105 protein-coding genes, 2 tRNA genes and 1 pseudogene are annotated in these 107,633 nt (G+C 67.3%); 58 read left to right on the top strand and 50 right to left on the bottom strand.

What is annotated here, in order from left to right:
• From BLT64_RS17230 to BLT64_RS17205, 6 genes and pseudogenes are all read left to right on the top strand, one after another.
• Window positions 1–232: pseudogene (locus tag BLT64_RS17230) on the top strand (oligopeptide ABC transporter substrate-binding protein OppA); the annotation flags it as partial.
• Window positions 233–298: 66 nt separating this feature from the next.
• On the top strand, window positions 299–1,216 hold the full coding sequence (gene oppB, locus BLT64_RS17225; protein WP_011747650.1) for an oligopeptide ABC transporter permease OppB: 918 nt from the start codon (window positions 299–301) through the stop codon (window positions 1,214–1,216).
• Between the two features lie 3 nt (window positions 1,217–1,219).
• Window positions 1,220–2,143, top strand: a complete 924-nt coding sequence (locus BLT64_RS17220) for an ABC transporter permease subunit (protein WP_011747649.1) — start codon at window positions 1,220–1,222, stop codon at window positions 2,141–2,143.
• A gap of 1 nt (window position 2,144) precedes the next feature.
• Window positions 2,145–3,200: an oligopeptide/dipeptide ABC transporter ATP-binding protein gene (locus BLT64_RS17215; RefSeq protein WP_011747648.1), complete on the top strand. Its 1,056-nt coding sequence runs from the start codon at window positions 2,145–2,147 to the stop codon at window positions 3,198–3,200.
• Complete coding sequence (locus BLT64_RS17210; RefSeq protein WP_011747647.1) at window positions 3,197–4,210, top strand: oligopeptide/dipeptide ABC transporter ATP-binding protein; 1,014 nt, start codon at window positions 3,197–3,199, stop codon at window positions 4,208–4,210. The genes BLT64_RS17215 and BLT64_RS17210 overlap by 4 nt, the downstream gene beginning before the upstream one ends.
• Window positions 4,211–4,267: 57 nt before the next feature.
• On the top strand, window positions 4,268–4,753 hold the full coding sequence (locus BLT64_RS17205) for a pyridoxamine 5'-phosphate oxidase family protein (protein ID WP_011747646.1): 486 nt from the start codon (window positions 4,268–4,270) through the stop codon (window positions 4,751–4,753).
• Window positions 4,754–4,789: 36 nt separating this feature from the next.
• On the opposite strand, the gene BLT64_RS17200 is transcribed toward BLT64_RS17205, so the two are convergent.
• Together BLT64_RS17200 and BLT64_RS17195 are read right to left on the bottom strand one after the other, a co-directional pair.
• Window positions 4,790–7,084 carry a hypothetical protein gene (locus BLT64_RS17200; RefSeq protein ID WP_074810555.1) on the bottom strand — a complete coding sequence of 765 codons (2,295 nt, stop codon included), beginning with the start codon at window positions 7,082–7,084 and terminating at the stop codon, window positions 4,790–4,792.
• Window positions 7,085–7,224: 140 nt separating this feature from the next.
• Window positions 7,225–8,817: a lysine--tRNA ligase gene (locus tag BLT64_RS17195; RefSeq protein WP_011747644.1), complete on the bottom strand. Its 1,593-nt coding sequence runs from the start codon at window positions 8,815–8,817 to the stop codon at window positions 7,225–7,227.
• 91 nt (window positions 8,818–8,908) lie between these two features.
• On the opposite strand from BLT64_RS17195, the gene BLT64_RS17190 reads away from it, so the two are divergent.
• The gene (locus BLT64_RS17190) at window positions 8,909–9,331 is read left to right on the top strand and encodes a tellurite resistance TerB family protein (RefSeq protein ID WP_011747643.1); all 423 of its coding nucleotides are present in this window, start codon (window positions 8,909–8,911) and stop codon (window positions 9,329–9,331) included.
• Window positions 9,332–9,341: 10 nt separating this feature from the next.
• Here BLT64_RS17190 and BLT64_RS17185 read toward each other — a convergent pair whose 3' ends face one another.
• The 7 genes from BLT64_RS17185 to BLT64_RS17155 form a co-directional block, all read right to left on the bottom strand.
• On the bottom strand, window positions 9,342–10,796 hold the full coding sequence (locus tag BLT64_RS17185) for a D-alanyl-D-alanine carboxypeptidase (protein ID WP_011747642.1): 1,455 nt from the start codon (window positions 10,794–10,796) through the stop codon (window positions 9,342–9,344).
• Window positions 10,796–11,398 carry a nicotinate-nucleotide adenylyltransferase gene (locus BLT64_RS17180; protein ID WP_011747641.1) on the bottom strand — a complete coding sequence of 201 codons (603 nt, stop codon included), beginning with the start codon at window positions 11,396–11,398 and terminating at the stop codon, window positions 10,796–10,798. The genes BLT64_RS17185 and BLT64_RS17180 overlap by 1 nt, the downstream gene beginning before the upstream one ends.
• 3 nt (window positions 11,399–11,401) lie before the next feature.
• Window positions 11,402–13,069, bottom strand: a complete 1,668-nt coding sequence (locus BLT64_RS17175; RefSeq protein ID WP_011747640.1) for a formate--tetrahydrofolate ligase — start codon at window positions 13,067–13,069, stop codon at window positions 11,402–11,404.
• A 70-nt stretch (window positions 13,070–13,139) separates the two neighbouring features.
• A complete protein-coding gene (locus tag BLT64_RS17170) occupies window positions 13,140–14,273 on the bottom strand; it encodes an OpgC domain-containing protein (protein ID WP_011747639.1) in 1,134 nt (377 codons plus the stop codon).
• Window positions 14,270–16,444: a glucans biosynthesis glucosyltransferase MdoH gene (gene mdoH / locus BLT64_RS17165; RefSeq protein WP_011747638.1), complete on the bottom strand. Its 2,175-nt coding sequence runs from the start codon at window positions 16,442–16,444 to the stop codon at window positions 14,270–14,272. The genes BLT64_RS17170 and mdoH overlap by 4 nt, the downstream gene beginning before the upstream one ends.
• A complete protein-coding gene (locus BLT64_RS17160) occupies window positions 16,441–18,039 on the bottom strand; it encodes an OpgD/OpgG family glucan biosynthesis protein (RefSeq protein ID WP_011747637.1) in 1,599 nt (532 codons plus the stop codon). The genes mdoH and BLT64_RS17160 overlap by 4 nt, the downstream gene beginning before the upstream one ends.
• A gap of 186 nt (window positions 18,040–18,225) precedes the next feature.
• Entirely contained in the window at window positions 18,226–19,104 is an 879-nt protein-coding gene (locus BLT64_RS17155; protein ID WP_011747636.1) for a hypothetical protein, read from the bottom strand.
• A gap of 129 nt (window positions 19,105–19,233) precedes the next feature.
• Between BLT64_RS17155 and BLT64_RS17150 the strand changes: the two genes are divergently transcribed.
• The 4 genes from BLT64_RS17150 to BLT64_RS17135 all read left to right on the top strand — a co-directional run bounded on the left by BLT64_RS17150 (window position 19,234) and on the right by BLT64_RS17135 (window position 21,763).
• Window positions 19,234–19,632: a hypothetical protein gene (locus BLT64_RS17150; RefSeq protein ID WP_011747635.1), complete on the top strand. Its 399-nt coding sequence runs from the start codon at window positions 19,234–19,236 to the stop codon at window positions 19,630–19,632.
• Window positions 19,629–20,291, top strand: coding sequence for a response regulator transcription factor (locus BLT64_RS17145; protein ID WP_011747634.1), 663 nt, complete (start codon window positions 19,629–19,631; stop codon window positions 20,289–20,291). The genes BLT64_RS17150 and BLT64_RS17145 overlap by 4 nt, the downstream gene beginning before the upstream one ends.
• Complete coding sequence (locus BLT64_RS17140) at window positions 20,288–21,628, top strand: sensor histidine kinase (RefSeq protein WP_011747633.1); 1,341 nt, start codon at window positions 20,288–20,290, stop codon at window positions 21,626–21,628. The genes BLT64_RS17145 and BLT64_RS17140 overlap by 4 nt, the downstream gene beginning before the upstream one ends.
• A gap of 45 nt (window positions 21,629–21,673) precedes the next feature.
• A tRNA-Ser gene (locus tag BLT64_RS17135) sits at window positions 21,674–21,763 on the top strand.
• Window positions 21,764–21,921: 158 nt separating this feature from the next.
• Here BLT64_RS17135 and BLT64_RS17130 read toward each other — a convergent pair.
• Complete coding sequence (locus BLT64_RS17130; RefSeq protein ID WP_011747632.1) at window positions 21,922–22,233, bottom strand: ETC complex I subunit; 312 nt, start codon at window positions 22,231–22,233, stop codon at window positions 21,922–21,924.
• 187 nt (window positions 22,234–22,420) lie between these two features.
• On the opposite strand from BLT64_RS17130, the gene uvrB reads away from it, so the two are divergent.
• Entirely contained in the window at window positions 22,421–24,607 is a 2,187-nt protein-coding gene (uvrB, locus tag BLT64_RS17125; protein ID WP_041529836.1) for an excinuclease ABC subunit UvrB, read from the top strand.
• Window positions 24,608–24,649: 42 nt separating this feature from the next.
• Here uvrB and BLT64_RS17120 read toward each other — a convergent pair whose 3' ends face one another.
• From BLT64_RS17120 to BLT64_RS17110, 3 genes are all read right to left on the bottom strand, one after another.
• A complete protein-coding gene (locus BLT64_RS17120) occupies window positions 24,650–24,937 on the bottom strand; it encodes a hypothetical protein (RefSeq protein ID WP_011747630.1) in 288 nt (95 codons plus the stop codon).
• A 99-nt stretch (window positions 24,938–25,036) separates the two neighbouring features.
• The gene (parA, locus tag BLT64_RS17115; RefSeq protein ID WP_011747629.1) at window positions 25,037–25,672 is read right to left on the bottom strand and encodes a ParA family partition ATPase; all 636 of its coding nucleotides are present in this window, start codon (window positions 25,670–25,672) and stop codon (window positions 25,037–25,039) included.
• A 102-nt stretch (window positions 25,673–25,774) separates the two neighbouring features.
• The gene (locus BLT64_RS17110; RefSeq protein WP_011747628.1) at window positions 25,775–26,098 is read right to left on the bottom strand and encodes an antibiotic biosynthesis monooxygenase family protein; all 324 of its coding nucleotides are present in this window, start codon (window positions 26,096–26,098) and stop codon (window positions 25,775–25,777) included.
• 184 nt (window positions 26,099–26,282) lie between these two features.
• Between BLT64_RS17110 and BLT64_RS17105 the strand changes: the two genes are divergently transcribed.
• Window positions 26,283–27,332: a dipeptidase gene (locus BLT64_RS17105; protein ID WP_011747627.1), complete on the top strand. Its 1,050-nt coding sequence runs from the start codon at window positions 26,283–26,285 to the stop codon at window positions 27,330–27,332.
• Window positions 27,333–27,542: 210 nt separating this feature from the next.
• On the opposite strand, the gene BLT64_RS17100 is transcribed toward BLT64_RS17105, so the two are convergent.
• The 4 genes from BLT64_RS17100 to BLT64_RS17085 all read right to left on the bottom strand — a co-directional run bounded on the left by BLT64_RS17100 (window position 27,543) and on the right by BLT64_RS17085 (window position 33,347).
• Window positions 27,543–29,084 carry a Ppx/GppA family phosphatase gene (locus BLT64_RS17100; RefSeq protein ID WP_011747626.1) on the bottom strand — a complete coding sequence of 514 codons (1,542 nt, stop codon included), beginning with the start codon at window positions 29,082–29,084 and terminating at the stop codon, window positions 27,543–27,545.
• Window positions 29,085–29,152: 68 nt separating this feature from the next.
• Window positions 29,153–31,318, bottom strand: coding sequence for an RNA degradosome polyphosphate kinase (locus tag BLT64_RS17095; RefSeq protein WP_011747625.1), 2,166 nt, complete (start codon window positions 31,316–31,318; stop codon window positions 29,153–29,155).
• A gap of 31 nt (window positions 31,319–31,349) precedes the next feature.
• Window positions 31,350–32,039, bottom strand: a complete 690-nt coding sequence (locus BLT64_RS17090) for a P-loop NTPase family protein (protein WP_011747624.1) — start codon at window positions 32,037–32,039, stop codon at window positions 31,350–31,352.
• A 3-nt stretch (window positions 32,040–32,042) separates the two neighbouring features.
• Window positions 32,043–33,347 (bottom strand): AI-2E family transporter, encoded by a 1,305-nt coding sequence (locus tag BLT64_RS17085; RefSeq protein ID WP_011747623.1) that lies wholly within the window; start codon window positions 33,345–33,347, stop codon window positions 32,043–32,045.
• Window positions 33,348–33,476: 129 nt separating this feature from the next.
• Between BLT64_RS17085 and proS the strand changes: the two genes are divergently transcribed.
• The 16 genes from proS (at window position 33,477) to mnhG (ending at window position 50,560) form a co-directional block, all read left to right on the top strand.
• Complete coding sequence (gene proS, locus BLT64_RS17080; protein ID WP_011747622.1) at window positions 33,477–34,829, top strand: proline--tRNA ligase; 1,353 nt, start codon at window positions 33,477–33,479, stop codon at window positions 34,827–34,829.
• Between the two features lie 206 nt (window positions 34,830–35,035).
• The gene (gene gmd, locus BLT64_RS17075) at window positions 35,036–36,160 is read left to right on the top strand and encodes a GDP-mannose 4,6-dehydratase (protein WP_011747621.1); all 1,125 of its coding nucleotides are present in this window, start codon (window positions 35,036–35,038) and stop codon (window positions 36,158–36,160) included.
• Window positions 36,161–37,084: a GDP-L-fucose synthase family protein gene (locus BLT64_RS17070; protein ID WP_011747620.1), complete on the top strand. Its 924-nt coding sequence runs from the start codon at window positions 36,161–36,163 to the stop codon at window positions 37,082–37,084.
• Window positions 37,081–38,250: a DegT/DnrJ/EryC1/StrS family aminotransferase gene (locus tag BLT64_RS17065; RefSeq protein ID WP_011747619.1), complete on the top strand. Its 1,170-nt coding sequence runs from the start codon at window positions 37,081–37,083 to the stop codon at window positions 38,248–38,250. Before BLT64_RS17070 ends, BLT64_RS17065 begins: the two co-directional genes overlap by 4 nt.
• A 54-nt stretch (window positions 38,251–38,304) precedes the next feature.
• Window positions 38,305–39,471: an SGNH/GDSL hydrolase family protein gene (locus BLT64_RS17060; protein ID WP_041529835.1), complete on the top strand. Its 1,167-nt coding sequence runs from the start codon at window positions 38,305–38,307 to the stop codon at window positions 39,469–39,471.
• Between the two features lie 72 nt (window positions 39,472–39,543).
• The gene (locus tag BLT64_RS17055) at window positions 39,544–40,608 is read left to right on the top strand and encodes a glycosyltransferase family 61 protein (RefSeq protein ID WP_011747617.1); all 1,065 of its coding nucleotides are present in this window, start codon (window positions 39,544–39,546) and stop codon (window positions 40,606–40,608) included.
• Between the two features lie 88 nt (window positions 40,609–40,696).
• Window positions 40,697–41,233, top strand: a complete 537-nt coding sequence (locus tag BLT64_RS17050; protein ID WP_232290506.1) for a serine O-acetyltransferase — start codon at window positions 40,697–40,699, stop codon at window positions 41,231–41,233.
• Window positions 41,226–42,797, top strand: coding sequence for an AMP-binding protein (locus tag BLT64_RS17045; RefSeq protein WP_011747615.1), 1,572 nt, complete (start codon window positions 41,226–41,228; stop codon window positions 42,795–42,797). The genes BLT64_RS17050 and BLT64_RS17045 overlap by 8 nt, the downstream gene beginning before the upstream one ends.
• Window positions 42,798–42,816: 19 nt before the next feature.
• On the top strand, window positions 42,817–43,053 hold the full coding sequence (locus BLT64_RS17040; protein ID WP_011747614.1) for an acyl carrier protein: 237 nt from the start codon (window positions 42,817–42,819) through the stop codon (window positions 43,051–43,053).
• Window positions 43,046–44,278: a type III PLP-dependent enzyme gene (locus tag BLT64_RS17035; protein WP_232290505.1), complete on the top strand. Its 1,233-nt coding sequence runs from the start codon at window positions 43,046–43,048 to the stop codon at window positions 44,276–44,278. Before BLT64_RS17040 ends, BLT64_RS17035 begins: the two co-directional genes overlap by 8 nt.
• Window positions 44,279–44,424: 146 nt before the next feature.
• On the top strand, window positions 44,425–47,304 hold the full coding sequence (locus BLT64_RS17030) for a monovalent cation/H+ antiporter subunit A (protein ID WP_011747612.1): 2,880 nt from the start codon (window positions 44,425–44,427) through the stop codon (window positions 47,302–47,304).
• On the top strand, window positions 47,304–47,648 hold the full coding sequence (locus tag BLT64_RS17025; RefSeq protein WP_011747611.1) for a Na+/H+ antiporter subunit C: 345 nt from the start codon (window positions 47,304–47,306) through the stop codon (window positions 47,646–47,648). The genes BLT64_RS17030 and BLT64_RS17025 overlap by 1 nt, the downstream gene beginning before the upstream one ends.
• A complete protein-coding gene (locus BLT64_RS17020) occupies window positions 47,648–49,378 on the top strand; it encodes a monovalent cation/H+ antiporter subunit D (RefSeq protein ID WP_011747610.1) in 1,731 nt (576 codons plus the stop codon). Before BLT64_RS17025 ends, BLT64_RS17020 begins: the two co-directional genes overlap by 1 nt.
• Window positions 49,375–49,863: a Na+/H+ antiporter subunit E gene (locus tag BLT64_RS17015; RefSeq protein WP_011747609.1), complete on the top strand. Its 489-nt coding sequence runs from the start codon at window positions 49,375–49,377 to the stop codon at window positions 49,861–49,863. Before BLT64_RS17020 ends, BLT64_RS17015 begins: the two co-directional genes overlap by 4 nt.
• Window positions 49,860–50,141: a K+/H+ antiporter subunit F gene (locus BLT64_RS17010; protein WP_011747608.1), complete on the top strand. Its 282-nt coding sequence runs from the start codon at window positions 49,860–49,862 to the stop codon at window positions 50,139–50,141. Before BLT64_RS17015 ends, BLT64_RS17010 begins: the two co-directional genes overlap by 4 nt.
• Window positions 50,138–50,560, top strand: a complete 423-nt coding sequence (gene mnhG, locus BLT64_RS17005) for a monovalent cation/H(+) antiporter subunit G (RefSeq protein WP_011747607.1) — start codon at window positions 50,138–50,140, stop codon at window positions 50,558–50,560. The genes BLT64_RS17010 and mnhG overlap by 4 nt, the downstream gene beginning before the upstream one ends.
• Here the strand turns inward: mnhG and aroB are convergent.
• Window positions 50,557–51,660, bottom strand: a complete 1,104-nt coding sequence (gene aroB / locus BLT64_RS17000; protein WP_011747606.1) for a 3-dehydroquinate synthase — start codon at window positions 51,658–51,660, stop codon at window positions 50,557–50,559. The two genes, mnhG and aroB, sit on opposite strands and share 4 nt — an antisense overlap.
• Window positions 51,657–52,193, bottom strand: coding sequence for a shikimate kinase (locus BLT64_RS16995; protein ID WP_011747605.1), 537 nt, complete (start codon window positions 52,191–52,193; stop codon window positions 51,657–51,659). The genes aroB and BLT64_RS16995 overlap by 4 nt, the downstream gene beginning before the upstream one ends.
• 127 nt (window positions 52,194–52,320) lie before the next feature.
• On the opposite strand from BLT64_RS16995, the gene BLT64_RS16990 reads away from it, so the two are divergent.
• The 4 genes from BLT64_RS16990 to BLT64_RS16975 are packed head-to-tail and all read left to right on the top strand — an operon-like array spanning window position 52,321 to window position 56,504.
• A complete protein-coding gene (locus BLT64_RS16990; protein WP_011747604.1) occupies window positions 52,321–52,578 on the top strand; it encodes a hypothetical protein in 258 nt (85 codons plus the stop codon).
• Window positions 52,565–54,187 carry a hypothetical protein gene (locus tag BLT64_RS16985; protein ID WP_011747603.1) on the top strand — a complete coding sequence of 541 codons (1,623 nt, stop codon included), beginning with the start codon at window positions 52,565–52,567 and terminating at the stop codon, window positions 54,185–54,187. Before BLT64_RS16990 ends, BLT64_RS16985 begins: the two co-directional genes overlap by 14 nt.
• Window positions 54,184–55,155, top strand: coding sequence for a tyrosine recombinase (locus tag BLT64_RS16980; RefSeq protein ID WP_011747602.1), 972 nt, complete (start codon window positions 54,184–54,186; stop codon window positions 55,153–55,155). The genes BLT64_RS16985 and BLT64_RS16980 overlap by 4 nt, the downstream gene beginning before the upstream one ends.
• On the top strand, window positions 55,152–56,504 hold the full coding sequence (locus BLT64_RS16975; protein WP_011747601.1) for an HlyC/CorC family transporter: 1,353 nt from the start codon (window positions 55,152–55,154) through the stop codon (window positions 56,502–56,504). The genes BLT64_RS16980 and BLT64_RS16975 overlap by 4 nt, the downstream gene beginning before the upstream one ends.
• Here BLT64_RS16975 and BLT64_RS16970 read toward each other — a convergent pair.
• A complete protein-coding gene (locus BLT64_RS16970; RefSeq protein ID WP_011747600.1) occupies window positions 56,498–57,988 on the bottom strand; it encodes a nucleobase:cation symporter-2 family protein in 1,491 nt (496 codons plus the stop codon). The genes BLT64_RS16975 and BLT64_RS16970 overlap by 7 nt on opposite strands.
• A gap of 90 nt (window positions 57,989–58,078) precedes the next feature.
• Window positions 58,079–60,043, bottom strand: coding sequence for a tetratricopeptide repeat protein (locus tag BLT64_RS16965; RefSeq protein ID WP_011747599.1), 1,965 nt, complete (start codon window positions 60,041–60,043; stop codon window positions 58,079–58,081).
• 94 nt (window positions 60,044–60,137) lie between these two features.
• On the opposite strand from BLT64_RS16965, the gene tkt reads away from it, so the two are divergent.
• From tkt to aat, 6 genes are all read left to right on the top strand, one after another.
• Window positions 60,138–62,156, top strand: coding sequence for a transketolase (gene tkt / locus BLT64_RS16960; RefSeq protein WP_011747598.1), 2,019 nt, complete (start codon window positions 60,138–60,140; stop codon window positions 62,154–62,156).
• A 184-nt stretch (window positions 62,157–62,340) separates the two neighbouring features.
• The gene (locus BLT64_RS16955; protein WP_011747597.1) at window positions 62,341–63,267 is read left to right on the top strand and encodes a DMT family transporter; all 927 of its coding nucleotides are present in this window, start codon (window positions 62,341–62,343) and stop codon (window positions 63,265–63,267) included.
• Window positions 63,268–63,292: 25 nt separating this feature from the next.
• Entirely contained in the window at window positions 63,293–64,183 is an 891-nt protein-coding gene (locus BLT64_RS16950) for a lysophospholipid acyltransferase family protein (protein WP_011747596.1), read from the top strand.
• A 103-nt stretch (window positions 64,184–64,286) separates the two neighbouring features.
• Window positions 64,287–64,808: an acetyl-CoA carboxylase biotin carboxyl carrier protein gene (gene accB, locus BLT64_RS16945; RefSeq protein WP_011747595.1), complete on the top strand. Its 522-nt coding sequence runs from the start codon at window positions 64,287–64,289 to the stop codon at window positions 64,806–64,808.
• Window positions 64,809–64,815: 7 nt separating this feature from the next.
• On the top strand, window positions 64,816–66,168 hold the full coding sequence (accC, locus tag BLT64_RS16940; RefSeq protein ID WP_011747594.1) for an acetyl-CoA carboxylase biotin carboxylase subunit: 1,353 nt from the start codon (window positions 64,816–64,818) through the stop codon (window positions 66,166–66,168).
• Between the two features lie 35 nt (window positions 66,169–66,203).
• A complete protein-coding gene (gene aat, locus BLT64_RS16935; protein ID WP_011747593.1) occupies window positions 66,204–66,842 on the top strand; it encodes a leucyl/phenylalanyl-tRNA--protein transferase in 639 nt (212 codons plus the stop codon).
• Here the strand turns inward: aat and BLT64_RS16930 are convergent.
• The 5 genes from BLT64_RS16930 to BLT64_RS16910 form a co-directional block, all read right to left on the bottom strand.
• Complete coding sequence (locus tag BLT64_RS16930) at window positions 66,806–67,297, bottom strand: DUF2155 domain-containing protein (protein WP_011747592.1); 492 nt, start codon at window positions 67,295–67,297, stop codon at window positions 66,806–66,808. The two genes, aat and BLT64_RS16930, sit on opposite strands and share 37 nt — an antisense overlap.
• Window positions 67,294–67,761 carry an outer membrane lipid asymmetry maintenance protein MlaD gene (mlaD, locus tag BLT64_RS16925; RefSeq protein WP_011747591.1) on the bottom strand — a complete coding sequence of 156 codons (468 nt, stop codon included), beginning with the start codon at window positions 67,759–67,761 and terminating at the stop codon, window positions 67,294–67,296. Before mlaD ends, BLT64_RS16930 begins: the two co-directional genes overlap by 4 nt.
• Before the next feature lie 4 nt (window positions 67,762–67,765).
• On the bottom strand, window positions 67,766–68,140 hold the full coding sequence (locus BLT64_RS16920; RefSeq protein WP_011747590.1) for an NADH:ubiquinone oxidoreductase subunit NDUFA12: 375 nt from the start codon (window positions 68,138–68,140) through the stop codon (window positions 67,766–67,768).
• Window positions 68,141–68,363: 223 nt separating this feature from the next.
• Window positions 68,364–69,629, bottom strand: a complete 1,266-nt coding sequence (gene clpX / locus BLT64_RS16915) for an ATP-dependent Clp protease ATP-binding subunit ClpX (protein ID WP_011747589.1) — start codon at window positions 69,627–69,629, stop codon at window positions 68,364–68,366.
• Window positions 69,630–69,790: 161 nt separating this feature from the next.
• Window positions 69,791–70,420 (bottom strand): ATP-dependent Clp protease proteolytic subunit, encoded by a 630-nt coding sequence (locus tag BLT64_RS16910; RefSeq protein ID WP_011747588.1) that lies wholly within the window; start codon window positions 70,418–70,420, stop codon window positions 69,791–69,793.
• A 195-nt stretch (window positions 70,421–70,615) separates the two neighbouring features.
• On the opposite strand from BLT64_RS16910, the gene pth reads away from it, so the two are divergent.
• The 3 genes from pth to BLT64_RS16895 are packed head-to-tail and all read left to right on the top strand — an operon-like array spanning window position 70,616 to window position 72,748.
• Window positions 70,616–71,323 (top strand): aminoacyl-tRNA hydrolase, encoded by a 708-nt coding sequence (pth, locus tag BLT64_RS16905; RefSeq protein WP_011747587.1) that lies wholly within the window; start codon window positions 70,616–70,618, stop codon window positions 71,321–71,323.
• Complete coding sequence (locus tag BLT64_RS16900) at window positions 71,320–72,372, top strand: DUF2332 domain-containing protein (protein WP_011747586.1); 1,053 nt, start codon at window positions 71,320–71,322, stop codon at window positions 72,370–72,372. Before pth ends, BLT64_RS16900 begins: the two co-directional genes overlap by 4 nt.
• Window position 72,373: 1 nt before the next feature.
• Window positions 72,374–72,748, top strand: a complete 375-nt coding sequence (locus BLT64_RS16895; RefSeq protein WP_011747585.1) for a DUF2237 family protein — start codon at window positions 72,374–72,376, stop codon at window positions 72,746–72,748.
• Here the strand turns inward: BLT64_RS16895 and BLT64_RS16890 are convergent.
• Both BLT64_RS16890 and BLT64_RS16885 read right to left on the bottom strand, forming a co-directional pair.
• Window positions 72,745–73,119: a YigZ family protein gene (locus BLT64_RS16890; RefSeq protein WP_011747584.1), complete on the bottom strand. Its 375-nt coding sequence runs from the start codon at window positions 73,117–73,119 to the stop codon at window positions 72,745–72,747. The genes BLT64_RS16895 and BLT64_RS16890 overlap by 4 nt on opposite strands.
• A complete protein-coding gene (locus BLT64_RS16885; protein WP_011747583.1) occupies window positions 73,116–73,538 on the bottom strand; it encodes a Fur family transcriptional regulator in 423 nt (140 codons plus the stop codon). Before BLT64_RS16885 ends, BLT64_RS16890 begins: the two co-directional genes overlap by 4 nt.
• A gap of 105 nt (window positions 73,539–73,643) precedes the next feature.
• Between BLT64_RS16885 and BLT64_RS16880 the strand changes: the two genes are divergently transcribed.
• From BLT64_RS16880 to BLT64_RS16865, 4 genes are read left to right on the top strand one after another with little or no spacing between them, the layout of a single operon-like run.
• Complete coding sequence (locus BLT64_RS16880; protein WP_011747582.1) at window positions 73,644–74,549, top strand: metal ABC transporter substrate-binding protein; 906 nt, start codon at window positions 73,644–73,646, stop codon at window positions 74,547–74,549.
• The gene (locus tag BLT64_RS16875; protein WP_011747581.1) at window positions 74,542–75,411 is read left to right on the top strand and encodes a manganese/iron ABC transporter ATP-binding protein; all 870 of its coding nucleotides are present in this window, start codon (window positions 74,542–74,544) and stop codon (window positions 75,409–75,411) included. Before BLT64_RS16880 ends, BLT64_RS16875 begins: the two co-directional genes overlap by 8 nt.
• Window positions 75,408–76,268 (top strand): metal ABC transporter permease, encoded by an 861-nt coding sequence (locus tag BLT64_RS16870; RefSeq protein WP_011747580.1) that lies wholly within the window; start codon window positions 75,408–75,410, stop codon window positions 76,266–76,268. Before BLT64_RS16875 ends, BLT64_RS16870 begins: the two co-directional genes overlap by 4 nt.
• Entirely contained in the window at window positions 76,268–77,098 is an 831-nt protein-coding gene (locus tag BLT64_RS16865; protein ID WP_011747579.1) for a metal ABC transporter permease, read from the top strand. Before BLT64_RS16870 ends, BLT64_RS16865 begins: the two co-directional genes overlap by 1 nt.
• A gap of 31 nt (window positions 77,099–77,129) precedes the next feature.
• Here the strand turns inward: BLT64_RS16865 and BLT64_RS16860 are convergent, their stop codons facing one another.
• Window positions 77,130–77,873, bottom strand: a complete 744-nt coding sequence (locus BLT64_RS16860; protein ID WP_011747578.1) for an SDR family oxidoreductase — start codon at window positions 77,871–77,873, stop codon at window positions 77,130–77,132.
• Between the two features lie 26 nt (window positions 77,874–77,899).
• Window positions 77,900–79,345, bottom strand: coding sequence for an aldehyde dehydrogenase family protein (locus BLT64_RS16855; RefSeq protein WP_011747577.1), 1,446 nt, complete (start codon window positions 79,343–79,345; stop codon window positions 77,900–77,902).
• A gap of 124 nt (window positions 79,346–79,469) precedes the next feature.
• Between BLT64_RS16855 and BLT64_RS16850 the strand changes: the two genes are divergently transcribed.
• The gene (locus tag BLT64_RS16850) at window positions 79,470–80,177 is read left to right on the top strand and encodes a VIT1/CCC1 transporter family protein (protein ID WP_011747576.1); all 708 of its coding nucleotides are present in this window, start codon (window positions 79,470–79,472) and stop codon (window positions 80,175–80,177) included.
• Here the strand turns inward: BLT64_RS16850 and BLT64_RS16845 are convergent.
• From BLT64_RS16845 to BLT64_RS16825, 5 genes are all read right to left on the bottom strand, one after another.
• Window positions 80,174–80,929 (bottom strand): ABC transporter ATP-binding protein, encoded by a 756-nt coding sequence (locus tag BLT64_RS16845; RefSeq protein WP_011747575.1) that lies wholly within the window; start codon window positions 80,927–80,929, stop codon window positions 80,174–80,176. The genes BLT64_RS16850 and BLT64_RS16845 overlap by 4 nt on opposite strands.
• A 46-nt stretch (window positions 80,930–80,975) precedes the next feature.
• Window positions 80,976–81,830, bottom strand: coding sequence for an ABC transporter ATP-binding protein (locus tag BLT64_RS16840; protein WP_011747574.1), 855 nt, complete (start codon window positions 81,828–81,830; stop codon window positions 80,976–80,978).
• On the bottom strand, window positions 81,827–82,732 hold the full coding sequence (nikC, locus tag BLT64_RS16835) for a nickel transporter permease (protein ID WP_011747573.1): 906 nt from the start codon (window positions 82,730–82,732) through the stop codon (window positions 81,827–81,829). The genes BLT64_RS16840 and nikC overlap by 4 nt, the downstream gene beginning before the upstream one ends.
• Window positions 82,729–83,766: an ABC transporter permease gene (locus BLT64_RS16830; RefSeq protein WP_041530144.1), complete on the bottom strand. Its 1,038-nt coding sequence runs from the start codon at window positions 83,764–83,766 to the stop codon at window positions 82,729–82,731. The genes nikC and BLT64_RS16830 overlap by 4 nt, the downstream gene beginning before the upstream one ends.
• A 63-nt stretch (window positions 83,767–83,829) precedes the next feature.
• Complete coding sequence (locus BLT64_RS16825) at window positions 83,830–85,443, bottom strand: ABC transporter substrate-binding protein (RefSeq protein ID WP_011747571.1); 1,614 nt, start codon at window positions 85,441–85,443, stop codon at window positions 83,830–83,832.
• 205 nt (window positions 85,444–85,648) lie between these two features.
• Here BLT64_RS16825 and BLT64_RS16820 point away from each other — a divergent pair, with 205 nt between their 5' ends.
• The 4 genes from BLT64_RS16820 to BLT64_RS16805 all read left to right on the top strand — a co-directional run bounded on the left by BLT64_RS16820 (window position 85,649) and on the right by BLT64_RS16805 (window position 89,552).
• Window positions 85,649–86,872, top strand: coding sequence for a glutathionylspermidine synthase family protein (locus BLT64_RS16820; protein WP_011747570.1), 1,224 nt, complete (start codon window positions 85,649–85,651; stop codon window positions 86,870–86,872).
• A 2-nt stretch (window positions 86,873–86,874) separates the two neighbouring features.
• The gene (locus BLT64_RS16815) at window positions 86,875–87,495 is read left to right on the top strand and encodes a DUF1190 domain-containing protein (RefSeq protein ID WP_011747569.1); all 621 of its coding nucleotides are present in this window, start codon (window positions 86,875–86,877) and stop codon (window positions 87,493–87,495) included.
• Window positions 87,496–87,679: 184 nt separating this feature from the next.
• Window positions 87,680–88,318, top strand: a complete 639-nt coding sequence (gene eda, locus BLT64_RS16810) for a bifunctional 4-hydroxy-2-oxoglutarate aldolase/2-dehydro-3-deoxy-phosphogluconate aldolase (protein ID WP_011747568.1) — start codon at window positions 87,680–87,682, stop codon at window positions 88,316–88,318.
• A gap of 7 nt (window positions 88,319–88,325) precedes the next feature.
• Window positions 88,326–89,552, top strand: a complete 1,227-nt coding sequence (locus tag BLT64_RS16805; RefSeq protein WP_011747567.1) for an MFS transporter — start codon at window positions 88,326–88,328, stop codon at window positions 89,550–89,552.
• Between the two features lie 91 nt (window positions 89,553–89,643).
• Here the strand turns inward: BLT64_RS16805 and BLT64_RS16800 are convergent, their stop codons facing one another.
• The 4 genes from BLT64_RS16800 to BLT64_RS16785 all read right to left on the bottom strand — a co-directional run bounded on the left by BLT64_RS16800 (window position 89,644) and on the right by BLT64_RS16785 (window position 94,025).
• Window positions 89,644–90,852, bottom strand: coding sequence for a beta-ketoacyl-[acyl-carrier-protein] synthase family protein (locus tag BLT64_RS16800; protein ID WP_041530143.1), 1,209 nt, complete (start codon window positions 90,850–90,852; stop codon window positions 89,644–89,646).
• A gap of 137 nt (window positions 90,853–90,989) precedes the next feature.
• Window positions 90,990–91,250 carry an acyl carrier protein gene (locus tag BLT64_RS16795; protein ID WP_041529833.1) on the bottom strand — a complete coding sequence of 87 codons (261 nt, stop codon included), beginning with the start codon at window positions 91,248–91,250 and terminating at the stop codon, window positions 90,990–90,992.
• Between the two features lie 46 nt (window positions 91,251–91,296).
• Window positions 91,297–92,391: a UDP-3-O-(3-hydroxymyristoyl)glucosamine N-acyltransferase gene (locus BLT64_RS16790; protein WP_011747564.1), complete on the bottom strand. Its 1,095-nt coding sequence runs from the start codon at window positions 92,389–92,391 to the stop codon at window positions 91,297–91,299.
• 26 nt (window positions 92,392–92,417) lie between these two features.
• Window positions 92,418–94,025, bottom strand: coding sequence for a L,D-transpeptidase family protein (locus tag BLT64_RS16785; RefSeq protein WP_011747563.1), 1,608 nt, complete (start codon window positions 94,023–94,025; stop codon window positions 92,418–92,420).
• A 333-nt stretch (window positions 94,026–94,358) separates the two neighbouring features.
• Here BLT64_RS16785 and mepK point away from each other — a divergent pair, with 333 nt between their 5' ends.
• A complete protein-coding gene (gene mepK / locus BLT64_RS16780) occupies window positions 94,359–94,919 on the top strand; it encodes a peptidoglycan L,D-endopeptidase MepK (RefSeq protein ID WP_011747561.1) in 561 nt (186 codons plus the stop codon).
• A 92-nt stretch (window positions 94,920–95,011) separates the two neighbouring features.
• Here the strand turns inward: mepK and BLT64_RS16775 are convergent, their stop codons facing one another.
• Window positions 95,012–95,764 carry an SseB family protein gene (locus tag BLT64_RS16775; RefSeq protein WP_011747560.1) on the bottom strand — a complete coding sequence of 251 codons (753 nt, stop codon included), beginning with the start codon at window positions 95,762–95,764 and terminating at the stop codon, window positions 95,012–95,014.
• Entirely contained in the window at window positions 95,748–96,410 is a 663-nt protein-coding gene (locus BLT64_RS16770; RefSeq protein ID WP_011747559.1) for a uracil-DNA glycosylase family protein, read from the bottom strand. Before BLT64_RS16770 ends, BLT64_RS16775 begins: the two co-directional genes overlap by 17 nt.
• Before the next feature lie 154 nt (window positions 96,411–96,564).
• Here BLT64_RS16770 and BLT64_RS16765 point away from each other — a divergent pair, with 154 nt between their 5' ends.
• Genes BLT64_RS16765 through kdsA form a run of 3 tightly spaced genes read left to right on the top strand, consistent with a single transcriptional unit; the run spans window position 96,565 to window position 99,771 of the window.
• Window positions 96,565–97,218 carry an ABC transporter ATP-binding protein gene (locus tag BLT64_RS16765; protein WP_011747558.1) on the top strand — a complete coding sequence of 218 codons (654 nt, stop codon included), beginning with the start codon at window positions 96,565–96,567 and terminating at the stop codon, window positions 97,216–97,218.
• Entirely contained in the window at window positions 97,202–98,941 is a 1,740-nt protein-coding gene (locus tag BLT64_RS16760; protein WP_011747557.1) for a KpsE/RkpR family capsule polysaccharide export protein, read from the top strand. The genes BLT64_RS16765 and BLT64_RS16760 overlap by 17 nt, the downstream gene beginning before the upstream one ends.
• Window positions 98,938–99,771, top strand: a complete 834-nt coding sequence (gene kdsA, locus BLT64_RS16755) for a 3-deoxy-8-phosphooctulonate synthase (protein WP_011747556.1) — start codon at window positions 98,938–98,940, stop codon at window positions 99,769–99,771. Before BLT64_RS16760 ends, kdsA begins: the two co-directional genes overlap by 4 nt.
• Here kdsA and BLT64_RS16750 read toward each other — a convergent pair whose 3' ends face one another.
• Window positions 99,772–100,980 (bottom strand): BaiN/RdsA family NAD(P)/FAD-dependent oxidoreductase, encoded by a 1,209-nt coding sequence (locus BLT64_RS16750; protein ID WP_011747555.1) that lies wholly within the window; start codon window positions 100,978–100,980, stop codon window positions 99,772–99,774.
• Window positions 100,981–101,075: 95 nt separating this feature from the next.
• On the opposite strand from BLT64_RS16750, the gene BLT64_RS16745 reads away from it, so the two are divergent.
• Window positions 101,076–101,150: transfer RNA gene (locus tag BLT64_RS16745), tRNA-Gln, on the top strand.
• 270 nt (window positions 101,151–101,420) lie between these two features.
• Here BLT64_RS16745 and BLT64_RS16740 read toward each other — a convergent pair.
• Genes BLT64_RS16740 through BLT64_RS16730 form a run of 3 tightly spaced genes read right to left on the bottom strand, consistent with a single transcriptional unit; the run spans window position 101,421 to window position 102,715 of the window.
• Window positions 101,421–101,876 carry a hypothetical protein gene (locus BLT64_RS16740; protein ID WP_011747554.1) on the bottom strand — a complete coding sequence of 152 codons (456 nt, stop codon included), beginning with the start codon at window positions 101,874–101,876 and terminating at the stop codon, window positions 101,421–101,423.
• Between the two features lie 36 nt (window positions 101,877–101,912).
• Complete coding sequence (locus tag BLT64_RS16735; protein WP_041529832.1) at window positions 101,913–102,320, bottom strand: hypothetical protein; 408 nt, start codon at window positions 102,318–102,320, stop codon at window positions 101,913–101,915.
• Window positions 102,321–102,334: 14 nt separating this feature from the next.
• On the bottom strand, window positions 102,335–102,715 hold the full coding sequence (locus BLT64_RS16730; RefSeq protein ID WP_011747552.1) for a DUF4177 domain-containing protein: 381 nt from the start codon (window positions 102,713–102,715) through the stop codon (window positions 102,335–102,337).
• 260 nt (window positions 102,716–102,975) lie between these two features.
• Between BLT64_RS16730 and BLT64_RS16725 the strand changes: the two genes are divergently transcribed.
• Window positions 102,976–103,221, top strand: a complete 246-nt coding sequence (locus BLT64_RS16725) for a helix-turn-helix domain-containing protein (protein WP_041529831.1) — start codon at window positions 102,976–102,978, stop codon at window positions 103,219–103,221.
• Window positions 103,222–103,482: 261 nt separating this feature from the next.
• Here BLT64_RS16725 and BLT64_RS16720 read toward each other — a convergent pair whose 3' ends face one another.
• From BLT64_RS16720 to BLT64_RS16700, 5 genes are all read right to left on the bottom strand, one after another.
• The gene (locus BLT64_RS16720; RefSeq protein WP_128492991.1) at window positions 103,483–104,397 is read right to left on the bottom strand and encodes a hypothetical protein; all 915 of its coding nucleotides are present in this window, start codon (window positions 104,395–104,397) and stop codon (window positions 103,483–103,485) included.
• 22 nt (window positions 104,398–104,419) lie between these two features.
• Window positions 104,420–105,007: a hypothetical protein gene (locus BLT64_RS16715; RefSeq protein ID WP_011747549.1), complete on the bottom strand. Its 588-nt coding sequence runs from the start codon at window positions 105,005–105,007 to the stop codon at window positions 104,420–104,422.
• Between the two features lie 96 nt (window positions 105,008–105,103).
• Window positions 105,104–105,391 (bottom strand): hypothetical protein, encoded by a 288-nt coding sequence (locus BLT64_RS16710; RefSeq protein WP_011747548.1) that lies wholly within the window; start codon window positions 105,389–105,391, stop codon window positions 105,104–105,106.
• Window positions 105,384–105,524, bottom strand: coding sequence for a hypothetical protein (locus BLT64_RS16705; protein ID WP_241663483.1), 141 nt, complete (start codon window positions 105,522–105,524; stop codon window positions 105,384–105,386). Before BLT64_RS16705 ends, BLT64_RS16710 begins: the two co-directional genes overlap by 8 nt.
• Window positions 105,525–105,562: 38 nt before the next feature.
• Window positions 105,563–106,777, bottom strand: coding sequence for a DUF6538 domain-containing protein (locus tag BLT64_RS16700; RefSeq protein ID WP_041529829.1), 1,215 nt, complete (start codon window positions 106,775–106,777; stop codon window positions 105,563–105,565).
• Between the two features lie 84 nt (window positions 106,778–106,861).
• On the opposite strand from BLT64_RS16700, the gene BLT64_RS26055 reads away from it, so the two are divergent.
• A protein-coding gene (locus BLT64_RS26055) for an IS5 family transposase (protein ID WP_086000141.1) occupies window positions 106,862–107,613 on the top strand; the annotation gives its coding sequence in 2 pieces (ribosomal slippage) (window positions 106,862–107,183 and window positions 107,183–107,613; 753 coding nt in all).
• Window positions 107,614–107,633 lie beyond the last annotated feature (20 nt).

Below are 107,633 nucleotides of genomic sequence, written 5' to 3'. Positions count from 1 at the left end.
CGGCAAGTATTCCAACCCGGAATTCGACAGGCTGATGGATCAGTCCAAGACCTCGGAAGACCCGAACGCGCAATATACCGCGGCCGAGAAGATCCTGGCCGAGGACATGCCGCTGGTCCCGGTCTATCAATATTCCAAGGTCGACATGATCCGCGACGACATCAAGGGCCTGCCGACCGAGAACGTGATGAACGACTGGTATGCCAAGGACATCTACCGCATCCAGAAATAAGCCTCGGGGGCGGCCCGTGCGCCGCCCTTCCGATCCTGTCCGGCACCTGCCCCTGGGAACCTGCGCATGTTCGGCTTCATGCTGCGGCGGCTTGCGGTCGCCATTCCGACGCTGCTTTTGCTGATCGTCGTCTCGTTCCTGCTGATGCATGCCGCGCCCGGCGGCCCCTTCACGCAGGAACGCGCCCTGCCGCCGCAGGTGCTGGCCAACCTGAACGCGAAATACGGGCTGGACGAGCCGCTGTGGCGGCAGATCGCGGGCTATGTCTGGGGGATCGTGGCGCATTTCGATTTCGGCCCCAGCTTCGTCTATCCCGACCGTTCGGTGAACCAGATCATCGCCGCCGGCTTTCCGGTGACGCTGACCTATGGCGGCGTCGCCTTCGTCGTCGCGGTGGCGGTCGGCGTGGCCCTGGGCGTGGCGGCGGCGATCCGGCAGAACAGCTGGATGGACTACCTCGCCGTCGGCATCTCGATCGGCGCGCAGGTGCTGCCGAACTTCGTCATGGCGCCGATCCTGGTGCTGGTCTTCACGCTGTGGCTCGGCTGGCTGCCGGGCGGCGGCTGGGGCGGGCCGATCTACTGGATCATGCCGGTGGTGGCGCTGTCCACCAGCTTCATGGCCTCGATCGCGCGCATCACACGGTCCTCGATGCTGGAGGTGCTGGGCTCGAACCATATCCGCACCGCCCGCGCCAAGGGCCTGCCCGAGCGCGCGGTGATCCTGCGCCATGCGCTCAAGCCCGCCATGCTGCCGGTCATCAGCTATCTCGGCCCGGCCTTCGTCACCATGATCACCGGCTCGGTGGTGATCGACATGTATTTCTCGACCGGCGGCATCGGCCGCAGCTTCGTCGATTCGGCGCTGAACCGCGACTATGCGGTGATGATGGGGATCACCATCCTCGTCGGTGCGCTGACCATCCTTTTCAGCCTCGTGGTCGATGTGCTCTACGCCTGGATCGACCCGAAGATCCGGTATTGAGCCATGATCGACGCCCGTCAGATGCAATCGCTGGCCGCGCGCCTGGCCCAGCCCGAGGTCAAGGGCCGCAGCCCCTGGGCCGACGCCCGCCGCCGCTTTCGCCGCAACAAGGCCGCCATGGTCAGCCTGGTGGTGCTGATCCTGGTCGGGCTGTTCGCGCTGCTGGGCAGCCAGCTTGCCGCATGGTCGAACGAAGAAATGGATTTCTCGATCATGGGCCAGGCCGCGCTGCTGGGCGCCCCAAGCTGGGAGAACGGGCATTACTTCGGCACCGACGACCTGGGCCGCGACCTGTTCTCGCGCACCGTGCAGGGCACGCAGGTCAGCCTAATGGTCGGGCTGATCGGCGCCGGCATCGCGGTCGTGGTCGGCACGCTTTACGGCGCGACGGCCGGCTATGTCGGCGGACGCACCGATGCGGTGATGATGCGCATGGTCGACGTGCTGATGTCGATCCCCTACATGTTCGTGCTGATCCTGCTGCTGGTCATCTTCGGCCGCTCGATGTCGATGCTGTTCCTGGGCATCGGCCTGATTTCCTGGCTCGACATGTCCCGCATCGTGCGCGGCCAGACCCTGAGCCTGAAGAACCGCGAATTCATCGAGGCCGCCCGCGCCACCGGCGTGCCGGCATGGCGGATCATCCTGCGCCATATCGTGCCGAACCTGATGGGGGTGGTCGCGGTCTATGCGACGCTGCTGGTGCCGCTGATGATCCTGTCGGAAAGCTTCATCAGCTTTCTCGGCCTCGGCTTGCAGGAACCGCTGACCTCATGGGGCGCGCTGATCTCCGAGGGCGCGGGGACGATGAACTACGGCACCTTGTGGCAACTGGCCTTTCCGCTGTTCTTCTTCTGCATCACGCTGTTTGCCTTCTTCTTCGTCGGCGACGGCCTGCGCGATGCGCTGGACCCCAAGGATCGCTGACATGGCCCTGCTGGAAATCCGCGACCTGAACGTGCGCTTCGCCACCACCGACGGCGAGGTCTCGGCCGTGAACGGCATCGACCTGGACGTGGAACGCGGCCAGACGCTGGGCATCGTCGGCGAGTCGGGCTCGGGCAAGTCGCAGCTTGCCTTTGCCGTCATGGGCCTGCTGGCCAGGAACGGCCGCGCCGCGGGCTCGGTCCGCTTCGACGGGGCCGAGATCCTGAACGCGACCCCGAAGGTGCTGAACAGGATCCGCGCCCGCCGCATCGCCATGGTGTTCCAGGACCCGATGACCAGCCTGAACTCCTATATGCGCGTCTCGGACCAGATGGCCGAGGTCTTGATGCTGCACAAGGGCATGGGCAAGCGCGAAGCGGTGGCCGAGGCCGCGCGCATGCTCGACGCCGTGAAGATCCCCGATGCGCGGGGCCGCATCCGGCTTTACCCGCACGAGTTTTCCGGCGGGATGCGCCAGCGGGTGATGATCGCCATGGCGCTGCTCTGCCGCCCCGAACTGCTGATCGCGGACGAGCCGACCACGGCGCTGGACGTGACCGTGCAGGCGCAGATCATGGAGCTGCTGGCCGATCTGCGCCGCGAATTCGGCATGGCGATGATCCTGATCACCCATGACCTGGGCGTGGTCGCGGGCGCTTGCGAACGGGTGATGGTCATGTATGGCGGCAGGGTGATGGAGCGCGCGCCGGTCGGGCCGGTCTTTGCCGATCCCGCGCATCCCTATACCCAGGGTCTGCTGGCGGCGATCCCGCGACTGGACCAGCAGGGCGAGCAGTTGGCCGCGATTCCCGGCAGCCCGCCCAACATGACCAACCCGCCCCCCGGCTGCCCCTTTGCGCCGCGCTGCGCCTATGTCATGCCGGTTTGCGAAACCATGCCGCCGTTCGACCCCTTTGCGCCGGGGCGCGAGCGCGCCTGTCATGCCGGCCTTGCCACGGTGCGCGCCGGCCATGCGCCGCAGCCCGACCTGCCCGAACCCGCCGCCGCCGATCTGGACGAGATGCCGGCAAGCGTCCTCCAGGAGGCCCGGCCATGACCGCCAAGCCGCTGATCCAGGCGCGCGACCTGCGCGTCAGCTTCCAGCTTCCCGCGCAAGGCGCGCTCCCTTGGGCCAGGCCGCGGCTGCTGCATGCCGTGGGCGGGGTGGATTTCACCCTGATGCCGGGCGAGACGCTGGGCATCGTCGGCGAATCCGGCTCGGGCAAATCGACCCTTGCCCGGGCGCTGATCGGCCTTGTCCCGGCGACGGGACAGGCGATCTGGCAGGACGGCACCGACCTGATCGGCCTTTCCGCGCGCAGGATGCTGAAATATCGCAGCCAGATCCAGATGGTGTTCCAGGACCCGCTGGCCAGCCTGAACCCGCGCATGACCGTCGGCCAGATCATCGCCGAGCCGCTGACCACCCATCACAAGGGCCTGGGCCGCGACGAGGTCAAGGTCCGGGTCAAGGACATGATGGACCGCGTCGGCCTGCTGCCGAACCAGATCAACCGCTATCCGCACGAGTTCAGCGGCGGCCAGTGCCAGCGCATCGGTATCGCCCGGGCGCTGATCGTCCAGCCCAAGCTGGTGATCTGCGACGAGCCGGTCTCGGCGCTGGACGTCTCGATCCAAGCGCAGGTCATCAACCTGCTGGACGAGTTGCAGCGCGATCTTGGCCTGGCGCTGATCTTCATCGCCCATGACCTGTCGGTGGTAAAGCATATCAGCGACCGGGTGCTGGTGATGTATCTTGGCCGGGTGATGGAACTGGCCGAATCGCAGGCGCTTTACGCCGAGCCGCGCCATCCCTATACGCAGGCGCTGCTTTCGGCCGTGCCGATCCCCGACCCCCAGCTTGAGCGCGACAAGCGGATGATCCCGCTGCGGGGCGAGCTGCCCTCGCCGATGAGCCCGCCCTCGGGTTGCGTCTTCCGCACCCGCTGTCCGCGCGCCGAGGCCCTTTGTGCCAGCGAAAGGCCGGCGCTAGGGAGCGGCGCGCATCTGACCGCCTGCCATTTCCCCGGCGCGCTGCGCCCCGAGGAACTGGCGATCAAAGCCTGACAGATTTCGTTGAAAACCCGCTTGCCGGCCGCGACATGGCCGGCGCAGCATGGCGCCATGAAGATCGACCCGATTCGCGAAACCACCGACGAGGCCCGCGCCCTCGCCCGGCAATTGCTGGAGGCAGCGCGCCATGCCAGCCTCGGCACGCTCGACCCCGAGACGGGCGTGCCCCTGGTAACCCGCATCGCACTGCAAACCGATGCGGACGGCGTGCCGCTTGCCCTGCTGGCGGGGCTTGCCGCCCATGCGCGCGCGCTGGCCGTCGACCCCCGCGCCGGGCTGCTGATCGCCGCCGAGGCCGCCAAGGGCGACGCCATGACCCATGCCCGCCTGTCGATCCTGGGCCGTGCCGTCCCGGCCGAGCCGGACGAGAACCGCCGCGCCCGCTGGCTGGAACGCGATCCCAAGGCCAAGGTCTATCTGGACCTGCCGGATTTCCGCTTCTGGCGGATCGAGCCGGTCTCGGGCCTGCTCAATGCCGGATTCGGCCAGGCGTTCAAGCTGACGGCGTCGGACATGCTGAAACCCCCGGCGGAGTGATCCGCCGAGGGCCGCAGGAAAGCCGGCAATCCTGCCTCAGTCCGGGTTGTCCATCCGCGCCCGGATGCTGACCGAGCCGCGCGCCGCCGTATTCCAGTTCACCGCGATCTGGCGCTGGTTCGCCACCAGCTGCGTCTGCACCCAGGGCATCTCGGAGATGCGGGCATTGGCGGCATTGGTGATGGCGCTGGTGGCGACCACGGATTCGACATTGCGCACCCAGCCGTTGAAAGGCAGCGCCTTGTCCACCGTGATCAGCCAGCGGTTCGAGGCCGTGGCCTGGCTGTGGGTGATATCGATCGGATTGGCGACAAAGATGTTCACACCGTTGAACATGTTGCCCTGGAACTGGATGTTGCGCATGCGCTGATAGTTCAGGTCGGCGAAAGTGGTGTCCACCCGGTCGATGCGGGTGATCTTGTTGAACAGCGACTTGAACACATTGCCCATCACCGCCAGGCCGTGCAGGAAATGCCCGTTGCCATAGGGCTTGACCACCAGCCAGTTGAAGCCCGGCGTCGTATTCGAGGCCAGGAAGGTGTTGCCGGTGATCGTCAGCCCACCGAAGGAATATTCCTCGCCGTCGAAATTCGGATGGGGATCGTGCTCGTTGGTCCATTCGATCGAGCAATTGTCGACATAGTTCCCGGTGACGGTCGCCTGCACATTGGTCTGGGTCAGCACCAGCCCGCCGAAGCGCACGCCGTTCTGGGCATTGTCGCCCTGGAACCAGTGGTTGCCCTCGATCATGTGGCCGCCGCCGTTCATCACCGCGAAATGCGCGAAGCGGATAAAGCGGCTGTGGCGGATCTTGCTGTCGTTGTTGTTGACGTTCAGCGCGACGGTCGTGCGGTTCTGCGCCAGATCGCCCATCTCGTTCGACAGGAACTCGCAGCGGTCCACCAGCATGCCCTGGCAGGCCGTGCCGATCGAGGTGATGCCGCGATCCCTGGGCCGGGTGAAATAGCAGTCGCGGAAACAGTTCATGTTGCCGGTCTTGGCCAGCATGACGCCGCTGGCATTGCCCTCCAGCAGGAACTCGACATCGTCGAAATTGAAGCGGCTCAGATGCTCCATGCCGGAGAAGTCGACGGCATAGCGATAACGGGTAAAGCTGTAGCTGCGCGTCCCCGCGCCCCCGTAAAGCGGCAGCGACAGCGTCAGCGTGCCGGCCGCCACGTTCTTGGCCATGACATAGACTTCGCGCCCGACGCCGTTGCCGGTCACGCGCGCGCCGACCTCGATATTGGCGATGTTGCCGACGGCGGAAAGCACCTGCGACTGCGCCGGGTTATAGGTCGCGGTCGAGGTCACCACCCGGCTGTCCCAGGCCGCGCCGGGCACGATGCTGATCTGGCCGTTGGCGATCACCCGGCGGTTGGCAAAGCTGGTCATGCCCGGCACCGCGTCGGCGATGGTGATCGGCTCGGACAGATGCACGTTGCGGCCGCACAGATCCAGCACCGAATGGTCGGTAAAGCCCAGAAGCGCCTGCAACGCGCGCTTCATCCCCTCGGTCTCGTCGCCGAAGGCGGCGGCATAGGTCGGAAAGTCGAAGCTGCGCGTCAGCGCCAGCCGCGCCGTGCGCGGCATGCTCAGCGTGCCGACGAAGCGCATGGGCGAGGACATGCTCAGGTCCGAACCGATGAAATAGCTGCCCTCGGGCACCAGCACCTGACGACCGGCAGCGGCCTGGTCGGCGGCGACGAAGGCGCCGCGGTCATTGGCCGTCCCGTCCCCGATGGCGCCGAAATCGCGCACGTCGACCCAATCCAGCATCCCCGGGACGAAGGCGGCGGTCACGTCCTCGATCACGATGCTCTCGATGCGGATCGAGCCGTTGTTGTCGCCGGTCAGGTCCAGGCCGAAATGGCCGAAGGTCGCATTGCGCCCCCAGGGCATATCCACGCCCTCGCGCCGGCCGGTGCCGACGATGGCCGCCACCTCGACCACCTGGCCGTAGCCTGGCAGCGTGACCGAAGGCCCGGTCTGCGGCACGCCCGCCACGTTGTTGCCGGCGGCATTGCCGGCGAAGGCGGCGATGCGCACCTGCGGCAGGTTGCCCGCGATGGCCTTGACCCTGGCCGAGATGCGCAGATAGCTGCCCGGATTGATCGGCGTGCGCTGCATGTAGCGGACCTGCGTCACCGCCTCCTGCTTGAGGATCTCGAGGCAGCTTCCGAAATCCTCGTCCGCCGGCACGATCGCCGCGTTCGCCGCCCCCGCCCAGGTCGGAGACCCTGCCCGGCCATCGGTCCGGGACCATTGATTCAGGCCCAGTCGAAAGGCGCGCGGCATCAACGACTGGTTGCCGATAATCGCAATGGTCATGCCAATTCTCCCTCATCCAGAACTTGCGGGGCTGATGCCCGCGCGGTCCGGTAGGAAACTGGCAATGTCGCGTTAACCGGCCGTTAACCATGCGCGCGCGACAACGCGGCCGCGCGCAACATGGCATTTCCGGTGCCGGATCAGGCGGTCGTCTCGGCCGCCAGTTCGCCGGCCAGCGCGCGTTCGATCAGCGCGCGGGTCTCGTCCACGCCGTAAAGCGCGATGAAACCGCCAAAGCGCGGCCCCTGATCGGCACCCAGCAGCACCTGGTAAAGCGCCTGGAACCAGTCCTTCATCGGCTCGAACCCGTGTTCGCGGCCGATGGCAAAGACCATGGTCTGCAGCGCCTCGGCATCGGCGGGCTGGGCCCATGCCGCCAGCCGCCCGGCCAGGTCCTCCAGCGCCCGGCGCTCGATTTCCGTGGGCGCGCGGAAGCTGCGCGTCGGGGCCACGAAATCGTTGAAATAGCGCACGGCGAATTCGGCGGCCTGGTCCAGCGTCGGGTTCGTCTCGGGGCTGGCCTCGGGCGCATAGCGGCGGATGAAGCCCCAAAGCCCGGTCTTGTCCTTGGCCCCCGCGACCGAGGCGAGGTTCAGGAGCATCTGGAACGGCACCACCATGTCCGAGGCCGGAACCTCGCCGCCATGGATGTGCCAGACCGGGTTGGCCAACTGCTGCTCGACCGTCTGGTCGGGATAGGCGCGCAGCTGCTGGTGATATTCGTCCACCGCCTTGGGGATGACGTCGAAATACATCCGCTTCGCCGTCTTGGGCTTCTGGAACATGAAATAGGACAGGCTCTCGGTCGCGGCATAGGTCAGCCATTCGTCGATCGAAAGCCCGTTGCCCTTGGACTTGCTGATCTTCTGGCCGTGCTGGTCCAGGAACAGCTCATAGGTGAAATGCTCGGGCGCCCGCCCGCCCAGGATCCTGCAAATGCCGTCATAGATCGGGGTGTTGGTGGAGTGATCCTTGCCATACATCTCGAAATCCACGTCCAGCGCCGCCCAACGGGCACCGAAATCCGGCTTCCATTGCAGCTTGACCTGGCCGCCGGTGACCGGCAGCGTCAGTTCCTCGCCGTCCTCGTCGTCGAAGGTGATGGTGCCGGCCTTGGCATCGACATGCTTGATCGGCACGTAAAGCACCTTGCCGGTCTTGGGGCTGATCGGCAGGAAGCAGGAATAGGTCTGCTGGCGCTCCTCGCGCAGCGAGGCCAGCATCACCTCCATGATGGCGTCGTATTTCTCGGCCGCCTTCAGCAGCGTCTCGTCGAATTGGCCGGACTTGTAGAACTCGGTCGCGCTGATGAATTCGTATTCGAACCCGAAGGTGTCCAGGAACCGGCGCAGCATGGCGTTGTTATGCGCGCCGAAGCTGCCATATTCGCCGAACGGATCGGGCACCGTGGTCAGCGGCTCTTGCAGGTGTTGGCGCAGCATCTCTTGCTGCGGCACGTTGTCGGGCACCTTGCGCATGCCGTCCATGTCGTCGGAAAAGCAGAACAGCCGCGTCGGGATGTCCGAGATGATCTGGAAGGCGCGGCGGATCATCGTCGTGCGCGCCACCTCGCCGAAGGTGCCGATATGCGGCAGGCCCGAGGGGCCGTAGCCGGTCTCGAACAGCACATAGCCCTTTTCTGGGTCCTTCTTCTCATAGCGTTTCAGCACGCGGCGGGCCTCCTCGAAAGGCCAGGCCTTGGATTTCATCGCGGCATCACGCAGGGCGGTCATCGGGAGTTCTCCATTTCTCGGAACTTTCCCCGTATTGAAACGCGGCGGTTTGGTCAATAATTACGCCCTCGAACCGATGGAGAGAAATACCATGCCCGACAGCCTGCCCTCGTTCTCGCCCTGCGACGCGCTGGTCGCGGTGATGGTGGCGGTCTCGGCCTCGGACCAGAACCCGCGCACCGCCGAACTGCTCGCCATCGAGCGCGCGGTGAACCATACCCCGGTCTTTGCCGATTACGACATCGACCGCATCCGCGCCGTGTCGCAGACCGTAGTCACGCTGTTCGAGGAAGAGGACGGGCTGGACGCGTTGTTCGGCCTGGTCCGCGATGCGCTGCCCCAAAAGCTGTTCGACACCGCCTATGTGCTGGCCTGCGACGTCGCGGCATCCGACGGCCGGCTGGGCGAGATCGAGGCCGAGATGCTGGCCGAGATCCGCGACCAGCTCGAGATCGCGCGCCTGCACGCCGCCGCCATCGAGCTTGCCGCCCGCGCCCGCCACCGCGTGCTCTAGACCGCCTGCCTTAAAGCGTCGCCCCCTGCACCGAGGCGACGGGGGCCTGCCCGGCGAATTCGCCCAGCCAGCCCTCGATCAGCGCCTGCTGCAACGCCTTGGAACGCTTGGTCCAGCCGGCGACGCCCTCGGGCAGCTCCTGGCCCTCGCTTGCGGCACGGCGATCCTCGTCGGCGGTCAGGATGGCAAAGCCCAGTTCCCGGCCGTCGGGGGCCTGTGCATAACCCGCCAGGTTCGAGACGAAGTTCAGCGTCCCGGTCTTGGCCTCGATGCGGATGTCGCTGTCCTTGCGCTTGCCGCGCGCGTCCCGCAGCGGGATCAGCTTCATCAGCCCGCGCAGATCGCGCGTCCGGCCCGGCCCGGCCACCAGCGCGGCCAGCATGCCCGCGTTGACGCGGTTCAGGGGCGACAGGCCGGAATGGTCGTGAAAGGCGAAGTCGCCGCCGATCCCCTGCCCGCGCAGCCAATCCGCCATGGCCGCGGCCGAGGCCCCCACGTCGCCCGCGCGGCTGGCGGCAAGGCCGATCACCTCGGCGGTCAGGTTGGTCGAATATTCCATCATGTCCCGCACGATCCGGCGCAGGTCCGGGCTTTCGTGGCGCGCGATCTCGGCCCCTTCGGGCAGGATCTCGATCACCTCGGGATTGGGCAGCGCCAGACCGCGCGCGCGGCAAAGCGTCTGGAACACGTCGCCGGCGTAAAGCTCGGGGCGGCGGACGGGCAGCCAGCGGCTGCCGGACTTGCCCAGGCTGCTGCGCGCGATGGTCCAGCTTTCCAACTTGCCCGCCTCATAGGTGAACAGCGGCAGCCCGCGGTCCACCGCCGCGATGGCGGTCGTATAGGCCCGGGGCGAAAGCTTGCGGCCCCGCGCCTGCAACGAAAGCTGATAGCCCTTGTCGCCGCGCCGCCAGTCCAGATGCACGCGGTTGAAGTTCAGGATCATCCCCGAGATCGAGGGGTTGTAGGGCAGATGCTCGTCCTGCGCCGGGTCCAGCCGGCCGATACGCGGCAGCGCCCCGCCCCAGACGGCGAATGCGGTCGGTGCCGGGCGGCCGGCGGCCTGTTCATCCGCGACGGCCGCGGCGGCGAGTTCGTCCAGCGCATCGGTGTCCAGCACCGGATCGCCCCCACCCGCCAGGATCAGCGTATTGCCGGCCCGGATGACGCGGGTGGCAAAACGGTGCCTCTCGCCCAGCCGGTCCAGCGCGTAAAGCGCCGTCACGGCCTTCAGCGTGCTTGCCGGCGCCATGGAAGGCTCGGGCTGGCGCTCGGCCAGCACCTGCCCCGAGGCCGGGTCGATCACCGCATAGGCCACCGCTCCGCCAAGGCCCGCGGCAGCGATCAGCGCCTCGGGGTCGAAGCCCGTGGGCCGCACCGCCGGCCTTTGCTGCGCCGGCGCCATGCGCGGCGCCAGGGCCAGAAGCCCCAGCCCCGCCATGAAGCCGCGCCGCGTCCATCCGTTCATCAGCGTCCTTTCGGCCCCAGCACGCGGATCGCGGTGGAGCTCAGCTTGTTCAGCGGCAGGTTTATCATCACCCAGGCCGGCGGCCTAGCGCGGGCGAGTTCACGGGCTCGCGACTCGGGCAGGCGCGCGCGCCACAGCAGCCGCGCCGCGCGCGAGAACCGCGCCGGCATCCGCCAGCCGGGCCGGGCGATCACGCCGATCGGCACCCGCGCCGCGATGTCTTGCCAGCGATCCCAGCGGTCGAACTGCACCAGGTTGTCGGCCCCCATCAGCCAGACGAAGCGCACGCCGGGATAAAGCCGTTGCAGTGCGGCGATGGTGTCGCGGGTCATGCGCGTGCCCAGCCGCGCCTCGATGCCGGTGATCTCGACCCTTGGGTCGCGCATGATGCGCCGCGCGCGCGCGATGCGTTCGTCCAGCGGCGCCGGGCCATGCGGCTTCAGCGGATTGCCGGGACTGACCAGCCACCAGATCCGGTCCAGGCCGAAACGGCGCAGCGCCTCGTCGGTGATATGCACATGGCCTTCATGCGCGGGATCGAAGGAACCGCCCAGCAGCCCGACGGTCATGCCGGGCGGCGCAAAGGGAAAGCCTGCGCGCATCGGCTAGAACAGGCCCTGCACATGGCCGTCCGCATCAACCCCGATGCGCAGCGCCGAAGGCTCGCGCGGCAGGCCGGGCATGGTCATGATGTCGCCGCAGATCGCCACCACGAATCCCGCCCCGGCGGCCAGCCGCACCTCGCGCACCGGGATGGTAAAGCCCTCGGGCGCGCCAAGCGCCGCCGGGTTGGCGGAAAAGGAATATTGCGTCTTGGCCATGCAGACCGGCAGGTGGCCATGCCCGGCCGCCTGCCATTCCTCCAGCCGCTCGACGATATGGGGCAGGAACTCGACCTGGCCGGCGCCATAGATGCGGTGGCAGATGGTCTCGATCTTTTCGGCCAGCGGCATCTCGTCGGGATAGAGAGGCGTGAAATCCGCGCCACCCTCGGCCAGCGCGACCACGGCGCGGGCCAGATCCTCGGCGCCCTTGCCGCCCTCGGCCCAATGCCGGCACAGCACCGCCTGCACGCCCCGCTCGCGGCAATAATCGGCAAGCGCGGCGATCTCGGCCTCGGTATCGCCCGAGAAATGGTTGATCGCCACCACCACCGGCAGGCCGAAGCGGCGCAGGTTCTGGATATGGCGGCCCAGATTGGCGCAGCCCGCCCGCAGCGCCGCGACATTCTCGGCCCCCAGGTCGGTGCGGGCGACGCCGCCGTTCATCTTGAGCGCCCGCACCGTGGCCACCAGCACGGCGGCGGCGGGTTGCAGGCCAGCGAGCCGGCACTTGATGTTGAGGAACTTCTCGGCCCCCAGATCGGCGCCGAAGCCGGCCTCGGTCACCACGTAATCCGACAACGCCAGGGCGGTGCGCGTCGCCATGACCGAATTGCAGCCATGCGCGATATTGGCAAAGGGCCCGCCATGGACCAGCGCCGGGTTGTTTTCCAGCGTCTGCACCAGATTCGGCTGCAAGGCGTCGCGTAGCAGCACGGTCATCGCGCCCTCGGCGCCCAGGTCATGCGCGGTCACCGGCCTGCGGTCGAAGGTCTGGCCGATGACGATGCGACCCAGCCGCGCCTGCAGATCGGCGAGATCCGAGGCAAGGCACAGGATCGCCATCACCTCGGAGGCGACGGTGATGTCAAAGCCGCATTCGCGCGGCACGCCGTTGGCCGGCCCGCCAAGCGCCACAACCACCTGACGCAGCACCCGGTCGTTCATGTCCATGACCCGCCGCCAGGTCACCCGCCGCGGGTCGATGCGCAGCGCGTTGCCCCAATGGATATGGTTGTCGATCATCGCCGCCAGCAGGTTGTGCGCGCTGGTGACGGCATGGAAATCGCCGGTGAAATGCAGGTTCATGTCTTCCATCGGCACGATCTGCGCATGACCGCCGCCCGCGGCCCCGCCCTTCATGCCGAAATTCGGCCCCAGCGAGGCCTCGCGGATGCAGACCGTGGCCCGCTTGCCGATCCGGTTCAGCGCGTCGCCCAGGCCGACGGTGGTCGTGGTCTTGCCCTCGCCCGCAGGGGTCGGGTTGATCGCCGTGACCAGGATCAGCCGGCCCTGCGGCCGCCCGGCCAGCGCGGCGATGGCCTCATGCGCGATCTTGGCCTTGTCGTGGCCATAGGGCAGGAAATCGGCCTCGGCCAGGCCCAGCCGTCCGGCGATCTGCGCGATGGGCAGCTTCTGCGCCTCGCGGGCGATCTGGATATCCGATTTCATGATCCCTCCTCGGCTTTGCAGCGGACAGTTGAGCGGTTGGGGCCGCACGAGGCAAGCCCCGCCCCGCCCCCTAGCCCAACCCGAGGCGCGTCCGCAACGGTGGCAGCCAGGTTTCGCGCCGCATCCACAGCGCGGCGATCACCCAGAAGGCGGTGACCAGCCAGATGTCGATGGCCAGCCGCAGCCACAGGTTCGCCGGCCCCGGCGGCACGGTCATGTCCAGCGCATCGCCCCAGATCGACAGCATCACGCAGACGATAAAGGAAAACAGCCCGCCGCGCCCGATCTCGGCCAGCGCCTCGCCCGGAGCGGTCGCGGCCATCCAGGCGAAAGGCCGCGCCAGGGGCACCGCCACGATCCAGCTTGCCGCCAGGATGGCGATGAAGCGCATGAAATCCAGCGACCATTTGTCGATGCCGCCGGTGATCTGGCGCAGGAACTGGCTGACCGGCTTGGCCGGAGCACCGATCTTCAAGGCGATCACGATGGTCAGGCTGAACAGCAGCACGCCCACCGAAATCCAGGTCAGCAGTGCCGCATGGCGCCGCAGCACCGGCATGATCCGGTCGCGAAAGGCCCCCATGGCGACGCCGGCAAAGAACAGCATCTGCCAGCCGAAGGGATTGAACAGCAGCCCCGGCCCCGGGCGCTGGTTGGGGATCAGCGCGTTCAGCGGCTGGGCAAGGATCCACACCAGCACCGAGACCGCCATGGCAAGCCAGGGCCAGCGCAGCATGAAGGGCACCGTCACCGGCACGGTCGCGATCAGCAGCACGTAAAGCGCCAGCACGTCCAGCAGGTTCGGCTGCATCCACATCAGCGCCACCGTGGCGACATAGCCGATGGGATGTTCGACGATCCAGCGCGCGTACTGGAACCAGACCGCGGTATGGTTCATCTGCAGCTTGAACAGCAGCGCCGAGAACAGCGCCAGCAGGATCGCCCCCGCGATCAGCGCCAGCCAGACCTGAGCGGCGCGGCGCAGGAAACGGATCTGCGCGGCAGGCCGGCCCTCGCGCGCCTCGACCTTGATCCAGACCATGCCGACCAGAAAGCCCGACAGCAGAACGAACAGCTCGGCCGCGTCGAAGACGGCGAAATTGGTCAGCGTCAGCTTGCGCAGCACGCCGATCGGCATGTGGTCCAGCATGATGCAGACCAGCGCATAACCGCGCAGCATATCCAGAGCGACGATGCGTTTCATTGCGGCAGCTTCGAGAAGGCTTCGATCAGCGCGCGGTTCTCGATCACCGCAAGCTGCTCGGCGGGGCTGAGGAAGCGCAGCGCCTGTTCCTGCGAGCCGGCATGGCGGATCTTGGCCTCGGCCGAGATCGCATCCAGCCGCTCTTCGATGGGCGCGCGCGGGTTTTCAGGCAGAAGCGCTGCGATGCGCGCACGCAGGGCCGGATCGCGGCCCAGGACGTCCAGCCCGGCGCGCGGCAGCATGCCGGCGATGCGGAAATCCAGCGCATTGGCGGCGGTCAGCAGTTCGGGCGCCTCGCGCTCCTCGGGGGTGACCAGCAGGCCCTGCCGCCGCGCCCAGCGGCCGAAGACCGGGCTTGCGGACCAGCGCGAGGTCAGGGGCGACAGGATCAGCCCGGCCAGGATCGGCGACAGCCAGACCAGTTGCCAGGGCGCCAGGAAGGCCAGCACCAGCAGCGTGGCACCCCCCAGGGCGACATGCAGCGCGTGGCGGCGCAGCACCACATGCCAGGGCGGCACCTGGCCGGCACGGACCTGCGCCTCCCAGCCGGAATCGCGGCCGCGCAGGATCTCGATGATCTGGCGGGTCTGGATCAGCATCTGCACCGGCGCGATCAGCGCGGAAAGCACGATCTCGAACATGGCCGAGGCCAGAAGCCGCACATTGCCGCCCGAATCCTTGGCCAGGGGCCGCAGCCAGGCGCGGAAGATGGCGATGAACTTGGGCACCAGCAGAAAGGACATGGCGGCGACGAACAGCCACAGCATCCGCACCGGGTCGAAGATCGGCCAGGTCGGGAACAGCTGATAGGTCTGCGGAAAGTAGTCTGGCCGCGACAACAGCACATTGGCCGACAGCGCAAGGCCCACCAGGATCATCATCAGCCAGATCGGCGACATCAGAAAGCCCAGCATGCCGATGACGAAATGCGCCCGGCTGATCCAGGCGAAACCGCGCGAAAAGATCAGCCGCGCATGTTGCAGGTTGCCCTGCGCCCAGCGGCGCTCGCGCACGGCCATGTCCAGCAGCGTGGGCGGGCACCCCTCGAAGCTCTGGCGCAGGTCGTGGTCCAGCCGCACCTTCCAGCCGGCGCGGCGCAGCAGCGCGGCCTCGACGAAGTCGTGGCTCAGGATGGTGCCGCCGAAGGGCGGCTTGCCCGGCAGTTCCGGCAGCCCGCAGCATTGTGCAAAGGCCTCGACACGGATGATCGCGTTATGGCCCCAGAAATTGCCGCTGTCGCCCGACCATGCGGCGACGCCGCGGGCGACGGCCGGGCCATAGATGCGGCCGGCGAATTGCGTCAGCCGGGCGAATATGGTCTGGCCGCCGACCAGCATCGGCATGGTCTGGATCAGGCCGATCGCCGGGTCGGCATTCATCCGCGCCGACAGCGTCCTGATGGTGGCGGCGCCGACCACGCTGTCGGCATCCAGCACCACCATCTGATCGTAGCGCCCGCCCCAGCGGCGAACGAATTCGCCGACATTGCCGGCCTTGCGGCCCTTGTTGCTGCTGCGGCGCCGATACCAGACCGGCACCGGAGAGATGTCGCGCAACCGGCTGATCGCCGCCATCTCCTCGAAGACGGCCCGCGGCTCGCGACTGTCGGAAAGCACGAAGATCTCGGCCCGGTCGGCCAGGCCCACGCGATAGAGGTCGCGCGCCAGGGCGGCCAGCAGCCCGGTCGTCGCCGCCGCATCCTCGTGATAGACCGGCATGACCACGGCGATCTTGGCCTCGTTCGGGCCGTCCGGCGTGCGCAACCGGCGCGCGAAAAGCCCCGAAACCATCGAGGTAAAGGAAAACCCGACCCAGGTGAAGGTCAGCGCGAACAGCACCAGCAGCACCGATTGCAGCCAGGTCACGTTCGAGCCGAAGGTCAGGATCATCTGCCGCCAGCCCACCCAGGCGATCGCCGCCGCGCCGCCAAAGGCGACCAGCCGCGCGGCGATGGTGCCAAGCGAGGGCCAGCGGCTGTCCGGCCCCAGCGGCGGGCGGCCGCGGAAATCCTGCTCGGGCATGTCCAGCGGCGCCTCGGGCGGCGTGGCCGGGCCTTCGGGCAGCGACAGGTCCAGCGCCTCCCAGCCCTCCTCCGCGGAAAGCAGCAGGGGGCGGCCCTGGCTGGCGGGACGCGGACCCGGCTGGCTGCTTGTCGCGATCATGTCGCTCATTCTCGGGTCCAGCGGGCGATCCAGGTTTCGCTGAGCGGGCCATTCGGACCGTTGAGCACCGCCGACAGATCGGCCAGCTTGGCGCCTTCGGGCAGGTATTCGAAAGCCAGCCGCATCCGGCCCTGTTCCGGCAGGCGCAGCAGATAGCTGTGCCCGATCCGACCGGCCGAGGCACGCAGCTGCGGCACCGGATCGTCCGAGCCGAACAGGCCCAGGTCGAAATCGACGATATAGGTGCGGGCGTTGACATTGTTGACCGCCCTGCCCGACATGGTCTCGATCACACGGGAAATCGGTGCGCTGTCAGGCACTTCCGCCGCAAAGGTCAGAATGTAGTTGAAATCGTAGCGATTGCCCTTGAGCAGCGTGTCGGCCGGCTGCCAGAACGAGACGATATTGTCGTTGAACTCGTTCTCGACCGGGATCTCGACCAGCGTCACCGTACCCTTGCCCCAGTTGTCCTGCGGCGCGATCCAGGCCGAGGGGCGCTTTTCATACCGCGCTTCGGCATCCTTGTAGGATTCGAAGTCGCGGGCCCGCTGCGCCAGACCGAATCCCAGCGGATCGTTGTCCATGAAAGCCGAGACCTGTAGGGTGCTGTGCCCCGACAGCACCCGCCAGAGCCGCTGCTCTCCCCCGGTCAGCATCTGCAGCCCGTCGCTGTCATGCACGGCGGGACGGTAATCGTCCACGCGCGACCGATCGGTGGGGCCGAACCAATACATCGAGGTCAGCGGCGCGATGCCGGCATTGCGCATGTCCTGGCGCGGGAACAGCGCGACGCGGGTGTCGAACACCGTCTCGGCCCCCGGCGTGATGCGGAACTCGAAGGCGCCCGAGACCGAGCGGCTGTCCAGCAGCGCATGGACCAGCACCGAGCGATCCTGCGGCCCGGGCTTGTGGATCCAGAAGCCGCGGAACAGCGGGAACTCCTCGCCCTCGGCGCTGCCGGTGCCGATGGCCAGGCCGCGCGCCGACAGCCCGTAGAGCGTGCCGCGGGCCACGGCGCGGAAATAGCTCGCGCCCTGAAAGACCGCGATCTCGTCCATGACGTCGGGCCGGTTCAGCGGCGCGCGCAGGCGGAACCCCGACCAGCCCATGTTGCCCAGCGTCTCGTAATCGACGCCGTCGGGAAACTGCGCCGGGTTGAAATCGAACATATGCGGGTCGAACCTGACCGGAATGACCACGCCGTCATCGACCAGGCTGATATCCACCGGCTCGTGGAAGATGGCGCCCGGCGGCAGCAGGTCCAGCGCGAAATCGCGGCTGCCGGCCCATGGGTCGCGGTCGCGGCGGAAGCGGATTCCCCGATACTGGTCATAGCTCAGGTTGGCGAAGCTGCCGACCAGCTCGGCATCGCGATATTCATAGGCATTGGCGGCCAATTCCCTGGCCATCTCCGCCACATCCTCGAAGCCGAAGGGCTTGGGCGCGGGCTGCTCGGCCGGCTCGGCCGCCGCTTCCGGCTCGGCCGCCGGTTCCGGTTCGGCCTCGGGGCCCTCCTGCGCAAGGGCCGCCCCCAGCGAGGATGACAGCGCGGTGACGGCCGACATGGCCGCACCGGCAGAGATGACAAATTCGCGACGACGCATCGATCGATCCCATGTTTCGGGCAAGAAAACCCGGAAATTCCGAGGGGATTTCGCATTGCCGCGCGGATCAGGCAAGCCTTTTCGCGCCGGAAGGCAGGCTCTTGCCGAGAGTTGATCGAAAAGCTCCGCCGAAACGGGCCGCGCCGGCTGGAAAGCCCGCGCGGCCCGATCCGCCTGCAACCTGCCTTAGCGGTTGATTTCCCGCATGACCTGCCCCTTCGGGTTCAGTTCGACCGCGACGGGCTCGCCCTCGGGGTTCACCGCCTGCGCCACGACGCGCGGGCCGTCCTGCAGGATCTCGCCGATACGGCTGTAGCCGGCCGAGGTCAGCGCCATGCGCACCTCGCCCCGGTCGAGTCGCGTCGGAGACAGCGCACCCTGGCGCTGCGGCGCATCCGCGGCGGGAGCCTCGGGCGCGGCGCCAGCGGGCGGCGGCGCGCCCTTCTCGCCACTGCGGTCCCCGCGCGGGCCGTGGTGCCAGCCGCGATGGCCGTCGCGCTTGTCGTGGCCGCGGTGATGGTAGCCCTTGTCCCGGCGGTCGTCCTGGCGCTTGCCATGCCGTTCACCGTCGCGCCCCGCATCGCCCCGGCCAAAGCGCAGCAGGGTGCCGTCCTGGGCAAAGGCGGCGCGCAGCTTGTTTCCGTCGGCATCCTGCCCGGCCAGCATCACCCCGCGCTCGCCCGTGAACACCGCCTTCAGCGTGCCCAGCTCGCCAAAGACCGCGCTGTCGCGCACGGCCTGCGGCACCAACTGGTCGATAAGCGCCTGCGGCAGCGCCGCATCGCCCCGGGCACGCAGGCCGCGCAACTGGCCCTTGGCGTCCAGCATGGCGTCGATCTGCGTGCCGTCGGGCAGCTTGCCCTCGATCCGGGTCGCGCCGCGCGGACCGCGCTTGCTGGTCACATCGCTCAGCCCCGCATCCTGCAATGCCTGGGGCAGCACGACCGGCGCCGGGGCCTCGGCCGCGGGCGGCGGGGCGGCGGGCGTGTCTTGCGCAAGCACCGGGGCCCCCAGCACCGCCAGCAGTGCCGAAAGCGCGATCGAGGTCGAGAGTTTTCTGCTCATCTCTGGTTCCTTCCTTATCGGGGCGTCTTCTGCGGCCCCGGACGAATCGGGTGATAGCCCCCCTCTGGCCAACCAAAGACCAACGACCCGTTTGGCTTTCGTTTGGATTTCCCCCATTACATAGGGCCGATGAACCGCCTGCGCATCATATCCCTGCCGCTTCTTGCCGCGCTTGCGCTGGCGCTGCCCGCATCGGGCGACGACCGCGGCCACGATCACGCCCCGCCCAGGCCCGAGGACTGGGCACCCGAGTTCGAAAGCCTCCAGCGCCGCGATTTCCGCATCCTGCCGCTCAATCGCGCCGCCGAGATCGTCGGCGAACGGTTTCGCGGCCGGCTGATCGCGGCGCGCATCGTGCCGCCCACCCCCGAGGAACGCACGCGCGGCGTGGTGCTGGTGCATGAGTTGCGCCTGCTGACGCCAAGGCGCGACGTGCTGCTGATCCGGCTGGACGCGCATAGCGGCGATTTTCTGGAAGTGGCGGGCGCGGGGCTGACCGATGCCCGCCGAAAGGGGCCCAAGCCATGAAATGCCTGATCGTCGAGGATGATCCGATGCTGTCCACCCAGCTTGCCGCCGCCATGCGCGACGGCGGCTTTGCCTGCGACATTGCCGCCGACGGCACGCAGGGCGAATTCCTCGGCTCGACCGAGGCATACGACCTGGCGATCCTGGACCTGGGCCTGCCCGGCCTGCCGGGGATCGAGGTGCTGACGCGTTGGCGCGAGGGCGGCGTGACCATGCCGGTGCTGATCCTGACCGCGCGGGGCGACTGGACCGACAAGGTGGCGGGCTTTCGCGCCGGCGCCGACGACTACGCCGTCAAGCCCTTCCGCCTGGAAGAGGTGGTGATCCGCGCGCAGACGCTGCTCCGCCGCGCCGCCGGCCATGCCCAGGCGGTGATCAAGGCCGGGCCGCTGCGGCTCGACACTCAGCTGGGCGTCATCACCCGCAACGGGCTGGCGCTGAAGCTGACGGCGTTCGAGACCCGCATCCTCGCCTATCTGATCCATCACCAGAACCGCGTGGTCAGCCGCAGCGAACTGTCGGACCACCTTTACGATTCCGCCGCCGACCGCGATTTCAAGTCCATCGAGGTGGTGATCGGCCGGCTGCGCAAGAAGATCGGCGACGGCCTGATCGAGACCCGGCGCGGCGAGGGCTATGTGCTGAGGACCGCGGCTTGATCCTGCCGCGCGATTCGATCCGCGCGCGGCTGATCGCGCTGGCGGCGCTGCTGACCGGCGTGGCGCTGGTCGGCGGCTACCTGGCCATCGCCGCGATCCTCGAGGATTTCATCACCGGCCGCTTCGACGCCGAGACCGAGGCGGTGGCCGATGCGCTGATCGCCGGGGCCACCATCGACGCCGAGGGCAGGCTGGCCGCCGGTCCCGGCCCGGCCGATCCGCGTTTCCAGATGCCGCTTTCGGGCTGGTTCTGGCAGTTGACGCAGGACGGCCAGGTGATGGCGAAATCGCCCTCGCTTTTCGACAACGTGCTGAACCCGCCCGAGGCGGATTTCCAGGGTGGCCCCGGCCTTGGCCCGGCGGGAGAGCCGCTGCGGGTTGCGCGCCACGCCTTCACCCTGCCCGATTCCGCCTCGGCGCTGGCCGTGACCGTGACCGCCCCCCGGGCCGAGATCGACGCCGCCATGGCGCGGCTGCGCCGGCCGCTGGCGGTCTCGCTTGCCGTGCTGGGGCTGGCCCTGGCGGCGGCAAGCGTGCTGCAGGTCGTGGCGGGGCTGCAAAGCCTCGACCGGCTGGGCCGCGACCTGCGCCGCATCCGCTCGGGCCAGGCCGAGGCGCTGCCCCTGCCCGCCGTGGCCGAGCTGCGCCCCGTCGCCACCGAGATCAACGCGCTCCTGGAACAGAACCGCGCCGTGCTGGCGCGCGCACGCGAACATGTCGGCAATCTGGCGCATTCGCTCAAGACGCCGCTGGCGGCGCTGGACAATGCGCTGCCGTCCGAGCATCCGGGCCATGGGCTGATCGCGCGCATGGACCGCCAGATCGGCTGGCACCTGCGGCGCGCCCGCAGTTCGGCCGCGCCGCGGCTGCTGGGCCAGCGCACGCCGGTCGCGCCGGTGATCCAGGACATCCTTCTGGTGCTGGGCGGTCCGATCCGCGATTCGGGCCTGCGGGCCGAGATCCGGGCCGATGCCGACCCCGCCTTTGCCGGTGAGCGGCAGGATCTTGAGGAAATGATCGGCAACCTGGTCGAGAACGCGGTGAAATGGGCCAAGGACCGGGTCCGCATCACCGTCCTGCTCCAGGGCGACCAGTTACGCATCCTGATCGAGGACGACGGCCCGGGCATGTCGGACGAGGATCACGCGCGCGCCCTGACCCGCGGCGCACGGCTTGACGAGACCGGCCCTCCGGGCACCGGCCTCGGCCTTGCCATCGTCGCCGATCTGGCCGCGCTGCATGGTGGGGCACTGGTGCTGGAGGGCTCGGACCTGGGCGGGCTTTGTGCCGGGCTGCGGCTGCCGGCCGCCGCCCCGCCGGTTGCACGGCGCGGCTAGTTTCCCCTTGCCTCGCCCTGCACGCCGGCCTATCCCGACCCGGCTGGAAGCGTGGCCGAGTGGTTTAAGGCTCTGGTCTTGAAAACCAGCGTGGGGGAGACCCCACCGTGGGTTCGAATCCCACCGCTTCCGCCATTTCACCAAATATTTGCAAAGATTTGCGGGGAAATGCGCTTTCCTCGATGCCGGGCCGCCCGACCTGTAACGCCGCCTTGCGCGACAAGACAAGGCCGGCAATCGCCGGCCCTTGGAAGGATCGAGAAATGCCGTGCCGGGTGCGGCGGTGCGCTGGCTCAATGCGTCCAGGGCGCGCGCCGGTCGCTGGCGAAATTCTCGCCATAGCCGCGGGGACGGATGTTCGCAGCGCGGGTATGCGGCTCGATCACCTCGTAGTCCAGCCCATGCTCGCGGGCGTAATCCTCGGCCTGCTTGCGGGTCTCGAAGCGCAGGCGGACCTGGCTCTGGGTGTCGTCGCTGCTGGTCCAGCCCATCAGCGGGTCGATGGCGCGCGGATCGGCCGGCGGAAAGTCCAGCACCCAGTTCCTGGTGCGGGCCGTGCCGGATTGCATGGCGTTGCGGGCGGGCTTGTAGATGCGGACACGCATGGCGGGAACCCTCTGTTCTTGCTTGTCGCCTTATCCCCGATGCCGGCCGGGCGATCAAGATGCACGTCGCGCGATTTCCCGCCATTCCGGCCGGATTGCCGCCCCCGCATGGCCCATTTTCCCGCGCCGGGCTTGCATTGGGGCGCGAATGCGCCAGATTGACCCAGGCAGGAACAAAGGTGAAACCATGGGCCACAACAACACCAACGCCCCCGTCGCGCGCTTTCCCGAGGTGAGCCGGCCCAAGCTCGAGGGCGGCAAGCGCTTCGTCATGCGTTCCGAGTTCCAGCCGGCGGGCGACCAGCCCACCGCCATCGCCGAACTGTCGCAGGGCGTGCGGGCGGGCGAACGCGACCAGGTGCTGCTGGGCGCCACCGGCACCGGCAAGACCTTCACCATGGCCAAGGTAATCGAGCAAACCCAGCGCCCGGCGATCATCCTGGCGCCCAACAAGACGCTGGCCGCGCAATTATACGGCGAGTTCAAGGGCTTCTTCCCCGAAAATGCCGTGGAATATTTCGTCAGCTATTACGACTACTACCAGCCCGAAGCCTATGTCGCGCGTTCCGACACCTATATCGAGAAGGAATCGCAGATCAACGAGGCCATCGACCGGATGCGCCACTCGGCCACGCGGGCGCTGCTGGAACGCGACGACGTGATCATCGTCGCCTCGGTCTCCTGCATCTACGGCATCGGCTCGGTCGAGACCTATTCGGCGATGACGCAGGACATGGTGGTCGGCCAGCTCTACGACCAGCGCGAATTCCTGGCAGAACTGGTGGCGCAGCAATATCGCCGCCTCGACGCCGCCTTCCAGCGCGGTGGCTTCCGCGTGCGAGGCGATCTGGTCGAGGTCTGGCCGGCCCACTTGGAAGACCGGGCCTGGCGCTTTGACTTCTTCGGAAACGAACTTGAATCGATTACCGAATTCGATCCGCTGACCGGCGCCAAGACCGACAGCTTCAAGCAGATCCGCATCTATGCCAACAGCCACTACGTCACTCCGCGGCCGACTTTGCAGCAGGCAATCAAGGGGATACGGACAGAACTTCAGACACGGCTGAAGCAACTTGCCGACGAGGGCAAGCTGCTGGAGGCGCAGCGGCTTGAACAGCGCACGAACTTCGACCTGGAAATGCTTGAAGCTACTGGAGTTTGCAACGGGATCGAGAACTATTCCCGCTATCTGACCGGCCGGGCGCCCGGCGAGCCGCCGCCGACGCTGTTCGAGTTCATCCCCGACAATGCCATCGTCTTTGCCGACGAATCCCATGTCAGCGTGCCGCAGATCGGCGGCATGTATCGCGGCGACTTCCGGCGCAAGTTCACGCTGGCCGAGCATGGCTTCCGCCTGCCCAGCTGCATGGACAACCGGCCGCTGAAATTCGAGGAATGGGACGCGATGCGCCCGCAATCGGTCTTTGTCAGCGCCACGCCTGCGCAATGGGAGCTGGACCAGACCGGCGGCGTCTTCACCGAACAGGTCATCCGCCCCACGGGCCTGCTGGACCCGCAGGTCGAGATCCGCCCGGTCGAGATGCAGGTGGACGACCTCTTGGACGAGGTGCGCAAGGTCGCCGCCGCCGGCATGCGCACGCTGGTCACCACCCTGACCAAGCGCATGGCCGAGGACCTGACCGAATACCTGCACGAACAGGGCATCCGCGTGCGCTACATGCACAGCGACATCGACACCATCGAGCGCATCGAGATCCTGCGCGACCTGCGGCTGGGGGCCTTCGACGTTCTGGTGGGCATCAACCTGCTGCGCGAGGGGCTGGACATCCCCGAATGCGGGCTGGTGGCGATCCTCGATGCCGACAAGGAGGGCTTCCTGCGCTCGGAAACATCACTGATCCAGACCATCGGCCGGGCGGCGCGGAACGCCGACGGCCGCGTCATCATGTATGCCGACCGCATCACCGGCAGCATGGAGCGCGCCATGGCCGAGACCGAGCGCCGGCGCCAGAAGCAGGTCGCCTATAACGAAGCGCACGGCATCACGCCGCAGACCGTGCGCAAGAATGTCGAGGACGTGCTGGCCGGGCTGTGGCAAGGCGATACCGATCAGGCGCGCATCACCACCCGGGTCGAGAAACCGATGGTCGGCGCCAACCTGGCGGCGCATTTGGACGCGCTGCGGGCGCAGATGCGCAAGGCGGCCGAGAACCTGGAATTCGAGGAGGCCGCGCGGCTGCGCGACGAGGTGAAGCGGCTGGAGGCGGTCGAACTGGCGATCGCCGACGACCCGCTGGCCCGGCAATCCGCCATCGAGGAGGCGGCCGAGGCGGCGGTCAAGTCATCGGGACGCTCGACCGCGGGGCGGGCCGGACAGCGCGGCGGCAACAAACGGTCGCGCCGCCGCGGCTGATCGCGGGCGGATAGCGCGGAAGGCAGCGCTCCTGCGTCCCGGTCAGCTACAGCTGACCGAAAGCAGCTTGCCCCGGCTGTCGACGATGAAGGTCAGCCGGTCCTGGATCATCTCCATCGTCATCGGCCGATCCTCGCGGGCGATGCGATACATCTGCCCCTCGGGCACCGAGATGGTGGGCGAGGTCTGGCCGATCAGATGGCTGTAGCGCGCCGCGCCGCAGGGATCGACGGAGACGGTTTCGGGTTCAGGGGGCGGCGGAGCCTCGGGCGTGCAGGCGGCCAAGGCGAAGGGGGTTGCCAGAACGGCAAGGGAAAGCGGCAGTTTCATCTCGACCTCATGAGTCTGGACTTGCTGTCCACGCAACCCATCAACCGACGGTTGGTTTCCCCGGCTCCGGCCGATCGGCGGATTTCCGCGAATCGCGGCCTAGCCCAACGTGTCAAGCACTTCCTCGGCCAGCGCCTCGACCTCGGCCCGGGCGGTAGCATTGCGCGCCGCCTCGCCGGCGCCCAGCCCCTGCCCCAGCGCCTCGGCATAGGCGACGCGGTTGGCAAGCTGCGCGGCCGCCACCTCGGCCCCCAGCGCGGCGGCGGCCTCGGCCACCTCGCCGGTCAGCCGGGCGTGCGAGCGGGTGCGGTTCAGCACGATCAGCGTGTCGCATCTCTCGCGCCGGGCCAGATCCAGCACGCCCTCGGTCGCCCACAGGTCGACATGGCTGGTTGCCACCGGCACCAGCACCAGGTCGGCCACGCGCAGCGCCGGACGCAGGTCGCTGTCGATCTTGGGCGGCGTGTCGATGATGACGAAATCGAAGCGTTTCTTCAGCTTGTCGGATTCGTAGCTGGCGCCCCAGGCCGACGAGGTGGTGAATTCCAGCGCCTCGTCCTCGCCCCGCCGCTCCAGCCGTTCCAGGAACCAGCGTCCCATGCTGCCCTGCGGATCGGTGTCCAGAAGCGCGACCGAATGGCCGCGCCCGCGCAGGGCCACCGCCAGATTGACCGCGATCGTTGTCTTGCCCGAGCCGCCCTTTTGCTGGGCAATCGTGATGATGCGTCCTGCCATGCGCCCCTCCGTTCCGGCAATCGCCCGACTGCTTTTCGCCAGACTAGGGGCTAAGCTTGCGCAATGCACGGGCTTTTCGCAGTCGCAGCATGGGTTTCGCGCTCAGCCCGGCCAGCAATCGACCACTTCGTACATCACCGGCTCGAAATGGCGGCACATGGCGTTGATGGCGCGGTTGCGTTCGCGCATCTCGGGACTGCGCAGCATGGCCTGGTAGTCGCGCCGGTCGCGCCATTGCGAATAGGTGCAGATCCGGGTCTGGGCATCGTTCAGGTGGACCGCACCCGAGACATAGCCGGGCTGCCGGCTGATCACCTCGTCATAGGCGGTGGTCAGCGCGTCCAGCACGTCATGCGCGCTGCCGGGGGTGACATCGAAGGTGCAGATGACGGTCTGGCCGTCGAAATCCTTGGCGATCCGGGTCATGGCTGGGTCTCCTTCCCTCGCTGTTTTCCCAGCTTAGCGCAGCGACGGCGCGGGGAAAGAGGGTTTTCGCTTCTGAAGCGGCGCAGGCAACCCGCCCCCGGATGAGGCCGGCTTGCACCCCCGCCGCTTGCGGCACGCGCATAAGCGGCGCATGTTGCGCCGCGCAATGCGAAAGGACATGAGCATGATTCCGGTTTTTGACGGTCACAACGATTTCTTGCAGCGCATGGTGGCTGCGGGGCCCGGCCGCGACCGGCTTTGGCTGGAAGGCGACGGCAGCGGGCATCTGGACCTGCCGCGGATGAAGGCGGGCGGCTTTGCCGGCGGTTTCTTCGCCATCTGGACGCCCTCGCCCCCCGGCCCCGACGATGCGATGGCAGCGATGCTCAAGAAGAACCCGCCCTTCGCCCTGCCGCTGCCGCCCGAGGTGGCGCCTGCCCAGGCCCTGCCCCATGCGCTGGCCCAGGCCGGCCATCTGATGGCGATGGAGCGGACCGGCACGCTGGCGATCTGCAGGACCGCCGCCGATCTGCGCGCGGCCATCGCCGATGGCCAAATCGCCGCCATCCTGCATATCGAGGGCGCCGAGCCGATCCCCGACCTGGATGCGCTGCATGCCTGGCACGCCATGGGCCTGCGCTCGCTGGGGCCGGTCTGGTCGCGACCGACGCGCTATGCCCATGGCGTGCCCTTCGCTTTCCCTTCGTCGCCCGATACAGGGCCGGGGCTGACGGCCGAGGGCGAGGATCTGGTGCGCGAATGCAACCGGCTGCGCATCATGCTGGACCTGTCGCACCTGAACGAAAAGGGCTTCGACGATGTGGCGCGGCTCTCGGACGCACCGCTGGTCGCCAGCCACAGCTGCGCCCATGCCGTTGCACCCAGCTCGCGCAACCTGACCGACCGGCAGTTGCGGGTGATCGCCGAATCGCGGGGCCTCGTCGGGCTGAATTTCGCCGTGGGCTTCCTGCATCCCGAGGGCCGGCGCGACCCGATGCACGGGTTCGAGATCATGCTGCGCCACCTTGACCACCTGCTTGCGTTCCTGGGCGAGGATGGCGTCGCGCTCGGCTCGGATTTCGACGGTGCCGAGATGCCCGCGGATCTGGCCGATGCCTCGGCCCTGCAGAATCTTTTGCAGGCCATGCTGGACCATGGCTATGGCCGCGAGTTGGTCGAAAAGATCGCCTGCAAGAACTGGCTGAACCTGCTGGAGCGGACCTGGGGCGCCTGAGCCCCGCCCCTTTCATCCGGCCGGACAAGACGGAGGGCGGCGATCCGGAACCGGACACCGGATAAAACCACACAAGGACCGCCGCCCTCCGTGAGCAGCGGAATGCCACGATTCTTTCACACGGAAAAGTTGTTCATTTGGACAGCTACTCCCCCATAAGGAGAATACCGTCCAAGGGCAAATCGCTCGGCCCGCCGCTCGGCCCGCCGCTTAGCCCTCGGTCACCACCGGCGCGACGCCCATGGCTTCGGCAAGCGCGCGGAACCGCGCCTCGGCCACCTCGCCCAGCAGCGCCCGCCCGGTCCTCGTCAGCTTCAGTTCCAGCTGCTTCTTCTTGCGCTGAAGCTTCAGCGTCCCCGCCTCGGCCGGATCCTTGACCGAGAACATGGCGCCGAAACGCAGGGCCTTGCCCAGCACCTCCGCCTCGCGGATCTCCTTCTCGGAAAGCAGGGCGAAAAGCGGCGCCATGGGCGAATTGGCGCGGCTGTTCTTGTAGCGATGCAGCAGCGACAGGCCCAGGAACACCCGCTCGGGATGCGACAGCGCCGCCATGTTGGCCCGCGTCACGTTGTCGAAGCAGGCATCGGCGCGATAATCGGGATGGGTCCGCCAGGTCGTGTCGTGAAGCAGGCAGGCCGCCTTGACCAGCCGGTCGCGCTCGGGCGGCAGGTCGCCGAACAGCGGCTCCAGGAAGTGATAGAGCTTCTTGCCGAAGCCCGGCATCCGCGCCATCTGCCGCTCGGCAAAGCGCGCCGCCTCGATCAGCGGATCGCGAGAGCGCAAGCCGGTCGGCATCTGTTCGTAAAGCAGCCCCTCGCGGATGCCATAGGAGGACACGGCCAGCGATTTCGGCTTGAGGCTTTGCACCAGTTGGCGCAGCACCTGGCTGGCCAGCGGCACCAGCTCCATCCGGCCTTGCGAAATGCCGGTCATCGTCCGCATTTCCGTGACGGTCTTGTCGCCGATCCATTTCACCGTATCGGCGACGGCCTGGGGCGACATGCGGTATTCGTGCAGCACGGTCATGGGGTATTTCGCCCGTTCCATGTCCAGCCGCGAGATGGCCCGCCACGAGCCGCCGACCAGATAGATCTGCTCGTGCCCGCGCCCCAGCCGCTCTGCTGCGGCCTCGATGGTATCGCGGATATGGTCGCGCAGGCCCGAGGCGCCACCCTTGACCTGTTGCAGCCGGAACGGACCCAGCGGCGTCGAGATGCGGCGGCCGACCTTGCCGTTCGCCACCTCGGCCAGTTCCATCGAGTTGCCGCCGATGTCGCAGACCAGCCCCTTGGCCTCCGGCCAGCCCAGCAGGACGCCCTGCGCGGAAAGCCGCGCCTCCTCCTCACCGTCGATGACCAGAAGCTTCAGCCCGGTCTCCTTCTCGACCGCCTTGCGAAAGGCCGGGCCGTCCTCGGCCTCGCGCACGGCGGCGGTGGCGACGCAGGTCAGCGGCTTGATCCCCATGCTGTCGGCCAGGACCGCAAAACGGCGCAGCGCCGCCATGCCGCGGCGCACCCCCTCGGGGTTCAGCCGGCCGGTGGTGGCAAGGCCCGAGCCCAGCCCGGCCATGACCTTTTCGTTGTAGAAATAGGCCGGCGAACGCGCCGCCCCGTCAAAGACCACCATGCGGATCGAGTTCGAGCCCACGTCGACCACGCCGACCCGGCTCAATGCCCGTTCCGAGGCGCGCTCGAACAGCGAGCGCCCGAAGGGTTCGATGGTTTCTCCGCTTGCGGTCACGATGCCGTTCATCGGGTTCCTCTCGATTCCGTTACCACGCCTGGGCGCGCGCCTTGGATGGGGCAAATGCCCCCCTTGCGTCAATCCGTCGAGTGCATGAGCGCCGGAACGTCGCGGGCACCCGCACTGCCGCGTCCCGACAGTGACGGGTTTTCCATGAAGAACTTGTGACAGGAAAACAGGTCGTCCCGTCCCGCCGGCAGATAACGCAGATAGCGCCCGTCGGGCTGCAAGAGCCAGCTTTGCGCCTCGTCGGCCATGTTCGCGGCCATGACCTGGCTGGTGATCTGGGCCTTCACCGTCTCGTTGAAGCATTCGATCAGCGTCTCGACCCGGCGATTCAGGTTGCGGCCCATCCAGTCGGCCGAGCTGATGAAGACCCGGGCGCGCTTGGATGGCAGGCCGAAGCCGTTGCCGAAGCAGACGATCCGTGAATGCTCCAGAAAGCGCCCGACGATGGATTTCACCCGGATGTTCTCGGACAGGCCGGCGATGCCGGGGCGCAGCCCGCAGATGCCGCGGATCACCAGGTTGATCCTGACGTCCGCCTGGCTCGCGGCATAAAGCGCCTCGATCACGTCCTTGTCGATCAGGCTGTTCATCTTGGCCCAGATCTCGGCCTGCCGGCCGCGGCGGGCGAATTCGGCCTCGCGGGCGATCAGCTCCAGCAGGGTCTCCTTGAGGTCGATGGGCGAGATCGCCATGTTCTCCAGCCCGTCGGGCTGCACATAGCCCGACAGGAAATTGAACACCTTGGACGCATCGCGCCCCAGCGCCGGATCGCAGGTGAAAAGCGACAGGTCGGTATAGATCCGCGCGGTGATCGGGTGATAGTTGCCGGTGCCGAAATGGGTATAGGTCACCAGCTGGTCGCCCTCGCGCCGGACCACGGCGCTGATCTTGGCATGGGTCTTGTATTGCACGAAGCCATAGACGACATGCGCGCCCGAACGCTCCAGCCGGCGCGACTGGCGGATGTTGGCGGCCTCGTCGAAACGCGCCTTGAGCTCGACCAGCGCCGTCACCGACTTGCCCGACTCGGCGGCCTCGCACAGCGCATCGACGATGGGGCTGTCGCGCGAGGTGCGGTAAAGCGTCTGCTTGATCGCCAGCACGTCCGGGTCGCGCGCCGCCTGCGCCAGAAAGCGCACCACCATGTCGAATGTCTCGTAGGGGTGGTGCAGCAGCATGTCCTTTTGCCGGATGGCGGCGAACATGTCGCCGTCATGGTCCTGCACCCGTTCCGGCACGCGCGGGGTGAAGCTGGGCCATTGCAGGTCACGGCGCGAGTCCAGCACCAGTTCGCGCAGGTCGGCGACGCCCAGCAGGCCCTCGACCTCGACCACCTCCTCGGGATCGACCTCCAGTTCCTCCATGATCAGCCGGCGCAGCCGGTCGGGCGCGCCGGCGGTGATCTTCAGCCGGATGACGCTGCCGCGCCGGCGACGCTTCAGCGCGGTCTCGAACTCGCGCACCAGGTCCTCGGCCTCTTCCTCGACCTCCAGGTCGCTGTCGCGCAGCACGCGAAAGGCGCAATGGCCGATGTCGCGATAGCCGGGGAACAGGCTCGGCAGATGCATCAGCAGCAGGTCTTCCAGCCGCAGGAACCGCTTGCCGCCCGGCAGCGGGATGAAGCGCGCGATCTGCTGCGGGATCGGCAGCAGCGCCTGCATCTGCTGGCCATCGCTTTCCCGAGCCAGTTCCAGCGCCAGCGAAAAGCCCGCGTTCGGGATGAAGGGAAAGGGGTGCGCCGGATCTATCGCCAGCGGCGAAAGCACGGGAAACACCTGGTCCATGAAGTGGCGGCGCAGGAACTCGTCCTCGGCGCGGGTCACGCGCCCGCGCGACAGGATGGTGATCTCGGCCTGCTCCATCTCGCGGCGCAGCCCGTTCCAGACCGCCTGCTGCGCGCCCATCAGCCGGCGGGCATCGGCGTTGACCAGCGCCAGTTGTTCGGCCGGGGTCAGCCCGTCGTCGGAAAGCGTCGTGTTGCCCTCGCGCACCAGTTCGCGCAGGCCCGCGACGCGCACGGTATAGAACTCGTCCAGATTGGTGGCCGAGATCGACAGGAAGCGCAGCCGTTCCAGCAGCGGCACGCGCGGATTGCGCGCCTCGTCCAGCACGCGCCAGTTGAAGGCGAGCCAGCTGATCTCGCGGTTGAAGAATCGCGTCGGCCCCTCGGGCGGGCCGTCGGGCAGCTCGCGCGGGGCGGGAAAGGGGGATTTCAGGAAATCGGCCTGGGTCATGTCACGGGACTTTGGAAAAATGCGGTAAGGATCATGCGTCGACGGGGGCCAGCTTGTCCAGAAGCTCGGCGGCGAGGCGACGGGTGATGGCGCGGCGGTCGGCCAGCGATTCGCGGTCGATGGCCGCGACCAGCCGGCGGGCCATGTCCAGGTCGCGCTCCATGCGCAGCACCAGCCAGTCCACCACCTCGGGCGCGACCTGGATCTGGCGGTCGGCGAACAGCTTGACCAGCACGGCGGTCAGCATCGCATCGTCGGGCGGGCCGAGGATCGCCTGCGCCGCCGTCTCCAGCCGCGAGCGCAGGTCGGGCAGCGCCACGCCCCAGTCGCGCGGCGCCGACCGCGCGGTGATGAGCAAAAGCGCCCCCCGCGCACCGGCAAGGTTCCACAGGTGGAACAGGCCCTGCTCGGCGGTCGGGTTGCCGCCGATCTCATGCGCGTCCTCGACGACCAGCGCGGCGCCGGGCTGGACCAGCTCGTCCACGCCTTCGGGCGCCAGCGTCCAGCCGTGGCAGATCTGCGCACCATGTTCCGCCGCCCAGAAGCCGACCAGATGCGACTTGCCCGAACCGGGACCGCCGATCAGCAAGAGCCGCCCCTGCGGCCAGCACCCCGGCGCATCCAGCATCGCCAGCGCGTCGCGATTGGCCGCGGTGATCAGGAAATCGTCGCGCGACGAGGCCGGCGGCATCGTCAGGTCCAGGGTCAGCTGTCTGGCCACCGCTCAGCCGTCCTTGCCGGGCAGGTTCTCGCGCGCCTCGGCCCAAAGCGCGGATGGCGAGGGCGGCCCCTCGGCATCGGGGATCCTGCCGGCCTCCTGGCGGTGCTGGTGCTCTTCCAGCAGATGCGCCAGATGCTCGTCGCGCTGGATCTGCGCCACCGCCACGTCGCGCGACATCTGCGCCAGTTGGCGCGCTCGCTCGGTGGAGCCGCGCGGCACCAGTTCGACCATGGTGGGCGGCGCCGGCGGCGAGGGCACCTCGCGCCCGGTATAGAGCGCGCTTTCCTTGTAGCGCGCGACGGCAAAGCGCACCAGCACGCCAAGCGCCGCGGCGGCCGGCACCGCGATCAGCAGGCCGACGAAGCCGAACAGCGTGCCGAAGACGGTCAGGGCCAGCATCAGCCAGACCGGGTGCAGCCCGACATGGCCGCCGACGATCTTGGGTTGCAGGTAATTGCCCTCGGCCACCTGGCCGATGACGAAGACCGCGATCACCGCGCCGATCCAGACCGGCTCGCCCCAGAACGAGAACAGCGCCACGCCGATGGCGGTCACGCCGCCGATCACCACGCCGACATAGGGAATGAACGAGAGCGAGGCGGCGATCACCCCGATCGCCACGCCGAACGGCAGGCCGATCAGGCCCAGGCAGACCGAATAGAAGGTGCCCAGGATCAGGATCACCATGCCCTGCCCGCGCACGAATCCCGACAGCGCCGCGTCGATCTCATGTCCCAGGCGACGGATGGTCCCCGCATGTTCGCGCGGCAGCAGGTCGTCCAGCCGGTCCACCATGTTGTCCCAGTCGAGCAGCAGGTAGAAGGCGACGACCGGCACGATCACGATCAGCATGACCATGCTGACCACGCCCATCACCGAGCCCAGGACGGTGCTGACCAGTTGCCCGCCCCGCTCGCTGATCTGCTGGCCCATGTTGGTCAGCGCGGTATTGACCGGGTTGCCCTCGGTAAAGATCTCGGGAAAGCGCGTCATCAGGAATTGCTGGAGCTGCTGGAGCATCTCGGGCGCCGTCTCGATCAGCGCCGTGGTCTGGCGCACCAGCACCGGCACCAGCAGCAGGAACAGCGCCACCACCAGCAAGAGCCCGCAAAGCGTGAGGATAACCACCGCGGCGGTGCGTGACAGGCTCAGCCGCTCGAGCCGGTCGGCCAGCGGGTCGAAGAGATAGGCCACCGCCGCGCCCATGATGAAGGGCGTGACGGCATTGCCCAGCCCCCAAAGCGCCAGCAGCAGGACGGCCAGCGCGCCGCCCCAATACAGGATCTGCTTCTGCACCGGCAATTGCATGGGTCTCGTCGCTCCTGTCCCCGCGTTCGCGTTCCTATGTGGACGGTCGCGGCGCGGCTTGCAAGGAATGGCGTTGCCCCGCTGGGCGCTCTGCGCTAACTCGTGCCGGCCCATATCGAGGATTTCGCCATGCGTCTGTCGCGCTATTTCATGCCCGTTCTGAAGGAAGACCCCAAAGAGGCCCAGATCGTCAGCCACCGGCTGATGCTGCGCGCCGGCATGATCAAGCAGCAGGCGGCGGGCATCTATTCCTGGCTGCCGCTGGGCTACAAGGTGCTCAGGCGCATCGAGCAGATCGTGCATGAGGAACAGGCCCGCGCCGGCCATATCGCCATGCTGATGCCGACGCTGCAATCGGCCGACCTGTGGCGCGAAAGCGGCCGCTATGACGATTACGGCGAAGAGATGCTGCGCATCAAGGACCGCCACAAGCGCGACCTGCTTTACGGCCCCACAAACGAGGAGATGATCACCGACATCTTCCGCAGCCATGTGAACAGCTACAAGGACCTGCCGCTGACGCTGTATCATGTCCAGTGGAAGTTCCGCGACGAGATCCGCCCGCGCTTCGGCGTCATGCGCGGCCGCGAATTCCTGATGAAGGACGGCTACAATTTCGACCTCACGAAAGAGGACGCGCTGCACGCCTATAACCGCCACCTGGTCAGCTATCTGCGCACCTATGAGCGCATGGGCCTGCAGGCCATTCCCATGCGTGCCGACGGCGGCCCCATCGGCGGCGACTATACCCATGAATTCCTGGTGCTGGCCGAGACCGGCGAATCCGAGGTCTTCTATGACAGCGAGATCACCGACCTGAAATTCGGCGACCGCCGGATCGACTACGACGATGTCGCGCAATGCCGGGCGGTGCTGGAGGAATTCACCAGCCGCTATGCCCGCACAGACGAGACCCATGACGCGGCGCTGTTCGAGCAGATCCCCAAGGAGCGCCGCCGCGTCGCGCGCGGTATCGAGGTCGGCCAGATCTTCTATTTCGGCACGAAATATTCCGAGCCGATGGGCGCGACCGTGGTCGGCCCGGACGGCAGCCGGGTGCCAGTGCACATGGGCTCGCACGGCATCGGCGTCAGCCGCCTGCTGGGCGCGATCATCGAGGCCAGCCATGACGACAGGGGCATCATCTGGCCCGAGGGCGTCACCCCGTTCCATGTCGGCATCGTCAACCTGAAACAGGGCGACGCCTCGACCGATGGCGCCTGCGAAGCGCTTTATGCCGAATTGAAGGCGCAGGGGCTGGACGCGCTCTATGACGACCGCGACGAGCGGGCGGGCGCGAAATTCGCCACCATGGACCTGGTCGGCCTGCCCTGGCGCATCACCGTCGGCCCGCGCGGCCTGGCGGCCAACAAGGTCGAGCTGACCTCGCGCCGGACGGGCGAGTCGGTCGAGATGTCGCCGCAAGAGGCGGTGGTGCGACTGAGGGAGATCTATCAGCCGGTCTTCGACGCGGCGAAGTAAGGCGCGGCCGCGCCCGGACGCGCGGTTGCCGGAGTAGTTGAAAACGGTGAGATCGGGCGCGGCGCCATTGCGGCGGTGCCGGCCCGGGCGGCATGGCCGCATGAGTATTTGAAGAACGAAGAAGCCGCTTGCGGCTGCTATGGTGTTGATAAGGTTCGGTGGCGCGGTTTTCCTTCCGCGCGGTTAAATGGTGCGAGGGTGCGGTCGTGGCAAGGAAGGCGCTGATCACGGGGGTGACGGGGCAGGATGGCTCTTATCTGGCCGAGTTCCTGCTGAAAAAGGGCTATGAGGTGCATGGCATCAAGCGCCGCGCCTCGTCCTTCAATACCCAGCGGGTCGATCACATCTTCCAGGACCCGCACGAGGTCCAGCCACGCTTCTTCCTGCATTACGGCGACCTGACCGATACCTCGAACCTGACCCGGATCATGGCCGAGGTGCGCCCGGACGAGGTCTACAACCTGGGCGCACAATCCCATGTCGCTGTCAGCTTCGAGGCGCCGGAATATACCGCCGATGTCGACGGGCTGGGCGCGCTGCGGCTTCTGGAGGCGATCCGCTTCCTGGGGCTGGAGGGGGTGACGCGCTTCTACCAGGCGTCGAGCTCCGAGCTTTACGGGCTGGTGCGCGAGACACCGCAGACCGAGCGCACGCCCTTTCATCCCCGCAGCCCCTATGCCGCGGCCAAGCTTTACGCCTATTGGATCACGGTGAATTATCGCGAAGCCTACGGGCTGTTCGCCTGCAACGGCATCCTGTTCAACCATGAGAGCCCGCGTCGCGGCGAGACCTTCGTCACCCGCAAGATCACCCGCGGGCTGGCCAATATCGCGCAGGGGGTCGGGAGTTGTCTCTATCTCGGCAATCTGGACGCTCTGCGCGACTGGGGCCATGCCCGCGACTATGTGCGCATGCAATGGTTGATGCTGCAATGCGACGAGCCCGACGACTACGTCATCGCCACCGGCGAGCAGCACAGCGTGCGCCAGTTCCTGGCCTGGACGGCCGAGGAGCTGGGCATCACGCTGGAGTTTCGCGGCTCGGGCGTGGACGAGATCGCCGTGGCCGCCTCGGTCGAGGGCGATCTGGCTCCGGCCGTAAGGCCGGGCGACGTGGTGATGCGGGTCGATCCGAAATACTTCCGCCCCGCCGAGGTGGCGAGCCTTCTGGGCGATGCCTTCAAGGCGCATCAGCGGCTGGGATGGCGGCCCGAGACCGGGTTGCGCGAAATGATCGCCGAGATGGTCGCCGCCGATCTGCGCTGCGCCCGGCAGCATGCGCTGCTGAAGCATCACGGGCTCGGGCAGCCGGTCCCGGCCGGGGGGCGCTAGATGGCGCGGCTGTTCATCACCGGCGGGCACGGCATGGTCGGGCTGAACCTGCGCGCCCATCCCGGCATCGCGGACTGGGAGGTGCTGGCCCCCTCGCGGGCCGAGCTGGACCTGTGCGACGCCCGCGCCTTGCGCGACTGGCTGGCCCGGCAGCGCCCGGATGCGGTCGTGCATGCGGCCGGCGCGGTCGGCGGCATCCAGGCCAACATGGCCGAGCCGGTGCGGTATCTTGCCGGGAACGCCCTGATCGGGCTGAACCTGATCACCGCCTGCCGCGATGCAGGCATCCCGGTGCTGATCAACCTGAGTTCGAGCTGCGTCTATCCGCGCGACCTGGGCCGCGACCTGTCCGAGGAGCAGATCCTGACCGGCGCGCTGGAGCCCAGCAACGAGGGCTATGCGCTGGCCAAGATCATGGCTATGCGGCTGGTGGACTATACCTGCCGCGAAGATCGCAGCCTGCAATGGCGCACGCTGATCCCCTGCAATCTCTATGGCCCGCACGACAAGTTCGACCCCCGCCGGTCGCATTTGCTGCCGGCGATCATCCACAAGATCCATCGCGCCAGGGTCGAGGGCCATGAGACGGTCGAGATCTGGGGCGACGGCACGGCGCGGCGCGAGTTCATGTATGCCGGCGACCTGGCGGATGCGATCCTGCGCGCGCTGGCCGATCCCTCGGCGCTGCCGCAGGTGATGAATGTCGGGCCGGGTGTCGACCATACGATCGACGACTATTACCGCACCGTGGCCGAGGTGATCGGGTGGCGGGGGCGTTTTACCCATGAACTGGGCAAGCCGGCCGGCATGCGGCGCAAGCTTCTCTCTGTGGCGCGGCAGGCGGAATGGGGCTGGGCGCCGCGGACCGGGCTGCGCGAGGGCATCGCCGCCACCTATGCCTGGTATCTGGAGCACCAGCCATGAGCCGCTTTCCCCTTGCCACCTCTACTTGGGACGAGGAGGAGCAGGATGCCTTGCAGCGGGTGATCGGCTCGGGCCGGTTTTCCATGGGACCGGAGGTGGCGGCATTCGAGGCCGAATTCGCCCGCTTTGCCGGCAGCCGCCATGCGGTGATGGTCAATTCCGGTTCGTCGGCCAATCTCGCCATGGTGGCGGCGCTGCGCCATACGCAGAACCCCGCGCTGCGGCTGATGCCGGGCGACGAGGTGATCGTGCCGGCGGTGTCCTGGTCCACCACCTTCTTCCCGCTGCACCAATACGGGCTGCACCTGAAATTCGTCGATATCGACCGCGAGACGCTGAACTACGACCTGACCGCGCTGGCCGGGGCGATCGGCGAGCGCACCCGCGCCGTCATGGCGGTGAACCTGCTGGGCAACCCCAACGATTTCGACGCGATCCGCACCATCATCGGGACGCGGCAGGTCGTGCTGATCGAGGATAACTGCGAATCGATGGGCGCGACGTTCGGCGGCCGCCAATGCGGCACGTTCGGGGTGATGGGGACGTTCTCGACCTTCTTCTCGCATCACATCTCGACCATGGAGGGCGGGCTGGTCGTCACCGATGACGAGGAGCTTTACCACATCCTGCTGGCGCTGCGGGCGCATGGCTGGACGCGCAACCTGCCGAAACTCAACCGGGTGACGGGCGAGAAAAGCGATGATCCCTTCGAGGAAAGCTTTCGCTTCGTCCTGCCCGGCTACAACCTGCGCCCGCTGGAGATGTCGGGTGCGCTGGGTCGGGCGCAGCTGGCGAAACTGCCCCGGCTGGTCGAGGGCCGGCGCGCAAACGGCGCAGGCTGGGCCGAGGCGATGGCGGGTCATCCGCTGTTCCGCATCCAGCGCGAGATCGGCGAAAGCAGCTGGTTCGGCTTTTCGCTGGTGCTGCGCCCCGAAACCGGCCTGACGCGGCGCGAGGTTCTGGCACGGCTCGATGCGCTGGGGTTCGAGACCCGGCCCATCGTCAGCGGCAATTTCACGAAGAACCCGGTGCTGCGGCTGATGGATCACAGCCTGCACGGATCGATGAGCCATGCCGAAGAGATCGATACCCATGGCTTCTTCATCGGCAATCATCATTATGACATGCAGGAAGCGATCGCGATTCTGGCCGGGTTTCGCGGCTGACCGGCCGCCGGGGGCGCCAGTCGGGATCGGCGGCGGGTTTTCTGGCGGGTGGTCATGGGTGCAGGCTGGGCGAAACGAATCGGCATCGGGATGGCGGCCATCGCCCTGGCCGCCGCAATGGCCTTCCTTGCCTGGCCCGCGCCGCCGCGTCCCCTGACGCCGGTGCCGATGCTCAGCCTTGCCGAAGATGCGGGTTTGCAAGCGCAGCTTGTTGCGCCGCAACCGGGCCTGGCCGCCCTGCCCGCCGCGGTGACGGGCCGCGCGGCGGCTGGTCCCTCGGGCGAAGGCTATCGCCACGAATGGCCGGGATTTCATGCCTCTGCCCGGTTCGAGGGCACGGGCGTCACCCTGCGCTTCGACGATTCGCTCAATCGCTGGCGCGTGATGCTGGACGGCAAGGCGGTCGAGGTCTCGCGCCCCGGACGGCAGGATTTGCGAATCGAGGGCCTCGCGCCCGGCCCGCATGAGATCCGCGCCGAAAAGATCAGCGAACCAAGTGGCCCGGCGCTTTTCGGCGGCTTCTTCCTGGGCGATCCGGCGCAGGCGCTGCCGCCGCCCGATCCGGTGCCGCGGCTGATCGAGTTCATCGGCGATTCCGACACCGTCGGCTTTGCCAATACCGCCGAGCGCCGCGATTGCGACGCCGAGGAAATCTATGCCGCCACCGATACCAGCCGCAGCTTCGGGCCGCAGGTCGCGGCGGCTCTGGGCGCGGATTACCGGATCGTCGCCCGCTCGGGGATCGGGCTCTTGCGCAATTACGGCGGGGCCGAACCCGACCGCACCATGGACCGGCTTTATCCGCTGGCCCTGCCGGGGGATGGGGATGCCGTGGCCCTGCCCCAGCGCCCGGCGGATATCGTCGTCGTCGGGCTTGGCTCCAATGTCTTCGGCTCGGACCTCGCCCCCGGCGAAGCGTGGCGCGACAAGGCCGAGTTGCGCCGCGATTTCGGCCCGGCTCTGGCCGATTTCGCCGCGGCGCGCATGCAGGAAAATCCCGGCGCGGCCATGGTGTTGCTGGCCTTTGGCGAATACGGCCCCGAACTGGTCGAGGCGCATCGAGCCGCATCGGAACTGCTGGCCGCCCGCGGCCTTGCCAACCAGCTGGTGATCCTGGGCGATCCGCGGCGCAATGCCTGCCTGTGGCACCCCTCGGCGCAGGACCATGCCATGATCGCCCAGACGCTGATCGAGGCATTGAAAGGGCCGGTTCCGAACTGAACCGGCCGTTCTGCCCCTTGCGCCCGCCGCCTTGCGCCCGCAAACTCCGCCCGACCAGCCAGCCGAGCCGCCATGCATTCCCTCAGACCGATCCATAACCGCCTGCATCGCCTTTTCGGCAGGGGCCATGCGGATTTCTTCGACACCGCCGCCGAGCGGTGGGAGATCTGTCCGGCCGAAACGGTCGAGATCATGCCGGGGATCTGGCTGCCCGACCAGATCGAGCATATCTCGCGCACCGAATTCGGCGCCCTGCCCGACATCCTGGCGCAGATGCAGGGCAATCCGGCCGAGCGCACGCCGCCGACCATGGGCTATCGGTTTCGCGACGTGGATTTCGTCGATGGCGTGCTTCACGCGCGCGGGGCCGAGCGCCACCTGCGCCAGCGCAAGCGTTCCGGCCTGACCTATTCCCGGCCGCGCGAAAGCTTGTCGGGCGCGCTTTACGAAAGCTGGATCGGCAATCGCTGGTTCGGCAACTGGCTTCTGAACGACTGCCTTGCCTATCGCCTGGCCGAAGCGGCCGGCATGCCCGTGACCTCGGCCCCGGTGCGGGGCGGCCATATCGCCCGCTACGAGGAATTGCTGGGCATGGCGCCGCGCCGCATCGGCGAGGTGCATTTCGACGAGCTGGTCCTGTTCGACGACCTGCACAACAACAGCCACCGCCGCGCCCGCGCGCAGGAAAACCGCGCCCGCATCCTGAAGGACCGCCCGCTGGAGCCGCTGCCCGGCGTCTTCATCTTCCGCGGCGCCAGCGGCGATGCCCGCATCCTGGAGAACGAGGCTAAGATCGCCGAGCGGCTGGAGGCCGAATACGGTTTCCGCACGCTCTATATCGACCGCCACGATGCCGACCAACTGGCCGAGGCGGCCGGCGCGGCCCGGCTGGTGGTGGGCGTCGAGGGCAGCCAGCTTGCCCATGGCGTGATCGCCATGGCGCCGGGCGGCACGGTGCTGACGCTTCAGCCGGCGGACCGGGTGACCACCTCGCTCAAGCTGCTGACGGATTGCTGGCAGCAACATTATGCCATGGTGGTGGGGTCGGGAACCGCCCGCGGCTACCGGGTGGAATGGGACCAGATCCGGCGCACACTCGACCTGATCGCGGCCCAAAACCCCCAAAACCCGTCCTAACAGTCAGGTTGAGTTTGCCGCAAGAGATCGGAATATGGGGGCGGGCGACCTTTATTTCCCGCCGAAGTGATTAAGCAAGTGCATGGTGATGTTCGAAACTCTCCGGGATGACTACGTAAGACACGGCCGTTCGCTGACCGAGCCCGCCTTCGTCTCGCTTGCCGTCTATCGCTATGGCCGCTGGGCCCTTGGGCTGAAGAACCCAGGGGCGCGCTGGCTGGCCGGCAAGCTCTACGCGCTGATGAAGACCCTGATCCTGAACGTGACCAAGGTCTGGATCCCGCCGCAGGTGCGGCTGGGCCGCGATTTCCACATCATCCATGCCGAGGGTTCGCTGTCGATCCATCCCGACGTGGTGATCGGCGACCGTTGCGGGGTGATGCACAACGTCACCATCGGCACCAACATGGGCCCGGGCGCGCCGGTGATCGGCGACGACGTGTTCATCGGCGTGAATTCCTGCGTGCTGGGACCGATCACCATCGGCGACCGGGTGCGGATCGGCGCCAATACCGCGGTGACGACCAATGTGCCGCCGGATTCGGTGGTGATCGGCTCGCCCGCCAAGATCTATCCCAGCCTGCCGATCTTTGCCGCCAAGAAGAAGGCCCCTGCCCATGAGTGACGATTTCGACCGCAGCATGTGGCGCCTGCTGGCCGACAACCTTCCCGCCCGCGCGGACAAGATCGCCGCCGTGGACCAGGGCCGCTCGGTCACCTATGCCGAGCTTGCGGCCGAGGCCGGGCGCGTGGCCGACTGGCTCGCCCGACGCGGCATCCGGCCCGGCGACCGGGTGATCGTGCATCTGCGCAAGGGCATCGACGAGGTTGCGGCCATGTTCGGCGCCTGGAAGATGGGCGCCGTGGTCGTCAACGTGAACATCCGCTGGACCCCCGCGCAGCTGGCCTATGTCGCCGGCGACAGCCGGGCGCGCGCGGTGATCCTGCCCCGAAACGCGCTGGAGGCGCTTGTGGGCGAACATGCCTTGCCCGAGGGCACGGCCTATCTTGTTCAGGGCAAGGCCGAGGGCCTTGTCCAGGGCGCGGACCCCTGGGGGGCGCTTGCCGCCGACCAGGCTTCCGCGCCCGACGAATCCGACCCGCGCGGGTTGGCGATAATCATCTACACCTCGGGCTCGACCGGCGCGCCCAAGGGGGTGATGCTCAGCCATCGCAATATCCGCGTGGGCGCCATCTCGGTCGCGGATTATCTGGGGCTGGACGAAAGCGACCGCCTGCTGTCGGTGCTGCCCTACAGCTTCGATGCCGGGCTGAACCAGTTGACCACCATGCTGCTGACGGGCGGGACGGTGGTGCATCAGCCGCTGACCATGCCAGCCGAGATCATCCGCATGGCCCAGGCCGAATCGGTGACGGGGATCGCCGGCGTGCCGCCCTTGTGGAACCAGATCGTGCGGCTGCTGGTGGACCGCCCGACCGAGTTGCCGGCACTGCGGCGCATCACCAATACCGGCGGCAAGATCCCCCCGAACATCCTGGAACTGCTGCCGCAGGTGTTTCCGGGCGTCGACATCTACCTGATGTATGGCCTGACCGAGGCCTTCCGCTCGACCTATCTGCCGCCTTCGAAATTCGCGGCCAAGATGGGCTCGATCGGCCGGCAGATCCCGAACGCGCAGGTCTTCGCCATCAAGCATGGCGAGGGCGTCGCCGGTCCCGGCGAACAGGGCGAACTGGTCCATGCCGGCCCGCTGGTCAGCATGGGCTATTGGGAAAAGCCCGAGGTGACGGCGCAGAAGATCCGCCCCTGCCCGGAACTGGCGCATCTGCTGGGCGACGAGCCCGTGGTCTGGTCGGGCGATCTGGTCCGCGTCGACCAGGACGGCGACCTGTGGTTCGTCAGCCGCATGGACGAGATGATCAAGACGCTGGGCTTCCGCCTGTCGCCGACCGAGGTCGAGGATGCGATCTCGCAAAGCGGGCTTGTCACCGACGTCGTGGCCTTCGGGGTCGAGGATGCCGATCTGGGCCAGGCGGTCCATGCGGTCGTGACCTATCTGCCGCAAGCCGACGAGGCCGCGCTGGCCGCGCATTGCGTCCGGGCGATGCCGCATTACATGCGTCCGCAGCACTATCATTCCTGGCAAGGCGCGATGCCGCGGACCGCCAGCGGCAAGCTGGACCGTCCCGCCATCATTTCCGCGGCCAGGGCCGCATTGCAGAACTGACCAGAAAGGCATTGAATCCATGAGCTTGAGCAAGGACGAGCTGATCCGCTACATCCGCAGCGAACTGAACATCGACACGGTGCTGGAGGGCGATACCGAACTTTTCTCGACCGGGATGCTGGATTCGGTGGCGATGGTAGGGCTGATTTCCTTCGTCGAGCAGCATGCCGGCGTGCGGGTGCAGCCGGGCGACGTGACGCTGGAGAATTTCGACAGCGTGGACGCGATCCTCGCCTATGTGCAGTCCCTTGACTGACCTGGACCGCCACCTGGCCGAGGCGGCGGCGCGCTTCGGCACCCCGGCCTATGTCTATGCCACCGACGTGGTCGAGGAACGGCTGGCCCATCTGCGCGCGCATCTGGGTCGCTGGTTCGCCGTCAGCTTCGCGGTGAAAAGCAATCCGAACCCCGCCCTGCTGGGCTGGATGCGGGACCGGCTGGATTACCTCGACATTTCCTCGGGCGGCGAGCTGGCCCTGGGGCGCGAGGCGGGTTGGGATGCGGCCAGGATCAGCTTCACCGGCCCGGCCAAGCGCGAGGCGGAACTGCGCGCCGCCATCGAGGCGGGCCTGGGCGAGCTGGTGCTGGAAAGCCTGCGCGAGGCGCGGCTGGCCGATGCCGTCGCGGCCGAGATGGGCCGCGTCCAGCCGGTGCTGGTCCGCCTTGCGCCGGCGCGGGTGCCCAAGGGCTTCGGCGACCAGATGGCCGGGCGGCCCAGCCCCTTCGGCGTCGATGTCGAGGACGCGGCCGAGATCCTGCCGCAGATCGCCGCCCTGCCGAACCTGCGCATCATCGGGCTGCACATCTATTCCGGCACGCAATGCCTCAAGCCCGAGGCGATCTGCGAGAACTGGCGCATCTTCATGCAGGTGTTCCGCGACACCTGCGCCGCGCTGGACCTGCGCCCGGAAAAGCTGATCTTCGGCGCCGGGCTCGGCATCCCCTACCACCCCGGGGACAGCGCGCTGGACCTTGCGGCCATCGCGGCCGAGATCGGCCCCGAACTCGACGCCTTCCGCGCCGAGCCGCGCCTTGCCGACGCCCGGCTGGTGCTGGAGCTGGGCCGCTACCTGGTCGGGCCGGCGGGCTGGTTCGTGACCCGTGTCCTGTCGGTCAAGCAATCGCGCGGCACCCGAATCGCCATCTGCGACGGCGGGCTGAACGACAACCTGGCGGCCTCGGGCAATTTCGGCATGGTCTTGCGGCGCAATTACGTCATGCACCGCGTCGGCGGCGACGAAGACGGCACCCGACCCGAGGAAAAGCAGGATATTTCCGGCCCGCTCTGCACCTCGATCGACAAGCTGGGCGGCGGCGTCGCGCTGCCTCGGCTGGAGGAAGGCGACCTGATCGCCATCCATGCCTGCGGCGCCTATGGGCCGACGGCGAGCCCGCTGCATTTCATCAGCCACCCCATGCCGGCCGAGGTGTTGCTGACCGGCGGGCAGATGCAGGACGTGACGCGAATCCGGGACAGGTGAGGCCCGGTTTCGCATCCGGCCCGGCGGCGCGATAAAATATTGCTGATCCCCGGATTTTTGCGTCGTTTTTCTCGACCGGGTCGGTTGTGTTTTCCCGCATCGCCCGGCTATTATCTGCGCACACCCCGAACCGGAAAAGGAACACGATGGTCGAACAGAACCTGTTGCTCTTGCTTGTTCTGACGCCATTCGTGTCGGCCGCCCTGGCGGCCACGCTTCCCATAGGGGCGCGCAACGCCGAAGCCTGGCTGGCCGGGCTGACGATGATCGTCGCGCTGGTGATCCTGGGCGTGCTCTATCCCGCCGTGACCGAGGGGCGAAGCATCACCGGCACCTTCCGATGGGTCAGTTCCATCGGGCTTGACCTGACCTTCCGCATCGACGGGTTTTCCTGGCTGTTCATGGTGCTGGTGGCGGGGATAGGCTTCCTCGTCATCCTTTACGCGCGCTATTACATGTCGCCCGACGACCCGGTGCCGCGGCTTTATTCCTGCCTGCTGGCCTTTGCCGGCGCCATGTCGGGGCTGCTGCTGTCGGGCAACATCATCATGCTGGTGGTGTTCTGGGAACTGACCAGCATCGTGTCCTTCCTGCTGATCGGCTATTGGTTCCAGCGCCAGGATGCGCGCGACGGGGCGCGGATGTCGCTGATCGTCACCGCCTCGGGCGGGCTGTGCCTGATGGTGGCGATGATCATCCTGGGCCAGATCGCCGGCAGCTACGATCTCGACGCCGTGCTGGCCGCCGGGCCGCAGATCACCAGCCATCGGCTTTATCCGGCGGTGCTGATCCTGTTCGTGCTGGGCGCCTTCACCAAATCGGCGCAGTTCCCGTTCCATTTCTGGCTGCCGAACGCCATGGCGGCGCCGACCCCGGTTTCCTCCTACCTGCATTCGGCGACCATGGTGAAGGCCGGGGTCTTCGTGCTCTTGCGCTTTCACCCGGCGCTGGGGGGCACGGATGCCTGGTTCCAGATCGTCACCGGCATCGGCCTGACCACGCTGCTCCTCGGGGCGGTGACGGCGCTGTTCCGCCACGACCTCAAGGGCCTTCTGGCCTATTCCACCATCAGCCATCTGGGGCTGATCACCGCGCTGGCGGGGATCGGCACGCCCTTTGCGCTGGTCGCGGCGGTGTTCCACATCGTTAACCACGCGGTCTTCAAGGCCTCGCTGTTCATGGCCGCAGGGATCATCGACCACGAGACGGGCACCCGCGACATGCGCCGCCTGTCGGGCCTGGCCCGGGTGATGCCGGTCACGGCAGCGCTGGCGATCATCGCCTCGGGCGCCATGGCCGGGGTGCCGCTGCTCAACGGGTTCCTGTCCAAGGAGATGTTCTTCGAGGCGACCTATGTCTGGAACAACGGCGGCTCGCTCGACAGTTTCGCACCCTATGTCGCGGTGCTGGCCGGGGCGTTCAGCGCCGCCTATTCGCTGCGCTTCATCGTGAAGGTGTTCTTCGGCCCCCCCGCCACCGACCTGCCGCAGGAGCCGCACGAACCGCCGCTGCTGATGCGCCTGCCGGTGGCGATCCTGGTCGCGATCTGCCTTGCCGTCGGCATGTTCCCGCAGCAGGTGCTGGGCACCTGGCTGCAGACCGCCAGCCTGGCCGTGGTCGGCCCCGAACTGCCGCATTTCAGCCTGAAGATCTGGCACGGCGTGAACCCGCCGCTGATCATGAGCCTGATCGCCATGACGCTGGGCGCGCTGATCTATCTGCTGCCGCGCCGGCTGATCGATTCGGGCGAGGACGGCACGCGGCTGATGCGCCGGCTGGACTTCGCGCGCGGCTTCGACTGGCTGTTGCAGAACCTGACCATCCGCCTGCCGCGCTTCGCGCTGCGGGTGCTGTCGGCGAACGGCCTTCAGTCGCAGCTGCGCGCCATGGTGCTGCTGTCGCTGGCCGGGGCCTGGTTCGTGCTGCGGACGCTGGACTGGAACGTGCCCATGCCCGAATTGGGTGCCAGCGAGCTGGTCTTTGCCTTGCTCTGGGTCGTCGGCGGCACCTGCGCCATCGGCGCCGCCTGGCAGGCCAAGTATCACCGCTTCGCCGCCCTGGTGCTGATGGGCGGCGCGGGGCTGGTGACCTGCGCGACCTTCGTCTGGCTGTCGGCCCCCGACCTAGCCGTGACCCAGTTGCTGGTCGAGATCGCGACCACCGCATTGCTGCTTCTGGGCCTGCGCTGGCTGCCCAAGCGCAACGAAGAAATCGCCGGGGACAACAACCTGGTCGCCCGGTCGCGCCGCAGCCGCGATCTGCTGATCGCGCTGGCCTGCGGCTCGGGCATGACGGCGCTGGCGCTGGCGGTGCTGCTGACCCCGCCCGGCGCCTCGGTCGGCGACTGGTTCCTGCGCAACGCCTATGTCGAAGGCGGCGGCACCAATGTCGTCAACGTCATCCTGGTCGATTTCCGCGCCTTCGACACCTTCGGCGAGATCACCGTTCTGGCCATCGTCGGGCTGACCGTCTATGCGCTCTTGCGCCGCTTCCGCCCCGCGCCCGAAAGCGTCGAGCGCCCGCGCCCGCAGCTCGATGCCGAGGAGCAGGCGCTAGAAGCCTATCTCTTCGTGCCCTCGGTGCTGATGCAATGGCTGTTCGCGCCGATCATCGCGCTGTCGGCCTATCTGTTCTTCCGCGGCCATGACCTGCCGGGCGGGGGCTTTGCCGCCGGCGTCACGCTGGCCGTCGGCCTGCTGCTGCAATATGTCGCGGCCAATGTGCGCTGGGTCGAGGCGCGGATCATCGTGCTGCCGGTGCGCTGGATGGCCTCGGGCCTGACCATCTCGGCGGCGGTGGGGGCCGGGTCCTGGATCTTCGGCTATCCGTTCCTCAGCGCGCATGCACAGTATCTGGACATCCCGATCATCGGCAAGGTGCCCTTCTCGACCGCGATGCTGTTCGATTTCGGCGTGTTCTCGCTGGTGATGGGTGCCATCGTGCTGATGTTGATCGCCATTGCCCACCAGTCGCTGCGCGTCGCCCCGCGCGCCCGCCCGGTCGAACCCAGCGAGGAGACGAACTGATGGAACTGATCCTTGCCCTTGCCATCGGCATCCTGGTCGGCTCAGGCGTCTGGCTGATGCTGCGCCCGCGTTCCTATCAGGTCATCATCGGCCTGTGCCTGCTGGCCTATGGGGTGAACCTGTTCATCTTCGCCATGGGCCGGCTCTATATCGGCGGGGCGCCCATCATGCCCAAGGGCGGCTTCGTCGATCCGTCCGCCTATGCCGACCCGATGCCGCAGGCGCTGGTGCTGACCGCCATCGTCATCAGCTTCGCCACCACGGCGCTGTTCCTTGTCCTGATGATCGCCGCGCGCGGTGCCACCGGCACCGACCATGTCGACGGCCGGGAGCGCCATTCATGATGAACGACGGCACCATGCCCGATCACCTGATGATCGCGCCGATCCTGATCCCGCTGGTGGCGGGGGCGATCATGCTGTTCTACAACGACCGCAACCGGCAGACCAAGCTGATCATGGGGCTGGTGGCGGTCGGGCTGACCTTCCTGGCCTCGGTCGAGCTGATGTCAGGCGTGAAATCCGTGACCGAACAGGGCGGCACCGTCGTCGGGCTTTACCGCCTGGGCGACTGGCCGGTGCCGATCGGCATCGTGCTGGTGCTGGACCGGCTTTCGGCGATGATGGTGATGCTGACCGCGCTGCTGGCCGCGCCCTCGCTGATCTATGCCGCGGCCGGCTGGCACGGCAAGGGCCAGCATTACCACAGCATGTTCCAGTTCCTGCTGGCCGGGGTCAACGGCTCGTTCCTGACCGGCGACCTGTTCAACCTCTTCGTCTTTTTCGAGGTGATGCTGGCGGCCTCCTACGGGCTGATGCTGCACGGCTCGGGTCCCGAACGGATCAAGGCCGGGCTGCATTACCTTGCCGTGAACCTTGCGGCCTCGCTGTTCTTCCTGATCGGGGTGGCGCTGGTCTATGGCACCACCGGCACGCTGAACATGGCCGATATCGGCCGGGCGCTCTATTGGCTCGACGATGCCGAGCGGCTGCTGTTCCATGCCGCCGCGACCTTCCTCGGCCTCGCCTTCCTGATCAAGGCCGCGGCCTGGCCGCTGTGCTTCTGGCTGCCGCCGACCTATGGCGCCGCCTCGCCGCCGGCCGCCGCGATCATGGCGATCATGACCAAGGTCGGGATCTATGTCATCCTGCGGCTGTCGCTGCTGGTGCTGGGGCCGGATGCCGGGCCCTCGGCGGGTTTCGGCGCCCCGGTGCTGATGATCGGCGGCGTGCTGACCATGGGCTTCGGCATGATCGGCATCCTCGGCACGCCGGAACTGGTGCGCAAGGGCGGCTATCTGGCGATCATCTCGTCGGGCACGGTGCTGGCCTCGATCGGCTTCGCGCAGGCCGGGGGCGGCAGTTCGATGCTGGGCGGCGCGCTTTACTACATGGTGGGCTCGACCGCCGCCATCTCGGCCTTCTTCCTGATCGCCGATCCCGTGAGCCGCAACGACGAGGGCGACGACGACGCCCCGGTCGAGACTGACGGCTTCGACCCGCTTTCGGAACGCTGGGCGCCGATGGGCCTCGGCACGGTCGAGGACACCACCGCCCCGGCCAGCCATCGCACGGTCAGCTGGCTGACCATGGCGATCTGCTTCAGCCTGGTCGCGGCGATGATCGCCGGCTTGCCGCCGATGCCGGGCTTCATCGGCAAGTTCGCCATCCTGCGCGGCGCGGTCCAGGACAACCTGCCCACCTCGGGCCATCTGCCGGTGATCCTGTGGGCCTATGCCGCCATGTTGATCCTGTCGGGCCTGGGGGCGCTGATCGCGCTGATGCGCTTCGGCATCCGCCGCTTCTGGGCCGAGGAAGGCCCGGCCCCGCGCATCCTGGCGCTGGAGGTGGTGCCGGTGGTCCTGCTGCTGGGCATGATCGGCTTGCAGACCGTGCGCTCGGATGCGCTGCTCGGCTATACCAATGCCACCGCGAGCGCGCTGCTTGAGCCCGGCGTCTATCGCAGGGCGGTGCTGGCCGGCGCCCAGGACGTGCGCGCCGCACCCGTGCAAAGCCTCGCCCCCGATCCCCAGCCCCAGACCCAAACCCAGACCACGCAGGAGGAGGCGGAATGAGCCGGCTGGTGCCCCATCCCGTGCTTTCGGCCGCGCTGGTGGTGATGTGGCTGTTTCTGACCGCATTCACGCTGGGCCACCTGCTGCTTGGCACGCTGATCGCGCTGTGGGCGGGCTGGTCGGTCGAGCATCTGCACCCGCCGAAGCCGGTCTTTCGGCGCTGGCTGGCGATCCCCAAGCTGATGGCGATCGTGGCGGTGGACATCCTGCGCTCGAACATCACCGTGGCGCGGGTGCTGATCCTGGGCCCCGACCATCCGAAATACCATTCGGGCTTCGTCGAGCTGACGTTGCGCATGCGCGATCCCAACGCCATCGCGGTGCTGGCGATCATCCTGACCGGCACCCCCGGCACCGCCTGGATCGAGTTCGACCAGGAGGAAGGCCGGCTTCTGCTGCATGTCCTCGACCTGCGCAGCGACGACGACTGGCAAACCCTGATCCGCGACCGCTACGAGGCCCTGCTCATGGAGATATTCGAATGACGGCCGAGATCCTGCGTTTCGCCCTGGGCTATGCCCAGATCGCCCTGATCCTGGCCTTGGCGCTGGCCTGCTGGCGCATGCTGCTGGGTCCGCGCGCGCAGGACCGCGTGCTGGGGCTGGACACCATGTATATCAACGCCATGCTGCTGTTTCTGGTCATCGGCATGGGCAATGGCAACGTCTTCTTCTTCGAAGGCGCGCTGGTTATCGCCGTGCTGGGCTTCGTCACCACGGTCTGCGCGGCCAAGTTCCTGATGCGGGGCGAGGTGATCGAATGATGCATCTGGAGCAGCTGCCGCCCTGGGCCGCGCTCATCGTGGCGCTGTTCGTGGTGATCGGCGCCACGCTGACGCTGCTGGGCGGGGTCGGGCTGGTGCGGCTGAAAAGCTTCTACCAGCGGCTGCATGCGCCGACGCTGGGCTACAGCTACGGCACGCTGCTGATCATCCTGGCATCGATGCTGATGTTCTCGCTGCTCGAGGGCCGCGCGGTGGTGCACGAACTGATGATCGGCATCTTCATCATGATCACCACGCCGATCACGCTCTTGATGCTGGGCCGGGCCGCATTGCGCCGCGACCGCGACCGCAAGCTGGGCCATGACGAGGTGGTGCCGCCCCGCAACCGCACCGAGCCGCCCATCGAAACCGAGGACGAGGACGAAACCAAGGCCGAAACCGGCGGCCCGCAGCCCTAGCGCGACTGCGCCAGCACCTGCCGCAGCAAGGCGGGATCGACCGCATCGGTAACGAAGGCCCGGCCGATGCCGTGCGCCAGCACGAAGCGCAGCCGGCCGTCCTGCACCTTCTTGTCCTGGGCCATCAGCCCGATCAGCGCCTCGTCATCGGGCAGGTCGCCCGGAATGTCGGCGATGCGCGCGGGCATGCCCATGGCGGCAAGATGTGCGGCGACGCGCGACGGCGCCTCCTGGCTGCAAAGCCCCATCTTCGCCGAAAGCTCGAAGGCCAGCGCGCAGCCGATCGCCACTCCCTCGCCATGCAGCAGCCGGTCGGAATAGCCGGTCGCCGATTCCAGCGCATGGCCGAAAGTATGGCCGAGGTTCAACAGCGCACGCTCGCCCTGCTCGGTTTCGTCGCGTTGCACGATGCCGGCCTTCATCTCGACCGAATGGCGCACGGCGCGCTGGCGCAGCGCCGGGTCGCTTGCCAGCCCCGCGGCATTGGCCTCGAGCCATTCGAAGAAACCCTCGTCGCCCAGCAGCCCGTATTTCGCCACCTCGCCATAACCGGCCCGGAAGTCGCGCGGGCTCAGCGTGGTCAGCACGTCGATATCGGCCAGAACCAGCGCCGGCTGGTGAAAGGCGCCGATCAGGTTCTTGCCCTGCGGGCTGTTGATGCCGGTCTTGCCGCCGACCGAGCTGTCCACCTGCGCCAGAAGCGTCGTCGGGATCTGCACGAAGCGCACGCCGCGACGCAGGATCGCGGCGGCAAAGCCGGCCAGATCGCCGATCACCCCGCCACCCAGCGCGATCACCAGATCCTTGCGCTCGATCCTCTGGGCCAGCAGCCATTCCACGGCGCGGCCAAGCTCGGCCCAGCATTTCGTCGCCTCGCCCGCCGGCAAGGCCAGCGCCGGCGCCTCGATCCCCTGCCCGGCCAGGGATTCGCGCAATGCCGGCAGGTGCAGCGCCGCCACCGTCTCGTCGGTCAGGATGGCGACGCGGCGCGGTCCGGCCAGCGCCACGATCTCTTCGCCCGCCCGCGCCAGCAGGCCCTGACCGATGCGCACGTCATAGGAACGCGCGCCCAGATCAACGTGAACGGTGTCGATGCTCATTTGCCCTCCAGGATCGCCGGATCATGCGCGCGGATCGCGTCCAGCACGCGGTCCGCCGTCTGTTCGATGCTGTCGCCGCGCTGCGCGGGGACGCGGATGTCGGCCAGCGCATAGACCGGGCTGCGCTCGTCCAGCAGCCGCTCCAGCGTGCCGCGCGGATCGGGGGTCTGAAGCAGCGGCCGGGTCGGGCGGTGCCGGACCCGGTGCCAGAGCGTCTCCAGATCGCAGTCCAGCCAGACCGAGACGCCGTCTTCGCCGATGCGGGCGCGGTTCTCGGGACGCAGCCAGGCGCCGCCGCCGGTCGAGACGACGCCCGGCCCCGAGGCCAGGACCCGGCCCAGCACCTCCGATTCGCGGGCGCGAAAGAATTCCTCGCCGTCGCGGGCAAAGATTTCGGGGATGGTCATGGCGGCGGCGCGCTCGATCTCGGCATCGGTATCCGAGAACGGCCTACGCAACCGGCGGGCAAGTTCGCCCCCGATCGCGGTCTTGCCCGCCCCCATCATTCCGATCAGCACGATGTTACGCCGCATCACCACCCGGATCCCGCCTCTTGCAACCGGAGAGACTGATGGCGTGATCTTTCGGGAAATGCCATATATATTTCGCACGAGCCGGCGACAGACCGGCACGGGCATATCGAGGCGGAAGGGACGTTTCATGCGGCTTTTGAAGGTGGTGGTGGTTCTGGTCATCCTGATTCTGGCGGGCCTGACCGGCTATGCCTATTTCGGCGACATGAGCTCGGACCCCCGCGAAATGCGGATGCCGGTCGAGCTGAACCTGGGTGCGGAACGCCCGGCGCCGATCTCGGCCACCGTCCAGACCGCCCCCACGGCAGCCCCGGAAGACAGTGATGCCGTCCAGCCCGCCCCGGCGGCCGACGGCGCGGAAGCGGGGCAGAATGACCTCGACTGACGGCCTTCGCCTCGCCTGCGCCCTGGCGGCGGGGCTGGGGCTTGCCCTGCCGGCCGCCGCCAAGCCGCCGCTTTCGGCCAGCGACTGGCTGTCGGGCAGCGTGCAGGAACCCGACAACATCTCGTCCTGGCGGCCCGGCGATCCGCGCCCGCCCGAACTTCAGCGCCGGTCCAAGCGCGACATCGCCCCCACCGGCGCGGTCGAGCCGGTCGGCGTCACCCGGCTGGGCGAGGGCAATCCCGACGGCAAGGGCACGGTCTCGCCCCGCGCCGCCGGATTGCCGCCGGACCTTTGGGGCGACAGCGACGCGGCGGTGCTGGTGCGGCAGATCCGCGGCTCGAACCCGCGCCTGCCGGCGCTGCGCCGGCTGGAACGGCGGCTGCTGGCCGCGCAACTGCGCCCGCCGCGGACCGAGGCCGGGCAAGAAGGCGCGCTGTTCCTGGCCCGCGTCGACAAGCTTCTGGACATGGGCGCCACGGGCGCCGCCAAGGAACTGCTGAAAGCCGCCGGCCCCGGCGACCCCGAGCGGTTCCGGCGCCTTTTCGACATCGCCCTGCTTTCCGGCGACGAGGCCCATGCCTGCGAGATCATGGACCGCACCCCCGGCGTCGCGCCCAGCTTTCCGGCCCGCATCTTCTGCCTGGCGCTTGGCGGCGACTGGGCGGCGGCGGCGCTGGTCTTTCACGGCGCCCATGCCATGGGGCGGATCGATCCGCAGATGGCCGAACTGCTGGCGCAATATCTGGACGACAGCTATTCCGACGGCGCCGAGGAACTCGTTCCGCCGACGGTGGTCACGCCGCTGGAACTGCGCCTGCACGAGGCGATCGGCCAGCCCTTGCCCTCCTCCAACCTGCCTTTGGCCTTCGCGCTGGCCGACCTGGACCAGAACGAGGGCTGGAAGGCCCGGCTGGACGCGGCCGAGCGGCTGGCGCGGGCGGGGGCGATCCCGGCCTCGCAGCTGCGCATGATCTACCTGGAACAGAAGCCCGCCGCCTCGGGCGGGGTCTGGGATCGCGCCGGTGCCGTGCAGGCGCTGGCCGATGCGCTGCTGCTGCGCGATGCCGGGGCCGTGGCGCGAACCCTGCCGCCCGCCTTCGACGCCATGGTCCCCGCGGGGCTGGGCCCGGCGCTGGCCGAAATGGTCGGGGCCGAGGTCGGCGCCCTGGGGATGGAAGGCCGCGCCGGCCGGATCGCGCTGTGGCTGGCCTTGCAGGCCGCACAGCCGCAGGTGGTGCAGGCTCCGCCCGCCGATGCCCAGCCCTTCGACCTGTGGCTCTTGCGCTTTGCCGAGGGCGAGCCCGAATCCGCGCCGCCCCCGGGCGAGGGAGAGCCGCTTGCAGCCGATCTTTTCCCAGCCTTCCTGGGCCCTTCGGAGCGAAACCTGCCGCAGAATGCGGCGCAGTTGATCCTGGCCGGCCGGCGGGGCGAGGCGCTGCTTGCCGCCATCGCGGATGTCGATGCCGGGCTTGACGGCGACCTGCCGCGCGCCGCGCAGGGCCTGCGCGTGCTGCGGGTGCTGGGCCAGCAGGAGATCGCGCGCCAGGCCGCGGTCGAGCTGATCCTGGCCCCGATGATGGCGCCCGCGCCCGGCGCCGGGATGCCATGAGCCGCGGCCGCCTCGACGACCGGGGCCGGATCTCGGCCTTTCTCGACGCGCAGGCAGCCGAGGCGGGGGCGGCGCGCAACACGCTTCTGGCCTATGGCCGCGACCTGCGGGATTTCGTGGACTGGCTGGCCGCCCGGGACGAAACGCTGCTGACCGTCCCGCGCGAGGGGGTCGAGGACTACCTGTCCCATTGCGATGCCCAGGGCCTGTCGCGGGCGACGCGGGCGCGGCGGCTGTCCGCGATCCGGCAACTGACCCGCTTCGCGCTGGACGAGGGCTGGCGCGAGGACGACCCCGCCGGCCGCATCAGCGGGCCGGGGCGTGCGCAGCGCCTGCCCAAGGTCCTGGACCGCGCCGAGGTGCAGGCCATGCTGGACGCCCTGCCCCGCATCGGCCGCAACGAAACCGAGCGCGCCCGCAACCTGGTGCTGGTCGAACTGGTCTATGCCACCGGCATGCGGGTCAGCGAGCTGGTCTCGCTGCCGGTCGGGGCCTGCCGCGGCGATCCGGCGCTGCTGCTCATCCGCGGCAAGGGCGGCAAGGAACGCATGGTGCCACTCAGCGACCCCGCCCGCCGGGCACTGGCCGCCTGGCTGAAGCGGCGCGACGACGCGCCGGCGGAAAGCCCGCTGGGCCGGCTAGTCGCCGGCAAGGGCGCACGCTGGCTGTTTCCCGCCCCCAGCCGCGAAGGGCACATGACCCGGCAGGCGATGAACGCGCTGCTGGGGCAATTGGCGCTGGCGGCGGGGATCGACCCCGCCCGCGTCTCGCCCCACGTCATCCGCCACGCCTTTGCCACGCATCTGCTGGAAGGCGGCGCCGATCTGCGCGCCATCCAGACGCTCTTGGGCCATGCCGATCTGGGCACGACCGAGATCTATACCCATGTCATGGACACGCGGATGCGCGATCTGGTGCTGAACCACCATCCGCTGGCCAAGGGCCGCGGGGACGAGAACGAGCAATGATGTCCCCGACTGTCCCGGACGCCCTGCCCGCCCATGATCCGGCCTTCTGGCCGATCGTCGCGGCGATCCTGCTGCTTCTGGCGCTTTCGGCCTTTTTCTCGGGCGCCGAGACGGCGCTGGGTGCCGCAAGCCGCAGCAAGCTGCGCGCCCGCGCCGACAAGGGCGACCAGCGGGCGGCCGATGCGCTGGAGGCCAGGGAGAACAGCGAAAACCTGAACGGCGCGATCCTTGTCGGCAACAATCTGGTCAAGCTGCTGGCCACCAGCCTTGCCGCCGCGCTTGGCCTGCGCATCTCGGGTTGGGGCGGGATGGCGCTTGCGGTGCTGGTCCTGGCGCTTTTGCTGCTGGTGCTGGCCGAGGTGCTGCCCCGCAGCCTGGCCCGCATCGCCCCCGAGGAAATGGCCGGCCGCATCGCCCGGCCGCTGGGGGTGCTGGCCCGGATCCTTGCGCCCGTGGTCTGGACGGTGCGGCTGATCGCGCGCGGCCTGCTGGCGCCCCTGGGCATCCGCGCCGGCGGCACGGGCCCGGTCTTTTCGGTCCAGGACGAGATCGCCGACGCGCTGGCCGTCGCACAATCCAGCGGAGCCGTGCAAAAGGAAGAGCGCGACCTGCTGATGGGCGCGCTGGACCTGAGCGAGCGTTCGGTCGAGGAGATCATGCTGCACCGCTCGAACATCGAGATGATCGATGCCGGCCTGTCCGCCGACGCGGTGCTGGATCTGGTGCTGAAAAGCCCGCATACCCGCCTGCCCGTCTATCGCGGCGAGCGCGAGAACGTCGTGGGCGTGATCCATGCCAAGGATCTGCTGCGCGGCGTGCGCCGGGCCATGCAGGAGGGCGGCCCCGAGGCGTTGCGCGGCTTCGACGTTCTCAGCATCGCCATGCCGCCCTATTTCGTGCCCGACACCACGCCGCTGGACGAGCAGATGCAGGAGTTCATGAAGCGGCGCACGCATTTCGCGCTGGTGGTGGACGAATATGGCAGCCTGCGCGGGCTGATCACGCTGGAGGACATCCTGGAAGAGATCGTCGGCGAGATCACCGACGAGCACGACATGGACGCCGCGCAGACCCTGGTGCCGAACGCGCAGGGCGATTACCTGGTCGACGGCGCGATGACCATCCGCGACCTGAACCGGGCGCTGGACTGGACCCTGCCCGACGACGAGGCCAATACCGTCGCCGGCCTGGTGATCCACATGGCCCAGTCGATCCCCTCGGCGGGCCAGGTGTTCTCGTTCCATGGCTACCGCTTCGAGGTGCTGTCGCGGCGGGAAAACCGCATCACCCGGCTGCGCATCCGCCCGCTGGAGCTGCCCCCAGCGAGCGAGCCCGCCCCCGATCAGTGATCGGCCATGCCGGCGGCGCGCTTGGCGTCCTCGACGCTGCCGCCGGTGCCGTTGAAAAAGGCGTTCAGCGCCACCGCCGCGATGGTCGCCAGCAGGATGCCCGATTCGACCAGCGGGTGGATGGCATGCGGCATCCATTGCTTGAAGTCCGGGGCGATCAGCGGGATCATCCCGAAGCCGAGCGCCACCGCCACCACGAACAGGTTGTTGCGGTTGCCGGCGAAATCCACCGTCGAGAGGATGCGGATCCCGGTCGCGGCGACCATGCCGAACATGACGAGCCCCGCGCCGCCCAGCACCGGGGTCGGCAGCGATTCGACCGCCGCACCCATCTTCGGCACCAGCCCGAACAGGATCAGGATCAGCCCGCCCGCGACGCAGATGAAGCGGCTCTTGATCCCCGTGACGCCGACAAGGCCGACGTTCTGGCTGAAGGAGGTATAAGGGAAGGTGTTGAAGATGCCGCCGATCAGCGTCCCCAACCCGTCGGTGCGCAGGCCGGCGGTCAGGCGCTGCGGCGTGATCTCGCGCCCGGTCATCTCACCCAGAGCCAGGAACATGCCGGTCGATTCGATCATCACCACGATCATCACCAGCACCATGGTCACGATCAGCACCGGATCGAAGATCGGCGTGCCGAAATGAAAGGGCGCGACGATGCCGAACCAATGCGCCTCGGCCACCTTCTCGAAGGTCATCTGACCCAGCACGATGGTCAGCGCGGCGCCGATCAGCATGCCCAGGAGCACCGCGATATTGGCGACGAAACCGCGGCCAAAGCGCGCGATCACCAGGATCGCGACCAGAACCACGCCCGAGATGACGATGTTCACCGGTTGGGCATAAAGCGGGTTCTGCACGCTGGGCGCGGGGGCAAAGCCCTCGGGCAGCGCCGGCACGGCGCCGGTTCCGGCCAGTTCGCGCAGCTGGTTCAGCCAGCCCATGGCAACCGGATCGACGACCTTGGGCGCGGTCGGGCCGACCGGGTTGCCGAAGATCCAGTTGATCCCCACCCGCATCAGCGTGACGCCGATCACCAGGATGATGGTGCCGGTGACCAGCGGCGGAAAGAATTTCAGCATCCGCCCGACAAAGGGCGCGATCAGCATGGCGACGATCCCCGCCCCGATGATGGCGCCAAAGATCATCCGCGCGCCCTCCGGCCCCGGATAGGCATTGGCCATGGCGACCATCGGCCCGACCGAGGCGAAGGTGACGCCCATCATCACCGGCAACTGGATGCCGAACCAGCGCGTGACGCCCAGCGACTGGATGATGGTGGCGATGCCGCAGCAAAACAGGTCGGCCGAGATCAGGAAGGCCACGTCCTCGGGCGAAAGCCGCAGCGCCCGCCCGACGATCAGCGGCACGGCGACCGCGCCGGCATACATGACCAGAACGTGCTGCAAGCCCAGGGTCGTCATGCGCAGCGGCGGCAGGATCTCGTCTACCGGATCGACCACCGGAGTTGCGGTTTTGGCCATGATGCCCCCATCGTTGGAAAATTCGCTGCTTTTCCTGCAAGGGTGCGACGGCGGCCGGCTTTTGGCAAATGCTTTATGACGATCGCGTGATCATCCGGCGCACGCGACATCGGCTGCGGCATCCGCCGGCGCCCCGGCCCGCATCTGCCTGCGCAATGCGCGGTGCAGGGTTTCGGTCAGGCGCAGGTCCGGCCAGACCGCCTCGGCCGCGCGCAAATGCGCCTCGGCCCTTGCGCGGTCCTGCCCTTCCACCGCGCGCAGCGCCGCCGACAGCCGCAAGAGCGGCTGGTCGGGCGCCGTCTCCAGCGCCGCATCCAGCCAGCGCCAGCCGGCCTTGCGATTCCCGGCAGCGAAACAGGCATCGGCCAGCCGCTTGCGCGTCAGCATCCTGCCGGGTCGCGCCGCGTCCGGCCAGTGCAGGATCGCAAAGGCGCGATTCAGCCGGCCATGCAGCCTCAGGACCGAGGCGCAAAAGCCCAGCCATGCCGCATCCTTGTCATCCAGCACGGGATTGCCGCCCTTGGCCAGCCCCGCCTCGATCCCCGCCAGACGCTCGCCAAAGGGCTCAAGCTTGCGCCACAGGTCGGGCCAGAGCAGCATTTCGCGCTGCGGCCCCGGATCGCGCACGAATTCCGACCAATCGATTCGCAGCACCCAAAGCGGCAGGATCCGGCCCTTGCCGCGAACCGGATCGGGCTGGGCATGAACCGCCAGCAGTTCGGGCGCAAAGCCAAGTGCCCGGCCCGCGGCGGCGCCCTCGCGCATCAGCCGATGCGCCAGCCCCGGCATGATCGGCCCCTCGGCCGCGCGCCCGGCAAAGAGCATGTCCAGAAAACCCGCGTCCAGACCGCCGCCGGACCCGTCCGCATCCCCGCCCCGCCCACCGGTCACCAGCAGCACCTGCCGGCATTGCGGCTTGTCGCGGTTGCGCATCGACGGCACCGCCAGGCCCCGCTGCGCCAGTTCCCGCGCCTGTCGCCTGCGCCCTGCCAACCAGGCCAGCAGCGCAAGCTCGCGATAAAGAAACGGGAAGCGCTCCAATAGATCGAGGCGACCGGCCAGCGCATCGACCAGTTCGGTGCCTCGCCCGCAGCTTGCGGCGTAGCGCGCGGCATAGCTTACGCTTTGCGCCAGGTCGCCGGGCGCAAAGAAGCTGTCAGGCTGCGCGATCACCCGGTCCAGCAGCGCATCATGGTTTTCAAGCTGCGCATCGGCGGGCAGCGCGCCGGGCAACGCCACGATCCGGCAGTGCCCGATCATCGCCGCCGCGCGCGAAAAGGCGCTGTGGCTGGGCGCCCCCACCTCGGCGCAACCGGCCATCAGCAGCAGTTCCAGCAGGTCCCGCTCGGCCGCCGAGAGCCGGCCATGGTCGAGCAACTCGTTCACGGGCAGGATGCGCGGATCGCCGCGACGCAGATGCCCGACCGCCGCAGGGGTGTCGGAAAAGGCGATCACCGGCCCCTCCCTGTCCGCGACGAAGGCGCGGAAGAATTCGTCGGGCACATATTTCGACGCCCAGGAGGAATAGGACCACGGATCGCCGTCCAGGATGTCGCCGCGCCGCACATGGATGGCCAGCGGCTGGCCGCCGCCCACCCCCGCCAGGATGCGCCGCGCCCGCGCCAGCGCCCGTGTCAGGCGCGGCGACAGGGCAAGCTCGGCCGCCGCCGCGCGCAGCCCCTCCGCCGCCTCGGCCTCGGATTCGTCCATGAAGCGCACGATCTCGGACATGGCGTCGCATTCATAGCGCTGCCCCTCGGCCAGGGTGCGGGCGAAGCCGGCGCCGTTCATGCCTGGCGCCGCGGCGGGCAGGTTGCGCAGGCCCGACCGCTCGGGCGCATGCGCGACGATATCGATATGCGCGGCCACGAATTCGGAGGCCAGGAAGTCGCGCGGGTCGACCAGCTCGGGATAGGGGCCGTCGGGCTGCGAAAGCCAGAGATAGCGGCCGGGGACGCCGAACTTGCGCGACAGGCGCATGACGTTGAGCATGCAGATCAGCCGCGCCCCGATCCGATCCTGCCGGAAACCGACGATGGCCTGGCCCTGTGTCATGCGAAACCGTCCCCTCCGATCCCGTGGCGGGTTGCAACCGCGCGCCCTCCTGCCTATCAGGACGTGCCGCCATACAACAGCACGGAATCCCGATATGGACATCGCCGACCGCCGCAAGGCCGATCCCGCTCACTGGCGCCTCGCCACCGCGATCCGCGCCCTTTCCATGGACGCCGTCGAGGCCGCGAACTCGGGCCATCCCGGCATGCCGATGGGCATGGCCGACGTCGCCACGGTCCTGTTCCGCAACCATCTGAAATTCGACGCCGCCGCACCGAACTGGTTCGACCGCGACCGCTTCGTGCTGTCGGCCGGCCACGGCTCGATGCTGATCTATTCGCTGCTCTACCTGACCGGCTACGAGCAGATGTCGATCGACCAGATCCGCAATTTCCGGCAATGGGGCTCGATCACCGCCGGCCACCCGGAATTCGGCCATGCCGAGGGCGTCGAGACGACGACCGGCCCGCTGGGCCAGGGCATCGCCACCGCCGTCGGCTTCGCCATCGCCGAAGAGGCGATGCGCGCCCAGTTCGGCGAGGGGCTGTGCAGCCACAAGACCTGGGTCATCGCCGGCGACGGCTGCCTGATGGAGGGCATCAGCCAGGAGGCCGTCGGCCTGGCCGGCCACCAGAAGCTCGGAAACCTGATCGTGCTCTGGGACAACAACGACATCACCATCGACGGCCGGGTGTCGCTGTCGGATTCGACCGACCAGCTGAAACGCTTCGAGGCCTCGGGCTGGCGCACGCTGTCCTGCGACGGCCACGACCCGGCCGATATCGAGCGCGCGCTGGCCGATGCCGCCAGCGGCAAGGACGACCGCCCGGTGCTGGTCGCCTGCAAGACCATCATCGGCTACGGCGCGCCGAACAAGCAGGACAGCTCGGGCGTGCACGGCTCGGCGCTGGGGGCGGCGGAAATCGTCGCCGCGCGCGAGGTGCTGGGCTGGGATTCGCCCGCCTTCGTCATCCCCGAGGACATCCTGGCCGAATGGCGCGCCATCGGCGCCAAGGGCCGCGAGGCACGCGAAGCCTGGGCCGCCCGCGTCGATGCGGCAGAGAACCGCGACGAATTCGCCCGCCGCATCTCGGGCGGCGTCAGCGAACGGCTTGCCCCGACCATCGCGGCGCTGAAACAGCAGGCGCTGGACAGCAAGCCCAAGGTCGCCACCCGCAAGGCCAGCGAGATGGTGCTGGAGGTGGTGAACCCCGAACTGCCCGAAACCATCGGCGGCTCGGCCGACCTGACCGGCTCGAACAACACCAGGACCAAGGATCTGGGCACCTTCTCGCCGGAAAACCGCAAGGGCCGCTATATCAACTACGGCATCCGCGAACACGGCATGGCGGCAGCGATGAACGGCCTCTGGCTGCATGGCGGGCTGCGCCCCTATGGCGGCACCTTCATGTGCTTCACCGATTACGCGCGCGGCGCCATGCGGCTCTCGGCGCTGATGGGCCTGCCGGTGACCTATGTCATGACCCATGACAGTATCGGCCTGGGCGAGGACGGCCCGACCCACCAGCCGGTCGAGCATCTGGCGATCTGCCGCGCCACGCCCAACACGCTGACCCTGCGCCCCTGCGACCTGATCGAGACCGCCGAGGCCTGGGAAATCGCGCTGTCGAGCGAATCCACCCCGGCCGTGCTGGCGCTGTCGCGCCAGAACCTGCCGATGCTGCGCGAACAGGCGGGCGAGAACCTGACCGCCCGCGGCGCCTATGTCCTGCGCGAGGCCAGCGCCGCGCCCAAGGTGATCCTGATGGCCTCGGGCTCCGAGGTCGAGATCGCCGTCGCCGCACGCGATGCGCTGGAGGCCGAGGGCGTGCCCACCCGCGTCGTCTCGGTCCCGTCGATGGAGCTGTTCCGCGACCAGGATGCCGAATACCGCCGGCAAGTCCTGCCCGCCGGCACGGTGCGCGTCGCCATCGAGGCCGCCGTGCGCCAGCCCTGGGACTGGCTGCTCCTGGGCGAGCGCGGGCGCGAGGAGACCTCGGGCTTCATCGGCATGATCGGCTTCGGCGCCTCTGCCCCGGCGCCGGTGCTCTACAAGGAGTTCGGCATCACCGCCGAGGCGGCCGCCGCCGAAGCCCGCCGCCTGCTGGGCTGATCCAGACACCGGGCCGCGCTCTCCAGGGTGCGGCCCGCACGCTTCTTCGTTCCTCAAATACTCATGCGACAGCGCCCAGGGGCGCCCGGCTCGCCCGGTTTTTCACCGTTTCCCAAATACTCATGCGACGGCACCCGGGGCGCGCACCAGCCCGCCCCAAGGCGCCCAGGCCCAAGGAAGCAGCATGACCCCGCCAAAAGCCGATCCCGGCGCAGTGGCACCGATCCTCGCGCCCGCCGGCGATCCGGCCCGCTCGACGCAATTGCGCGGCATCCTGCTTCTGCTGCTGGCGATCCTGCTGTTCACGCTGATGGATGCGACCGGCAAGCATCTCTCGACGCTCTACCATCCGGTGCAGGTGGTCTGGGTGCGCTTCGTCACCAACCTGGCCATCGTCGCGGTAATCTTCGCGCCCAGGCTGCGCAGCACCCTGGCCACCCGCCGCCCGGTGGTGCAGTTCTTTCGCGGCGTGACGCAACTGGCCTCGATCCTGCTGTTCTTCAGTGCATTGCAGTTCATCGGCCTGGCCGAGGCCACGGCGATCATGGACATCAACCCGGTGCTGATTACGCTGGGCGCGGCGATCTTCCTGGGCGAATCGATCGGCATCCGCCGCGTCCTCGGCATTCTCGCCGCGCTGTGCGGCGCCATGATCATCATCCGCCCCGGCGCGGGCGTGTTCCATCCCGCCGCGCTGCTGGCGCTGGTCGCCGCCTTCACCTATGCGGCCGGCGCCCTGCTGACCCGCATCGCGCGCAGCGATTCCACCGCGACCTCGGTGCTGTGGTCGGCGCTGGTCGGCTCGATCCTCTCCTCGCTCGCGGTGCCCTTCTTCTGGCAGCCCGTCGCGGCCGGGGACATCTGGGCCTTCCTGCTGCTCGGCGGGCTCGGTACGGCGGCGCAGGCTCTGTTGATCCGGGCCTTCTCGCTGGCCGAGGCCGCAGCCATCGCCCCCTTCGGCTATACCGGGCTGATCTGGGCCGGGTTCTGGGGCTGGCTCTTCTGGGGCACCCTGCCCGACCTCTGGACCTTTGTCGGTGCGTTGATCATCGTGGTCGCGGGCATATATGTCTGGATGCGCGAGGCCCGCGCCATGCACCGGCCCGCATGAACCGAAGCCCAGAAGCAGGACCGCGATGAGCGAGACCGAAACCCAGGACGCCGCGCCGCTGCGCGACCGCATCGCCAACGGCGCCTTCCTTGCCATCATGGGCCTGGCCCGCATCCTGCCCTATGAGCGGCGCATCCCCGCCATGGGCTGGTTCTTCGCCCATGTGCTGGGCCCCCTCGCCGGCTGGCGCAGGCGCATCCGCGCCAACCTGGCCATGGCGCGCCCCGACCTTTCGGCCTCCGAGGTCCGCCGCCTGACCCGCGCGGTGCCGGACAATGCCGGCCGCTCGCTGGCCGAGATCTATTCCGGCACCGAGTTCACCGACCGCATCCACCGGACCGATCCCCTGACCGGCCCCGGCCTGCCGGCGCTGGAACAGGCCGCGCAGGCAGGCCGGCCGGTCATTCTGGCCGTGGCGCATTTCGGCAACTACGATGCCATGCGCGCGGCGCTGACCGGGCGCGGCTGGCCGGTAGGCGCGCTTTACCGGCCGATGAACAACGAGGCCTTCAACCGCCATTACATCCCCGCCATGCGCGCCATCGCCGAGCCGATGTTCCCGCGCGGCCGCGCCGGGCTGGCCGCCATGCTGCGCTTTCTCAAGGGCGGCGGCTGGCTTTCGCTGGGCTTCGACCAGTTCGACGGCCACGGCACCGAGCTGCGCTTTTTCGGCCTGCCGTCGAAGACCGTGCTGACCCCGGCGGAACTGGCGCTGCGCTACGACGCGCTGATCCTGCCCATCGCCGGGGTGCGCCAGCCCGACGGGCTGAGCTTTCGCGTCGAGGTCGGCGAACCCGTTCCGCACAGCGATCCGATAACCATGATGCAGGCGCTGAACGACGATCTGGAGCGGCTGGTCCGTGCGCATATGGAGCAATGGTTCTGGGTGCATCGGCGCTGGAAACGCAGGGGCTAGGCGGCGAATCCCTTTCCCTTGGGTTGTCCGACGGTCTATAAGTGCGCCCAAATCCGCCGCGCAAGCAGAACGCGGGCCCCGAAAACGACATCCAGAGGACGGCATGAGCGACGAATCCAAAAACGCTGGTCACGAAAAACGTCATCACGAGGGCGATGTCGCCTTCATCCAGGCGCTGGCCGAATTGCTCAATCGCAACGAGCTGACCGAACTGACCGTCAAGCGCGAATATGACGAGAACGACCGGCTGACCGTCAGCCTTTCCAAGCAGAACAAGCAGATCATCCAGACCGTGGCCGCGCCCGCCGCCGCCCCGGCACCCGCCGCGCCCGCTGCCCCGGCGGCGCCTGCCGCCCCGGTCCCGGCCGCCAGCGAGGATCCGGCCAGCCTGCCCGGCGTCGTGGCCTCGCCCATGGTCGGCACCGCCTATCTGGCGCCGGAGCCCGGCGCCACGCCCTTCGTCACCATCGGCCAGCAGGTCAAGGAGGGCGAGACGCTGATGATCGTCGAGGCGATGAAGACGATGAATCACATCCCCTCGCCCCGCTCGGGCACGGTCAAGCGCATCCTGGTCGACGACGGCAGCCCGGTCGAGTTCGGCGCGCCCCTGATGGTCGTCGAGTGAGGCGCGGATGTTCGACAAGATCCTGATCGCCAACCGAGGCGAGATCGCGCTGCGCGTGATCCGCGCCTGCCGCGAAATGGGCATCGCCTCGGTCGCGGTGCATTCCACCGCCGATGCCGATGCCATGCATGTGCGCATGGCCGACGAATCCGTCTGCATCGGCCCGCCGCCCTCGACCGACAGCTACCTGTCGCAACCCGCCATCATCTCGGCCTGCGAGATCACCGGCGCCCAGGCCGTGCATCCCGGCTATGGCTTCCTGTCGGAAAACGCCAGCTTCGTGCAGATGGTCGAGGATCACGGCATCACCTTCATCGGCCCCTCGGCGGAACATATCCGCATCATGGGCGACAAGATCACCGCCAAGGAAACCGCCAAGTCGCTGGGCATCCCGGTGGTGCCCGGCTCGGACGGCGGCGTGGCGGACGTGGCTGCGGCGCGGCAGGTCGCCGCCCAGATCGGCTATCCCGTCATCATCAAGGCCACTGCCGGCGGCGGCGGGCGTGGCATGAAGGTCGCCCATGACGAGGCCGCGCTGGAGACCGCCTTCCGCACCGCCCGCGCCGAGGCCAAGGCCGCCTTCGGCAACGACGAGGTCTATATCGAGAAATACCTGCAGCGCCCGCGCCATATCGAGGTCCAGGTCTTTGGCGACGGCCGCGGCCGCGCCGTGCATCTGGGCGAGCGCGACTGTTCGCTGCAACGCCGCCACCAGAAGGTCTTCGAAGAGGCGCCCGGCCCGGTCATCACCGCCGAGCAGCGCGCCCGCATCGGCGGCATCTGCGCCAATGCCATGGCCAAGATCGGCTATCGCGGCGCCGGCACCATCGAATTCCTGTTCGAGGACGGCGAGTTCTATTTCATCGAGATGAACACCCGCCTCCAGGTCGAGCATCCTGTGACCGAGGCGATCTTCGGCGTCGACCTGGTGCGCCAGCAGATCCTGGTCGCCGCCGGCGAGGAGATGGAGTTCCGCCAGGAAGATCTGCAGATCCACGGCCATGCCATCGAAGTGCGGATCAACGCCGAGAAGCTGCCGAACTTCACCCCTTCGCCCGGCACGATCTCGCAATATCACGCGCCGGGGGGCTTGGGCGTGCGAATGGATTCGGCGATCTATGACGGCTATCGCATCCCGCCCTATTACGACAGCCTGATCGGCAAGCTGATCGTGCATGGCCGCGACCGCCCCGAGGCGCTGGCGCGGCTGAACCGCGCCTTGGGCGAGTTGATCGTGGACGGGATCGACACCACCGTGCCGCTGTTCCGGGCGCTGATCGAAAATCCCGACATCCAGAACGGCGAGTATTCGATCCACTGGCTGGAGCGCTGGCTGGCCGAGATGGCCGTCAGCGCCTGAGCGATGCGGCAGCCGGCGCGACAGGCGGTCCCTGCATGAGCGGGGGCCTGACCGCCGAACGGATGCTGGCCGCCTATGCGCAGGGGGTGTTTCCGATGGCGGAATCCGCCTCGGCTGCCCAGCTTTACTGGTTCGAGCCGGCGTTGCGCGGCATCCTGCCAGTAGGGGGCGTGCATGTCTCGCGCTCGATGCGGCGTTTTCTGCGCCATTGCGACTGGCGCGCGACGATCGACAATGATTTTGCCGGGGTGGTGGCGGGCTGCGCCGATCGCGAGGAAACCTGGATCAACGCGCCGCTCCTTGCGCTTTATCAGGATCTGTTCCGCATGGGTCATGCCCATTCGCTGGAGATCCGTGCCGGCGAGGACCTGATCGGCGGCATGTTCGGCCTGACGCTGGGCGGGGCGTTCTTTGCCGAAAGCATGTTCTCGCGGCGCAGCAACGCCTCCAAGGCGGCGCTGATCTGGATGTCGTCGCATCTGGCGCGCTGCGGCTTCACGCTTTGGGACACGCAGTATCCGAACCCGCATCTGGCCTCGATGGGCGGTCGGGCCATTCCACGACTTGAATATCGCCGGAGGCTGGCGGCCGCGTTACGGATTCCCGCCGACTTCACCGCCCATGCCCTGCCCGACGTTCAGGCCCTGTTGCAGGAAATCACCCAGACATCGTAGCGGGAATCGTCCAGCGACGAGAGCGCCGGCGACGAGGCGATCATCCAGCCCGAAAACAGCCGCGCATTGGCCTGACTGTCGGTGATCGTCAGCTCGGCATAGGCATCCGAAGTCGGGTCCGCCGCCGGATAGCGGCATTCCGCGAGGCTGAGCTGAAGCCGGCCGAACTCGGCCACCTCGCCTACGGCCAGGGTGAAATCCTGCGTCCTGCCGGTAATCTTGTCGAGGCCTCGCAGTTGCGCCCCGGTGCCTCGCGCCGTCTCGGGCCCGCGTGCGGCCTCGGCCGCGCGTTGGCGCTCGGCCGCCGAAGGCTCGGCCGGAACGACCGCCTCGGGATCGTCGCTGAAGGCCGGGTCGATCATCAACTGCTGGTCCTCGGCCGGCTCCTCCTGGGCAAGGACGGGGCTGGCGGCCAGCAGCAGGCACAGGCAGGCGCGGGTCAGAAGGTCGGTCATGGGCTGTCATCCGTGCTTTGCGCATCCACGAATTTCATCATCAGCGAAATCAGGCTGACTGCACCCTGCACATCCTCGATCTCGTCGCCGGGCGCCAGGTTGTCGGGGGCGCCGCCGGGCTGCAATTCGATATAGGCCCCGCCCAGAAGCCCGTCCGACTGGATCAGCGCCGCGCTGTCGCTGGGCAGGCGGATGCTGTCGGGCAGGCGCAGCCGCGCCTCGGCATGGTAGGTCTGCGGGTTCAGATCGACGGCCGACACGCGCCCCACCCTGACGCCGGCGACCCGGACATCGGTGCCGACCTCGATGCCGTCGACATTGGGAAAGGCCGCGCGCAACTCATAGCCGCCCGCCAGGGACACGCCCAGCCTGCTGCCGGTGGTGGACCAGACGAGAAACCCGGCCGCCACGGCCAGAACCGCCGCGCCAACCCAAAGCTCGGCCCGTTCGGCGGCGGAGTTCATGCGCTTACTCGGGCTGCCAGGCGTCGTAGTCGCGGCGCTCGACAGGCTGCGCGCGATAGAGCGAGCCCGCCGGGTGATAGGCGCCCGACGACCCGGTCAGGTTCGGCTCATGCGGCTTTTCCCAAGGCTTGTGCGCCAGCGGGGCGGCGGTCGGCGGCTCCTTGTAGGTGTGGTGCAGCCAGCCGTGCCATTCGGGCGAAATGCGGCTTGCCTCGGATTCGCCATTATAGATGACCCAGCGCCGCTTGCCGCCGCCGGACTGGTAATAGACGTTGCCCTGATCGTCCTCGCCGACCTTCTCGCCGTAAAGCTTGGTCCAGACCTGGGTGTTCAGGGTCTGGCTGTTCCACCAGGTCAGAAAGCGCAGCAGAAACGACATGGGTGCGAACCTCATCAATCGGGTGTGGTCGAGATATGGCGCAAGTTGCGACGAAGGTCCAGAGAGACCGGGGCGAACCGGCCTTCGCGAGACAGATCGACGCAGGCTTTCCGTGCCGTCAGCCTCTCCCCGGATGGTACTGCCCGCCCCCTCCAGCCTTACCGTTAAGCGCCGGCCAAAGCCGCCGGCCATTGTCCCGGCGGCCGGCGCGGCGGCGGCGCGCTTAGCCGGCGCTGGCGGTTTCCTTCTTCGAATCGGTGTGGATCAGCAGCGGCTTGGCCGTGGGATTGTCCACCGCCTCCTCGTTGACCACCACCTCCTCGACGCTGTCCATGCCGGGCAGGTCGAACATGGTGTCGAGCAGGATGTCCTCCATGATCGAGCGCAGCCCGCGGGCGCCGGTCTTGCGCTTGATGGCGCGCTTGGCGATGGCGGTCAGCGCATCCTCGGTGAAGGTCAGCTTCACGCTCTCCAGATCGAAGAGCCGCTGATACTGCTTGACCAGCGCATTCTTGGGCTGGGTCAGGATGGTGATCAGCGCCTGCTCGTCCAGATCGCCCAGCGTGGCGATCACCGGCAGGCGGCCGACGAATTCGGGGATCAGGCCGAATTTCAGCAGATCCTCGGGCTCAAGCTGCTTGAACAGCTCGCCCACGCCCTTGTCGTCGTCTTCCTTGACCGCGGCGCCGAAGCCCATGGCCGTGCCCTTGTTGCGCTGCGCGATGATCCGGTCCAGACCGGCAAAGGCACCGCCGCAGATGAACAGGATGTTGGTCGTGTCGACCTGCAGGAACTCCTGCTGCGGATGCTTGCGCCCGCCCTGCGGCGGCACCGAGGCGACCGTGCCCTCCATGATCTTCAGAAGCGCCTGCTGCACCCCCTCGCCCGAGACGTCGCGGGTGATCGAGGGATTGTCGGACTTGCGGGTGATCTTGTCGACCTCGTCGATATAGACGATGCCGCGCTGCGCCCGCTCGACGTTGTATTCGCTGGCCTGCAACAGCTTCAGGATGATGTTCTCGACATCCTCGCCGACATAGCCGGCCTCGGTCAGCGTGGTCGCGTCGGCCATGGTGAAGGGCACGTCCAGGATGCGCGCCAGGGTCTGCGCGAGCAGCGTCTTGCCGCAGCCGGTCGGACCGATCAGCAGGATGTTCGACTTGGCCAGCTCGATATCGGTCTTGGAGCTGTGGTTCAGCCGCTTGTAATGGTTGTGGACCGCCACCGAAAGCACGCGCTTGGCATGTTCCTGGCCGATCACGTAATCGTCCAGCACGTTGCAGATCTCGCGCGGGGTGGGCACGCCGTCGCCGGATTTCAGCGCCGAGGACTTGGTCTCCTCGCGGATGATGTCCATGCAAAGCTCGACGCATTCATCGCAGATGAATACGGTCGGACCGGCAATCAGCTTGCGGACCTCATGCTGGCTCTTGCCGCAGAAGCTGCAATAGAGCGTGTTCTTGCTGTCGCCGCCGGTCGGATTGGCCATCAGTTGATCCTCGTATTGTCCCGGGAGCCCGGCAAAAGCGCCGGACGACCGCCTGTTTCGGACGTGGCCAGACCACGCCATGCGTCACCGTCATGTTACGGGCCGCCCCGGCCCGTCACAATCCCCAAAACGTCAGCCCCGGCCGCTTCCCGCAGCCGTGATCACTTGTCCGGCTCGGCCTTGCCGCGCGCCACCAGGATCTCGTCGATGAGGCCCCATTCCTTGGCCTCTTCGGGCGACATGAAGCGGTCGCGCTCCAGCGCCTGCTCGACCTCTTCCAGGGTGCGGCCGGTATGCTTGACATAGATCTCGTTCAGGCGCCGCTTGAGCTTTTCGGTCTCGCGCGCATGGATCAGGATGTCGGTCGCCTGGCCCTGGAACCCGCCCGAGGGCTGGTGGACCATGACGCGGCTGTTGGGGAGCGAGAAGCGCTGCCCCGGCTGGCCGGCGCACAGGAGCAGCGAGCCCATCGAAGCCGCCTGCCCCACCACGAGGGTCGAGACGCGCGGCTTGATGTATTGCATCGTGTCATAGATCGACAGGCCCGAGGTCACTACGCCGCCGGGGCTGTTGATATACATGCTGATGTCCTTGGTCGGGTTTTCCGCCTCAAGGAACAGCAGCTGCGCCGAGATCAGCGTCGCCATGCCGTCATGCACCGGGCCGGACAGGAAGATGATCCTTTCCTTCAGCAGGCGCGAGAAGATGTCATAGGCGCGTTCGCCCCGGCTGGTCTGTTCGACGACCATGGGGACGAGCGTGTTCATGTAGAATTCTGCCGGATCTTGCATATCTGTCCTTGCTTTTGTCCCTGCCTGGCCTGCCGTTTCGCGATTCGTCCCAAGGGCCTTGTCCCGTTTGACCGCTCTTAGGCGCGAAAGGTTGACAGAGTCTTAGTAACGCCGGACCTGAAGGACAAGAGAGCGATAAAATTTGCCCCTGCCGCTCGGCGCCGGTAATCTGGCGCCCGAGCCACGGAGAAACGCATGAAACTGATCGTCGGCCTGGGCAATCCGGGCGCGAAATACGCCGCGAACCGGCACAATGTGGGTTTCATGGCGGTCGAGCGCATCGCCGGCGACCACGGGTTTTCGCCCTGGCGCGCCCGCTTTCAGGGCGAGATCGCCGAGGGCAGGCTGGGCGAGACGCGCGTCACCCTGCTCAAGCCCGCGACCTTCATGAACCTGTCCGGCCAGTCGGTGGGCGAAGCGATGCGCTATCTGAAGCTCGCGCCCCAGGACGTGATCGTGCTGCATGACGAGCTGGACCTCGCCCCCGGCAAGGTGCGGCTCAAGACCGGCGGGGGGCATGCCGGGCATAACGGGCTGCGCTCGCTGCACCAGCATATCGGCGAGGGCTATCGCCGGCTGCGCATCGGCATCGGCCATCCCGGCGACAAGGACCGCGTCGCGGGCTATGTGCTGTCGGATTTCGCCAAGGCCGAGCAGGCCGGGCTGGACGACCTGCTGCGCGGCATCTCGGACGGGGCGGCGGCGCTGGCCGCGGGCGACGATGCGCGCTTCATGAACGCGGTCGCGGCACGGGTGGCGCCGGCGCGCAACAGCGGCACGCGGCCGGACAACCCCGGCAAGGGATCGCCGGAAAAGCCGGCAGCGAAACCCGCCAACGATCCCATTGCCGAGCCGCCCAGCCTTTCCGACCGGCTCAGGGCACTGACCGAGCGGTTCCGGTGACGGGCTGGCGCGACGCCTTCACCCTGCAGGCGGAGGCCTGCCGCGCGCTCGGCTCGCCGCTCACCGCCCGGATCTGCGAGCAACTGGCATCGATCCTGGCGGGCGATGACGGTGCGCTTGCGCAGCGGGTGCGGACCTGGGCCGGCGATCCCAGCCACCGCGCCGACTCGGTGCCGCTGCGGCTTTGCGGCGCGCTGCACGCGCTGGTGCTGAACGGCAGCGATCCGGGGCTGGCAAAGGCCTATGCCGCGGCGGACGACGGCTTGCTTCATCAAAGAATTTCCGAAGCAATTCAAAATCATCAAGCGCATATGCTGGAATGGATCGAGTATGCGCCGCAGACCAATGAGGTCGCCCGCTCCGCTGTGCTGATCGCGGGATGCTGGTTTCTCGGCGGCGTGTTGGGCAGGCACCGCTTCGACCTTCTGGAACGGGGCGCCAGTGCTGGACTCAACCTGAATTTTCCACGCTACAACCTTGCTATAGCAGAAAAATATCAACCAACACTTCTGGAAGGAGACGAGTCCGAAGTCTTGTTGAGCCCGGAATGGCGCGGCACCGCACCGGCCCCTGCCGCGCTGGAGATCGGGGCGGCGCGCGGCGTGGACCTGAACCCGCTCGATCCGGCGCAGGACGGATTGCGGCTGCTCTCCTATGTCTGGGCGGACCAGCGCGCGAGGCTGGAGCGGATGCAGGCTGCGCTGGCGCTGGCCGGGCACCATCCGCCGCAGGTGGATCGCGGCGATGCCGGCGAATGGTTGCCGGCCCGGCTGGCCGAGCCTTGCGACCATGGCAGGCTTGTCTATCACACCGTTGCGGCGCAATATTTTCCTGCCGCCACGCGGGAACGCATCGAGGCCGCGCTGCGGGCCGCCGGGGCGAAGGCCAGCCCCGAACGCCCCCTGGCGCATCTGTCGATGGAGGCCGACGGCGGCGATGGCGCGGCTCTGGCCCTGCGGCTCTGGACCGGCGGCGCGGCGCGCGAATGGAGCCTCGGCCGGGCGGATTTCCATGCCCGCTGGATCGACTGGCAGCCGAAGGAGACCTGACATGGACCCCGCGCTCAACGTCCTTGGCGGCAAGCTCGAGACCTGCTCGACGGCGCCGCTGACCGGATTTTTCCGCGATGGCTGCTGCAATACCGGACCCGAGGATCGCGGCCGGCATACGGTCTGCGTCATCGTGACGGCGGAATTCCTGGCACTGTCGAAATACCTGGGCAACGACCTCAGCACGCCGCGGCCGGAGTTCCATTTTCAGGGGCTGAAGCCGGGCGACCGCTGGTGCCTTTGCGCCGCGCGCTTCCTGCAGGCGGCGCAGGAATTCGCCGCGCCCGAGGTGGTGCTGGAGGCGACCCATGCCCGCACGCTGGAGATCGTGCCGCTGGAACTGCTGCAGGCCCATGCGGTCGGGCGCGAGGGTTAGCGCCCGACCTGTCGTGCTTCGCCCTGCGCCAGATAGTGCCGCACCGCGTCCACGACATGGCGAAAGCGGTCGCCGCCCAGGTGCTTGCCGCCATACCAGCGCGTCACGATCACCACATGATCGGTCAGCCCGGCGCGTTCCAGCATTTGCAGGATGATCTGGCTGGCCCCGCTTTCGCCGTCGTCGTCGCGCACCGCCTCGCCCGACAGGATCGCCGCCCAGGTGTTGTGCGTGGCCTTGGCGAAACGCTTGTTGCGCCGCAGTTCCGCCAGCAGCGCCTCGGCCTCGGCCCGGGTCCGCGCCGGCCCGCCCGAGACGGCATAGCGCGATCCGCGATCCGAGATGATCTTGTCGAAAACCTGCAAGCTCATCGACGGCGCCGGACGTAAAGCTCCAGCCGGTGGCGGACGATCTCATAGCCCATCTCGGCGGCGATCTCGGCCTGCAGCCGCTCGATGCGCTCGTTGACGAATTCCATGACCTCGCCGGTCTCGACATCGATCATGTGGTCGTGGTGGTGGCCGTCGGCGGGCTCGAACCGGGCGGGTTCGCCCTCGAATTCCAGCTTCTGGATCATGCCCTGCGTCTCGAGCGCCGAGAGCGTGCGATAAACCGTCGCCAGCGACACCCCCGCCCCCGCCGCCATGGCGCGCTGATGCAGTTGCGTCGCGTCGGGATGATCCTCGGCCGCTGCCAGCACGCGCAGCAGCGCGGCGCGCTGGCGGGTGATGCGCACGCCGGCACGGCGCAGCGCGTCCTCGAAGGCTTGGGCGCGGTTTTCGATCTCCATGCGGTTTTCTGGCCCAGATGCGAAGAAATTGCAACTGGCTTGACAGTTGAGAATGGTTCGCAGATAACGGCAGCAGAACGAAGCCCAGAGCACAAGAATCGGACCATGAAGCGCAGAACATTCCTGACCGCCGCCCTTGCCGGGCTTGCCGCCCCCGCCATCGTCCCCGGGCCTGCCCGGGCGCAGGCGGGCAAGCTCAAGGTGGCGACCACCTTCACCATCATCGCCGACATGGCGCGCAACGTGGCGGGCGACCGGGCCGAGGTGGTCTCGATCACCAAGCCCGGGGCCGAGATCCACAATTACGAGCCGACGCCCAGCGACCTGATCGGCGCGCGCGACGCTGGCCTGATCCTGCGCAACGGGCTGAACCTGGAACTGTGGTTCGAGCAGTTCCTGCGCAACCTGGGCGACCTGCCCTCGGCCACGCTGACCGATGGGATCGAGCCGATGCCGATCTCGGGCGGGCATTACGACGGCAAGCCCAACCCCCATGCCTGGATGGCGCTGGATACGGCGCTGGTCTATGTGGACAATATCGCCGCCGCCCTGTCCAAGGCCGATCCCCAGGGCACCGGCAGCTATCGCGCCAATGCCGGCCGCTACAAGGGCGAGATCGCGCGGACCATCGGCCCGCTGCGCGACGCCGCCCGCGCCCTGCCCGAAGAACGGCGCTGGCTGGTGACCTCGGAAGGGGCGTTTTCCTATCTGGCGCGGGATTTCGGCCTGCGCGAACTGTTCCTGTGGCCGATCAACGCCGATGCGCAGGGCACCCCCCAGCAGGTGCGGCGCGTGGTCGATGCCATCAGGCAGCACGACATTCCGGTGGTGTTTTCGGAAAGCACCGTCTCGGACCGGCCGGCCAGGCAGATCGCGGCCGAGACCGGGGCGCGCTATGGCGGCGTGCTTTACGTCGACAGCCTGTCCGAGCCGGACGGGCCGGTGCCGACCTATCTGGACCTGCTGCGCGTGACTTCGGAAACCATCGTCAGGGGGCTTTCCGATGCCTGACGCCCCCGGCATCGAGGTCTCCGGCCTGACGGTGGCCTATCGCAACGGCTTCACGGCGCTGCGGGATGCAAGCTTCACCGTGCCGCAAGCCTCGGTCACGGCGCTGGTGGGGGTGAACGGTTCGGGGAAATCCACGCTGTTCAAGGCGCTGATGGGTTTCGTTCCGGCCGCCGCCGGCAAGGTGCGGGTGCTGGGCATGACCGTGCCGCAGGCGCTGCGCCGCAACCTGATCGCCTATGTCCCGCAGGCCGAGGAGGTGGACTGGACCTTTCCGGTGCTGGTCGAGGACGTGGTGATGATGGGCCGCTATGGCCATATGGGCTTTCTGCGCCGCGCGCGGCCCGAGGACCGCCGCGCCGTGGACGAGGCGCTGGCCCGCGTGAACATGCAGGACTTCCGCCACCGCCAGATCGGCGAGCTTTCGGGCGGCCAGAAAAAGCGCGTCTTCCTGGCGCGGGCGCTGGCGCAAGGCGCCTCGGTGATCCTGCTCGACGAGCCCTTTACCGGCGTGGACGTCAAGACCGAATCCGCGATCATCAAGCTGTTGCAGCAGATGCGGGACGAGGGCCGGGTCATGCTGGTCTCGACCCATGACCTCGGTTCGGTGCCGGAATATTGCGACCGGGTGGTGCTGGTGAAGAACACCGTGCTGGCCCATGGCCCGACGGCCGAGGTCTTTACGCCCGAGAACCTGCGCCTGGCCTTTGGCGGCGTGCTGCGCCATTTCGTGCTGGGCGCGCGGCATCTGCATGCGGACGACGATCCGCGCGCGCTGACCGTGCTGTCGGACGACGAGCGCCCGCTGGTCTTTTACGACGACAAGCAGCGCAGCGCCCGCGAAGAAGAGGCGGCGCCGAAATGATCCGCACGCTGCTTGTCCCCTTTGAATACAGCTACATGACCGACGCGATCTGGGTCTCGGCGCTGGTCGGCGGGGTCTGCGCCTTCCTGTCGGCCTATCTGATGCTCAAGGGCTGGTCGCTGATCGGCGACGCGCTGAGCCATTCCATCGTGCCGGGCGTCGCCGGCGCCTATATGCTGGGCCTGCCCTTCGCGCTGGGGGCGTTCCTGTCGGGCGGGCTGGCCGCGCTGACCATGCTGTTCCTGAACAAGCGCACGGGCCTGCGCGAGGACGCGATCATCGGCCTGATCTTCACCGGCTTCTTCGGGCTGGGGCTGTTCATGGTCTCGCTCAACCCGATGGCGGTCAGCGTGCAGACCATCACCATGGGCAACATCCTGGCGATCACGCCGGGCGACACGCTGCAACTGGCGCTGATCGGCGGCATCTCGCTGCTGATCCTGGCGGCGAAATGGCGCGACCTGATGGTGGTGTTCTTCGACGAAAGCCATGCCCGCACCATCGGACTGAACCCGCAGGCGCTGAAGGTGCTGTTCTTCACCCTGCTTTCGGCCTGCACGGTCGCGGCGATGCAGACCGTCGGCGCCTTCCTGGTCGTTGCGCTGGTGGTGACGCCGGGCGCCACCGCCTATCTGCTGACCGACCGCTTTCCGCGGCTGATCCTGATCTCGGTGGCGATCGGCTCGCTCACCTCGGCGCTTGGCGCCTATGTCTCGTTCTTCCTCGACGGTGCGACCGGGGGGGTGATCGTCTGCCTGCAGACCGCGATCTTCCTGGCCGTCTTCCTGCTGGCACCGAAGCACGGGCTTTTCGCCGCCCGCCGCCGCGCCCGCGCCGCATTGAAGGAGGCCGCGTGATGGACTGGCTGACGATGCCGCTTGCCTTTCCCTTCATGCGCGATGCGGCGCTGATCGGGCTGATGATCGCCCTGCCCGCCGGGCTTCTGTCCTGCTTCCTGGTGCTCAAGGGCTGGTCGCTGATGGGCGACGCGGTCAGCCATGCCGTGCTGCCCGGCGTGGTGCTGGCCTATGTCGCGGGCCTGCCGCTGATCCTGGGCGCCTTTCTTGCCGGCATAAGCTGCGCGGCCCTGACCGGCTGGTTGCAGGACAACAGCCGCGTCAAGGCCGATACCGTGCTGGGCGTGGTCATGTCGGGCATGTTCGGGCTGGGAGTGGTGCTTTACACCGCCATCCAGACCGACCTGCACCTGGACCATATCCTGTTCGGCAACATGCTGGGCGTCGGGCCGGAGGACTTGCGCCTCGCGGGCAGCATCTCGGCGCTGGTCGGGCTGGCGCTGATCCTGAAATGGCGCGACTTCGCGCTCCTGGCCTTCGACCCGGTACAGGCGCGGGTCTCGGGGCTGGCGCTGGCCGTGCTGAACTACGGGCTGCTGGCCATGATCTCGGCCACGGTCGTCGCCATGCTCAGTTCCGTCGGCATCATCCTGGCGGTTGCGCTGCTGATCGCGCCGGGGGCGGTGGCCTTTCTGGTCACGCGGCGGCTGCCAGTGATGCTGGCCACATCGGTCGCAGTCGCGGCATTCGCCGCGGTCAGCGGGGTCTGGGCCAGCTTCTGGCTGAACAGCGCGCCCGCGCCGACCATCGTGCTGGTGCTGACGGCGCTGTTCGTGCTGGCCTTCCTGTGGCGCAACATCGCCACGCGGCGGGCGCAGGGGGCGGACTAGTCAGGGAGGCGGGCTAGTTCAGGGGGGCGGACTAGACTGTCCGCCCGCCATCGACTTCGAGGATGACGCCGGTGATGAAATCGGCCTCGTCCGAGGCAAGGTAAAGCGCCGCATTGGCGATGTCGCGCGGCTGCGACAGCCGCCCCAGCGGGATGGTGGCAAGGAAGCGGGCGCGGTTCTCGGGCGTGTCCTCGCAGCCCATGAACCGCTCCAGCATCCCGGTCTCGCCCATCACCGGGGCGATGGCGTTCACGCGGACGCCCTCGGGCGCCAGTTCCGCCGCCAGGCTGCGGGTCAGGGTGTTCACCGCGCCTTTCGAGGAGTTGTACCAACTCAGCCCCGGACGCGGCCGGATACCGGCGGTCGAGCTGACATTGATCATCACCCCCTGCCCCCGCTCGCGCCAATGCGGCAGCACGGCATGAGTCATGTGAAAGATCGACAGCACGTTGATGTCGTAGATCTTGCGGAACGCCGCCTCGTCCGTGTCCAGCAACGGGCCGTTCGGCGTGGTCCAGCCGGCATTGTTCACCACGATGTCGAGGCTGCCGAAGGCGTCGCGCGCCTGGGCCACCGCCGCGCGGACCTGATCGCCCCGGCTCACGTCGCAGGTGATGGCAGGCCCGCCGATGCCCGAGGCCACCGCCTTGGCCGCCTCGCCGTCGATGTCCAGCACCGCCACCCGCGCGCCCTCGCGCGCGAAGGTTTCGGCGATGCCGCGCCCGAAGCCCGAGGCGCCGCCCGTCACCAATGCCGTCTTGCCCTGAAGCCGCATGATCTCTCTCCCTTTTTATGCGAATTTTATGCGAAACGATGAACCACGGTTTTCAGCCGCGAGAATTCGTGAAGCGCGATGAAGCCCTTTTCGCGACCATGGCCGGATTTGCGCACCCCGCCGAAAGGCAGCTCGATCCCGCCCCCGGCGCCATAGCCGTTGATGAAGACCTGCCCGCAGCGCATGGCCCGCGCCATCCGCGCCTGCCGGTCGCCGTCGCGGGTCCAGATGCCGGCAACCAGCCCGTATTCGGTGCCGTTGGCGATGGCCACGGCCTCGGCCTCGGTGTCGAAGGGGATGGCGGCCAGCACCGGACCGAAGATCTCTTCCTGCGCCAGCGGGCTTTCGGGATCGACCGGGCCGAACAGCGCCGGCGCGACGTAAAAGCCGGCCGCGGGCGCGTCCTCGGCGATGGTCCCGCGCGCGATCAGCGGGGCTGCGGCCTCGGCGACATAGCGCTCGACCCGCGCCTTCTGCCGGGCCGAGATCAGCGGACCCAGCAGCGCGCCCTCGGCCGGACCGGCCACGACCGCGCCGAAGCGTTCGGCCAGCATCGCCGTCAGCCGCTCCCAGATGCCGCGCTGGATCAGCACGCGCGATCCGGCCGAGCAGGTCTGGCCGCCGTTCTGCACGATGGCATTGACGATGACCGGGGCCGCAGCCTCCAGATCGGCATCGTCAAAGACGATCTGCGGCGACTTGCCGCCCAGCTCCAGCGTGCAGGGGATATGGTTGCGCGCCGCCGCGATCCCGATCGCCTGCCCGACCTCGGGCGAGCCGGTGAAGCTGATGAAATCGACGCCGGGATGCTCGGACAGCGCCCGCCCCGCCACCTCGCCGCGTCCGGTGACGATGTTGATCGCGCCGGGCGGAAAGCCGGTCTCGGCCGCCAGTTCGCCGATGCGCAGGATGGTCAGGCAGGCATCCTCGGCCGGCTTGGTCACCGTCGCGTTGCCCATGGCCAGCGCCGCACCGACCGAGCGCCCGAAGATCTGCACCGGATAGTTCCAGGGGATGATATGGCCGGTGACGCCATGCGGCTCGCGCAGCGCCATCACGTCATAGCCGTTCAGGAACGGGATCACCTCGCCATGCAGCTTGTCCGCCGCGCCGCCGTAATATTCGAAATAGCGCGCCAGGGCCGCCATGTCGGCGCGCGACTGGGCGATGGGCTTGCCGTTGTCGCGGGTTTCCAGCTGCGCAAGCGCTTCCGCCTCGGCCTCGATGCGCAGGGCAAGGCGCAGCATCAGCCGGCCGCGCTCGGCAGCGGTCAGGCGCCCCCAGTCGCCCTCGAAGGCCAAGCGGGCGGCGCGGATCGCCGCATCCACGTCCTCGGGGCCGGAATCGACAATGGCGGCAAAGGGCTGGCCGTCGATGGGCGAGATCATCGCCATCTCGCGCCCCGAGGCGGCAGGTCGCCATGCGCCGCCGATCAGGTTCAAAGCCGGCGGCAGGATCGGATCGTGCTGCATTCTTGCCTCTCTTCCCGGCGGGATTCGCCAGCCCGCAGCGTGACGGCGCCGAGCGCGGGACGCAAGGCTGGCAAATGCGGTCCGGGCCGTTAAGCTGGCCCCGGAACAGCAGCCGAGGCCCGCAATGAGCAAGCAACCCAGCGCCCATCCCGACGATCCGCATTACGTCAGCCGCATGGGCTGGCTGCGCGCCTCGGTGCTGGGGGCGAATGACGGCATCGTCTCGGTGGGCGCGCTGATCGTCGGCGTGGCGGCGGCCGATCCGGGGCGGCAGGCGATCCTGATCGCGGGAACGGCCGGGTTGGTCGCGGGCGCGATGTCCATGGCCATGGGCGAATATGTCTCGGTCAGCTCGCAATCGGATACCGAGCGCGCCGACATCGCCCGCGAGCACGAAGCCCTGCGCGAGATGCCCGAGGAGGAGTTGCACGAACTGGCCGCGATCTACGAATCGCGCGGCATGACGCCCGGCACCGCCTTGCAGGCCGCGCGCGAGGTGACCGAGCATGATGCGCTGGCCGCCCATGTGCGCGACGAGCTGGGGCTCAGCGAGGCATCGAACGCCAATCCGCTGCAGGCGGCGCTGGCCTCGGCCGCGACCTTCAGCGTCGCGGCGGCGGTGCCGCTTTTGGCGGCGATCATGGCGCCGGGGGGGCAGGTCGTCGCCAGCGTGCTGGTCGCGGTGGTGGTCGCGCTGGCGGTGCTGGGCGCGCTGGGGGCCTGGGCCGGCGGCGCCCCGCCCGGGCGGGCGGTGCTGCGGGTGATCCTGGGCGGCGTCTTCGCACTGGCGGTCACCGCCGGCATCGGCAAGATCTTCGGCGTGGCGGTCTAGGTTTCGCGCGCGTAGCCGGTGCTGGCCGCGATCAATGCCCGGGCGTAGTCGCCCTCTGCCGCGCCAGCGCGCAGGCGGGCGGCATCCATCTGCTCGACGATCCGGCCCTCGCGCATCACCGCCAGCCGGTCGCACATATGCGCCACCACCGCGAGGTCGTGGCTGACCATGACATAGGTCAGCCCCCGCTCGGCCCGGATGTCGCCGAGCAGGTTCAGGATCTCGGCCTGCACGCTGACATCCAGCGCCGAGGTCGGCTCGTCCAGAAGCAGCAGCTTCGGCTCGGCCGCAAGCGCCCGGGCGATGGCGACGCGCTGGCGCTGCCCGCCCGAAAGCTGGTGCGGATAGCGAAAGCGGAAGCCCTGCCCCAACCCGACCTGGTCCAGGAGCCGGGCGATGCGCTGGTCGATGCGGTCCATGCCTTGCAGGTACAGGGTTTCCGACAGCACCCGGTCCACGGAATGGCGCGGATGCAGGCTGGCATAGGGGTCCTGGAACACCATCTGCACCGTCTTGTGGAAGGCGCGCGAGCGATGGCGGCCGGCGATGGCTTCCCCCGCCACGATGACGCGGCCCGACCATGTGTCGATCAGCCCGGTGATGGCGCGCAGGATGGTCGATTTGCCCGAGCCGCTTTCGCCGACGAGACCGAAGCTTTCGCCCTGCGGGACGGTGAAGCTGGCGGATTTCACCGCATCGACGCGTTCGGGCGCGTGGCCGAACCAGACATCCAGATTCTCGACCGTCAGCATGGGTGGCACCGGGGCGGATGAGTATTTGGGGAACGAAGAAGCGGCATCACGGGGTTTCCGCCGGCAGGGCGTCGCGCCAGCCCTCTTGCCTTTGCAGGACCGCGAGGCGCTCGACAGGGCGGTCGAGGCGCGGCAGGCTGTTCAAGAGGCCCTGCGTATAGGGGTGCTTCGCGGCGTGCAGGTCGCGGGCGGGCAGTTCCTCGACCACGCGGCCGGCATACATGATGAGGACGCGATCGCAGAACTGCGCGACCAGGTTCAGGTCGTGGCTGATGAAGATCAGCCCCATGCCGCGGGCGCCGACCAGCCGGTCCATGATGCGCAGCACCTCGTTCCTGACCGAGACGTCCAGCGCCGATGTGGGCTCGTCCGCGATCAGGATCTCGGGGTCGGGGGCCAGCATCATCGCGATCATGATGCGCTGGCCCATGCCGCCCGAGACCTCGTGCGGATAGGCGTGAAAGACCCGCTCGGGGTCGCGGATCTGCACCGCGGCCAGCATCTCCAGCGCCTTGTCGCGGGCGGCGGCGCGGCTCTTGCCGGTATGCAGGCGGTAGCCCTCCATGATCTGCCGGCCCACGGTCATCACCGGGTTCAGGCTGAACTTGGGGTCCTGCATCACCATGCTGATGCGCGAGCCGCGCAGGCGGCGCATGCGGGCCTCGGGCAGGTTCAGGATCGACTCGCCGCCCAGTTCCATGCGCTCGGCCTCGACCCGCCCGGGCGGGCGGACGAGGCCGAGGATGGCGCGGCCGGTCATCGACTTGCCCGAACCGCTTTCGCCCACCACGCCCAGCCGTTCCCGGCCAAGGTCGAAGCTGACACCGCGCACCGCCTCGAACATGCCCGAGCGGGTCGGGAAGGAGACGCGGAGGTTCCGAACCGAAAGCAGCGGGCTCATTCCCTGGCTCCCTTGGGGTCCAGCACGTCGCGCAGCCCGTCGCCGAGCAGGTTGAAGGCCAGCGACACGACAAAGATCGCCATGCCCGGCATGGCCGCCACCCACCAGAAATCCAGGATATAGCTGCGCCCGTCCGAGATCATCGCCCCCCATTCCGGCATCGGCGGTTGCGCACCAAGGCCAAGGAAGCCCAGCCCGGCGGCGGAGAGGATGATCCCCGCCATGTCCAGCGCCACCCGCACGATCAGCGAACTGACGCAAAGCGGCCAGACATGGCCGATCAGCAGCCGCAGCGGCCCTGCCCCCTGCAACCGGGCGGCGGCGATGTAGTCGGCATTGCGGATGGTCAGCGTCTCGGCCCGCGCCAGGCGCGCATAGGGCGGCCAGGAGGTAAGGGCCAGCGCCAGGACCGCGTTGCCGATGCTGGGGCCGAGTGCGGCGACGAAGGCCAGCGCCAGGATCAGCTTGGGGAAGGCCAGGAAGATGTCGGTGATGCGCATCAGCACCTGGTCGACCCAGCCGGCGGCGAACCCCGCGACCGTGCCGACGAAAAGCCCGATCACCGGCGCGATCAGCGCCACCGTGCCGACGATGAACAGCGTCACGCGCGAGCCAAAGATCAGCCGCGACAGGATGTCCCGGCCCAGTGCATCGGTGCCCAGCCAGTGCTGCGCCGAGGGCGGCCGCAGCCGCTCGGCCAGGTTCTGGGCATAGGGGTTCTGCGGTGCGATCCAGGGCGCGAAGGCGGCCACCAGCACCAGCAGGACCAGGATCGCCAGCCCGACCATGGCAAGCCGGTTGGCGCGAAAGGTCAGCCAACCCTGGTAAAGCGCCCCCAGCCGAGCCTGCCGCCGGGTCTGCGGCGCGTCGGACAGAAGCCATGCGCGTGTGGTCTGGGTCATTTCGCCCTCGGGTCCAGCAGGCGGTAGAGGATATCGGAAAGCAGGTTCAGCGCCACGAAGCAGGTGCCGACCACCACGGTCCCGCCCAGCACGGCGTTCATGTCGCCCGCCAGCAGCGCCTTGGTGATATACTGGCCGATGCCGGGCCATGAGAACACGATCTCGGTCAGCACCGAGCCCTCCAGCAGCGAGCCGAAGCTCAGCGCGATCACCGTGATCAGCGGCACCAGGATGTTGCGGAAGGCATGGCCCCAGATCACCCGGCCCTCGGAAAGGCCCTTGACCCGGGCGGTGACGACATATTCCGCCGAAAGCTGCTCCAGCATGAAGCTGCGGGTCATGCGGCTGATATAGGCGAGGCTGAAATAGCCCAGCAGGCTGGCCGGCAGCACGATATGGCTGAAGGCGTCGCGAAAGGCGGCCCAGTCGCCGGCGACCAGGCTGTCGATCAGGATCAGCCCGGTGACCGTGGGCACCATGCCGTCATAGATGATGCCCTGCCGGCCCGGCCCGCCGACCCAGCCGAGGATGCCGTAGAACAGCAAAAGCCCCATCAGCCCCAGCCAGAAGATCGGCATGGAATAGCCCACCAGCGCCACCACGCGGGCGACCTGGTCGATCCAGCCGCCCCGGCGCGCGGCGGCGACCACGCCCAAGGGCACGCCCACGCAGACGCCGATCAGCGTGCCCAGCGTCGCCAGTTCGACCGTCGCCGGAAACACCCGCAGCAGGTCCTGCGCCACCGGATGCCCGGTCGAGATCGAGCGGCCGAAATCGCCCCGCAGCACCTCGGCCATGTAGCGCAGGAACTGCTGCCAGATCGGCTTGTCCAGCCCCATGGCCTGATAGGCCGCGTCGTATTGCGCCTGGGTCGCGCGCTCGCCCACCACCTTCAGCACCGGGTCGATCGGCATGATGCGGCCGATGACGAAGGTGACCAGCAGCAGGCCCAGCAGCGTCAGCGCGAGCGACAGGGCGATGCCGGCAAGGCTGCGAAGCCTCCGGCCCAGCCGCGCCCGGCGGGCCGATGGCATGCCGCCGGCCGGGGGCGGCACGCCCTGTCCCGGCGGACCGAGGATGTCGGGCTGGGCCACGCCTTATTCCTTCGTCACCTGACGATAATTGACCGAGGTGACCGAGCCGCCCGAGGTCCAGTTCTGCACGTTCTGCTGCAGCACCACCTGCTCGATCTTCTGGAACATCGGGATGATCGGCGCGATCTCGCGATACTGGCTCTGGATGTCCAGATACATCTGCACGCGCTTGTCGGTATCGCCCTCCAGCGTGGCGGCCTCGACGGCCTGGTTCATCTCTTGCGGCACCGCCCAGCTGTTGCGCCATGCCAGCTGCGACAGCCCGGCATCGTCGGCGTTGTTGGGGTTATGAGCAAAGGTCGAGGCATTGGTGTTCGGATCGGCGTAATCCGGCCCCCATTCGCCGATGAAGATCGGCACCTGCCGCGCGCGATAGGCGTCAAGCACCTGCGCCCCGGTCATCTGCTGGATTTCCAGCGTCAGCCCGACCTGGGCCATGGCGGCTTGCAGGGTCTGGGCCGCATCGACATATTCGCGGATGTCGCGCACGATGGTCTTGACGGTGCCCGAGGTAATGCCGGCATCGGTCAGGATCTGGCGAGCCTTCTCGATGTCATAGCTCCAGGGATTTTCGTCCGCGGCACCCAGATAGCCCTCGGGCAGGAAGTTCTGGTGCACCTTCCACTGGCCCTTGAGAAAGCTCGATTCCATGCCCGCGTAGTCGATCAGGTATTTCATCGCCTCGACCATCTCGGGCCTGGACAGCAGCGGGTCCTTCTGGCTCAGCCCCATGTAGAGGATGCGGCCGCGCAGCTCGTCCAGGACCTTCAGCCGCTCATTGCCGGCGACGCCCTCGACATCGGTCGGCGTCAGGTTGCGCGCCACGTCGACATCGCCCTGCTCCAGCAGCAGCCGCTGGGCGCTGCTTTCCTGGACGTGCCGCACGATCACCCGGGCCATCGTCGGCGCGCCCTGCCAATAATCGGGATTGGCGACCAGTTGCACCGCCTCGTTCGGCCGCCACGCGCCCAGGGCGTAGGGACCCGAGCCCGCGCCGTTGGTGGACAGCCAGGCATTGCCGAAATCCTCGCCCTCGGCATGGCTCATGGCGGTTTCCTTGTCGATGACCGAGCCGACCTCGGAGGCAAGGCAGTTCAGCACGAAGCTTTGCGCATAGGGCTGGTCCAGTTGCAGGATCACCCGGTTGCCGTCGAAGGTCACGCGCTCGTCCACGTTCTCGGCGGTAAAGCCGAACTGGTTCAGGATGAAGGCCGGCGACTTGTTCAGCTTGACGGCGCGTTGCAGCGACCAGGCGGCATCCTCGGCCCGGACCGGGTTGCCGGACTGGAACGTCACGCCCTCGCGCATGGTCAGGGTGATGGTCTTGCCGTCCTCGCTGACCTCCCAGCTTTCGGCCAGGCTGGGCTTGATCCCGGCGTTCAGGTCCAGCGGATCGAAATCCACCAGCCGGTCGTAAAGGCTGTGCACCACGTCCTGACCCGAGAATTCGAAGCTCTGCCCGGGATCGAGGCTGATGATGTCGTCGATCTGATGGGCGATGACCAGCGTGTCGGCGGGCGTCTCGGCCTGCGCCGCGGTCACGGTCAGGGTCATCGGCGCGGCCAAGGACACGGCCGAGGCCAGGAGCAGCGCGCGAAGCGGAAAACGGTTCTGCATGATGGGACATCCCTGTTGTCGCGTCCCGTCGTTCGCGGGACTGGAATGGTAGCAGATTGGCACGAAGCAAGGCTTGCCGCAAGCCCCGCGTTCCGCGCCGGCCGGGCAGTGCCGATGATGCGCAAGCCCGGCCGGCGGGGAAAATCGCCGCCCGAGGCTTGCGCCGGGCCGTGCGCCCGTCCTATCTCGGGCTGAAGGAGAGACCATGGAAAAACGCACCCTTCCCGAGCGGCCCGGCTGGCGCGACAAGGCCGAGGAACTGGGCTTCACCTTCGCCGACATGGGCGGCGAGCCCTATTGGGACGAGACCAGCGCCTATCGCTTCACCCTGCGCGAGATCGAGGAGGATATCGAAGCCCCCGCCACCGAACTGCATGCGCTGTGCCGCGAGGCGGTGGACCGCGCCGTGCGCGACGAGGCCTGGCTGACCCGGCTCGACATCCCCCGCCAGCACTGGGACCTGATCGCCGCCAGCTGGTCACGGGGCGAGCCCGAGCTTTATGGCCGCATGGACCTGGCCTATGACGGCAACGGGCCGGCCAGGCTGCTGGAATACAATGCCGACACGCCGACCTCGCTTTACGAATCCGCCAGCTTCCAGTGGCTCTGGTTCGAACAGCAGCAGGCTGCGGGCGTGCTCGACGCCGATGCCGACCAGTTCAACAGCATCCACGAGGCGATCGTGGCGCGCTGGACGCAGATTTGCCCCGACGGCGAAGAGGTGCATTTCGCCGCCGATCCCGACAACCCCGAGGATTACGCCACCGTCGAGACCCTGGCCTGGGCGGCGCGCGAGGCGGGCCTGGGCGCGCATTTCACCGCGCTTTCCCAGATCGGCCTGACCGAAGAGGGCCAGTTCGCCGACGACCAGTCCCGCGTCATCGGCACGCTCTTCAAGCTCTATCCGTGGGAGGACATGCTGCGCGACGAGTTCGCCGCGCATCTGCAAAGCTCCGGCACCCGCTTCATCGAGCCGCCCTGGAAGGCGGTCCTGTCGAACAAGGGCATCCTGCCGCTCTTGTGGCAGATGTTCCCCGGCCACCCGAACCTGCTGCCCGCCTTCTTCCTTGCGGATGTGCAGGATGCGCTGACCGGCGGCAATCCCGCCCCCGAGGCGGCTCAGGCTTTCGAGGCGGCGCGGGAAACACTGGCGCTGGGTCACGTCACCAAGCCTATCTTCTCGCGCGAAGGCGCAGGGGTGGTGATCCACGAAGGCGGCCGCGAGGCGGCGCGCACCGGCGACGACAGCTATTCGCACCATCCGATGATCGTGCAGGGCCTTGCCCGGCTGCCGGATTTCGGCGGCTTCCGCCCGGTGCTCGGCGCCTGGATCGTCGGCGAGAACTGCTGCGGCCTCGGCCTGCGCGAGGACCGCTCGCCCATCACCCACAACCTGTCGCGGTTCAAGCCGCATTTCATCGAGGGCTGACCATGACCGAACGCCTCCCCCGCAAACGCTCGCGCCATGTCGCGCTGGTGCTGGCCGGAACCGCGACCCTGGCGCTCGCCGGCTGCGAGGACGACCGGATGGACGCGCAAAGCTTTCCCGACCTGGAAAGCTGCATCGCCGCCAGCAAGCAGGAAACGCTGTGGTTCACCGAAGAGGACTGCCGCAAGAACTTCGCCGCCGCCCAGCAGGAATTCCTTGAAACCGCCCCGCGCTACGAATCCAGGGAACTTTGCGAACAAGAACACGGCGCCGGCAATTGCGGCGGCGATCCGGCCCAGACCCAGGAGGCGCAGAACTCGGGCGGCGGCTTTTCCTTCATGCCGCTGCTGGTCGGCTACATGATGGGCTCGATGCTGTCGCGCGGCGGCGGCATCTCGTCGCAGCCGATGGTGCGCACGGCGGACGGCCGCTTTTCCACGCCCAAGGGCGACCAGAGCTTCGCCAGCAACCGTGGCGCGGGCAAGGTGCCGGCCGCGACCTTTCAGCGCGCGCCCTCGACCCTCGGCAAGCCGCCGATGTCGGCCGCGCAGGTCAGCCAGCGCGGCGGCTTCGGCGCCTCGGCCACCGCGCGCTCGGGCGGGCGCAGCAGTTTCGGCGGCTGACGGGCTTTCCGTTGCCGAAATACCCTCGGGAGTGAATTGCGGCGCAAGCCGCAAGAGGGGGCGGACAGCCCCCTGCTCCGGCGTCTCCATGCGCCAGCCCTCAGTTAACGCTAACACACACCCTTGCGTAGCCGCGCGGAAAAGCGCAACCTGCCGCGAGTTTTCCGCAAGAACGAGGCCCGCCATGACCCCCGAACAACAGTCCCAGAAGACCCGCGCGCTTTGCGAACTCGCCCCGGTCATCCCGGTCCTGGTGGTCGGCGACGCGACCCGCGCCGAAGGGTTGGCGACGGCGCTGGTCGCCGGCGGCCTGCCGGTGCTGGAGGTGACCCTGCGCACCCCCGCCGCATTGCAGGTGATCGGCGAAATGTCCAAGGTGCCGGGCGGCCATGTCGGCGCGGGCACGGTGCTGACACCCGACGACGCCAAACGCGCGAAGGATGCCGGCGCCAGCTTCGCCGTCTCGCCGGGCGCGACCGAGCGGCTGGTGCGCGCCTGCGAGGATATCGGCCTGCCCCTCCTGCCCGGCGCCGTCACCGCATCCGAGGTGATGCGGGCGATGGAAATGGGCTTTTCCATGCTGAAGTTCTTTCCGGCCGAGGCGGCGGGCGGCGCAAAATCGCTGAAATCGCTGGCCGGGCCGCTGCCGCAGGTCAGCTTTTGCCCGACCGGCGGCGTGACCTTGCAGAACGCCCCCGACTACCTAGCGCTGCCGAACGTGATCTGCGTCGGCGGCAGCTGGATCGCGCCGGATGCTGATGTGGCCGCCGGCGATTGGGCGGCGATCGAATCCCGCGCCCGCGACGCGCGCACCCTGCGCTAGCCCCGCCATGGCGATGACCCTGGCCGAGACCGACCCGATGCGCCGCGCCCGGCGCAACGTCATCGTGCTCTTGCTGGCACAGGCGTTGCTTGGGGCGCAGATGTCGATGATCTTCATCGTCGGCGGTCTGGCCGGCCAGATGCTGAGCCCGAACCCCTGCATCGCCACCCTGCCCTTGTCGATGATGATCCTGGGATCGGCGCTCTCTGCCCGGCCTCTGTCGGGCTTCATGCGCCGGCACGGGCGGCGGGCGGGGTTCCTCCTGTCCTGCGGCTCGGCGGCGCTGGGGGCGGCCATCGCCGCCTATGGGCTGGCCAGCGGTAATTTCTGGCTGTTCACCGCCAGCGCGCTTTTCACCGGCGTCTATATGGCGGCGCAGGGCTTTTTCCGCTTTGCCGCCACCGATTGCGCGCCGCCCGAGTTCCAGTCGCGCGCGATTTCCTGGGTGCTGGCGGGCGGGCTTGCCGCCGCCTTCACCGGCCCGTTCCTGGTGCGGCTGACAGCGGATGTGACCGCCATCCCCTTCCTGGCCACCTATGCCGCGATCATCGGGCTGAACCTGCTGGGGCCGGTGCTCTTCGCCTTTCTGGACATTCCGAAACCGCCCGCCCCCGTCCGCGGCCAGACCGAGGGCCGGCCGCTGGGCGAACTCTTGCGCGTGCCGCAGATCGCCGTGGCGATGATCTGCGGCATGGTGTCCTATGCGCTGATGAACCTCGTGATGACCTCGGCCCCGCTGGCCGTGGTGGGCTGCGGGTTTGCGACGGCGGACGCGGCCAATATCGTCTCGGGCCATGTGCTGGCGATGTTCGCGCCCTCGTTCTTTACCGGCCACCTGATCGCCCGCTTCGGTGCCACGCGCATCGTCATGGTCGGACTTGCGATCCTGGCTGGCGCCGGGGCGGTGGCGCTGTCGGGGGTCGATCTCGCGCATTTCTTCATCGCCATGATCCTGCTCGGGCTGGGCTGGAACTTCGGCTATATCGGGGCCACCGCCATGCTGACCCGCGCCTATCGCCCCGAGGAGCGCGAGCGGGTGCAGGGCCTGAACGACGCCGTGGTCTTCGGCGGGGTGTTCCTGGCCTCGCTGTCCTCGGGCGGGCTGATGAACTGCATGGGCGGCTCGACCCAGGCGGGCTGGAACGCGGTCAACCTGGCCATGCTGCCCTTCCTGGTGCTGGCGGGGGGTGCGCTGTTGTGGCTGATGCTGCGCCCGCGCGAGGTGGCGCGGTAATAGGCCGGAGCCGAAGGGTGGGTTCACAGCCCGACCTGGAAAGCCTGGAGATTTCCATGGCAAGGCATTGATCGCTCATGCAATGATGGCGTCACGCCTTGCGCAGTGCGATCACCGCGTTCAGCCCGCCGAAGGCGAAGGCGTTGGACAGCACCGCCTCGACCCTGGCCTCGCGCGCCTCGTTCGGCACCACGTCCAGCGCGCATTCCGGGTCCGGCTCCTCATAGCCGATGGTCGGCGCGATCACGCCGTCGCGCAGCGCCATGATGCAGGCCAACAGCTCGACCGCGCCGGTGCCGCCGATCAGGTGGCCGTGCATGGACTTGGTGGACGAGATCATCAGCCGGTCGGCGTGATGGCCGAAGGCATGGGCCACCGCGGCGCATTCCGTCTTGTCGTTCGCCGCCGTGCCGGTGCCGTGGGCGTTGATATAGCCGACCTCGTCGGGGCGCATATGCGCGTCCAGCATGGCGCCGGTGATGGTGCGCTCGGCGCCGATGGCTGACGGCATGACGATGTCCTGCGCATCGGCCGACATGGAAAAGCCCACCACCTCGGCCAGGATGTCGGCGCCGCGCGCGACCGCGTGCTCCCAATCCTCGAAGACGAAAACACCCGCGCCCTCGCCCTGCACCATGCCGTTGCGGGTGGCCGAGAACGGCCGGCAGGCGTCCTTGGACATGACGCGCAGCCCCTCCCACGCCTTGACGCCGCCAAAGCACAGCATCGCCTCGGACCCGCCGGTCAGCATGACCGTCGCCGCGCCCGAGCGCACCATGTTGAAGGCCAGGCCCATGGCGTGGTTGGAACTGGCACAGGCCGTCGCCACGGTGAAGCTGGGCCCCAGCAGCCCGTATTCCATGCTCAGATGCGAACAGGCCGCGTTGTTCATCAGCTTGGGCACGACGAAGGGATGGACGCGGTTCTTCCCCTCTTCATAGACGGTGCGGTAATTCTCGTCCCAGGTGTTCATGCCGCCGGCGGCGGTGCCCAGGACCACGCCCGAACGCAGGCCCAGCTCGCCCTCGAAGACCAGCCCGGACTGCGCCACCGCCTCGCGCGCGGCAAGAAGCGTGAACTGGGTGAACTTGTCGTAAAGGACGATCTGCTGGCGATTGAAATAGGTCTCGGCCTCCCAGTCGCGAACCTGGCCGCCGATGCGGATCGCCAGCCGGTCCACGTCGCGGAAATCCAGCGGGCCGATGCCGCAGCGCCCCTCGCGCATCGCCTCCAGCGTCGAGGGCACGTCGCGGCCAAGCGCGTTGACGGTGCCCATGCCGGTGATGGCGACGCGGCGCATGCCGTTGGCGTGGCGGCCCATGATGACGCGGCCCAGCATGGTGCGGGCCATCTTGGTCGCGCTCTTGACCTTGCCCTTGACCTTGCCGGGCTTGCGCGGGGTTTTCGGCGGCCTCTCGCCCTTGTTCCTCTTGGCGTTCATGCCTTTTCAGCGACCAGCTTTTCCACGGCGCCGATGATGGCGCCGAGAGTCGAGATGTCGAAGTCGGATTTCTCGGGCTCGTTGGCGTTGAAGGGCACCGAGATGTCGAAGGCTTCCTCGATGGCGAAGATCGATTCGACGAGGCCCAGGCTGTCGATGCCGATCTCTTGCGGCGACATCTCGAGCTTCAGCTCGGACGGGTCCAGCATCGCCTGTTCTGCGATGATCTGGATGATGCGGTCGCGGATTTCTGTCATCTCGGCCTCCGTTCTGTCCCAGTCAGGGGCGATTGCCCCGGGAATGCTATTCCACGTCGCCCTTGTCGAGCAGTTTCTTAACAGTTTCGCGAAGCTCGGCCACCTGCGCATAGAGTCGCGGCAGGCGGCGGATGTTCTTCTGCGCCTCGACATGGGTCTCCATCCGCACCGCCGGGCTGCCCAGCAGCACGCGGCCTGCGGGGGCGTTGGTAAAGATCTTGGTGGCGCCCCCCGCGATCACGTCGTCGCCGACGAAGATGTTGTCCGAGACGCCGACCTGCCCGCCCAGCACCACGCGATTGCCGATCCGGGCCGAGCCGGCGACGCCGACAAGGCCGCAAAGCAGGCAATCCTCGCCCACCACGCAATTGTGGCCGACCTGCACGAGATTGTCGATCTTGGTGCCGCGCCCGATCCGGGTCGCGCGGATGGTGCCGCGGTCCACGGTGGAATTGGCGCCGATCTCGACATCGTCGTCGATCTCGAGCCCGCCCAGAGAATGGATGCGGGTCCAATGCTGCTGGCGAATCTCCTGCCGCTCGCCCAGGGACTGGCGGATTTCCTCGACGCCGGACTTCTCGGGCGTGACGAAGGAAAACCCGTCCGCGCCCAGCGAAACGCCGGGGTTCAGGATCACCCGGTCGCCAATGGTCACGCCGTGGGCGATGCGGACGCCGGCATGGATCAGCGCGTCGCGGCCGATCACCGTATCCGCGCCGATCGAGACATGCGAGGCGATGCGCGCGCCCGCCCCGATCCGCACCCGCGGGCCGATGACCACGAAGGGACCGATGGCGGCGTCCTCGGGCAGTTCGGCCGTCGGGTCGATCACCGCGCTGGGATGGATGCCGGGCGCGATGCCGGGGCCGGGATCGAAGGCACGGGTCAGCCCGGCCATGGCCAGCCGCGGCCGGCCGACCAGGATGGCGGCGCGCAGCCCCAGCGCCTCGGGGTCGGCCCCCTCGGCCAGCAGGGCCATGCCGCCGGGGCTGAGCTTCTCGGCATAGGCGGGCGAGGTAGCCAGCGCGATCTGGCCCTCTCCTGCCTGGCCGGCCTCGGCCGCGCCGTTGACGATCAGGCTGCCATCGCCCCAGAGGCGGGCATCGAGTGCGCGGGCCAGTTCGGCGATGGTCAGTGTCATGCGGCTCCCCTTTGCTTGGGGTTCATCTATTCATCCGCGGCCGCGGAATCCAGCCCGGCCTTGACCAGCGCCGCGTGCACCAGCGCATCGCGGCCATAGATGTCGGGAAAACGGCGGATCTGGCCGCTCTCGTCGGGGAAGGCGGTGAAATAGACCAGATGCACCGGCACGGGCGGGCGCAGGTTCAGATAGGTCTCGCGCCCGGATTTCAGCGCCTTGGAGAAAACCGCCTCGGGGCTTTCCACCTGGCCCTTCAGCAGCTCATGCGCCAGGTCGACCGGGCGGCCGACGCGGATGCAGCCATGCGAATAGGCGCGGCTGGACTGGTTGAACAGATGCTTGGTCGGCGTGTCGTGCAGATAGATGTTCCACGGGTTCGGGAACATGAACTTGACCTGCCCCAACGCATTGTCGTCGCTGGGTTTCTGCCGCATGCGATAGGGAAAGGTCTTGGCGCTGTATTTGCGAAAGTCGATGCGGTCGCGCGCAATGACATTGCCGGCCCCGTCCACCACGTCGAGATGCCCGACCGCATGCCGGTTGGCCTGAAGCCGCGGCAGGTATTCCTTGACGGTGATCGAGCGCGGCACGTTCCAGCGCGGGTTGACGACCATGTATTTCATCGTCTCGCTGAACTCGGGCGTCTCGAATTCGCGATTGGCCTTGCCGATGACCACGCGGGTCTCGAAGACCTCTCGGCCGTTCTCGTAGATGCGGGCGTTGAACTCGGGCAGGTTCACCCAGACATGGCGGGCGTTCAGGTCGTGCCCGCGCATCCAGCGCATCCGCTCCAGCGCAACCAGGATCGCCTCGGCCTCGGGGCCGGTGCCGCGGTTCAGCCGCGCCACCGTGCGCGGCCCGGCCACCCCGTCCGCCGGCAGGCCCGCCGCCTTCTGATAGGCGGCGACCGCCTGCGCCAGCGCCCCGTCATAGGTCAGCGGGCTGCCCATGGGCGCCGCGGCGAAACCGACCGAGGCAAGGCGCACGCGCAGCGCCGCGACCGCCGGGTCGCTGGTCCCCTCGCGCCACAGCCCCTCGGCCACCCGCGGCGCATCGCCGGGCGCGACCAGTTGCGACTGCCGCGCCAGCGCCTGGCGCAGCGCCTCATAGCGCGCATCCTGCGGCGGCAGCGCAGCGAGCATGGCGACCGGATCGGCGGCGGCGGCAAAGGCGCGCAGCAGATCGCCGGTCCGCGGGCGCTGCACCTCGCGCTTGATGCCGGGTTCGACCCGGCGCGGATCGAGGATCCCGCCCGACACGTCGCGGCTCCAGTCGGCGAAGGCGCGGGCAAAGCGGATCTCTTCCTCGACCGTGTCGGCGCCCTCGCGGTCGAGGGTGCGCAACGCCGCCTGGCGATAACGCGTGGGCGGCAACCCGTGCGAGGCCGCCTGCCCCAGCGCCTCGATCAGCGCAGCGCGGCGCGCGGCCCCCGCGGCGCCGGTAAAGACCGGCTTCAGCCCGTTCGTGCCATAGAAATCGGCCAGGCCCGGATGGTCGGCAACCTGCTGGGCCAGTTGCATTTCCTGCTCGGAAAAGCTTAGCCTGGGCGCAGGAAGCGCCGCGACCGGCACCACGTCCAGCGCCTGCGCCGCCGCGACGCGCGGCATGGCCGCCAGAGCGGCCGCAACAACCATCACACGAATCAACCCGGTAAAGCGCACTTGAAAGGTTCCTTTGCGTCTGCGGCAAATCTTCGCATTTGCGTCGATTCCGGTCCAGCGAGGCAAGTTTTTTCTTGCATCACTGATGCAGCGCAAACACGGCCGCGCAAAAACATCGGATTTGGTTCCGAATCACCCGGATATCGGCGGATTTTTGCCGAGAATGGCGGATCTTTGCTGCAAGCGAAACGAAAAGCTTCCCTCGGCTCGCGCGCTGGTGACATATTCTTAACCGGCTCCGGCTAAACCGGGGCGGGCCGTTTCAACGGGCGGCAAAAACAACGAAAGCAGGACAGGCGATCTGACATGACGTTTGAATCACTCTCGCGTCGGGGCATCCTTGGCGTCTTCGCGGCGACCACGGTGGCCGCAGCGCCGGTTATGGCCAATGCCTTCGGACTTCTGCGGGGCGCCGGCGACATCCGCCGCATTCGCATGTATTCGGGGCGCACGGGCGAAAGCATCGACACGGTCTATTGGGTCGAAGGCAAGTATATCCGGGATGCCCTCAATGAAATCAACATCTTCATGCGCGACTGGCGGACGGGCCAAGCGATCGGGTTCGATCCGCGCGCGATCGACATTGCCGCAGCCTCGCACCGGCTGCTGCAGACCAACGAACCCTACATGATGCTGTCGGGCTATCGCTCGCCGCAGACCAACGCCATGCTGCGCTCGCGCTCTTCGGGCGTGGCCAGGAACTCGCTCCACATGGTGGGCAAGGCTGCCGACCTGCGCCTGAAATCGCGCTCGGTCTCGCAGATGTACAAGGCCGCGGCGGCCTGCAACGCAGGCGGCGTCGGCAAATATTCGCGCTCGAACTTCGTCCATATGGACTGTGGCCCGATCCGCCATTGGGGCGCCTGACTCGCGACCGATCAACTCACGGTGATCACGCAAAGACCCGCCCTCAAGGGCGGGTTTTCGTTTGTCCGGGCCAAGCTTTTGTCCGCTCCGCTCTAGCGCAGTCGCGGCGGGGCCGAGGGATCGCGCCGCGCCGGTTCGGGTGCGGGAGGCGGGGGCGGCGGTTCCAGGACCAGCGCCCCGGCGGGGAGATCGGGCCCGGCAAAGCCGATGTCCACGCCGCCGGGCAGTTCGGGCAGGAAGGCCAGCAGTTCGGCCAAAGCCTTGGCCACCGCGTCCTCATGGGCCGGCTCGACGCCGGCAAGGATCAGCGCGTGGCCCTGTCGCCCGTCCTGCCATTCGGCCGCGACCAGCGCCAGCCGCCCGACCAGCCCGGCCATGTCGCCCAGCCGTTGCGCCAGGGGCTCGGCCAGAAGCGCCACCGCCTCGGGCGACGGCGCGCCCAGCCGCCGCGCCGCCTCGTCCGGCACCATGCTGGGGCGCGCCTGAAGCGCCTGCACCAGCCAGCCCAGCACGCCCGCATCCAGCATCAGCTGCGAGGCATGGCCCGGATTGACCAGCAGGCCCCGCCCCTCCTCGGCCAGCGCCGCGGCAAGCACCCGGCCCGGCAAGGCGAGATAGGCAACCGGGCCGCCGACGAAACCGGCCAGCCGTTCCTCGCGGTCGCAGGCCAGGGCAAAGCGCCCCTCGGGCAGGTCGAACAGCCGCAGCTCGGCACGGTCGTCGGCCGGTTCGGCCAGCAGCGCGGCGAAAAGCTCGGTATCGGCCAGGCGCGACAGGATGCGCGCGCGGGCGGGGGCATCGGCCTCGTGAAAGGGCACCTGGCAAAGTTCATCCAGCGGGGTCATCGGCTTCTCTCAACAGGGCGGCAACGGCGGCGCGCAATTCCGGCAGCAGGTCGGCCTGAAACCAGGGATTGCGCCGCAACCAGCCGGTATTGCGCCAGGACGGATGAGGCAAGGGAAAGATGTGCGGCCCATGCGCGCGCCAGTCGGCGACGGTCTGGGTCACCCCGCCGCGCGCCGCCGCACCCAGGTGCCAGCGCTGCGCATGGCCGCCGACCAGCAGAGTCAGCTGCGGCTGCAACTCGGCCATGACGCGTTCGCGCCAGGTCCGGGCGCAGATCGGCGGCGGCGGCAGGTCGGCGCCCTTGGCGTCATAGCCCGGAAAGCAGAAGGCCATCGGCACGATGGCAATGCGCGAGCGGTCGTAGAACTCGGCGTCCGACACGCCCATCCAGTCGCGCAGCCGGTTGCCCGAGCGATCGGCAAAGGGCCGCCCCGCCAGATGGACGCGCATGCCCGGCGCCTGCCCGACGACCAGGATGCGCGCGCCGGGCCGGAACCAGGCCACGGGGCGCGGACTGTGCCCGGTCGCCGTCGACGCAAAGCGCTGCTCGCAAAGGCGGCAGGCCGAGATCTCGCGAAGAAGGCTGGTCGAGGCGGGCATGTCCGGCAGATAGGCATATCCGGGCCGGCGGAAAAGGGCGGGCATTCACGATATGTCAAGCATTGATCGCCATGGTGGACAGCGCGGGCCCCCGGGCATATTGTCCGGCCTGCCGCGGCGCGGGTTTCAGGCCGCGGCAGTGATTGTGTATCTCGTAACCATTACCAGCCCGCGCATGCGCGTGGATCAGGACGGCCAGATGATCGAATTCGACAATGTCTCCAAGTCGTTCTGGACCGGAACCCAACGCAAGGTGATCCTCGATCGCGCGTCGTTCCGCATCGAACTGGGGCGGTCGATGGGCATTCTCGCACCGAACGGTACCGGCAAGACCACGATCATCAACATGATGTGCGGCCTGGAAAAGCCGGACGAAGGCACGATCCGCACCGAATGCCGGGTCTCTTTTCCGCTGGGTTTCATGGGCGGCATCACCCCTTCGCTCAGCGCCAACGAGAATGCGCGCTTCATCGCCCGCATCTACGGGCTCGACCCGGATTATGTCGAAGCCTTCTGCCGCTGGCTGACCGATATCGACGAATATTTCGACATGCCGGTCGGCACCTACAGCGCCGGCATGCGGTCGCGCTTTACCTTTTCGCTGATGCTGGCGCTGGAGTTCGACATCTACCTGATCGACGAAGGCATGCCCGCCACGACGGATCCCGAATTCAACCGCAAGGCGGGAACGGTGCTTTACGAACGCCTGAAGTCGGCGACCGTGATCGTGGTGTCGCACCAGGCGCAAACCATTGAAAAGTTCTGCCATTCTGCTGCCGTCCTTCGCGACGGCAAGCTATATCAGTTCGAAACCCTCGAAGAGGCCAAGCAATATTATGACTACACCGCCTAAGGCGCGCGCCTATCGCATCAGCCGCGAAGAGTCGGTGCTGGCAGCCAGCGAGGGCCCGCACGCAGCCGGCACGGCGCAAAAAGTGCAGGTCGAGGTCCAGAAGCGCATCGAATCCGCGCGCGCCGGCCAGAACCCCGAGCAGCTTTTCTCGACCGAGGAGGACGGTTTCGGCGACATGCGCTTTCCCGGCGCGGCGAAGAAGCCTGCCGAGGCCGCGCAGGGCAAGCCGCCGATGGCCGAACGCATCGCCGCGGTGCGGGCCGAGAACCTGACCGACCGCCAGTTGCGCATGGCGCGCCGCATCGCCGCCATGCACGAGATCAAGGCCGCTTCCGATCATGAGGCGGTGGTCCTGCTGCGCGACCGCGGCATCGACCCGTTCCACCGCGCCGCGGTCGGCAAGATCCTGGCGGAAGAGGGCGCGCGCGCCCAGGCTGCGGCATCCGCCAACGGCGCCAACATGCCGGTGCCGACGCGCCGTGACGGCCCGCCCCCCCGCAGTCGCGGCACCGAGATCATGCCCCTGTCGCCCGGCACCACCAGCCTGCCCTCGCGCGAGGCGCTGACCGAGGATCGCCGCGCCGCCGAGATCATCCGCATCCAGCAGGACATCGCCCGCCGTCGCCGCCGCAGGCTGTTGATGCTGCTTGCACGCCTTGCGGCCTTCGTCGTGCTGCCGACGCTGATCGCGGGCTGGTATTATTCCTCGGTGGCCACGCCGCTTTACGCCACCGTCTCGCAGTTCCAGATCCAGCAGGCCGAGCAATCCAGCCCGGGCGGCCTGGGCGGGCTGTTCGGTGGAACGCAGTTGGCCACCAATACCGACTCGGTCTCGGTGCAAAGCTATCTGACCTCGCGCGACGCGATGCTGCGGCTCGACAAGGATCTGGGCTTCAAGCGCGCCTTCCAGGAGCCGGCCATGGACCCGATCCTGCGCCTGCCGCCTGATGCGACGAACGAACAGGCCTACAAGCTCTATCGCAACTCGGTGAAGATCGGCTATGATCCGACCGAGGGCGTGATCAACATGGAAGTGATCGCCCCCGACCCCGAGCTCAGCCAGGAATTCTCGCTGGCGCTGATCAAATATGCCGAGGGCCAGGTGGACCAGATGACCGCGCGCCTGCGCGAGGACCAGATGAAGGGTGCGGTCGAGAGCTATCAGGATGCCGAGAGAAAGGTGCTGCTGGCTCAGCGCCGGGTGCAGGAATTGCAGCAGAAGCTGGGCGTTCTCGACCCGGCGGCCGAAGGCAGCGTCATCATGGGCCATATCGCCGAGCTCGAGCGCCAGCTGGCGGAAAAGAAGCTGGAACTGGGCCAGTTGAAATCGAACCTTCGCCCTAATGCCAGCCGCGTCGCCGGCGTCGAGGGCGATATCGGCCGGCTCGAGGAGATGCTGGCCCAGACCCGCAGCCAGCTGACCGAGGGCAACAACGCCCGCGGCTCGCTGGCCACCATCTCGGGCGAGATCCGCATCGCCGAATCCGACCTCATGACCCGGCAGGAACTGCTGGCCACAGCCGCCGCGCAGATGGAGACCGCGCGGATCGAGGCCAACAAGCAGGTCCGCTATCTCTCGCTCTCGGTCGCGCCGGTGCCCCCGGACGAAGCGACCTATCCCAAGGCTTTCCAGAACACGATCGTGGCCTTCCTGGTGTTTTCGGGCATCTACCTGATGCTCTCGCTGACGGCCTCGATCCTGCGCGAACAGGTATCTTCATGAAAAAATTCCAGATCGGCAATGTCACCGTCGGCAACGATCAGCCCCTGGCGCTGATCGCCGGGCCCTGCCAGCTTGAAACCCTCGATCATGCGTTGATGATTGCCGAGACGGTGGCCGAATCCTGCGCGAAGGCAGGCGCGGGATTCGTCTTCAAGGCCAGCTACGACAAGGCCAATCGCACCTCGCTGAAGGGGCGGCGCGGCATCGGCATCGACGAGGGGCTGCGCATGCTGGACGAGGTGCGGCGCCGCATCGGCTGCCCGGTGCTGACCGACGTGCATGACATCGAGCAGGCGCGGCTGGCGGGCGCCGTGGTCGATGTGATCCAGATCCCCGCCTTCCTGTCGCGCCAGACCGACCTGCTCCTGGCCGCGGGCGAGACCCCGGCGGCAGTGAACATCAAGAAGGGTCAGTTCCTTGCCCCCTGGGACATGCCGAATGTCGCCGAAAAGGTCGCCTCGACCGGCAACGAACGCATCCTGCTGACCGAGCGTGGCGTCAGCTTCGGCTACAATACGCTGGTCGCGGACATGCGCAGCCTGCCGATCATGGCGCGGACCGGCTGGCCGGTGATCATGGACGCGACCCATTCCGTGCAGCAGCCGGGCGGACAGGGCGGCTCTTCCGGCGGGCAGCGCGAATTCGCGCCGGTCATGGCGCGGGCGGCGGTGGCGCTCGGCGTCGCCGGCGTCTTCATCGAGACGCACCAGGACCCCGACAACGCGCCTTCGGACGGGCCGAACATGATCCATCTGGACCGGATGCCAGCGCTGATCGCCTCGCTGATGCGCTTCGATGCGCTGGCGAAATCCGATCCGGTGATGGGCTGATCAACCAGCCGCGATGGCTTGGGCCGCGGCATGGGCCGAGGCCCAGGCCCATTGGAAATTATAGCCGCCGAGCCAGCCGGTGACATCGACGACCTCGCCGATGAAATAAAGGCCGGGAACCGATTTCACCTGCATGGTCCTGGAATCGAGCGCGCGCGTATCGACGCCGCCGACCGTGACCTCGGCCGTGCGCCAGCCTTCCGTGCCGACCGGCCGCAGCACCCAGCGATTCACCCGCCCGCCCAGACGGTCGAGCACGGCATTCCCCTGGTCGGCCAGCCGCGCGCCAGCCAGCCCCGCTTCGGCGGCGATCGCTTCGGCCAGCCGGGCGGGCAGCCAGCGCGACAGGGCCGAGGCCACGGTCATGCGCCCGCCCTGCCCGCGGATCTCGCGCAGGCCCGCCGCGATCTCGGCATCGGGGGCCAGATCGACGATGATCTCCTCTCCCGGCCGCCAGAAGCTCGATATTTGCAGGATCGCGGGGCCCGACAGGCCGCGGTGGGTGAACAGCAGACCGTCGCGGAACCGGGTGCGCCGCCGCCCGGCGCCATGGCTGACCTCGGCCGCGACGGACAGGCCCGAAAGCGGTCGGCAAAGGTCCAGGTCCTGCTCGGCAAAGGTCAGCGGCACGAGCCCGGCCCTGGGCTCGACCAACGCAAGACCGAAATGGGCGGCGATGTCGTAACCGATCCCCGTCGCGCCCATCTTGGGGATCGATTTGCCGCCCGTGGCCACCACCAGGCGACGCGCGGCCAGCGGCCCTTTCGAGCTGGCGACCAGGAACCCTCGCTCGGCGGGCTCGACCTTTTCGACGGCGGTGCCCAGCCGCAACTCGGCCCCGCGCATCCGATGCAGCAGCATGTCGATGATCTGCCGCGCACTGCCGTCGCAGAAAAGCTGGCCCAGGGTTTTCTCGTGCCAGGCGATGCCCGCCTGATCGACCATGGCGACGAAATCCGCCGGCGAGAACCCGGCCAGGGCCGAAGCCGCAAAGCGCGGATTGCCGGAAACGAAGCGGTCGAGCCCGGTCGCGAGATTGGTGAAGTTGCACCGCCCGCCACCAGAGATGCGAATCTTTTCGCCCGGTGCGCGGGCGTGATCCAGGACCACGACCCTGCCCGCCCGGTCTCCCGCCTGCCGTAAAATCGAGCCGGCGCAAAAGAGTCCGGCCGCTCCGGCACCAAGAATGACTGTATCAACCTGTTCCATGCCGGGCGCATAAAACTCCCGCGGGGAAGCCACAAGATTTTTCCTTTTGCCTCTTGCACCACCCCGCCGCCTTGGCTAGATACGCCTCCACAAGTTGGGGCGTGGCCAAGTGGTAAGGCAACGGTTTTTGGTACCGTGTACCGTAGGTTCGAATCCTACCGCCCCAGCCAGTTCATCTAAGTTTTTGAGGAGATGGGATTTTCCTCCCTTAAGGACAGGATCTTTCCGAACCTTTTTGACGGGATAGCCTAGATCGGCTCGTGACCTGCCTCGTGATGGCGGTTGGGCGAAGGACGGGGTTATGCCCCAAGAGATGCCCCAAGCTGCCCCCCACATGAAGGATTCGCCCGTACTACTGACGGAACTCCCTCAGACTGGTAGAGCCCTCAAACACCACGCCAGATCAAGATAAGCGTGGGAGAAGAAACTGGGTAAACGAGTCAGCTTTCCTTCTTGCCGAACAGTCTGCCGCGTAGGCTGCTGATAGCCGTGCGGGTGCCGTTGACCAAACGCAAGATGATAACGGACGCCCCGAGGGACATGCAAAATACCATCGCGAGGATTACGGGGTCAATGATCTCACCCGCAAGAAGCGCGCCTATGCTGCCCGCTGTTCCACCTCCCACAGCCCCTCCAAACAAGGCACCGAGGCCGATAACGGCAATAGCTGGGATCCCGATACCGGTGCCCATTGCGACGACCCCCACACCGCCAACAAGCCAGCCCACGAATCCACCGACAGCCGCGCCGCTTGCTGCACCGCCTATTACCCACCCTCCAGACCCCTGTTCCACCAAGGCTGCATCCCACAGGAGGGAAAAGATAAGAAAGGTCAGGACGAGAACGAGGTGACGGCGGGTGAAGAGCACTCCCTTCATGAATAGATGTCTGAACATATATCTACCTTATGAGGACGATAAAAAGCCTGAACCTTAGGTTGCAGGAGGAGACTGATCTGGGGGAGTAACACTGTTAATCATGCCCCGATTCAATCGCCGAAGTAGCAAGGCAACGATTGCAAATACAATCGCGCCAAACAGATCCCCGTCAAAAAGCGTGGCCTTGACGGCAGCGAAGACAAGAAGTGCAATCAAGGCAAGAAGAAAGTAGTATAGGAACTGCACAAAGCCGTGAGCACCTTCTAGCTTGGCCTTGAATATCGCGTCATCTACAGCCTCCTCATCGACAGGCAGATCATCGGTATCGACGCATTCCTCCTCTGCTTCGTCGGGGCTTTCCTTGCTCTGGGTTCCCCGCACCCCCCAAGCTCGCATTTCTGCTTGCTTTTCCTCGAGTTCTCTTTCGCGTTTGCGCGCAGCGATCTTCTGTTGCAGATCCATAGCTCTGGTCCTTATCAAGTGTCGCTATCACCAAGAACACTCAATGCACCCAGTAGGGAAGCACCAGTAACTGCTGCAGCCGCTCCTACCGTAGCTTTACGTCCCTGACGTTTTGATCCAGCCTCAGCGTCGATAATATCATCGATGACGCGCGTAGCCCTCGATTCTCGCTCCTCCTCTGGCACCTTGCGCTCAAAGGTAATCATAAGGGTCTCTCGATCACTTATTACGAGATGCCTTTGCATGACCTTTTCCATGAACACCATACGCCACCCTTCAGCAGCCATGGCATTTATATAAGCTTCAAGAACAGCCGTCTCTATCCGCCCTTCTCCCAGAAGCAAGGAACTGATCGATCCGTCTGCAACATCGATTACTTTATATTCGTACTCCAAGGCGACCTCCTGGACGTGGTGTAGTGATAAGATGGTGGCTAGATGTGGGAACTGACGCGAATGAGCAGGAGGATGTTTTACGGGTCACTGCAAGGCCGCAGCACCTCATCACCGGAGCCAGGGGGCTAGCCATGGCAGGTGCACACCCTGTCTGTCGTTCACCCATCACGAAGTGCCCCACTCACAAAATACTTCCTAGAATCCATTTTTCACAAAATACTTCATAGAGCAAGTGGGATAAGTCTTGCTTGTGCGCGGGGATGGATACCGACCCCGACACCTTTCTCCTGGCCTATGCGCGGGTGCTGCGCAGGCATCGCAAGAACATGGAGCTCTCGCAGGAGGAGCTTGCGTTCCGGGCGGGATTGAGCATGCGCTATATCTCGTTGCTTGAGAGCGGGAAGCACCAGCCCAGTCTTGGCACGATGAAGGCACTGGCGGATGCTCTGGACACGAGCCTTACCGCGATGATCGGTGAAGCCGAAAACAACAACGATCAAGCATAGAGCCTCGCTTTACGCCGCTGGGTAACCAACGCTATGGTGGGAAAGGGCTATGGGCTACTCAGGCTGCGCCTTGAGAGGAAACCAGGGTGCCTATGAATTCTTAACCCCTTAGCTACTCCCCAAGAGAATACAGGGAATATACCCCCTATTGATAGGTATAAGTATGGGGAAGGAAGGGAAGAAGAAGAAGAAGAAGAAGAAGCATGGATAATCTCCTCGTGTATTCTCCTCCTTCTTAATTCTCTTCTTTCTTATCTTTTCTTAGAGGATGTTGAAAGGAACCACTTCTCTTCCGGTAGTATTCTCCCACTCCTTGAGTCTCGTCAGGTATCCCTCACAGCGTTCCGTCTCTCGGTATGTCTGGAAATCCAGTCGAACATAAACAGGGTCATCCTTCCAGCTATCATGGTCCAGCCCCAGAGCCTTTGCTTCCAAGGGAATTTCCCGACCGACCACCTCAACAGCAGCCTGCTTCATCGCTTCTTCTAATACTTTGCTGTGGGTATAGGGGATGATGGCACTGTCGTGAATGGTCAGAACAGGCAAACCCAGGAGAGTGCAATGCGTGATAACCCGCTCCATGATCTGGGAATCGGTGAACATCAACCTGATGCCTACATCCGAGCAAAGGCTATCCGCCAGCGCCGGGACATGCTCGCTAAAGGTGTTGATGGTCTTTTGCAGGGAAGTATTCTTCAAGTGTTTCCCGGGATGTCCAGCCTTAAGCCCTTCCCGAAAGGCTGAGCAGGCAGAACGAGTATCCTTGGCATTCAGAGCCGTCAGCACCAGTTGCTTGACCAGCCTGCGTTGCTCATCAGGATCGGTATCGGGGAACTGTCCAGGAGGAAGCTCATAGGGATCAGGAGGAAGCTCCACCCCTTGCTGCGCTGCCAGAATCTGGATGTGCATGGCCTTGAAGTCGATCTCGACAGTCGGAGTGTCATTGATGAATATCTGTGATCGTAGCTTGCTATTCAGCCCCTGCCACCACGGGCCATAGAACCGCCCGTTCATCTCCCATGAACCCCGGCTGAATATTCGCCTGACAAGCTGATGGCGAGGTCCGACAGCGACCCTGATGTCCTTTCCCCTGTTGTCCTGCCGGACGACCCACGGCTGCTCCAGGGTGGGGATGTCGATGAAGGTCTGTGCCAGCAGATCGTTATAGGCCGTCAACACCTGCCTCATACAGAGGGTGTTAATCGGTGTCCTGGTATTCCACTGCACGACTATAATCCCCTTCACCCTCCTTCAGGATAATGCATTCCGAGGGCACTACCTGGATAGCTCGACCATCAACAACCAACGCCTCGAATCGTTTCTGAAGCTCCGTGCTGGCCTGTATCCTGCCCGTCCGGTTCCCCTTTGCTCCAGGGGCGGCATAGCTACCCGCCGATACTCGCACGAGACCCGCCGCCTGTAGCTGTTTCACCAGCACCACCAGATGCTTGGAAAGCCCCAAGGGGTTATAGCGGGATTGGCTATCCCATGCCCCCTCCGAGAAGGGCATACCCAAGCATAGAAGAGGATCCTCCTGCCACGCCAGATAAAGGTCCGTCACCAAGACCCGTAGCTGCTCGATATAAGGCCGTCTGGGTTTCTTGCCGCCCTTCTGCTTCTCTGCCTCCCCGGTAGCAAAGTGCTGGTTCCAGATATCCTGCACCAGGCTTACCAAGGCGGGGTCTTCCGTCCAGATCGTGGTGCTCAGAGGCCGGGAATGCTGAGGATCAAAGATCGCCTCCTGCTTCTCGTTGGCTGGCTCATCCCCTTGTAACTGTTGCTGCATCTTTCCCCCGCATCCGTGTTTGATGTTGTATTTGGGCCTCCGAACAAAAAAAGAAAAGTGGGTGATCCCCGGCGACCGAAGCCGCCGAGGAAAAGCCTACATGCAGTCGATGGCATCCATCACAAGCTCAATGGCTTGTTGCTGCCACGGGGCAAGGACGGTTGATGTAAGAGGAAGCCATGCCCCACCATCGAGCCTGACCACCTCCTCCCCCTCGTCCGTGACATCATAGGCAAGGCTGCCACCATCAGGTCCAAGGAACACCACCGAGCAATCGCTGTTGAAGACCCGTGCCAAAGCTTCGGCATCGGCTTCTGGGCCGTAGGGCAGCCACCATCGCCCCTCACGCTGCACCAGCGCATAGACCTCCAGGGGTTCAGTCATTCCAACCTCCCAGACGCCCGGTGTGCAGGTAATAGGCAAGAGCCTCCCTGAACTGGGCCGCGTCCCGGAAACCCTGCTCCTGCGCCGCCCGATCCTCGGCCATGGAACGAGAAAAACCGCCATCATATTCCATGATAGCGGCCCTTTCCTCGAACTCGTCAATGTCAGGTATCAGAGGCATGGCAACCCCACCTTCTCGACGATCTCGCGCTTCTGCTCATTGCTGATCCCGGCGGAGTAGATGCCATAGGTCATCCTGTTCTCCGACCGTGCCGACTGGTGCCCGACGATGGATGCCGTGAAATGCTCCGGCACCCCTGCCCGCTCGCACTGCGTCACGAACCATTTCCGGGTGGAATGGAACACGACACCGGGCCGATCCAGCGCCAGAGCTTTCCGCATGGTGGCGAACCGCTTGGTCACGACCGAAACCGTCAGATCAGGAAACAGCCGCCCCTGCCTCGGCAGCCTTTCCAGAACCGGAGTCAGGGCTGAATGCAGCGGGATAAAGCGTTCGGCAGCATCAGTTTTCAGCGTCCTGACCGCGTTGGGCCTGACCCAGACGAACCAGCCCAGATTGCCCTTCCAGACCAGATCCTCCCTGACCAGCCCAACGGCTTCACCGGCTCGCATCCCGGTCAGCAGGCAGAACAGCAGGACGTCACCGATCCGGGAATCGTCTAAGTCCACCAGCTTCCCGACCTCGGCGTCCGTCAGTGCCGCGTAGCTGCGGTTTTTGCCCTTGGCCTCCACCCGCACGGTCTTGAAGGGATTCGCCCCCAACTCGCCTTCGTACACCGCCCAGTCGAGAAAATGCGCGACCTGACTAACCGTCCGCCGCTGCGTCCGGGCAGAAATACGATCGCCACGACTGGCCTGAATGAGTTGGTCCAGCCCATAGCCACGGGTTCGCCACGACTTCCCGGCATGACAGCCGAGCAGCGCCACCTTCCGCACGAAGGCCACGGCATCGTCGCGTGTGACGGCCCCGATCAGCCTCGTCCCATAGGCCGACACGAACAGCCCGACGGAGAATCTGACTGACTTGAACCCGCCATGCCGAAGTTGCCGCGACCGTTGATTGAGATAAGTCCGGGCAAGTTCCTTGACTGTCCTGCGCCCTACTAGCACCACGGGCGAGAACACTGGCGGCGCCACCATCACGGGCACCGGCTTCTCCACCACCTGCCCCGCCCTCGCCTTCGCCAACACCTCCTCATACTTGGCATTGACCTCCGCGGCCCGTGCCTTGGCGATGCGGGCATCCCCGGTCTTCAGCGACTGCTTCATGGCCTGCCCCAGAACAGGCTGGAGTTCCTTGGGATAGTTCCTGCGATACAGCCAAGTCTGTTGCTTGAGATATGCGTATTTGATCCGCACAGACATGCGACCTCCATCTGGGGCATCCGCCCCATTCCTCTAGGGCGTGTGGGGATTCACAAACGGGGGTTGATGTGATTCATCCTCCGGATGGATCGCGATGTTCTGACGGATGCCCAGTGGGCGAAGATCGAGCCGCATTGTCTGGGTAAGCCAAGCGACCCTGGACGCAGCGGCAAAGACAACCGGTTGTTTCTGGAGGCGGTGCTGTGGATTGTGCGCACGGGCAGTCCGTGGCGCGACCTGCCGGAGCGGTTCGGCAACTGGAACACGGCATTCCGGCGGTTCCGAGATTGGCGGGAAGCCGATGTTTTCAGGCGCATATTCGATGCGCTGTCGGATGAGCCTGACCTGGAATATGCCATGGTCGATGCGACGATCGTCAAGGTCCACCGTCATGGTCAGGGCGCAAAGGGGGGACTCAGAGCCAGGCCATTGGCCGCTCCAAAGGCGGCATGACGACCAAGATTCTGGCCCTCACCGATGCCTTGGGCAACCTCGTGCGCTTCCGTCTGATGCCGGGCCAGCGCTACGACAGCGTCGAGGTGCCGCCGCTGATCGACGGGATCGCTTTCGACGGGCTGATCGCCGACAAGGCCTTCGACAGCAATGCATTGGTTGCCGAGTTGAACGACCGCGGCGCTCGGATCGTGATCTCACAACACCCCGCCCGCGCGCAGAAACTCAGGATCGACCCCGACATCTACGCCTGGCGCCACCTCATCGAGAACTTCTTCTGCAAGCTGAAGGAGTTCAAGCGCATCGCCATGCGTGCCTGCAAAACCGATCAGAGCTTCGAAGCAATGGTCTACCTCGCTGCAGCCGTTATCAACTCACGATGAATCCCCACACGCCCTAGTGT

The sequence above is a fragment of the Paracoccus denitrificans genome (assembly GCF_900100045.1).
GTDB lineage: Bacteria > Pseudomonadota > Alphaproteobacteria > Rhodobacterales > Rhodobacteraceae > Paracoccus > Paracoccus denitrificans.
Note: the sequence above shows the minus strand (reverse complement) of the source record. Positions and strands in the feature narration are given on the sequence as shown.

Excerpts from the sequence above, each read along its gene's own strand:
- BLT64_RS16990 (WP_011747604.1), top strand. The coding sequence starts at position 52,321 with ATGCGGCTTTTGAAGGTGGTGGTGGTTCTGGTCATCCTGATTCTGGCG.
- BLT64_RS16895 (WP_011747585.1), top strand. The coding sequence starts at position 72,374 with ATGGACCCCGCGCTCAACGTCCTTGGCGGCAAGCTCGAGACCTGCTCG.
- BLT64_RS17045 (WP_011747615.1), top strand. The coding sequence starts at position 41,226 with ATGAGTGACGATTTCGACCGCAGCATGTGGCGCCTGCTGGCCGACAAC.
- BLT64_RS16870 (WP_011747580.1), top strand. The coding sequence starts at position 75,408 with ATGATCCGCACGCTGCTTGTCCCCTTTGAATACAGCTACATGACCGAC.
- BLT64_RS16855 (WP_011747577.1), bottom strand. The coding sequence starts at position 79,345 with ATGCAGCACGATCCGATCCTGCCGCCGGCTTTGAACCTGATCGGCGGC.
- BLT64_RS16800 (WP_041530143.1), bottom strand. The coding sequence starts at position 90,852 with ATGCGCCGCGTCGCCATCACCGGCATGGGCACCGTCAACGCGCTTGGC.
- BLT64_RS17195 (WP_011747644.1), bottom strand. The coding sequence starts at position 8,817 with ATGACCGCCCTGCGTGATGCCGCGATGAAATCCAAGGCCTGGCCTTTC.
- BLT64_RS16860 (WP_011747578.1), bottom strand. The coding sequence starts at position 77,873 with ATGCGGCTTCAGGGCAAGACGGCATTGGTGACGGGCGGCGCCTCGGGC.
- BLT64_RS17070 (WP_011747620.1), top strand. The coding sequence starts at position 36,161 with ATGGCGCGGCTGTTCATCACCGGCGGGCACGGCATGGTCGGGCTGAAC.
- BLT64_RS17210 (WP_011747647.1), top strand. The coding sequence starts at position 3,197 with ATGACCGCCAAGCCGCTGATCCAGGCGCGCGACCTGCGCGTCAGCTTC.
- parA (WP_011747629.1), bottom strand. The coding sequence starts at position 25,672 with ATGGCAGGACGCATCATCACGATTGCCCAGCAAAAGGGCGGCTCGGGC.
- aroB (WP_011747606.1), bottom strand. The coding sequence starts at position 51,660 with ATGAGCATCGACACCGTTCACGTTGATCTGGGCGCGCGTTCCTATGAC.
- BLT64_RS16735 (WP_041529832.1), bottom strand. The coding sequence starts at position 102,320 with ATGGATCTGCAACAGAAGATCGCTGCGCGCAAACGCGAAAGAGAACTC.
- BLT64_RS17200 (WP_074810555.1), bottom strand. The coding sequence starts at position 7,084 with ATGACCATTGCGATTATCGGCAACCAGTCGTTGATGCCGCGCGCCTTT.
- BLT64_RS16815 (WP_011747569.1), top strand. The coding sequence starts at position 86,875 with ATGACCGAACGCCTCCCCCGCAAACGCTCGCGCCATGTCGCGCTGGTG.
- BLT64_RS17040 (WP_011747614.1), top strand. The coding sequence starts at position 42,817 with ATGAGCTTGAGCAAGGACGAGCTGATCCGCTACATCCGCAGCGAACTG.
- mlaD (WP_011747591.1), bottom strand. The coding sequence starts at position 67,761 with ATGAACTCCGCCGCCGAACGGGCCGAGCTTTGGGTTGGCGCGGCGGTT.
- BLT64_RS16825 (WP_011747571.1), bottom strand. The coding sequence starts at position 85,443 with ATGCAGAACCGTTTTCCGCTTCGCGCGCTGCTCCTGGCCTCGGCCGTG.
- BLT64_RS17170 (WP_011747639.1), bottom strand. The coding sequence starts at position 14,273 with ATGAAACGCATCGTCGCTCTGGATATGCTGCGCGGTTATGCGCTGGTC.
- BLT64_RS16975 (WP_011747601.1), top strand. The coding sequence starts at position 55,152 with ATGATGTCCCCGACTGTCCCGGACGCCCTGCCCGCCCATGATCCGGCC.
- BLT64_RS17185 (WP_011747642.1), bottom strand. The coding sequence starts at position 10,796 with ATGAACGGATGGACGCGGCGCGGCTTCATGGCGGGGCTGGGGCTTCTG.
- BLT64_RS16845 (WP_011747575.1), bottom strand. The coding sequence starts at position 80,929 with ATGCTGACGGTCGAGAATCTGGATGTCTGGTTCGGCCACGCGCCCGAA.
- BLT64_RS17220 (WP_011747649.1), top strand. The coding sequence starts at position 1,220 with ATGATCGACGCCCGTCAGATGCAATCGCTGGCCGCGCGCCTGGCCCAG.
- BLT64_RS16880 (WP_011747582.1), top strand. The coding sequence starts at position 73,644 with ATGAAGCGCAGAACATTCCTGACCGCCGCCCTTGCCGGGCTTGCCGCC.
- BLT64_RS16740 (WP_011747554.1), bottom strand. The coding sequence starts at position 101,876 with ATGTTCAGACATCTATTCATGAAGGGAGTGCTCTTCACCCGCCGTCAC.
- BLT64_RS17155 (WP_011747636.1), bottom strand. The coding sequence starts at position 19,104 with ATGAGCAGAAAACTCTCGACCTCGATCGCGCTTTCGGCACTGCTGGCG.
- eda (WP_011747568.1), top strand. The coding sequence starts at position 87,680 with ATGACCCCCGAACAACAGTCCCAGAAGACCCGCGCGCTTTGCGAACTC.
- clpX (WP_011747589.1), bottom strand. The coding sequence starts at position 69,629 with ATGGCCAATCCGACCGGCGGCGACAGCAAGAACACGCTCTATTGCAGC.
- BLT64_RS17065 (WP_011747619.1), top strand. The coding sequence starts at position 37,081 with ATGAGCCGCTTTCCCCTTGCCACCTCTACTTGGGACGAGGAGGAGCAG.
- BLT64_RS17085 (WP_011747623.1), bottom strand. The coding sequence starts at position 33,347 with ATGCAATTGCCGGTGCAGAAGCAGATCCTGTATTGGGGCGGCGCGCTG.
- oppB (WP_011747650.1), top strand. The coding sequence starts at position 299 with ATGTTCGGCTTCATGCTGCGGCGGCTTGCGGTCGCCATTCCGACGCTG.
- mdoH (WP_011747638.1), bottom strand. The coding sequence starts at position 16,444 with ATGAGCGACATGATCGCGACAAGCAGCCAGCCGGGTCCGCGTCCCGCC.
- BLT64_RS16850 (WP_011747576.1), top strand. The coding sequence starts at position 79,470 with ATGAGCAAGCAACCCAGCGCCCATCCCGACGATCCGCATTACGTCAGC.
- BLT64_RS16750 (WP_011747555.1), bottom strand. The coding sequence starts at position 100,980 with ATGGAACAGGTTGATACAGTCATTCTTGGTGCCGGAGCGGCCGGACTC.
- BLT64_RS17175 (WP_011747640.1), bottom strand. The coding sequence starts at position 13,069 with ATGAAATCGGATATCCAGATCGCCCGCGAGGCGCAGAAGCTGCCCATC.
- BLT64_RS17215 (WP_011747648.1), top strand. The coding sequence starts at position 2,145 with ATGGCCCTGCTGGAAATCCGCGACCTGAACGTGCGCTTCGCCACCACC.
- aat (WP_011747593.1), top strand. The coding sequence starts at position 66,204 with ATGAGCGGGGGCCTGACCGCCGAACGGATGCTGGCCGCCTATGCGCAG.
- BLT64_RS17020 (WP_011747610.1), top strand. The coding sequence starts at position 47,648 with ATGAACGACGGCACCATGCCCGATCACCTGATGATCGCGCCGATCCTG.
- BLT64_RS17145 (WP_011747634.1), top strand. The coding sequence starts at position 19,629 with ATGAAATGCCTGATCGTCGAGGATGATCCGATGCTGTCCACCCAGCTT.
- BLT64_RS17110 (WP_011747628.1), bottom strand. The coding sequence starts at position 26,098 with ATGACCCGGATCGCCAAGGATTTCGACGGCCAGACCGTCATCTGCACC.
- kdsA (WP_011747556.1), top strand. The coding sequence starts at position 98,938 with ATGAAAAAATTCCAGATCGGCAATGTCACCGTCGGCAACGATCAGCCC.
- BLT64_RS17010 (WP_011747608.1), top strand. The coding sequence starts at position 49,860 with ATGACGGCCGAGATCCTGCGTTTCGCCCTGGGCTATGCCCAGATCGCC.
- BLT64_RS17025 (WP_011747611.1), top strand. The coding sequence starts at position 47,304 with ATGGAACTGATCCTTGCCCTTGCCATCGGCATCCTGGTCGGCTCAGGC.
- BLT64_RS17190 (WP_011747643.1), top strand. The coding sequence starts at position 8,909 with ATGCCCGACAGCCTGCCCTCGTTCTCGCCCTGCGACGCGCTGGTCGCG.
- BLT64_RS16950 (WP_011747596.1), top strand. The coding sequence starts at position 63,293 with ATGAGCGAGACCGAAACCCAGGACGCCGCGCCGCTGCGCGACCGCATC.
- BLT64_RS17160 (WP_011747637.1), bottom strand. The coding sequence starts at position 18,039 with ATGCGTCGTCGCGAATTTGTCATCTCTGCCGGTGCGGCCATGTCGGCC.
- BLT64_RS16840 (WP_011747574.1), bottom strand. The coding sequence starts at position 81,830 with ATGAGCCCGCTGCTTTCGGTTCGGAACCTCCGCGTCTCCTTCCCGACC.
- BLT64_RS17150 (WP_011747635.1), top strand. The coding sequence starts at position 19,234 with ATGAACCGCCTGCGCATCATATCCCTGCCGCTTCTTGCCGCGCTTGCG.
- BLT64_RS17030 (WP_011747612.1), top strand. The coding sequence starts at position 44,425 with ATGGTCGAACAGAACCTGTTGCTCTTGCTTGTTCTGACGCCATTCGTG.
- BLT64_RS16790 (WP_011747564.1), bottom strand. The coding sequence starts at position 92,391 with ATGACACTGACCATCGCCGAACTGGCCCGCGCACTCGATGCCCGCCTC.
- BLT64_RS17180 (WP_011747641.1), bottom strand. The coding sequence starts at position 11,398 with ATGCGCGCAGGCTTTCCCTTTGCGCCGCCCGGCATGACCGTCGGGCTG.
- BLT64_RS16765 (WP_011747558.1), top strand. The coding sequence starts at position 96,565 with ATGATCGAATTCGACAATGTCTCCAAGTCGTTCTGGACCGGAACCCAA.
- BLT64_RS17100 (WP_011747626.1), bottom strand. The coding sequence starts at position 29,084 with ATGAACGGCATCGTGACCGCAAGCGGAGAAACCATCGAACCCTTCGGG.
- tkt (WP_011747598.1), top strand. The coding sequence starts at position 60,138 with ATGGACATCGCCGACCGCCGCAAGGCCGATCCCGCTCACTGGCGCCTC.
- BLT64_RS16785 (WP_011747563.1), bottom strand. The coding sequence starts at position 94,025 with ATGGTTGTTGCGGCCGCTCTGGCGGCCATGCCGCGCGTCGCGGCGGCG.
- BLT64_RS16795 (WP_041529833.1), bottom strand. The coding sequence starts at position 91,250 with ATGACAGAAATCCGCGACCGCATCATCCAGATCATCGCAGAACAGGCG.
- BLT64_RS17205 (WP_011747646.1), top strand. The coding sequence starts at position 4,268 with ATGAAGATCGACCCGATTCGCGAAACCACCGACGAGGCCCGCGCCCTC.
- BLT64_RS17015 (WP_011747609.1), top strand. The coding sequence starts at position 49,375 with ATGAGCCGGCTGGTGCCCCATCCCGTGCTTTCGGCCGCGCTGGTGGTG.
- BLT64_RS16930 (WP_011747592.1), bottom strand. The coding sequence starts at position 67,297 with ATGACCGACCTTCTGACCCGCGCCTGCCTGTGCCTGCTGCTGGCCGCC.
- BLT64_RS16910 (WP_011747588.1), bottom strand. The coding sequence starts at position 70,420 with ATGCAAGATCCGGCAGAATTCTACATGAACACGCTCGTCCCCATGGTC.
- BLT64_RS16885 (WP_011747583.1), bottom strand. The coding sequence starts at position 73,538 with ATGGAGATCGAAAACCGCGCCCAAGCCTTCGAGGACGCGCTGCGCCGT.
- accC (WP_011747594.1), top strand. The coding sequence starts at position 64,816 with ATGTTCGACAAGATCCTGATCGCCAACCGAGGCGAGATCGCGCTGCGC.
- BLT64_RS17050 (WP_232290506.1), top strand. The coding sequence starts at position 40,697 with ATGTTCGAAACTCTCCGGGATGACTACGTAAGACACGGCCGTTCGCTG.
- BLT64_RS16830 (WP_041530144.1), bottom strand. The coding sequence starts at position 83,766 with ATGCCATCGGCCCGCCGGGCGCGGCTGGGCCGGAGGCTTCGCAGCCTT.
- BLT64_RS16775 (WP_011747560.1), bottom strand. The coding sequence starts at position 95,764 with ATGACCCCGCTGGATGAACTTTGCCAGGTGCCCTTTCACGAGGCCGAT.
- BLT64_RS16715 (WP_011747549.1), bottom strand. The coding sequence starts at position 105,007 with ATGCAGCAACAGTTACAAGGGGATGAGCCAGCCAACGAGAAGCAGGAG.
- BLT64_RS16705 (WP_241663483.1), bottom strand. The coding sequence starts at position 105,524 with ATGGAATATGATGGCGGTTTTTCTCGTTCCATGGCCGAGGATCGGGCG.
- BLT64_RS16710 (WP_011747548.1), bottom strand. The coding sequence starts at position 105,391 with ATGACTGAACCCCTGGAGGTCTATGCGCTGGTGCAGCGTGAGGGGCGA.
- proS (WP_011747622.1), top strand. The coding sequence starts at position 33,477 with ATGCGTCTGTCGCGCTATTTCATGCCCGTTCTGAAGGAAGACCCCAAA.
- BLT64_RS16970 (WP_011747600.1), bottom strand. The coding sequence starts at position 57,988 with ATGGCCAAAACCGCAACTCCGGTGGTCGATCCGGTAGACGAGATCCTG.
- BLT64_RS17095 (WP_011747625.1), bottom strand. The coding sequence starts at position 31,318 with ATGACCCAGGCCGATTTCCTGAAATCCCCCTTTCCCGCCCCGCGCGAG.
- BLT64_RS16875 (WP_011747581.1), top strand. The coding sequence starts at position 74,542 with ATGCCTGACGCCCCCGGCATCGAGGTCTCCGGCCTGACGGTGGCCTAT.
- BLT64_RS16700 (WP_041529829.1), bottom strand. The coding sequence starts at position 106,777 with ATGTCTGTGCGGATCAAATACGCATATCTCAAGCAACAGACTTGGCTG.
- BLT64_RS17130 (WP_011747632.1), bottom strand. The coding sequence starts at position 22,233 with ATGCGTGTCCGCATCTACAAGCCCGCCCGCAACGCCATGCAATCCGGC.
- BLT64_RS17120 (WP_011747630.1), bottom strand. The coding sequence starts at position 24,937 with ATGAAACTGCCGCTTTCCCTTGCCGTTCTGGCAACCCCCTTCGCCTTG.
- BLT64_RS16805 (WP_011747567.1), top strand. The coding sequence starts at position 88,326 with ATGGCGATGACCCTGGCCGAGACCGACCCGATGCGCCGCGCCCGGCGC.
- BLT64_RS16980 (WP_011747602.1), top strand. The coding sequence starts at position 54,184 with ATGAGCCGCGGCCGCCTCGACGACCGGGGCCGGATCTCGGCCTTTCTC.
- BLT64_RS17055 (WP_011747617.1), top strand. The coding sequence starts at position 39,544 with ATGCATTCCCTCAGACCGATCCATAACCGCCTGCATCGCCTTTTCGGC.
- BLT64_RS16965 (WP_011747599.1), bottom strand. The coding sequence starts at position 60,043 with ATGACACAGGGCCAGGCCATCGTCGGTTTCCGGCAGGATCGGATCGGG.
- BLT64_RS16995 (WP_011747605.1), bottom strand. The coding sequence starts at position 52,193 with ATGCGGCGTAACATCGTGCTGATCGGAATGATGGGGGCGGGCAAGACC.
- BLT64_RS16920 (WP_011747590.1), bottom strand. The coding sequence starts at position 68,140 with ATGTCGTTTCTGCTGCGCTTTCTGACCTGGTGGAACAGCCAGACCCTG.
- BLT64_RS16955 (WP_011747597.1), top strand. The coding sequence starts at position 62,341 with ATGACCCCGCCAAAAGCCGATCCCGGCGCAGTGGCACCGATCCTCGCG.
- BLT64_RS16865 (WP_011747579.1), top strand. The coding sequence starts at position 76,268 with ATGGACTGGCTGACGATGCCGCTTGCCTTTCCCTTCATGCGCGATGCG.
- BLT64_RS16760 (WP_011747557.1), top strand. The coding sequence starts at position 97,202 with ATGACTACACCGCCTAAGGCGCGCGCCTATCGCATCAGCCGCGAAGAG.
- BLT64_RS16770 (WP_011747559.1), bottom strand. The coding sequence starts at position 96,410 with ATGCCCGCCCTTTTCCGCCGGCCCGGATATGCCTATCTGCCGGACATG.
- mnhG (WP_011747607.1), top strand. The coding sequence starts at position 50,138 with ATGATGCATCTGGAGCAGCTGCCGCCCTGGGCCGCGCTCATCGTGGCG.
- BLT64_RS16890 (WP_011747584.1), bottom strand. The coding sequence starts at position 73,119 with ATGAGCTTGCAGGTTTTCGACAAGATCATCTCGGATCGCGGATCGCGC.
- accB (WP_011747595.1), top strand. The coding sequence starts at position 64,287 with ATGAGCGACGAATCCAAAAACGCTGGTCACGAAAAACGTCATCACGAG.
- pth (WP_011747587.1), top strand. The coding sequence starts at position 70,616 with ATGAAACTGATCGTCGGCCTGGGCAATCCGGGCGCGAAATACGCCGCG.
- BLT64_RS17105 (WP_011747627.1), top strand. The coding sequence starts at position 26,283 with ATGATTCCGGTTTTTGACGGTCACAACGATTTCTTGCAGCGCATGGTG.
- mepK (WP_011747561.1), top strand. The coding sequence starts at position 94,359 with ATGACGTTTGAATCACTCTCGCGTCGGGGCATCCTTGGCGTCTTCGCG.
- BLT64_RS16820 (WP_011747570.1), top strand. The coding sequence starts at position 85,649 with ATGGAAAAACGCACCCTTCCCGAGCGGCCCGGCTGGCGCGACAAGGCC.
- nikC (WP_011747573.1), bottom strand. The coding sequence starts at position 82,732 with ATGACCCAGACCACACGCGCATGGCTTCTGTCCGACGCGCCGCAGACC.
- BLT64_RS16725 (WP_041529831.1), top strand. The coding sequence starts at position 102,976 with ATGGATACCGACCCCGACACCTTTCTCCTGGCCTATGCGCGGGTGCTG.
- BLT64_RS16985 (WP_011747603.1), top strand. The coding sequence starts at position 52,565 with ATGACCTCGACTGACGGCCTTCGCCTCGCCTGCGCCCTGGCGGCGGGG.
- BLT64_RS17060 (WP_041529835.1), top strand. The coding sequence starts at position 38,305 with ATGGGTGCAGGCTGGGCGAAACGAATCGGCATCGGGATGGCGGCCATC.
- uvrB (WP_041529836.1), top strand. The coding sequence starts at position 22,421 with ATGGGCCACAACAACACCAACGCCCCCGTCGCGCGCTTTCCCGAGGTG.